The sequence below is a fragment of the Thalassospira sp. MCCC 1A03138 genome, from assembly GCF_002115785.1.
Taxonomy (GTDB): Bacteria; Pseudomonadota; Alphaproteobacteria; order Rhodospirillales; family Thalassospiraceae; genus Thalassospira.
In genome coordinates this window covers 1-115,343 of sequence record NZ_JFJY01000003.1, presented here as the reverse complement: position 1 = coordinate 115,343, position 115,343 = coordinate 1, and the positions used below count along the sequence as shown (strand labels likewise).

Annotated in this window: 109 protein-coding genes, 3 tRNA genes and 1 riboswitch (1 of these 113 running past the window's edge); of the genes, 43 read left to right on the top strand and 69 right to left on the bottom strand. The window is 52.1% G+C overall.

The window, feature by feature from the left end; genetic code table 11:
• The 3 genes from TH468_RS08340 to TH468_RS08330 form a co-directional block, all read left to right on the top strand.
• Positions 1 to 180, top strand: the 3' portion of a protein-coding gene (locus TH468_RS08340; protein ID WP_007089542.1) for an integration host factor subunit alpha. 111 nt of this gene lie to the left of the window's left edge; 180 of the gene's 291 nt are visible here — the last part of the coding sequence; its start codon lies beyond the left edge, outside the window; its stop codon occupies positions 178 to 180.
• Between the two features lie 11 nt (positions 181 to 191).
• Positions 192 to 671 (top strand): MerR family transcriptional regulator, encoded by a 480-nt coding sequence (locus TH468_RS08335; protein ID WP_085643217.1) that lies wholly within the window; start codon positions 192 to 194, stop codon positions 669 to 671.
• Positions 672 to 740: 69 nt separating this feature from the next.
• Positions 741 to 817, top strand: a tRNA-Pro gene (locus tag TH468_RS08330).
• Between the two features lie 431 nt (positions 818 to 1,248).
• Here the strand turns inward: TH468_RS08330 and TH468_RS08320 are convergent.
• Complete coding sequence (locus TH468_RS08320) at positions 1,249 to 1,506, bottom strand: hypothetical protein (protein ID WP_085643215.1); 258 nt, start codon at positions 1,504 to 1,506, stop codon at positions 1,249 to 1,251.
• Between the two features lie 104 nt (positions 1,507 to 1,610).
• On the opposite strand from TH468_RS08320, the gene cutA reads away from it, so the two are divergent.
• Together cutA and TH468_RS08310 are read left to right on the top strand one after the other, a co-directional pair.
• On the top strand, positions 1,611 to 1,967 hold the full coding sequence (gene cutA / locus TH468_RS08315) for a divalent-cation tolerance protein CutA (protein ID WP_085643213.1): 357 nt from the start codon (positions 1,611 to 1,613) through the stop codon (positions 1,965 to 1,967).
• 60 nt (positions 1,968 to 2,027) lie between these two features.
• Positions 2,028 to 2,591 (top strand): septation protein A, encoded by a 564-nt coding sequence (locus tag TH468_RS08310; protein WP_085643211.1) that lies wholly within the window; start codon positions 2,028 to 2,030, stop codon positions 2,589 to 2,591.
• Between the two features lie 65 nt (positions 2,592 to 2,656).
• On the opposite strand, the gene TH468_RS08305 is transcribed toward TH468_RS08310, so the two are convergent.
• Positions 2,657 to 3,850 (bottom strand): bifunctional 2-C-methyl-D-erythritol 4-phosphate cytidylyltransferase/2-C-methyl-D-erythritol 2,4-cyclodiphosphate synthase, encoded by a 1,194-nt coding sequence (locus tag TH468_RS08305; RefSeq protein WP_085643209.1) that lies wholly within the window; start codon positions 3,848 to 3,850, stop codon positions 2,657 to 2,659.
• A gap of 116 nt (positions 3,851 to 3,966) precedes the next feature.
• Between TH468_RS08305 and TH468_RS08300 the strand changes: the two genes are divergently transcribed.
• The 11 genes from TH468_RS08300 (at position 3,967) to TH468_RS08250 (ending at position 16,993) form a co-directional block, all read left to right on the top strand.
• Positions 3,967 to 4,773, top strand: coding sequence for an inner membrane protein YpjD (locus TH468_RS08300; RefSeq protein ID WP_085643207.1), 807 nt, complete (start codon positions 3,967 to 3,969; stop codon positions 4,771 to 4,773).
• A gap of 129 nt (positions 4,774 to 4,902) precedes the next feature.
• A complete protein-coding gene (gene dusB, locus TH468_RS08295) occupies positions 4,903 to 5,907 on the top strand; it encodes a tRNA dihydrouridine synthase DusB (RefSeq protein WP_085643205.1) in 1,005 nt (334 codons plus the stop codon).
• Between the two features lie 43 nt (positions 5,908 to 5,950).
• Complete coding sequence (locus tag TH468_RS08290) at positions 5,951 to 7,096, top strand: nitrogen regulation protein NR(II) (RefSeq protein ID WP_085643203.1); 1,146 nt, start codon at positions 5,951 to 5,953, stop codon at positions 7,094 to 7,096.
• A complete protein-coding gene (gene ntrC, locus TH468_RS08285) occupies positions 7,093 to 8,541 on the top strand; it encodes a nitrogen regulation protein NR(I) (RefSeq protein WP_085643201.1) in 1,449 nt (482 codons plus the stop codon). The genes TH468_RS08290 and ntrC overlap by 4 nt, the downstream gene beginning before the upstream one ends.
• A complete protein-coding gene (locus TH468_RS08280; protein WP_210402233.1) occupies positions 8,538 to 10,811 on the top strand; it encodes a PAS domain-containing sensor histidine kinase in 2,274 nt (757 codons plus the stop codon). The genes ntrC and TH468_RS08280 overlap by 4 nt, the downstream gene beginning before the upstream one ends.
• Positions 10,812 to 10,861: 50 nt before the next feature.
• Positions 10,862 to 12,244, top strand: coding sequence for a sigma-54 dependent transcriptional regulator (locus tag TH468_RS08275; protein ID WP_007089554.1), 1,383 nt, complete (start codon positions 10,862 to 10,864; stop codon positions 12,242 to 12,244).
• A 43-nt stretch (positions 12,245 to 12,287) separates the two neighbouring features.
• Entirely contained in the window at positions 12,288 to 13,667 is a 1,380-nt protein-coding gene (gene trkA, locus TH468_RS08270) for a Trk system potassium transporter TrkA (RefSeq protein ID WP_007089555.1), read from the top strand.
• A 62-nt stretch (positions 13,668 to 13,729) separates the two neighbouring features.
• Positions 13,730 to 14,416, top strand: coding sequence for an HAD family hydrolase (locus tag TH468_RS08265; RefSeq protein WP_085643199.1), 687 nt, complete (start codon positions 13,730 to 13,732; stop codon positions 14,414 to 14,416).
• 120 nt (positions 14,417 to 14,536) lie between these two features.
• Positions 14,537 to 14,794 (top strand): RNA chaperone Hfq, encoded by a 258-nt coding sequence (gene hfq / locus TH468_RS08260; protein WP_085643197.1) that lies wholly within the window; start codon positions 14,537 to 14,539, stop codon positions 14,792 to 14,794.
• Between the two features lie 7 nt (positions 14,795 to 14,801).
• Positions 14,802 to 16,133 carry a GTPase HflX gene (gene hflX, locus TH468_RS08255; protein WP_085643195.1) on the top strand — a complete coding sequence of 444 codons (1,332 nt, stop codon included), beginning with the start codon at positions 14,802 to 14,804 and terminating at the stop codon, positions 16,131 to 16,133.
• Between the two features lie 38 nt (positions 16,134 to 16,171).
• On the top strand, positions 16,172 to 16,993 hold the full coding sequence (locus tag TH468_RS08250) for an inositol monophosphatase (RefSeq protein WP_246832265.1): 822 nt from the start codon (positions 16,172 to 16,174) through the stop codon (positions 16,991 to 16,993).
• A 19-nt stretch (positions 16,994 to 17,012) separates the two neighbouring features.
• On the opposite strand, the gene mazG is transcribed toward TH468_RS08250, so the two are convergent.
• From mazG to ectA, 5 genes are all read right to left on the bottom strand, one after another.
• Entirely contained in the window at positions 17,013 to 17,837 is an 825-nt protein-coding gene (gene mazG, locus TH468_RS08245; protein ID WP_085643191.1) for a nucleoside triphosphate pyrophosphohydrolase, read from the bottom strand.
• A gap of 150 nt (positions 17,838 to 17,987) precedes the next feature.
• Positions 17,988 to 19,487, bottom strand: coding sequence for an aspartate kinase (locus tag TH468_RS08240; RefSeq protein WP_085643189.1), 1,500 nt, complete (start codon positions 19,485 to 19,487; stop codon positions 17,988 to 17,990).
• A gap of 86 nt (positions 19,488 to 19,573) precedes the next feature.
• Complete coding sequence (locus tag TH468_RS08235; RefSeq protein ID WP_007089562.1) at positions 19,574 to 19,975, bottom strand: ectoine synthase; 402 nt, start codon at positions 19,973 to 19,975, stop codon at positions 19,574 to 19,576.
• Positions 19,976 to 20,040: 65 nt separating this feature from the next.
• Positions 20,041 to 21,324, bottom strand: coding sequence for a diaminobutyrate--2-oxoglutarate transaminase (ectB, locus tag TH468_RS08230; RefSeq protein WP_085643187.1), 1,284 nt, complete (start codon positions 21,322 to 21,324; stop codon positions 20,041 to 20,043).
• Positions 21,325 to 21,440: 116 nt separating this feature from the next.
• Complete coding sequence (gene ectA, locus TH468_RS08225) at positions 21,441 to 21,989, bottom strand: diaminobutyrate acetyltransferase (protein ID WP_085643185.1); 549 nt, start codon at positions 21,987 to 21,989, stop codon at positions 21,441 to 21,443.
• A gap of 319 nt (positions 21,990 to 22,308) precedes the next feature.
• On the opposite strand from ectA, the gene TH468_RS08220 reads away from it, so the two are divergent.
• A complete protein-coding gene (locus TH468_RS08220; protein ID WP_007089565.1) occupies positions 22,309 to 22,809 on the top strand; it encodes a MarR family winged helix-turn-helix transcriptional regulator in 501 nt (166 codons plus the stop codon).
• A gap of 232 nt (positions 22,810 to 23,041) precedes the next feature.
• Here the strand turns inward: TH468_RS08220 and TH468_RS08215 are convergent, their stop codons facing one another.
• The 8 genes from TH468_RS08215 to TH468_RS08180 all read right to left on the bottom strand — a co-directional run bounded on the left by TH468_RS08215 (position 23,042) and on the right by TH468_RS08180 (position 31,464).
• Entirely contained in the window at positions 23,042 to 23,815 is a 774-nt protein-coding gene (locus tag TH468_RS08215; RefSeq protein WP_085643183.1) for an MBL fold metallo-hydrolase, read from the bottom strand.
• On the bottom strand, positions 23,812 to 24,630 hold the full coding sequence (locus TH468_RS08210) for a TatD family hydrolase (protein WP_085643181.1): 819 nt from the start codon (positions 24,628 to 24,630) through the stop codon (positions 23,812 to 23,814). The genes TH468_RS08215 and TH468_RS08210 overlap by 4 nt, the downstream gene beginning before the upstream one ends.
• A complete protein-coding gene (metG, locus tag TH468_RS08205; RefSeq protein WP_085643637.1) occupies positions 24,627 to 26,192 on the bottom strand; it encodes a methionine--tRNA ligase in 1,566 nt (521 codons plus the stop codon). The genes TH468_RS08210 and metG overlap by 4 nt, the downstream gene beginning before the upstream one ends.
• Positions 26,193 to 26,279: 87 nt before the next feature.
• Entirely contained in the window at positions 26,280 to 27,383 is a 1,104-nt protein-coding gene (locus tag TH468_RS08200) for a DNA polymerase III subunit delta' (protein WP_085643179.1), read from the bottom strand.
• Positions 27,383 to 28,033, bottom strand: a complete 651-nt coding sequence (gene tmk / locus TH468_RS08195; RefSeq protein ID WP_246832264.1) for a dTMP kinase — start codon at positions 28,031 to 28,033, stop codon at positions 27,383 to 27,385. The genes TH468_RS08200 and tmk overlap by 1 nt, the downstream gene beginning before the upstream one ends.
• A gap of 5 nt (positions 28,034 to 28,038) precedes the next feature.
• Complete coding sequence (locus TH468_RS08190) at positions 28,039 to 29,211, bottom strand: D-alanyl-D-alanine carboxypeptidase family protein (RefSeq protein WP_085643175.1); 1,173 nt, start codon at positions 29,209 to 29,211, stop codon at positions 28,039 to 28,041.
• A gap of 123 nt (positions 29,212 to 29,334) precedes the next feature.
• Positions 29,335 to 30,405 carry a septal ring lytic transglycosylase RlpA family protein gene (locus TH468_RS08185; protein ID WP_085643173.1) on the bottom strand — a complete coding sequence of 357 codons (1,071 nt, stop codon included), beginning with the start codon at positions 30,403 to 30,405 and terminating at the stop codon, positions 29,335 to 29,337.
• Positions 30,406 to 30,456: 51 nt separating this feature from the next.
• Entirely contained in the window at positions 30,457 to 31,464 is a 1,008-nt protein-coding gene (locus TH468_RS08180; RefSeq protein ID WP_246832263.1) for a lytic transglycosylase domain-containing protein, read from the bottom strand.
• A 259-nt stretch (positions 31,465 to 31,723) separates the two neighbouring features.
• On the opposite strand from TH468_RS08180, the gene TH468_RS08175 reads away from it, so the two are divergent.
• From TH468_RS08175 to TH468_RS08135, 9 genes are all read left to right on the top strand, one after another.
• Positions 31,724 to 31,813 (top strand) — tRNA-Ser (locus tag TH468_RS08175).
• A 447-nt stretch (positions 31,814 to 32,260) separates the two neighbouring features.
• Positions 32,261 to 33,022, top strand: a complete 762-nt coding sequence (locus TH468_RS08170) for an ABC transporter ATP-binding protein (protein WP_371268739.1) — start codon at positions 32,261 to 32,263, stop codon at positions 33,020 to 33,022.
• An 84-nt stretch (positions 33,023 to 33,106) separates the two neighbouring features.
• On the top strand, positions 33,107 to 33,904 hold the full coding sequence (locus TH468_RS08165; RefSeq protein WP_085643169.1) for a transporter substrate-binding domain-containing protein: 798 nt from the start codon (positions 33,107 to 33,109) through the stop codon (positions 33,902 to 33,904).
• Between the two features lie 88 nt (positions 33,905 to 33,992).
• Entirely contained in the window at positions 33,993 to 34,685 is a 693-nt protein-coding gene (locus TH468_RS08160; RefSeq protein WP_085643167.1) for an ABC transporter permease, read from the top strand.
• Between the two features lie 3 nt (positions 34,686 to 34,688).
• Positions 34,689 to 35,435, top strand: a complete 747-nt coding sequence (locus TH468_RS08155) for an ABC transporter permease (protein WP_210402232.1) — start codon at positions 34,689 to 34,691, stop codon at positions 35,433 to 35,435.
• 128 nt (positions 35,436 to 35,563) lie between these two features.
• Positions 35,564 to 36,703, top strand: coding sequence for a succinylglutamate desuccinylase/aspartoacylase family protein (locus TH468_RS08150; RefSeq protein WP_085643165.1), 1,140 nt, complete (start codon positions 35,564 to 35,566; stop codon positions 36,701 to 36,703).
• 88 nt (positions 36,704 to 36,791) lie between these two features.
• The gene (deoC, locus tag TH468_RS08145; RefSeq protein ID WP_085643164.1) at positions 36,792 to 37,625 is read left to right on the top strand and encodes a deoxyribose-phosphate aldolase; all 834 of its coding nucleotides are present in this window, start codon (positions 36,792 to 36,794) and stop codon (positions 37,623 to 37,625) included.
• A 57-nt stretch (positions 37,626 to 37,682) separates the two neighbouring features.
• A complete protein-coding gene (locus TH468_RS08140) occupies positions 37,683 to 38,906 on the top strand; it encodes a phosphopentomutase (protein ID WP_085643162.1) in 1,224 nt (407 codons plus the stop codon).
• 3 nt (positions 38,907 to 38,909) lie between these two features.
• Positions 38,910 to 39,596, top strand: a complete 687-nt coding sequence (locus tag TH468_RS08135) for a DsbA family oxidoreductase (RefSeq protein ID WP_085643160.1) — start codon at positions 38,910 to 38,912, stop codon at positions 39,594 to 39,596.
• 58 nt (positions 39,597 to 39,654) lie between these two features.
• Here TH468_RS08135 and mfd read toward each other — a convergent pair whose 3' ends face one another.
• Together mfd and TH468_RS08125 are read right to left on the bottom strand one after the other, a co-directional pair.
• Positions 39,655 to 43,152, bottom strand: coding sequence for a transcription-repair coupling factor (gene mfd / locus TH468_RS08130; RefSeq protein ID WP_085643158.1), 3,498 nt, complete (start codon positions 43,150 to 43,152; stop codon positions 39,655 to 39,657).
• A gap of 4 nt (positions 43,153 to 43,156) precedes the next feature.
• A complete protein-coding gene (locus tag TH468_RS08125; RefSeq protein WP_085643156.1) occupies positions 43,157 to 43,432 on the bottom strand; it encodes a succinate dehydrogenase assembly factor 2 in 276 nt (91 codons plus the stop codon).
• A gap of 234 nt (positions 43,433 to 43,666) precedes the next feature.
• Between TH468_RS08125 and recG the strand changes: the two genes are divergently transcribed.
• Complete coding sequence (gene recG / locus TH468_RS08120; protein ID WP_085643154.1) at positions 43,667 to 45,754, top strand: ATP-dependent DNA helicase RecG; 2,088 nt, start codon at positions 43,667 to 43,669, stop codon at positions 45,752 to 45,754.
• A gap of 58 nt (positions 45,755 to 45,812) precedes the next feature.
• Here recG and TH468_RS08115 read toward each other — a convergent pair whose 3' ends face one another.
• Complete coding sequence (locus TH468_RS08115; RefSeq protein WP_085643152.1) at positions 45,813 to 46,661, bottom strand: DUF502 domain-containing protein; 849 nt, start codon at positions 46,659 to 46,661, stop codon at positions 45,813 to 45,815.
• A gap of 199 nt (positions 46,662 to 46,860) precedes the next feature.
• On the opposite strand from TH468_RS08115, the gene TH468_RS08110 reads away from it, so the two are divergent.
• Complete coding sequence (locus tag TH468_RS08110) at positions 46,861 to 47,127, top strand: hypothetical protein (protein ID WP_085643150.1); 267 nt, start codon at positions 46,861 to 46,863, stop codon at positions 47,125 to 47,127.
• Positions 47,120 to 47,563 (top strand): NUDIX hydrolase, encoded by a 444-nt coding sequence (locus TH468_RS08105; RefSeq protein ID WP_085643148.1) that lies wholly within the window; start codon positions 47,120 to 47,122, stop codon positions 47,561 to 47,563. Before TH468_RS08110 ends, TH468_RS08105 begins: the two co-directional genes overlap by 8 nt.
• 71 nt (positions 47,564 to 47,634) lie before the next feature.
• Here TH468_RS08105 and rpoH read toward each other — a convergent pair whose 3' ends face one another.
• Complete coding sequence (rpoH, locus tag TH468_RS08100; RefSeq protein WP_037992565.1) at positions 47,635 to 48,504, bottom strand: RNA polymerase sigma factor RpoH; 870 nt, start codon at positions 48,502 to 48,504, stop codon at positions 47,635 to 47,637.
• Between the two features lie 624 nt (positions 48,505 to 49,128).
• Between rpoH and TH468_RS08095 the strand changes: the two genes are divergently transcribed.
• A complete protein-coding gene (locus tag TH468_RS08095; protein ID WP_371268729.1) occupies positions 49,129 to 49,638 on the top strand; it encodes a YchJ family protein in 510 nt (169 codons plus the stop codon).
• Here TH468_RS08095 and TH468_RS08090 read toward each other — a convergent pair.
• The 17 genes from TH468_RS08090 to TH468_RS08010 all read right to left on the bottom strand — a co-directional run bounded on the left by TH468_RS08090 (position 49,635) and on the right by TH468_RS08010 (position 66,839).
• Positions 49,635 to 50,054: an NUDIX domain-containing protein gene (locus tag TH468_RS08090; protein WP_246832262.1), complete on the bottom strand. Its 420-nt coding sequence runs from the start codon at positions 50,052 to 50,054 to the stop codon at positions 49,635 to 49,637. The genes TH468_RS08095 and TH468_RS08090 overlap by 4 nt on opposite strands.
• A gap of 103 nt (positions 50,055 to 50,157) precedes the next feature.
• Positions 50,158 to 51,291 carry a hypothetical protein gene (locus tag TH468_RS08085; RefSeq protein ID WP_139834672.1) on the bottom strand — a complete coding sequence of 378 codons (1,134 nt, stop codon included), beginning with the start codon at positions 51,289 to 51,291 and terminating at the stop codon, positions 50,158 to 50,160.
• Positions 51,179 to 51,703, bottom strand: a complete 525-nt coding sequence (ssb, locus tag TH468_RS08080; protein ID WP_007089593.1) for a single-stranded DNA-binding protein — start codon at positions 51,701 to 51,703, stop codon at positions 51,179 to 51,181. Before ssb ends, TH468_RS08085 begins: the two co-directional genes overlap by 113 nt.
• Positions 51,704 to 51,762: 59 nt before the next feature.
• On the bottom strand, positions 51,763 to 52,236 hold the full coding sequence (locus TH468_RS08075; protein ID WP_139834671.1) for a GAF domain-containing protein: 474 nt from the start codon (positions 52,234 to 52,236) through the stop codon (positions 51,763 to 51,765).
• Positions 52,237 to 52,409: 173 nt separating this feature from the next.
• The gene (locus TH468_RS08070; protein WP_085643140.1) at positions 52,410 to 53,480 is read right to left on the bottom strand and encodes a sn-glycerol-3-phosphate import ATP-binding protein UgpC; all 1,071 of its coding nucleotides are present in this window, start codon (positions 53,478 to 53,480) and stop codon (positions 52,410 to 52,412) included.
• Between the two features lie 63 nt (positions 53,481 to 53,543).
• Positions 53,544 to 54,398 carry a sn-glycerol-3-phosphate ABC transporter permease UgpE gene (gene ugpE / locus TH468_RS08065; protein ID WP_085643138.1) on the bottom strand — a complete coding sequence of 285 codons (855 nt, stop codon included), beginning with the start codon at positions 54,396 to 54,398 and terminating at the stop codon, positions 53,544 to 53,546.
• Between the two features lie 11 nt (positions 54,399 to 54,409).
• Positions 54,410 to 55,288 (bottom strand): ABC transporter permease subunit, encoded by an 879-nt coding sequence (locus tag TH468_RS08060; protein WP_007089597.1) that lies wholly within the window; start codon positions 55,286 to 55,288, stop codon positions 54,410 to 54,412.
• Between the two features lie 80 nt (positions 55,289 to 55,368).
• Positions 55,369 to 56,667, bottom strand: a complete 1,299-nt coding sequence (ugpB, locus tag TH468_RS08055; RefSeq protein ID WP_085643136.1) for a sn-glycerol-3-phosphate ABC transporter substrate-binding protein UgpB — start codon at positions 56,665 to 56,667, stop codon at positions 55,369 to 55,371.
• 441 nt (positions 56,668 to 57,108) lie between these two features.
• The gene (locus TH468_RS08050) at positions 57,109 to 57,969 is read right to left on the bottom strand and encodes an ABC transporter permease (protein ID WP_085643134.1); all 861 of its coding nucleotides are present in this window, start codon (positions 57,967 to 57,969) and stop codon (positions 57,109 to 57,111) included.
• Between the two features lie 14 nt (positions 57,970 to 57,983).
• Positions 57,984 to 58,865, bottom strand: a complete 882-nt coding sequence (locus TH468_RS08045) for an ABC transporter permease (RefSeq protein WP_085643132.1) — start codon at positions 58,863 to 58,865, stop codon at positions 57,984 to 57,986.
• Positions 58,862 to 59,974 (bottom strand): ABC transporter ATP-binding protein, encoded by a 1,113-nt coding sequence (locus tag TH468_RS08040; RefSeq protein WP_168177103.1) that lies wholly within the window; start codon positions 59,972 to 59,974, stop codon positions 58,862 to 58,864. The genes TH468_RS08045 and TH468_RS08040 overlap by 4 nt, the downstream gene beginning before the upstream one ends.
• Before the next feature lie 132 nt (positions 59,975 to 60,106).
• On the bottom strand, positions 60,107 to 61,198 hold the full coding sequence (locus tag TH468_RS08035; RefSeq protein ID WP_139834670.1) for an extracellular solute-binding protein: 1,092 nt from the start codon (positions 61,196 to 61,198) through the stop codon (positions 60,107 to 60,109).
• 306 nt (positions 61,199 to 61,504) lie between these two features.
• Complete coding sequence (locus TH468_RS08030; RefSeq protein ID WP_085643128.1) at positions 61,505 to 62,623, bottom strand: ABC transporter ATP-binding protein; 1,119 nt, start codon at positions 62,621 to 62,623, stop codon at positions 61,505 to 61,507.
• 27 nt (positions 62,624 to 62,650) lie between these two features.
• Positions 62,651 to 63,499 carry a carbohydrate ABC transporter permease gene (locus TH468_RS08025; RefSeq protein ID WP_062959935.1) on the bottom strand — a complete coding sequence of 283 codons (849 nt, stop codon included), beginning with the start codon at positions 63,497 to 63,499 and terminating at the stop codon, positions 62,651 to 62,653.
• Between the two features lie 15 nt (positions 63,500 to 63,514).
• Positions 63,515 to 64,453 carry a carbohydrate ABC transporter permease gene (locus tag TH468_RS08020; protein WP_114122000.1) on the bottom strand — a complete coding sequence of 313 codons (939 nt, stop codon included), beginning with the start codon at positions 64,451 to 64,453 and terminating at the stop codon, positions 63,515 to 63,517.
• A 188-nt stretch (positions 64,454 to 64,641) separates the two neighbouring features.
• Complete coding sequence (locus tag TH468_RS08015; RefSeq protein ID WP_085643126.1) at positions 64,642 to 65,904, bottom strand: ABC transporter substrate-binding protein; 1,263 nt, start codon at positions 65,902 to 65,904, stop codon at positions 64,642 to 64,644.
• A 47-nt stretch (positions 65,905 to 65,951) separates the two neighbouring features.
• Positions 65,952 to 66,839, bottom strand: a complete 888-nt coding sequence (locus tag TH468_RS08010) for an N-acetylmuramic acid 6-phosphate etherase (protein ID WP_085643124.1) — start codon at positions 66,837 to 66,839, stop codon at positions 65,952 to 65,954.
• A gap of 265 nt (positions 66,840 to 67,104) precedes the next feature.
• On the opposite strand from TH468_RS08010, the gene TH468_RS08005 reads away from it, so the two are divergent.
• From TH468_RS08005 to uvrA, 7 genes are all read left to right on the top strand, one after another.
• Entirely contained in the window at positions 67,105 to 67,995 is an 891-nt protein-coding gene (locus TH468_RS08005) for a BadF/BadG/BcrA/BcrD ATPase family protein (protein ID WP_085643625.1), read from the top strand.
• On the top strand, positions 67,992 to 68,753 hold the full coding sequence (locus TH468_RS08000; RefSeq protein ID WP_062948914.1) for a GntR family transcriptional regulator: 762 nt from the start codon (positions 67,992 to 67,994) through the stop codon (positions 68,751 to 68,753). The genes TH468_RS08005 and TH468_RS08000 overlap by 4 nt, the downstream gene beginning before the upstream one ends.
• A gap of 48 nt (positions 68,754 to 68,801) precedes the next feature.
• Entirely contained in the window at positions 68,802 to 69,845 is a 1,044-nt protein-coding gene (locus TH468_RS07995) for an SIS domain-containing protein (RefSeq protein WP_085643122.1), read from the top strand.
• Complete coding sequence (nagA, locus tag TH468_RS07990; protein ID WP_085643120.1) at positions 69,845 to 70,981, top strand: N-acetylglucosamine-6-phosphate deacetylase; 1,137 nt, start codon at positions 69,845 to 69,847, stop codon at positions 70,979 to 70,981. Before TH468_RS07995 ends, nagA begins: the two co-directional genes overlap by 1 nt.
• Before the next feature lie 43 nt (positions 70,982 to 71,024).
• A complete protein-coding gene (locus TH468_RS07985; RefSeq protein WP_085643118.1) occupies positions 71,025 to 72,092 on the top strand; it encodes a Gfo/Idh/MocA family protein in 1,068 nt (355 codons plus the stop codon).
• A 20-nt stretch (positions 72,093 to 72,112) separates the two neighbouring features.
• The gene (fbaA, locus tag TH468_RS07980) at positions 72,113 to 73,192 is read left to right on the top strand and encodes a class II fructose-bisphosphate aldolase (protein ID WP_085643116.1); all 1,080 of its coding nucleotides are present in this window, start codon (positions 72,113 to 72,115) and stop codon (positions 73,190 to 73,192) included.
• A gap of 190 nt (positions 73,193 to 73,382) precedes the next feature.
• Entirely contained in the window at positions 73,383 to 76,211 is a 2,829-nt protein-coding gene (uvrA, locus tag TH468_RS07975; protein ID WP_085643114.1) for an excinuclease ABC subunit UvrA, read from the top strand.
• A gap of 22 nt (positions 76,212 to 76,233) precedes the next feature.
• On the opposite strand, the gene TH468_RS07970 is transcribed toward uvrA, so the two are convergent.
• Positions 76,234 to 77,214 carry a hypothetical protein gene (locus TH468_RS07970; RefSeq protein WP_246832261.1) on the bottom strand — a complete coding sequence of 327 codons (981 nt, stop codon included), beginning with the start codon at positions 77,212 to 77,214 and terminating at the stop codon, positions 76,234 to 76,236.
• 186 nt (positions 77,215 to 77,400) lie between these two features.
• Between TH468_RS07970 and trmFO the strand changes: the two genes are divergently transcribed.
• On the top strand, positions 77,401 to 78,747 hold the full coding sequence (gene trmFO / locus TH468_RS07965) for a methylenetetrahydrofolate--tRNA-(uracil(54)-C(5))-methyltransferase (FADH(2)-oxidizing) TrmFO (protein WP_085643110.1): 1,347 nt from the start codon (positions 77,401 to 77,403) through the stop codon (positions 78,745 to 78,747).
• Positions 78,748 to 78,784: 37 nt separating this feature from the next.
• On the opposite strand, the gene TH468_RS07960 is transcribed toward trmFO, so the two are convergent.
• From TH468_RS07960 to TH468_RS07950, 3 genes are all read right to left on the bottom strand, one after another.
• Entirely contained in the window at positions 78,785 to 79,351 is a 567-nt protein-coding gene (locus TH468_RS07960; RefSeq protein ID WP_085643623.1) for a hypothetical protein, read from the bottom strand.
• A 142-nt stretch (positions 79,352 to 79,493) separates the two neighbouring features.
• The gene (locus TH468_RS07955; protein WP_085643109.1) at positions 79,494 to 80,339 is read right to left on the bottom strand and encodes a phytoene/squalene synthase family protein; all 846 of its coding nucleotides are present in this window, start codon (positions 80,337 to 80,339) and stop codon (positions 79,494 to 79,496) included.
• Positions 80,340 to 80,345: 6 nt separating this feature from the next.
• The gene (locus TH468_RS07950; RefSeq protein WP_085643107.1) at positions 80,346 to 81,524 is read right to left on the bottom strand and encodes a mechanosensitive ion channel family protein; all 1,179 of its coding nucleotides are present in this window, start codon (positions 81,522 to 81,524) and stop codon (positions 80,346 to 80,348) included.
• Positions 81,525 to 81,635: 111 nt separating this feature from the next.
• On the opposite strand from TH468_RS07950, the gene TH468_RS07945 reads away from it, so the two are divergent.
• Positions 81,636 to 82,994 (top strand): NAD(P)-binding protein, encoded by a 1,359-nt coding sequence (locus TH468_RS07945; protein ID WP_085643105.1) that lies wholly within the window; start codon positions 81,636 to 81,638, stop codon positions 82,992 to 82,994.
• A 6-nt stretch (positions 82,995 to 83,000) separates the two neighbouring features.
• Here TH468_RS07945 and TH468_RS07940 read toward each other — a convergent pair whose 3' ends face one another.
• The 5 genes from TH468_RS07940 to yajC form a co-directional block, all read right to left on the bottom strand.
• On the bottom strand, positions 83,001 to 83,381 hold the full coding sequence (locus tag TH468_RS07940; protein WP_085643103.1) for an Mth938-like domain-containing protein: 381 nt from the start codon (positions 83,379 to 83,381) through the stop codon (positions 83,001 to 83,003).
• A 50-nt stretch (positions 83,382 to 83,431) separates the two neighbouring features.
• Positions 83,432 to 84,331, bottom strand: coding sequence for a DMT family transporter (locus tag TH468_RS07935; RefSeq protein WP_256376254.1), 900 nt, complete (start codon positions 84,329 to 84,331; stop codon positions 83,432 to 83,434).
• Positions 84,332 to 84,475: 144 nt separating this feature from the next.
• The gene (secF, locus tag TH468_RS07930) at positions 84,476 to 85,405 is read right to left on the bottom strand and encodes a protein translocase subunit SecF (RefSeq protein ID WP_085643101.1); all 930 of its coding nucleotides are present in this window, start codon (positions 85,403 to 85,405) and stop codon (positions 84,476 to 84,478) included.
• Positions 85,406 to 85,424: 19 nt separating this feature from the next.
• Complete coding sequence (gene secD, locus TH468_RS07925; protein ID WP_007089624.1) at positions 85,425 to 86,999, bottom strand: protein translocase subunit SecD; 1,575 nt, start codon at positions 86,997 to 86,999, stop codon at positions 85,425 to 85,427.
• 135 nt (positions 87,000 to 87,134) lie between these two features.
• Positions 87,135 to 87,512 (bottom strand): preprotein translocase subunit YajC, encoded by a 378-nt coding sequence (gene yajC, locus TH468_RS07920; RefSeq protein WP_007089625.1) that lies wholly within the window; start codon positions 87,510 to 87,512, stop codon positions 87,135 to 87,137.
• Positions 87,513 to 87,748: 236 nt separating this feature from the next.
• Between yajC and TH468_RS07915 the strand changes: the two genes are divergently transcribed.
• Positions 87,749 to 88,612 (top strand): ATP-binding protein, encoded by an 864-nt coding sequence (locus tag TH468_RS07915; protein ID WP_085643099.1) that lies wholly within the window; start codon positions 87,749 to 87,751, stop codon positions 88,610 to 88,612.
• A gap of 60 nt (positions 88,613 to 88,672) precedes the next feature.
• Here the strand turns inward: TH468_RS07915 and TH468_RS07910 are convergent, their stop codons facing one another.
• From TH468_RS07910 to argS, 14 genes are all read right to left on the bottom strand, one after another.
• The gene (locus TH468_RS07910) at positions 88,673 to 89,767 is read right to left on the bottom strand and encodes a peptidoglycan DD-metalloendopeptidase family protein (RefSeq protein WP_246832259.1); all 1,095 of its coding nucleotides are present in this window, start codon (positions 89,765 to 89,767) and stop codon (positions 88,673 to 88,675) included.
• A gap of 57 nt (positions 89,768 to 89,824) precedes the next feature.
• A complete protein-coding gene (locus TH468_RS07905) occupies positions 89,825 to 90,478 on the bottom strand; it encodes a protein-L-isoaspartate(D-aspartate) O-methyltransferase (RefSeq protein ID WP_037992525.1) in 654 nt (217 codons plus the stop codon).
• Complete coding sequence (surE, locus tag TH468_RS07900) at positions 90,475 to 91,242, bottom strand: 5'/3'-nucleotidase SurE (RefSeq protein ID WP_085643097.1); 768 nt, start codon at positions 91,240 to 91,242, stop codon at positions 90,475 to 90,477. Before surE ends, TH468_RS07905 begins: the two co-directional genes overlap by 4 nt.
• 10 nt (positions 91,243 to 91,252) lie before the next feature.
• Positions 91,253 to 92,530, bottom strand: coding sequence for a serine--tRNA ligase (gene serS / locus TH468_RS07895; RefSeq protein WP_085643095.1), 1,278 nt, complete (start codon positions 92,528 to 92,530; stop codon positions 91,253 to 91,255).
• Positions 92,531 to 92,642: 112 nt separating this feature from the next.
• The gene (gene tatC / locus TH468_RS07890) at positions 92,643 to 93,647 is read right to left on the bottom strand and encodes a twin-arginine translocase subunit TatC (protein ID WP_085643093.1); all 1,005 of its coding nucleotides are present in this window, start codon (positions 93,645 to 93,647) and stop codon (positions 92,643 to 92,645) included.
• Positions 93,644 to 94,057 (bottom strand): Sec-independent protein translocase protein TatB, encoded by a 414-nt coding sequence (tatB, locus tag TH468_RS07885; protein ID WP_037992520.1) that lies wholly within the window; start codon positions 94,055 to 94,057, stop codon positions 93,644 to 93,646. Before tatB ends, tatC begins: the two co-directional genes overlap by 4 nt.
• 35 nt (positions 94,058 to 94,092) lie before the next feature.
• Positions 94,093 to 94,323, bottom strand: coding sequence for a twin-arginine translocase TatA/TatE family subunit (tatA, locus tag TH468_RS07880; protein ID WP_007089633.1), 231 nt, complete (start codon positions 94,321 to 94,323; stop codon positions 94,093 to 94,095).
• 165 nt (positions 94,324 to 94,488) lie between these two features.
• A complete protein-coding gene (locus tag TH468_RS07875) occupies positions 94,489 to 95,532 on the bottom strand; it encodes an ABC transporter ATP-binding protein (protein ID WP_085643091.1) in 1,044 nt (347 codons plus the stop codon).
• A 135-nt stretch (positions 95,533 to 95,667) separates the two neighbouring features.
• Complete coding sequence (gene scpB / locus TH468_RS07870; protein WP_071240058.1) at positions 95,668 to 96,438, bottom strand: SMC-Scp complex subunit ScpB; 771 nt, start codon at positions 96,436 to 96,438, stop codon at positions 95,668 to 95,670.
• Complete coding sequence (locus tag TH468_RS07865; RefSeq protein ID WP_007089636.1) at positions 96,428 to 97,336, bottom strand: ScpA family protein; 909 nt, start codon at positions 97,334 to 97,336, stop codon at positions 96,428 to 96,430. The genes scpB and TH468_RS07865 overlap by 11 nt, the downstream gene beginning before the upstream one ends.
• Before the next feature lie 26 nt (positions 97,337 to 97,362).
• A complete protein-coding gene (locus TH468_RS07860) occupies positions 97,363 to 98,046 on the bottom strand; it encodes a site-2 protease family protein (RefSeq protein ID WP_085643089.1) in 684 nt (227 codons plus the stop codon).
• 14 nt (positions 98,047 to 98,060) lie between these two features.
• Positions 98,061 to 99,128 (bottom strand): beta-N-acetylhexosaminidase, encoded by a 1,068-nt coding sequence (nagZ, locus tag TH468_RS07855; protein WP_085643088.1) that lies wholly within the window; start codon positions 99,126 to 99,128, stop codon positions 98,061 to 98,063.
• On the bottom strand, positions 99,115 to 99,960 hold the full coding sequence (locus TH468_RS07850; RefSeq protein WP_085643086.1) for an SPOR domain-containing protein: 846 nt from the start codon (positions 99,958 to 99,960) through the stop codon (positions 99,115 to 99,117). Before TH468_RS07850 ends, nagZ begins: the two co-directional genes overlap by 14 nt.
• 5 nt (positions 99,961 to 99,965) lie before the next feature.
• A complete protein-coding gene (argS, locus tag TH468_RS07845; RefSeq protein ID WP_085643084.1) occupies positions 99,966 to 101,717 on the bottom strand; it encodes an arginine--tRNA ligase in 1,752 nt (583 codons plus the stop codon).
• Between the two features lie 268 nt (positions 101,718 to 101,985).
• On the opposite strand from argS, the gene erpA reads away from it, so the two are divergent.
• Together erpA and xth are read left to right on the top strand one after the other, a co-directional pair.
• Positions 101,986 to 102,327, top strand: coding sequence for an iron-sulfur cluster insertion protein ErpA (gene erpA, locus TH468_RS07840; RefSeq protein WP_007089641.1), 342 nt, complete (start codon positions 101,986 to 101,988; stop codon positions 102,325 to 102,327).
• Positions 102,328 to 102,403: 76 nt separating this feature from the next.
• The gene (gene xth / locus TH468_RS07835; RefSeq protein ID WP_085643083.1) at positions 102,404 to 103,231 is read left to right on the top strand and encodes an exodeoxyribonuclease III; all 828 of its coding nucleotides are present in this window, start codon (positions 102,404 to 102,406) and stop codon (positions 103,229 to 103,231) included.
• 163 nt (positions 103,232 to 103,394) lie between these two features.
• Here xth and ribB read toward each other — a convergent pair whose 3' ends face one another.
• The 10 genes from ribB to TH468_RS07785 all read right to left on the bottom strand — a co-directional run bounded on the left by ribB (position 103,395) and on the right by TH468_RS07785 (position 114,941).
• Positions 103,395 to 104,063 carry a 3,4-dihydroxy-2-butanone-4-phosphate synthase gene (gene ribB / locus TH468_RS07830; protein WP_085643081.1) on the bottom strand — a complete coding sequence of 223 codons (669 nt, stop codon included), beginning with the start codon at positions 104,061 to 104,063 and terminating at the stop codon, positions 103,395 to 103,397.
• A gap of 119 nt (positions 104,064 to 104,182) precedes the next feature.
• Positions 104,183 to 104,333: riboswitch (FMN riboswitch) on the bottom strand.
• 131 nt (positions 104,334 to 104,464) lie between these two features.
• Positions 104,465 to 105,742: an EAL domain-containing protein gene (locus tag TH468_RS07825; protein ID WP_085643079.1), complete on the bottom strand. Its 1,278-nt coding sequence runs from the start codon at positions 105,740 to 105,742 to the stop codon at positions 104,465 to 104,467.
• A gap of 57 nt (positions 105,743 to 105,799) precedes the next feature.
• Positions 105,800 to 106,666, bottom strand: a complete 867-nt coding sequence (locus TH468_RS07820; RefSeq protein ID WP_085643078.1) for an aminotransferase class IV — start codon at positions 106,664 to 106,666, stop codon at positions 105,800 to 105,802.
• Positions 106,663 to 107,256: an aminodeoxychorismate/anthranilate synthase component II gene (locus tag TH468_RS07815; protein WP_085643076.1), complete on the bottom strand. Its 594-nt coding sequence runs from the start codon at positions 107,254 to 107,256 to the stop codon at positions 106,663 to 106,665. The genes TH468_RS07820 and TH468_RS07815 overlap by 4 nt, the downstream gene beginning before the upstream one ends.
• Before the next feature lie 54 nt (positions 107,257 to 107,310).
• Positions 107,311 to 108,708, bottom strand: a complete 1,398-nt coding sequence (gene pabB, locus TH468_RS07810) for an aminodeoxychorismate synthase component I (protein WP_085643074.1) — start codon at positions 108,706 to 108,708, stop codon at positions 107,311 to 107,313.
• 187 nt (positions 108,709 to 108,895) lie between these two features.
• A complete protein-coding gene (locus tag TH468_RS07805; protein ID WP_085643072.1) occupies positions 108,896 to 111,562 on the bottom strand; it encodes a valine--tRNA ligase in 2,667 nt (888 codons plus the stop codon).
• 90 nt (positions 111,563 to 111,652) lie between these two features.
• Positions 111,653 to 112,261, bottom strand: coding sequence for a DUF2497 domain-containing protein (locus TH468_RS07800; protein WP_085643070.1), 609 nt, complete (start codon positions 112,259 to 112,261; stop codon positions 111,653 to 111,655).
• Between the two features lie 112 nt (positions 112,262 to 112,373).
• Entirely contained in the window at positions 112,374 to 113,726 is a 1,353-nt protein-coding gene (locus TH468_RS07795) for a TolC family outer membrane protein (RefSeq protein WP_085643068.1), read from the bottom strand.
• Between the two features lie 142 nt (positions 113,727 to 113,868).
• A complete protein-coding gene (locus TH468_RS07790; protein ID WP_085643066.1) occupies positions 113,869 to 114,192 on the bottom strand; it encodes a rhodanese-like domain-containing protein in 324 nt (107 codons plus the stop codon).
• A gap of 95 nt (positions 114,193 to 114,287) precedes the next feature.
• On the bottom strand, positions 114,288 to 114,941 hold the full coding sequence (locus tag TH468_RS07785) for a protein-L-isoaspartate O-methyltransferase (protein ID WP_085643064.1): 654 nt from the start codon (positions 114,939 to 114,941) through the stop codon (positions 114,288 to 114,290).
• Positions 114,942 to 115,235: 294 nt separating this feature from the next.
• Here TH468_RS07785 and TH468_RS07780 point away from each other — a divergent pair.
• Positions 115,236 to 115,309, top strand: a tRNA-Cys gene (locus TH468_RS07780).
• Positions 115,310 to 115,343 lie beyond the last annotated feature (34 nt).

Sequence of the window (115,343 nt, the reverse complement as noted above, 5' to 3'; positions counted from 1 at the left end):
TCATCTGCCTTGATCAAGGATGAAGTCGTAAAGATTTCCTCGTTTGGCAGTTTTTCCGTTCGCCAGAAGGGACAGCGCATTGGTCGCAATCCCAAGACAGGTGAAGAAGTGCCAATCCTGCCGCGCAAAGTGCTTGTGTTCCGGCCGTCGCAGGTGTTGAAAGCACGCATTAACGCTTAAGAACTGAACTCATGAAAAATAACTTGGGGGCTGAGGCGGAAAACCGCCGCACAGCAAAGTCTGACTCTGCGTTTCGTACAATTAGCGAAGCAGCAAAAGAGCTGGGGCTGCAGCAGCATGTCCTACGTTTTTGGGAATCCAAGTTTCCTCAGATCAAACCAATGAAACGTGCTGGCGGGCGACGTTATTATCGTCCGGAAGATCTGGTGCTGCTGGCTGATATTCGTTCACTGCTCCATGATCAGGGCTACACCATCAAGGGTGTGCAAAAGCTGCTTGATCAGAACAAGGGGCAACTGCCTTCGGAAGTTGCGGTGGCGTCGCTGGCTGAAACCGTCGATGGTCCATCGGATGAAGCATCAGATATGGCTTATTCGACAGGCAAAGCAGGAACACCAGATAAGATTGTTCTTGCAAACCTGTTAGGTGAATTGGAAGAGCTTCAAGGCATCCTCAGATCGGCCCTGCAACAGTCGGAAAAAAATACGTAAAAACCATTTGCGTCTTTGGGCTTGCGCGGCTATTTATCGAGCCGCGTCAAACGACGCATTCTTTACGGTCGGAGCGTGGCGCAGCCTGGTAGCGCACCTGCATGGGGTGCAGGGGGTCGGAGGTTCGAATCCTCTCGCTCCGACCAATTTATTCTCCATCAAAATCTGATATCTTGTCATTTGTACTGGCAAGGCTACTGCATCAGTCGGGCAAGCATTTCTACAGTGTTATTTTCTTAAACACGGATCAGAATGATTGCGGCCGGTCTCGTCAAGATTTCGTTGGGTGCTGCAATCGCCAATGGTGAAGTTTTCCGGATCGCCAGTACCCGGCGCAATGGCATGACGCATTAGCGCATGCACATCTGGCTGATGCCATATATCCCACGCGTGCTCGGTATCTGACGCTTTGGCGCTGTGTGCGACAAAGGAGCATGCGAGGGTGAGAACAGCAACCGTATTTCTGACAAATGAACACATGATCCGGCACACTCAGTGGTAAAAGGTGATTAACCTTGATACCCGTGGACGTGCTGATTAGATCAGTGCAGCGGTTCGGGATCGCGACCGGATGTCCTTATGCGTTTTTATCAGCAACAGAGGTCGCAACCCTACGACCTTCATCGGTCAGTTTGCAAATCAGCCAGTCCGGTTTGATCGGGTTGTCAAACCATGGGGCAGCCCATCCATGATCAATGCAGCTTTTGACTGTTTTTTCACTGATTTGCTTGCCATTGGTGTCAAAGAGCGGCAACTTTCCACCCGGCTGGCTAAGGCCACGGCGCAACCAATCAAGTTGTGTTTGTGTCGGTTTCACCGGCTTTTTCCCCGTCATGGCATCCCAGAATTGATAGAATAGGTTTGTGTGTGGCGCGATGTGATGATGAAGCTATATATTGCAGGTAAGTGTGACGGATAATCAACCTAGAGGCAATCACCATGACATCGAAGTCCTTTGATCGTAGTGACATGGTCTTTCTTTATGTGACAGCGCCAGACATGGAAGTCGCCCGCTTGATTGCGGGAGGTGCCGTTCGAGAAAGATTGGCGGCCTGCGCGAATATCATGCCCCAAATGACGGCAATCTATGAATGGGATGGCGATATCGAAGAAGAAAACGAGATAGTTATCATTCTGAAATCGACCAGCACAGCGGCAACGGCGCTTTCGGAATGGATCACAGATCATCACCCTTATGATATTCCCTGTATTCTGGAAATTCCATTAGGCAGGGGAAATGGACCATATGTCGATTGGTTGCGCGGTCAGGTCGCAGGGGCAACAATCCCGAATTGATTGCATCAATGGCCTTTGGCCCCTAGGATGGCCGAAATTTTACATTTAACGAAGTGACCAATGAACCAGCTTACAAAACTTGCCCTTGAAATGGGGCCGCTGATCCTGTTTTTCGCAGTCAATGCGACAACCAATCTTATGACTGCAACAGCGGTTTTTGTAACGGCAACAGTGGTTGCGCTGGTCGTATCGTATGTTATTGCCCGAACCATTCCGGTGATGCCGTTGATTGGCGGCGCTTTCGTGATCGTGTTTGGCGGCTTAACGCTTTATCTCGACAATGATCTGTTCATTAAAATCAAGCCGACGATTGTCAATCTGCTGTTTGCAGCGATCCTGTTTGGCGGTTTAATTGCTGGAAAGCTGTTTTTGAAACTGGTTTTGGAAAGTGCATTTAAGGCGACGGACGAGGGATGGCGCATCCTGACCTGGCGCTGGAGCATTTTCTTCGTCGTTCTTGCCGTGATCAATGAAATTGTCTGGCGCAATTTTTCGACCGATATATGGGTTGCGTTCAAGGTATGGGGGATTATGCCGCTGACCATGGTGTTTGGCATGGCCCAGGTTCCGGTCCTGATGAAACATCAATTGCCAGAAAAAGAGAACGGTTCATCTCCGGCATAAGGTCTGAACGAAAATAATAAAGGCGGGATTTTCATCCTGCCTTTATTATTGAATGGAAGAACACTCTATTTGACGGGTAGGGCGACGCTGACCGCAGCTTGAGCCGCGATACCTTCCTCGCGTCCGGTGAAGCCCAGGCGCTCTGTCGTCGTCGCCTTCACATTGACGCGATCAACTTCAACACCAAGAATTTCAGCAACCTTTTCGCGCATGGCCCGTGTGTGCGGTCCTATTTTGGGCCGCTCACAAATCAGGGTGATATCCGCATTGACGATGCGTCCGCCGCGTTCACGGATCAGATTGACTGCGTGAAGAACAAACTGATCCGATGCTGCCCCCTTCCATTTCATGTCAGAAGGCGGGAAATGTTGCCCAATATCGCCGGCACCAATGGCCCCCAACAATGCGTCTGTTAGCGTATGCAGGCCGACATCCGCATCGGAATGGCCTTCAAGGCGTGCGGAGTGGGGGACTTTGACACCGCAAAGGATACAATGGTCACCTGGGGCAAATCGATGAACGTCAAAACCGGTACCAGCCCGGAACTCTTCGTGGTTCATATCGCTGTCTTTCTCTGAGGCCGGAACAGGGGTAATCCAGTCACGGGCGCGCCCAATATCGTCGGGGCGCGTAATCTTGTCGTTTGAAACAGCCCCCTCTACGCAGACTACATCCAGGTCAAGTTGTTCCAGCAGGGCGGCATCATCAGTGAATTCGTGCCCCTCAAACTGTTGGTGAGCGTCAAGGATCGTTTTGAAATGAAACCCCTGAGGCGTCTGGGCGCGATGAAGCTGTTCTCGTGGAATGGTTCGTCTAATTATCCCGGTGGATTCCGTCTGCTTGATGGTGTCGAGAACGGGAAGGGTGGGAATGGCACCCTGATATATCGCCAGAGCTGAGATGACGCGGTCGATAACATCGTCTGAAATGCCCGGCCTTGCCGCATCATGAATAAGCACATGGTCAGGGTTTTCATTTTCCAGTGAACGTAATCCGTTCAGGACAGATTGTTGTCTTGTCACTCCGCCGGGCACCGGGGCGTCCAAGGATAGGCCTTCAACCGAATTATCGTACAAATCCTGATGGTCAGGATTATAAATGACCCTAATCAGTTCGGACGGCACATGCTTGGCGAAGCTCTCAATACAGTGACGCAGCAATGTCTTTGCGCCAAGCAAATGATATTGTTTTGGTATCGGATCACCAAATCTGCTACCGCTGCCTGCTGCAACGATGACAACTGCGATTTTTTTGGTCATAAACGTGATGCCGTGACTTGTCTGAATTGCGCCGCAGGCTATCTTTCTGCGATGACTTTGCCAAGTCGCCATTTGCCTGATGTTATGATGTAAACGCCTTTAGGCCGGATCCGAACATGATTGCTGCCGCCTTACATATCTTATGTTTGCTACCGCTAACCACGCAAATCATGCGGCGCGACCCGCAGCGCGACATATGGCTGTTTTTGTCCATATTTGTTGCCGCGGCTGGTACGGTGATCGTGCTTGGCCTGACGGGCGAGGAAGTGCAATCGCGCGGATTTACAGCGGCTTTGCATTGGTCGGAACTTTCCGTGATCCTGATCTTTGGCGGGCTTGTCATATGCAACGGGCCGAAACAAATCTGGCGTCTTGCCGGTTATATCGGTGGATACCTTTTGGCATTCGGCGGAGTGGCAGCTGTTTTTAACGTCTTTGAACCGGTTGCTGACGCGTCGGTTACAGAACCGGTTCTTTATTCTGGCTGGCTTTGGGTTCATATCGGAACGTCACTTGTAACCTACGCGCTTGTGACACTGTCTGCAATTGCTGCCATGGGCTATGTTGTTCAGGAAGATGCACTTAAAAACCGCCGTCCAAACCGCTGGAGCCGTCGCCTGCCGCCGTTGCGCGACAGCGAATACATGCTTGTGAGTTTTCTCAAATGGTCGGCATGGGTGCTTGTGATCGGAATTATTACCGGTTTTGCATTGCGCCAGATCGAGGGACAATCGTTGCTCTATCTTGATCACAAGATGCTTCTTACCCTGCTTGGTTTTGCCGTGATTTGCGGCTTGATATTCATTCATGAAAAATCCACTCTGCGCGGGCGTATGGCTGTTCGGTTTGTGCTGGGGGCGTGGTTGCTGCTTACCCTGGCATTCCCGGGCGTTCGATTTGTTTCGGGATATCTAATCGGATAAAAACTCCGGGCCTTGTTTAAAGGTAGCGGCCGAGTTGGTTGGCTTATATTCGCCAATTCGCTTAGAGTTGTTGCAACGCCGAGCCAGTTTCATTAATCTGCCCAAGTTTTAGGCAATCGGATTTCCTTCATGTCTTTGCAGATCGGTTCTGTAAATGTGCCAGAGAATGTCATCCTGGCACCAATGTCAGGTGTGACTGACCTTCCTTTTAGGCAACAGGTGCGCCAGTTTGGCGGGCATCTGGTTGTGTCGGAAATGATTGCGTCTGATGCCATGACACGTATCCAGCGCCATCAAAAAGAAGTGCGCAAAATGCACGGCGATTGTGCAGCCGAAAGCCCGCTTTCCGTTCAGCTTGCCGGAACTGAACCCGATGAGATGGCGCTTGCCGCAAAGATGAACGAAGACCGCGGTGCTATGATCATTGACATCAATATGGGCTGTCCCGCCAAAAAGGTCACAAAGGGCTATGCCGGATCGGCCCTGATGCGTGATGAGAATCTTGCTGCCGATATCATTGAGGCAACCGTCAATGCCGTTTCCGTACCCGTAACGCTTAAGATGCGTTTGGGATGGGACGATGACAATCGTAATGCGCCGCGTCTGGCAAAAATCGCCGAGGATCTGGGAATTGCGATGTTGACCATCCATGGTCGGACACGCTGCCAGTTTTATAAAGGCGATGCGGACTGGGACGCAATTGCGCTGGTCAAACAGGCTGTATCGATCCCGGTTATCGGCAATGGGGACGTCAATAGCGAGGAAGATGCGGCAGAGCTTCTGAAACGTTCCGGCGCTGACGGTGTAATGGTAGGGCGTGGCGCGCAGGGACGACCGTGGTTTCTGGCACAGGTATCACATTATTTGAAAACCGCTCAGAAACTGTCAGCGCCGTCCCTTGATGTGCAACTGCAAACGATCCTTAGTCATTATGATGCGATGATTGATCATCACGGTCAGCAAGGTGTCCGTATCGCAAGAAAACATTTGGCGTGGTATTGCAACAGTTTACGCAACGCGACCGAATTCCGTCGTATTGTGAATGAGTTAAGTGACCCATTTGAAGTCAAGGATCAGATCAGGGCATTCTACGAGCCATTGATCGAAAATGCGGATAAACAGGTCGCGGCCTGAGAAAAACAAGAATTCAATAGCGATATTATCGGGGAAACTTTGAATGAGACTTGGATTTGGCAAAGGAAACGGGGTGGACCCGACTGGCGTGCTTAATGCAATTGCCAGTGCGGTCGTCGTTTCTGATCGGGATGGCAAAATCCGCTTCGTCAATCAGGCAACGGAACAGCTGTTCAACACCAGCGCCGCCGTTTTGTGCCGCAGCAACCTCAAGGACTTCATTCCCGGTGACAGCCCAGTTTTCTCGTTGATCAGTCAAGCCATCGACGAAGCAACCTTGGTGGCTGATCATAATCTTCTGATCGAAAGCCCGAAGATTGGCAAACATACTGTCAATCTGACAGTGGGCTCGATGCCAGATGAACCTGATTGCGCTGTTCTGACGTTCGAGCCGCGCTCGATCGCTCAGAAGATCGACAATCAGTTGTTGAGCCGGAACTCGGCGCGCTCGGTAAGTGCAATGGCGGCAATCCTTGCGCACGAGATCAAGAACCCACTGTCGGGTATCCGTGGTGCTGCACAGTTGCTTGAACAAACATCGAATGAAGACGACCGGGTGCTAACGCGGTTGATATGTGATGAGGCCGACCGGATCGTTGACCTTGTTGATCGCATGGAAATCTTTTCCGACAAACCAATGGAACGCGGTGCGGTTAACATTCATACCGTGCTTGAACATGTCCGCAGGCTTGCTGAAAACGGTTTTGGCAAACACCTTGCATTCGAAGAAATCTATGACCCGTCGTTGCCGCCGGTATTTGGCAACCGAGATCAGCTGATTCAGGTATTTCTAAACCTTCTTAAAAATGCAGGCGAGGCTGTCGACCATGACAGCGGTCATATTGTGATTTCAACGCGCTACCAGCATGGCGTTCGCCTTGCCGTTGCTGGCGGCGATGCACGTGTGCATTTGCCACTGGTTGTGTCGGTACGCGACAATGGACCGGGCATTGCGCCCGATATGCGCGAAAGCCTGTTTGATCCGTTTGTGACGACCAAGCCAACCGGTTCCGGACTGGGGTTGGCGTTGGTGGCGAAGATTATCAATGACCATGGTGGCGTTATCGAAGTGAAAGATGCACCGGGGGGCGGTGCTGAATTTCAGATCATGCTGCCGATCTATAACCGCACGCTGGCCGAAGACGTCGGTGCGGACAATATAATGAAAAACAAGGAAGAAACCGTATGAGCCCGAGCCCGGCCAGAATTCTTGTTGCTGATGATGACCGTGCGATCCGTACTGTTCTGACGCAGGCTCTGTCGCGTCAGGGGCACGAGGTCCGCAGTACCGGTCACGGACGTACATTGTGGGACTGGATTGCCGATGGGGACGGCGATCTGGTGATTACGGATGTCATGATGCCAGATGAAAACGGGCTTGATATGGTACCGCGTATCCGCAAGCTTCGACCGGATTTACGCGTTATCGTCATGAGCGCGCAGAACACCCTGATGACAGCCGTAAAAGCAGCACAGCGCGGTGCCTTTGAATATCTTCCAAAACCCTTTGATTTAAACGAGTTGATCAGCATTGTTGATCGTGCGCTTGAAACACCACAAGCCGCCGACAATGCCAAATCATCAGATGATGAAGGTGATGACCGTCTGCCATTGATCGGTCGTTCCGCAGCAATGCAGGAAATCTATCGTGCACTTGCCCGGTTAATGAATACTGACCTGACAGTAATGGTTACTGGCGAAAGTGGTACCGGCAAGGAACTGGTGGCGCGAGCACTTCATGAATATGGTGGTCGCCGACACGGGCCGTTCGTTGCCATTAACATGGCGGCAATCCCGCGTGAACTGATCGAAAGCGAGCTGTTCGGTCATGAAAAGGGTGCTTTCACCGGTGCCAACGAGCGCAAGGTTGGCCGGTTCGAGCAGGCCGAGGGCGGTACGCTGTTTCTCGATGAAATCGGTGATATGCCGCTTGAAGCGCAAACCCGTTTGCTTCGTGTCCTTCAGGAAGGCGAATATACCCGTGTTGGCGGGCGCACGCCAATCCGCGTTAATGTTCGTATTGTTGCGGCAACACATCGCGATCTGCGCAAACTGATCCGCGAAGGAACTTTCCGCGAGGATTTATTCTATCGCCTGAATGTCGTGCCGATCCGTTTGCCATCCCTCCGGGAGCGGCTTGAAGATATCCCGGAACTGGTCAATCACTTCCTGATGCAGGCAAGCGAAGAGGGACTTCCTCGCAAGACGCTTTCTTCCGATGCGATGGCGCGTTTGAAGGTGCATCGCTGGCCGGGCAACATCCGCGAACTGGAAAACATGGTTCGCCGTCTGACGGCTCTATATTCGCATGATGTGATTGGTGTCGATGTTATCGAAACCGAGTTTTCCGAAAATAACATCAGCGAGTCGACCCCAGTAGGAGAGCCCCAGTCACTTGCTGAATCGATCGAACGTCATGTTCGCGAGTATTACGATGCCCATGACGAGGATTTGCCATCAAGTGGTCTCTATGATCGTATTCTGCGTGAAATGGAACGCCCGCTTTTGACCGTCACACTTGAAGCCACACGCGGTAATCAGGTGAAGGCAGCCGAGGTTCTTGGGCTTAATCGCAATACCCTGCGCAAGAAAATTCGTGATCTCGGACTGGAAGTTGTCAGGGGCGCAAAATGACCGAAGCCGGACGACCCGTCACCAGTCGTCTTATGCAGTCGTGGTTTGTCAGGTTCTTGGGGCGACTTAGCCAATCGCGAAAGTTTGCGATAGGTTTGGTCTGTGCAGCACTTGTATCTGTTCTTGCGACCTATCTCGCGATGACCGGTACCGCGCCGCTACGGCCAGAACCCCGTCTGATCATCCTTCTGCTGAATATTGACCTTGTTCTTGTTCTTGCTCTTGCCACGTTGGTTGCCCGTAAGCTCGTCCAGATATGGGCAGAGCGACGTCGTGGTACGGCTGGCGCCAAACTGCATACAAGAATGGTTCTGCTGTTTTCGCTGGTCGCGGTAACGCCAGCGATTATCGTTGCCGTATTTTCCGCGTTGTTCCTGCATTTCGGTATTCAGGGCTGGTTCAGTGATCGCATCAGGACTGCCGTCGAAGAAAGTATGGTGATTGCCGAAGCATATCTGAAAGAACATCAGGAACTGATCCGGGCAGACGTTCTTGCAACGGCCAATGACCTTCAACGTCTTGGCGTCAACTTTGCGACTGACCGGGAGCGGATCAACAGAATTCTGACGGCGCAGGCAGATGCACGTGGTTTGCCCGAAGCCGTCATTATTGATGGCAGCGGAACCGTTCTCGCGCAATCTGATTACAGTTTCTCATACGATCCTGTTTTGTCGCCAATACCGCAGGAAGTATATGATCGCGCGCGGAATAATGATGTGGTTCTGCTGTTGGGCAATACTGACAATCGCATCCGTGCGATGACGCATCTCGACAGTTTCATTGACGGATATCTTCTTGTTGGTCGCTTCGTTGACCCCAATGTGCTTGAGCGTATCGACAAGGCCCGCAAGGCAGTTACCGCTTACGAAAACCTTGAAGGTGAGCGGTCTGGGATCGTGATCACCTTTGTCATGATCTTCGTTCTGATCGCTGTTGTGCTGCTTTTGGCGGCGGTTACGTTGGGGCTTATGGTCGCTACACGGTTGGTTGAGCCGATTTCTCAATTGATCATCGGCGCGGAAAAAGTGCGTGATGGTGATTTAACTTTCCGTGTTCCGCTTGCGGGGCAGGAGGACGAGCTTGAAGCCTTAACCCGTGCCTTCAACCGCATGACGTCCCAACTTGACACGCAGCGGACGGAACTGGTGGCAGCCAACCGTTTGAATGATGAACGTCGACGCTTCACCGAGGCTATTTTGGGTGGTGTGACAGCAGGCGTTATCGGGCTTGATGCAGAATGTCATATCAATCTTCCAAACCGCAGCGCATCAGATCTGATGGGAATTGATCTGGATGGGGCTATCGGGCAGTCTATCTGCGAGGTTATCCCGGAATTTTCCGAGCTGTTCGAAGATCTCAGCAAGGAAGGGGATCGCAGTAAATCACGGCAGATCGAAATACGGCACGATGGTTTGAATCTTATGCTTTTAGCGCGCGTCACGATCGAGCGTGCGGAAGACCGGTCTATTTTCGGATATGTCGTAACTTTTGACGATGTCACTGAACTTCAAACCGCGCAACGGATGGCCGCATGGGCTGATGTTGCCCGCCGTATCGCCCACGAGATCAAGAACCCGCTAACTCCGATACAGCTTTCAGCAGAACGTCTTAAACGTCGATATCTGAAGGAAATTCAAAGCGATACCGAGGTGTTTAAAACCTGTACCGACACGATTATTCGTCAGGTTGGAGATATCGGGCGCATGGTTGATGAATTTTCAAGTTTTGCCCGAATGCCATCGCCAAAAATGAAATCGGAAAAGATTGTTGATCTGGTGAAAGGTGCCGTGTTCCTGCAAAAACAGGCCTACACCAAAATCATCTATGACTTCGACGAAAAGGCAGGTCGTGAAATTGAGGTATCCTGTGATGCGCGTCAGGTTAACCAATGTCTGACCAACACCCTTAAAAATGCCGCAGAGGCGATCGAGGGGCGGGAAGGTGATGTTACCGAGCTTCCACAAGGACGTATTGAAATTTCTGTGACACGTTCTGATGAAAATCAACGTATCTATGTGACAGTTTCGGATAATGGCAAAGGTCTGCCGGTTGAAAACCGTGAAAGGCTGACCGAACCCTACGTGACCACACGATCAAAAGGTACTGGTCTTGGTCTTGCAATCGTCAAGAAAATCATGGAAGACCATGGCGGAGAGCTTATACTTGCCGACGGTGTTGAGAGCGGAGCAACCGTTACGCTGGCGTTTCCGACCGCAGGCAAACACATAACTGCAGAAGATACTGCGGACAGCAATTCTTTGAACAACTGACCTGGTTGTTTCATCAGCAATAATTTAAATACGGGCATATTGGTCAAGACATGGCGCACGATATTCTGATCGTCGATGATGAAGAAGATATCCGGGCTCTGATTGCCGGAATTCTGGAAGACGAAGGACACAAGACCCGTCAGGCAGGCTCCAGCCAGGAAGCGCTTTCCGAGGTTGCTGCACGCCGTCCGAGCCTTGTGATCCTCGATATCTGGATGGATGAAAGCGATCACGACGGTATCGAGACTCTCAAGCTGATCAAACGTGAGCATAGCGAAGTCCCTGTAGTCATGATTTCCGGCCACGGAAATATTGAAACCGCGCTTGAAGCTTCACGCAACGGGGCATATGATTTCATCGAAAAACCGTTCAATACGGATCGGCTTTTGCTGGTGGTTGAACGTGCCATCGATGATGCGCGCCTGCGCCGCGAAAACCGCGAACTAACAATGCGGGCAGGGGGCGATACCGAACTTGTCGGCAGTTCAAGTGCCATCAACGGATTGCGCCAAGCCATTGATCGGGTTGCCCGCACAGGAAGCCGTATCTTGATTTCAGGCCCCGCTGGTTCGGGAAAAGAGGTTGTCGCGCGCCTGATCCACAAAAATTCCGCCCGTTCAGATGCTCCATTCGTCGTGCTGAACTGCGCAAATATTTCGCCGGAAACGATGGAGGAATCCCTGTTTGGTGCGGTTGCGGCCGCCAATCGGGAAGCCCGTACCGGGGTGCTCGAACTCGCACATGGCGGTACACTTTTGCTTGATGAAGTGGCTGATATGCCACTGGAAACTCAAGGAAAAATCGTTCGTGTGCTGCAGGAGCAAACCTTTGAACGTGTTGGTGGTTCTGTTCCGGTCAGTGTTGATGTTCGTGTCGTTGCGACGACTGCGCGCGACCTGGAAGAGCGTATTGCTGAACAGCGTTTCCGTCAGGATTTATACTACCGTCTGAATGTTGTACCCTTGCAGGTGCCTTCGTTGCAGCAACGTCGCGATGATATCCCGGATCTTGCCGAATGGTTCCTTGTGCGTTACGCCGAAGCGACCGGCCTGCCAAAGCGTAAATTGTCGGGGGAAGCATTGGCTGCGTTGCATTCCTATGACTGGCCGGGAAACGTTCGTCAGCTGCGAAATGTGATTGAACGATTGATGATCATGGCGCCGGATGACAGTACGGATATTATCAGCGGTAAAATGCTGCCAGCCGAGCTGTTTGAAGATGTGCCTGTATCTTTGAATTTTGATAAAACCAGTGAAATCATGGCATTGCCACTGCGTGAAGCCCGCGAGATGTTCGAAAAGGAATATCTTCAGACACAGGTGGAACGCTTTGGCGGGAATATTTCCAAAACCGCAAGTTTTGTAGGAATGGAACGTTCGGCCTTGCATCGAAAACTCAAAAGTCTGGGCGTGAATGGAGAACGTGCTGAATAAGCCGCTTCATACGATCCGGAACTTTTGAACGGGAGACGAAACAATGAAGGTCATCATTTGCGGCGCCGGGCAGGTGGGCTTCCACATTGCCAAATACCTTGCTGCCGAAAACAATGATGTGACGGTTATCGACCAGTCGGAAGAATTGGTTCGCAAGATTTCCGATACACTGGAAGTCAAGGGGATCATTGGCTTTGGATCACATCCTGATGTCTTGCAGCAGGCTGGAGCCGACGAAGCAGACATGCTGATCGCGGTGACTTTTGCCGATGAAGTCAACATGACGGCCTGTCAGGTTGCGCATTCGCTGTTTAATGTACCGACGAAAATCGCCCGTATTCGTAGCCAGACTTATCTGCAGCCAGAATGGGCCAGCCTGTTTGGCCGTGAAAAGTTGCCGATCGACGTTGTGATTTCCCCTGAAATGGAGGTTGCTCGCGCCGTTGCGCGTCGTCTGCGCGCACCGGGGGCTTTTGATATGATCCCGTTTGCGGATGACAAGGTCAAAATCCTTGGTCTGCGATGCAATGAAGATTGCCCGGTGATCAACACGCCGCTTCGGCAATTGCATCAGCTTTTTCCGGATCTGAATATTTCGATCCTGGGTATGATCCGTAATGATAAACCAGTTTATCCCAAGGGCGATGATCAGATGCTGGCTGGCGATCTGGTCTATCTGGCCGTTTCCAGTGACCAGGTGGATCGTGCCATGTCGGCCTTTGGTCACGAAGACCCGGAAGCACGACGGATCGTTATTTTCGGGGGGGGGAACATCGCACTTTTCCTGGCCGAGGAAATCAATCAGAACTTCCCCGGTGTCACTACCCGCCTGATCGAGGCTGATCCGGAACGTGCACGTTTCGTAGCTCAGAAACTGCCAAAGAAAAGCGTGGTTCTGCGCGGGGATGTGCTTGATCCCGAACTGCTTGAAGAGGCCAATGTCGGCAATGCCGAGGCGGTTGTCGCGCTGACTAACGATGATGAAACCAACATTCTGTCATCGCTTCTGGCGAAACGGTATGGCTGCCCGCGCGCGCTGACCCTGATTAACAAAAGCACCTATACATCCTTGGTCTCCGAGCTTGGGATTGACGTTGTCATCAGCCCGCGCATGACGACGGTGTCGACCATTCTGCACCATGTTCGTCGTGGGCGAATTCGTGCGGTGCACAGTCTTTCCGAAGGATTTGGCGAAGTTCTGGAAGCAGAAGCACTTGAGACAGCACCAATTGTCGGCAAGGCGATCAAGGATATCGCCATGCCGGCAGGCGTCGTGTTTGGTGCAATCCTGCGCGATGGTGAAGTCGTGATGCCACGCGCCAATACGGTAATCGAAGCCAATGACCGGATTGTGGTATTCGCGGGCTCCGAGCAAATCAAAAAGGTCGAGAAGATGTTTGCCGTACGGCTGGAATATTTCTAGATATTCAAAGGTTTGCGGCACTTTTCTTGTAAATCAGATTCACGTGCGTTCCGGATATATTCATGTCAGAAAAAATGCCATTGCCGCCCAAAGTCGTTATTTTCGATTGGGACAATACGCTGGTCGATAGCTGGGAAACCATTCAGGCAGCTCTTAATCTGACATTTGATGATTTTGGCAAGGATCGGTGGGACCTTGTCGAGACAAAAACACGGGTCGCGCGTTCATTGCGGGACAGTTTCCCAACCCTGTTTGGCGACGACCGCTGGGAAGAAGCCAAAGATCGTTTCTATGCCCATTTCAAGGCGATACACTTGGACACCCTTACGCCACTCGCGGGCGCGCATGATCTTTTGAGCGCGCTTCGTGATACTGGTGCCTATATGGGGGTGGTCAGTAACAAGAACGGTGATTTTCTGCGCTCGGAAGTTGCCTATCTTGGTTGGGGGCATTTTTTTGGTGGTGTGGTCGGGGCTACAGATGCAAAAAAAGACAAACCGGCGGCTGATCCAGTGCATCTGGCGATGGGCGACTCTGCTGCGGCGCAACATGAGAATCTGTGGTTTGTGGGTGATAGCGTGGTCGATATTCAGTGCGCGCGCAATGTTGGTGCAACCGCGATACTGATCGGCGACGAAATTACCGGACACGGGGACACCACGAATTCCGCGAATCTTGGACCAGATTGGCATTTCCCCGATTGCGAAGCGCTTGTAAGGCTTGTAAAAAGCTTTGCGAAAGTCTTATAGTTCAATCAGGTCATAAAAATGGGGCTGGAGCCGTAATTGACAGAAAAGTCGTCGGTTCTGCGTTTTCCTTGGCCGCCCGAAACGATAAAAACGCTCATAAAAGAAGGCTAGGTCTAACCAATGGCGGAAAAATCACAAAATGTTCAGGACGTATTCCTGAATTATTGCCGTAAAAACAAAACGCCGGTTACCGTGTTTCTGGTCAACGGAGTCAAATTGCAGGGCATTATTACCTGGTTTGACAATTTCTCTGTTTTGCTGCGGCGCGATGCTCACACCCAGCTCGTTTACAAACACGCGATTTCGACGGTAATGCCGACGACACCGATTAAACTGTTTGATCCGAGCCAGCCTGTGACGGACGAAGAAAATAGCTGATGAATCTCTGACTGCGGGGGCTAACGGCGACGATGACAGCCCCCGGGTCCTCGTTTTCCATCCGGAACTGAAACGTGCGGATCAAGCTGGATCCTGGCGCGACGCATCGTCGCGACTGGAAGAAGCCGTCAGCCTGACCGGCGCACTGGATTTTGAAGTTGTGGGCGCAGAGGTTGTGCCCATAGCAAAGACACGCCCGGCCACCCTGTTTGGGACCGGTGTCGTTGAACGCCTTGGAAATCAGATCAAAGCCGAAGAAGCCGACATTGTCATGATCAATGGTCAGCTTTCCCCGATCCAGCAGCGTAATCTGGAACGGGAATGGAAATGCAAGGTTATTGATCGGACCGGCCTTATTCTCGAAATCTTTGCTGATCGTGCGCGCACCCGTGAGGGGCGCCTGCAAGTCCAACTGGCGTTGCTGAGCTATCAAAAGTCCCGTCTGGTTCGGACATGGACGCACCTTGAACGCCAGCGTGGCGGTCGCGGCTTTCTTGCTGGCCCGGGTGAACGTCAGATCGAGATTGACCGTCGTTTGATTGGCGACAAGCTGGCCAAACTTCGCCGTGAGCTTGAGGAAGTCAAGCGGACGCGCGAACTTCATCGCGAGGCACGTCGACGCGTTCCTTATCCGATTGTGGCACTTGTCGGTTATACCAACGCTGGCAAATCAACACTGTTCAACCAGTTGACCGTTTCGGACGTCTTTGCCGAGGATATGCTGTTTGCAACCCTTGATCCGACCATGCGCGGTCTTGAATTGCCAAGTGGTCGTAAGGTGATCCTGTCAGATACTGTCGGATTTGTTTCAGACCTGCCACACGATCTTGTGGCAGCGTTCAGGGCGACACTTGAAGAAGTTCTCGAAGCTGACTTGATCGTGCATGTGCGTGATGCCTCCTCGTACGAGGCGGAAGCCCAGAAGCTTGACGTGCTGGAAGTGCTAAAAGCGCTTGGTCTGCAAAAGGCAATTGACGGCGAAGAGCTGGTCGAGGCGCTGAACAAATGTGATCAGCTTGAAGGCGAAGATTTGACTGCTGTGCAGGAATATTCGGCACGTAATGCCAATACGATTGCAATATCAGCGGTCAAAGGCACCAACTGTGATGCATTGCAGGCTCTGATCGAGGATAGGCTGACCGAAGACATGCCTGTTTTCGAGCTGCTTGTCCCTTATTCGGATGGCAAGGCGTTGGCTCGGCTCTATGAACAGGGGGAAGTGCTAAAACGCATTGACGGTGAGGACGGCATTTCGGTGCAGGTCAGGATTGATGACAGTCGCGTCGGTCGTTTCGAAGATTGGTGCGCCAAATCCGGGTTTGATCCGCATTTGGTTTAGGATTAGTCGCTAAAACTCAGACTGGAAAGGAACAAGGTGTGCTTAGTGTCGATATGGATAAGGTGACTGAGATTATCCGCGAAGTATCGGCAGAAGAGATCGCACCGCGTTTTGGCCAGTTGGAAAAAGGCGACATCGATACCAAAACCCATGCAATGGATCTGGTAACGATTGCGGATACCGAGGCAGAACGTGTTCTGACAAAGAGGTTTTGCGATCTTTTACCCGGCAGTGTAGCACTGGGTGAAGAGGCCGCGCATGCCGACCCGAAACTGCCGGAACGTGTGTTTGGTGAAGATGCCCCGATCTGGATCATCGATCCGGTAGATGGCACCAAAAACTTCGCCCACCACAAACAGCCGTTTCGCTGCATGGTTGCCCTTTATCACCGTGGCGAAACTATTGCTGCGTGGATTGTTGACCCTATTGAGGGTTCGGCAACGGTCGCGGAAAAAGGGGCGGGGACGTTTCATAATGCCACCCCCGTCCGGGTTCGCTCAGACATTCAGGCAGCCAAAGATGCCAAGGGATTTCTGATCTCGTTCGCGCGTGATCGTATTCGCAAGCATTATGGTCATATCGATTTCTTTGACGAGATTGCCCACTATTCCTGTTGTGGGGCCGAATATCAGGAAATTGCCCGGGGACTTTTTGATTTCTGCGCCTATCGCAATCTGAAACCCTGGGACCATGCGCCCGGCACCTTGCTTGTGCGGGAGGCCGGTGGTGTTGCCAAATATATCACCGCTGAAAGATCGAATGAATATCACGCTAATGGCAATGCGCCAGGTTTACTGTGTGCATCCTCACCTGAACTTTGGGCGGAAATGAACGAGTTATTGCTGACTTTGTTCGAGTAGGTTTTTCGCTCTTTGTCCTTCAACCGCTATTGCGCTCCGCCTGTTTGGCGGCATTCCAAAGAGCATCCATTTCTTCCAGATCGGATTGCCCTGCACTTCGCCCATCGCGTGCCAATTCGTTTTCGATGAAATGAAAACGTCGTGTGAATTTGTGGTTTGCGCGACGCAAGGCAACTTCGGGATCAACGCCCAGCTTGCGCGACAGGTTGGCCATGACGAACAGTATGTCACCGAGTTCGTCCTCAATCCGATCCTGATCAGGGTTTTCAGTCAGTTCGGCCTGGAGCTCGCCGATTTCTTCATGCAGTTTATCAAAAACTTCATCCGTGGATGGCCAGTCAAACCCGACACGCGCAGCCCGTTTCGTCAGTTTCTCGGCACGCATCAGCGCGGGCAGGGCGCTTGCCACACCGTCAAGGGCGCTATGGCGTTGCTGCCCTTTTGTTTCAGCCTTTTGCGCACGTTCTTCGGCCTTGATCTTTTCCCATGTCTGATTGACACCATCCGTGGTTATGGCATCACCATCGCCAAAGACATGCGGATGACGATCAATCATTTTCGAAACAATGCTGTTTGCGACATCTTCAAAGGTGAAATGACCTTCTTCGGTGGCCATCTGCGAATGAAAAACGACCTGAAGCAACAGATCGCCAAGTTCCTCGCGCAGTTCGCTCATATCATTCTGGGCGATCGCATCGGCAACTTCATATGCCTCCTCAATTGTGTAGGGGGCGATGGTCGCAAAATTCTGTTCCAGGTCCCAAGGGCAACCGCCATCGGGATCACGTAATCTGGCCATGACATCCAGTAATGCATTGATTGCCTTGCTGTTATGGTTCGCCATGTCCGTAATGTCCTGCTTATTCGTTGTGACTTGTTCATTCTGTCGTAACGCGACATACCTTGCATGGCAAGCTCGCGGAAAATCAAGGCAAAACAAAACCCGCCAGAAGATGACTGGCGGGTTTAGATTTGTAATTGCCGCTTGATTTAATCAGGCTGCGGCACGCTCTTCGGGTTTGGCTGCGCTTTTATCGTCAGCTTTGCTACGCTTGCCTTCGACAAGCCCCCGATGCAACGCCTTGATTGCCTTGTTGAAGTCGCCTTCGGCAACCACGAACTGAAGATCAACACGGCGACTTGGATAGTGGCTGGCGACCAGTTCAATACCGTCGGCGTCAAGAATTCCAACCGCGCGGGCAAATAGGCCCGGCTGATCAATATTGGCACCGATCACAGAAACAATTGCAACTTTGCGGGTTTTCACACTCGCTTCGGGTTGTTTCTCTTCGATCTCGTCGACACAGCGGCGGATTTGTTTAAGCGGTGCGGATACATAATGCGTGATCGTGTTTGCATTCAGGTTCTTGGTGACGGTTGGAACCTTGAAGCGTTTCAGGACACTCAGAATTGTTTCTTCGCCACCGGCAACACCAACCATGTCCTGATTGAACACTTCGATTTCGAATGCTGTCGGTACGCCAGTCACGATTTCGACACGGCTGTCATCCGGATCCCAATGATCGTCAATGACGGTCCCCGGATGTTCCGGCTCAAATGTATTGGCAATACGAAGCGGTATATCATTCTGACGCAGCCCCTTTGCTGCGCGCGGATGAATGGCTTCCATACCCATATTTGACAACTGATCGGCGACATCATAGCTGGTGCGACCAATCGGACGCACAGCATCCTCACCGACGATGCGCGGATCAGCACTCGACAGGTGGAATTCCTTGTGAATGATCGCTTCGCGGGCCTGTGTCAGGCAGGCGATACGCGAAAACGTCACTTCGCTGTATCCGCGGCCATAGATGCTCATCAAACCTTCGCTGCACTGGGCATAGCCAGTGGCAATCGGAAGCTGTTTGGAGATATCGATATCGGAAAATACCTTTTCGATACGGCCATCAAGCGTTGATGCTTCCGGCTCACGCCAGCCAGAAAGGTCGGCAAAAACAGCATTAACACCCTTGGCACGGAGCAACAGCATGGTGTTGTGGGCACTATGCGATTCACCAATCGCGCTGAGCATTTCGCGAACAGTCAGCAGATGCTTTTCAAGCTTGAAATGCCCAAAGCTGCAAAGGCGATGCAGGTCCATCAGACAACTGCGCGTGCCTTCAATACGCTCTTGAACGAATGCATTTGCCAGCTTGAGCTCCGGCGCATCGCCAAAGATTTCTTCGTTAATCGCACACATCTTTTCAGAAACCTTGGTCAGGGAATCGCCCCATGCCCAATCGGTTTCCGAACCCGCATAAAGCTGATAAACACCGGCTTCACCGGTCTTTTTGTTTTCCAGCAGCATGTCAGTGAAACCGCCATAAGCCGAAACCACAAAAACGCGGTTATAAAGTTCTTCATCGCTACGATTGCCGACAAGGATGTTGTCCATCACGGCATTGACCTGCGACATCGATGTTCCGCCGATCTTGTGAACGCTATGCCCAGCGTCCGTTTTTGCGACAGTCTTTTTCTGGGCTGAAAGCATGTTGCCTCCTTTGGGGGCGTTTCCTTGAAAAGTCTATTCATTCAAAGCTTGGGGCGGTCCGAGATGGCCGCCCCAAAGCAAAAGCCCTAGCTGGCGAGTGCATCACCATCAAGCGGGTAAACCCCGTTTTCGTCGTGGGTTTCGCGCCCGTTAAGCGGCGGGTTGAACGCACAGGCAACCACCATATCCTCGGTGCCACCACGCAGATAATGACGATCGTGCTTATTGAGTATGTAAACTGTGCCAGGCACGATCTTGTACTTCTTGCCATCCGCGATGGTTTCGACCTCGCCATTACCAGAAATGCAATAGACGGTCTCGAAATGGTTGGCGTAGCAAATTTCGGTCTCGGTGCCGGCATAGATCGTGGTGATGTGGAACGAGAAACCCATGCCATCATCAGCAAGCGACAGACGAGTGCTTTCCCAGTTATCGGCGACGATACGGCGACCGGATGCTTCACATTCTTTCAGTGTACGAACAATCATGTATAACTCTTTGATTTAATTTGAACCGTGGGGCAGGGCGACACTGTGATGTCGCCCAGTTAAAATCATTCAGCAGCAGCCTTTGGTGCAACAATTTCCTTGTCCATTGCCTTGGCGGTCGCCATTTCCAGAATATCAAGGCCGTGGGCCAGATCTTCTTTGGAAATGATCAAGGGCACCAGGCATTTGACGACTTCGTCTTCCGGGCCACTGGTTTCGATAACCAGATTGTGCGCGAAACATTCCTTGGTAACCTTGGATGCGACCTCGCCACTTTCAAAGCAGATACCCTGCATCAAGCCGCGACCTTTGCGATATATTTTCCCATCGCCATAGCGTTCGGCAATTTGTTCAAGGCGCTTGCCAAGGAAGTCGGCCTTGTCGCGGATATCGGTAGCGAACTTGTCATCCGACCAGAAATGATCAAGTGCAGCCGCTGCCGTCACAAATGCATGGTTATTGCCACGGAACGTGCCATTGTGTTCACCCGGATGCCATACATCATATTCCGGTTTGATCAGAACAACGGCCAGCGGCAAACCATAAGCCGAAAGCGATTTAGAAAGCGTCACCATATCGGGTTTGATCCCGGCTGGCTCAAAGCTGAAGAAGGTGCCTGTTCGGCCACAACCTGCCTGAATATCATCAACGATCAGCAGGATATCGTGCTTACGGCAGACCTGTTCCAGCTTTCTCAGCCAGTCAAAATCAGCCGCGTTCAGCCCGCCTTCGCCCTGAACGGTTTCAACGATGATGGCAGCGGGCAGGGCGATACCACTTGAATTGTCGCCCAGAACACGGTCCAGATATTCAGTCGTGTCGGCACCGTCACCCATGTAACCATCGAAGGGGACCGCCACGGCATTATCAAGAGATACGCCAGCAGCACCACGATGATGCTCGTTACCAGTAATTGCCAGTGCACCAAGTGTTACACCGTGGAAACCATTGGTGAATGAAATCACGGTTTCGCGTCCTTTTACACGGCGCGCAAGCTTAAGGGCAGCCTCAACCGCGTTGGTTCCGGTTGGGCCGGTAAACTGGATTTTATAATCCATGTTGCGTGGTTTCAGCACTTTGCTTTCCATCGCATTCAGGAAAGCAGCCTTGGCCTTGGTGTGCATATCCAAGCCATGAGTAATGCCGTTCGATTTGATATAATCGATCAGCTTTTCCTGCAACACAGGGTGATTATGGCCATAGTTAAGGCTGCCTGCACCGGCAAGGAAGTCGAGATAACGTTTGCCATCGGTATCGGTCAGCCAAGCACCTTCCGCTTTTTCAAAGGTTACAGGAAAGGAGCGAGCATAGCTCTGGACTTCTGATTCAAGACGATCAAATACAGTCATAATTCCCTCTTTTGATTGGGAAAATAAAAAAATGGTTCTGTCATAGCAAACGTCCGGGCAAGCCGGTTTGTTCCAACCAAATGACAGCAGAAAGCAGGAAAATGATGATCTGGTGATCAGGCTGCTACGCGCGCAACGTCCTCACGTTCGAACGGGCCGATCTGCCAAAGTATCTCACTTGCGGATGCACCATCGAAATGTGTTTCGCGTTCGAACAGGACCTTACGCTTGACCTCCGTCTCCAGTTCGCGTGCCACCGAACGGAAAACACCCTGTGACGGCGCATTCGACGACGTAATAGTCGTCTGCAGCTCGGTCACGTCATGGCAAATCGGGCGATCAAGGATTTCAAGAATCATGGACTTCGCAAGCTTCAGGCCGCGCGCCTTCGGTGAAACGGCAACCTGCCAGATAAACAGACGTTCCGGATTTTCCGGAACAATGTAGCCGGAAACGAACCCTACGGGCTCGCCGTTAAGTTCTGCGATCACGCAGGTATCTGCGAAATGCGAACACTGCAACAGGTTGCAATAAACAGAATTTTCGTCCAGCGGCTTGCATTCAGCAATCAACTCATTGACTGAGGCACCGTCTGTGGCCTTGGGTTTCCGGATCATCAAATTGGCTTTACGGCCGTTATTGCCGTTTGTGGTGGCAATTTTCATCGGTCTATCTGCTCTATTATTTCGATACACGATCTTTCATGTCGCGATGAATATATAGAATATCGATGTAAAAAGGTCAACATGCGCTCTGTGACGAAATCGTGATACATTTCAATTAATTGATATTATTTGATATTTTATTTTTAGCGGCTCATTTATTTTATGGGAAAATCAAAGCAAATCGCATAGATAATCCAACGGTTTTCGATTGAAATATATTTCGATGATCTATGTAAAGCGTCCGGAAAACGTTGCGGAGTATCAATTTTATGGGGTATTAATTGGTCAAATCAGAACAACAAATTCCGGAAATTGCAGCATGGACAAGTTGCACGAAGCGCTCATTTCAATTCGACGCATTTTGCGCGCCAGCGACATTCACGCCAAAAAGCTTGGAAAAGTCACCGGCCTCAAGACATCGCAACTTATTGTCCTCCAGTCTCTTGAAGAATTCGGGGAAATGACCGTTGGGGAAATCGCGGGGAAAGTCAATCTTGCCCAGGCTTCAGCAACTGCGCTTGTCGATAGGCTTCAGGCGATGAACCTCGTGATGCGTGCGCGCGGAAATACAGACAAACGAAAGGTCTTTGTGCAACTGACCGAGCATGGTCGAAATGTTCTGGGTCGTGCACCAATGGCACTTCATGATCGGTTTTCTGATAAGTTCAAGGCGCTTGACGAGTGGGAGCAAAGCTTCCTCATCGCAGCCCTTCAGCGTGTTTCCGGTATGATGGACGCCAGCGACTATGACGTCGCACCACTGCTTGATCACGAGGTAATCGTAGAGAAGGGTGGTGAACCACCCAGATCCGCTCATTGATTGGTCTGCAGCCAAGAGGTTCGCGTACGAAAATACAGGCGGCAGGTGCAAAAGGAAAAGCTTGGAATGTATCGTGATGATAGTCGAGCAGAAATTTAGCAACGCCGATCATGAAAAGATATTATGTTTTATAACAACATTAGAATTTCTCATTAAATAGATCACAATTAATTTGTCATAATATATATTATAGAACTTATTGATGTAGGAGAACGAGCAATCTTTCTGTCCTTTAATCCAGATCAATAACCAGCCCATCATACGCCGGCGCGACATGATCCGGCGTATCTGCCATTGCTTCATCGTAATCAAAAAGAATGCTCATATGCGTGAAGTAAGTTTGTTTGGGTTTGAATTCCTCAACCCACTCCAAAGCCTTTTCAAGATGCGCGTGTGTCCCATGCGGCTTGTGGCGAAGACAATCAACCACCCAGACATCTAGCCCATACAGATGTTCACGTGATTCCTCCGGGAAATTTACCACATCCGTTGAATAGGCAAATTTGCCAACTTTGAAGCCAAGTGTTTCACCATAACCATGGTCCTGACGAAAAACGGTTATAGGAACCCCTGCTGCCTCGAATGGACCAGAGATGACGTGCGGGATCAGCACTGGTTTATAATAGAAGTCTGTGCCGTTGGCCAATGGCTCGAACACATAGGCAAAACGATGATCAATGTCCGAGATGGTTGCGGCAGACGCGTATATATCGATCGGTCGATGCATCGCGACATTGATCCAGCGAAGCTCATCTATGCCATGGACATGATCTGCATGTGCATGAGTGAACAGCACCGCATCAACATGATTAATGTCATGGCGCAATGCCTGTTCACGAAAATCCGGTGTCACATCGACCAAGATTTTTTTACCTGCCTGCTCGATCAGGATTGAGCTTCTCAGACGACGGTTTTTCGGATTTGTCGGATTGCACTTTCCCCATCCCAAGCCAACGGATGGGACACCGTTTGATGATCCGCAGCCCAGAATGGTGATTTTTGTCACTGTTCGCCCGCCTCCGGGGACAGAAGATTCTTGCGATCAGCTTTCTTGAATAGTGTGAAGAAATTATCGCTGGTTATCCGGGCTATTTCTCCAACATCAACGCCCTTGATCTGAGCAAGTTTTGCCGCTGTATATACGGCATAGCTTGGTTCGTTTGGTTTACCGCGCTTCGGGACTGGTGCCAGATATGGCGCATCCGTTTCCACAAGCAAACGGTCAAGTGGAACATCAGCGACCGCTGTCTGAATTTCTTTTGCGGAATTGAAGGTAATAATCCCGGAGCACGAGATATAGAAGCCAATCTTCAAGGCGCGTTGTGCCAGCGTCGCCGAACTTGAAAAGCAATGAATGACACCAGTAAACGGCCCCTTTTCATATTCCTCTTCAAGGATATCCATCGTGTCGTCGTCTGCGTCACGTGTGTGGACAATCAATGGCAGACCTGTTTCGCGACATGCGGCAATATGGGCGCGAAAGCTTTGGCGCTGCGCTTCGCGGGGGGCATGATCGTAATAATAATCAAGGCCGCTTTCGCCGATACCGATAATCTTCGGATCGGACGCCATTTCGATCAGGCGATCAGGTGATGAAAGCCCCTCCTCGCCCGCCTCGTGCGGATGGACACCGACCGTGCAGTAAATGTGGTCTGCTTTGTCAGCGACGGCGCGAACATTCTCGAAAGTCGAAAGCTTGACGCCGATACTGACCATCATACCGACACCAGCATTCCGGGCACGCGCAATTGTGCCCGGAAGGTCTTCGGAAAACTGGGGATAATCCAGATGGCAGTGGCTGTCGACAAGTGCGACATTCATGCCTTCTCTCCTTCGTCTTCGGCTTTGACATAGCGCGGGAATACGCCTTCCGGCTTTGGCAGTTCGGAGCCCGAGACCAAGGCGTGATCTGCGCCAAGCTGTTCAAATCCCCGCTGATCGGCCGGCAGAACAAGCTGATCAAGGATTTTAGCAGCAGATGCAGGCATCAGCGGCTGCACCAGAATACCGACATGACGAATGACTTCGGCCAGGACATACAAGACAGTTTCCATGCGCGCCGGGTTGGTCTTTTTCAAGCCCCAAGGAGCCATTTCATCGACGTAGCGGTTCGCGTCACCAACCAATTCCCAAATTGCTTCGATGCCTTTATGAAATGCCTGTGCATCAAATAACGGACGAACGGTATCAAGCATGCCATAGGCCTTGCCAAGGATGGCCTGATCAGCCTCGGTAAAGTCGCCCGCGGTCGGGACAGAAGCGTTGCAATTCTTGTGGATCATCGAAAGGACGCGCTGGCACATATTGCCAAGATCGTTGGCCAGCTCGCTATTCATGCGGTTGACCATCGAACGATGCGAGAAGTCACCGTCGTTGCCGAAAGGAACTTCGCGCAGCAGGAAGTAACGTGTCTGATCCAAACCATACCGATCTGTAAGGTCGTAGGGATCAATCACATTTCCCAGCGATTTAGAGATTTTCTGCCCCTCATTGGTCCACCAGCCATGCGCAAAGACCCGCTTCGGCGGGGTGATCCCGGCGGCCAAAAGGAATGCCGGCCAGTAAACCGCATGGAAACGCAGGATGTCCTTGCCAACCATGTGCAGATCCGCAGGCCAGAACTTTTCAAGTTTCGCCGGATCCGCATCCGGATAACCGATCGCGGTAAGATAGTTGGTCAACGCGTCAAGCCAGACATACATGACATGATCTTCGTCGCCGGGTACCGGTACGCCCCATTTAAAGCTGGTCCGCGATACCGACAAATCATGCATGCCACCCTTTACAAAGCTGATCACCTCGTTACGGCGTGACTGTGGTGCAATGAAATCGGGATTGTCGTCATAGAATTTCAGCAAGCGATCGCCCCAGGCGGACAGCTTGAAGAAATAGCTGGGCTCGGAAACCCACTCGACGGGGGCTCCGGTTGGTGCAACCTTTTCCCCATCCTTTTCAATCAGTTCCTTTTCGCCGTAGAACGCCTCATCGCGAACGGAATACCAACCGTCATAAGAGCCAAGATAAATCTCGCCCTTTTCAAGCAATGTATTCCAGAGTGCCTGACAGGCTTTTTTGTGGCGTTCTTCGGTCGTGCGAATGAAATCGTCATTTGAATAATTCATATGAACGGCAAGATCGCGGAAATTCTGCGAGACCTGATCGGTAAAGGTTTGCGGATCGATCCCCTTGGCCGCAGCCGATTTGTCGACCTTCTGGCCATGTTCATCGGTGCCGGTCAGGAACATCACGTCATAACCGTCCAGGCGCTTGAAGCGGGCCAGAACGTCGCAGGCAAGCGTGGTATAGGCATGTCCTATATGCGGCTTGTCATTAACGTAATAGATCGGTGTTGTGATGTAATAGGGCTGTTTGTGCCCGGTCATGATCGCAAATCCTTCGCGCAAGTCGTGAAACAAAACGGCCCGAAATGGGCCGTTATGGTCATAATTCCAGTTGATTGGTGCTTTTTTTCAGTTTCGCATGGTTTCTTCAAGCATGAAGAACGCATTGAGCAGAGCCTGTTTGCGATCAAGATGCAAACCACGCGTGGCACTCATCAGTTCGCTGATCTTTTCCCATACCTCAATCCATTGATCAAGCGGTTGCGCAGAGGCCATGCGCTGCATCGCGGGTAATTCCCCCGAAATCACTTCGCGCGGCGCCTGCCCTGTTGCCGCAAAGCGTATCAGACGACCGAGCCACCAATGCAGGAGGTTCGTCACCGTGGCAAAGGCGGCATCACGATCCGCCGGGGAAAACCGTTCGGCAAATTTATGCTGTGCCAGCACGTCCGCATCCGGCAATGCCGCGAGCAAACCGACCATTTCGGTATAAAACTCAAGCCCGCCAACATCGTTCAGTTGCAATGCCCGGCCAATACTGCCTTCTGCCAGACCAGACAACGCATCACGGTCATCAAGATCAAGGTCCGGGCAATAGCGCCCCAGAAGATCGATCACCTGATGGTCTTCAAGAACACCAAGATTAAGACGGCGACAGCGCGATCGGATCGTCGGCAAAAGCTTTCCGGGTTGATGCGCAACCAGGATCATCATTGCGTTCGCAGGCGGTTCTTCAAGAACCTTGAGAATCGCATTGGCCGCGTTGCGGTTCAATTCATCGGCAGCATCGACAATGACAATCCGCCAGCCGCCTTCGGCAGCGGTTTTTGACATGAAATTGCCAACCGTACGAACGCTATCAACGGTAATTTCCCCCTGCAGACGCTTTTTCTTTTCGTCATACTGTCGTTCAATAACCTTGAGATCGCCATGCCCCCCCCCTGCAACGCGCCGGAAAACAGGGTTTTCAGGATCAACATGTAATCCTTCGGGAGCATCTCCAAACAACCCGCCGCCCTGAGCATTGCCACCAGAAAGAACGAAACGCGCCATACGATAGGCGAGTGTTGCCTTGCCGACCCCGCGGGGGCCGCATAACAACCATGCATGATGCATGCGTTTACTGTTCCAAGCGTCCAGAATGGTTTTTTCAGCGTCGTCATGACCTACGAAATGGCCATTGCGGCGGGGCGTTGGGAAAGTACCGCTTTCTTCCTGATCATCAACAGCCATTATCCGATCCCCTGCGCGGATAATCTGGAAGAAACCGCCGAAATCATACGTTCGGAAACGGTATCGATGTCACTGTCGGCGTCGATAATTTTACAGCGTTCCGGATTTTCACGGGCAATATCGATAAAGCCCTGTCTAAGCCGTTGATGGAAATCTGATCCCATACGCTCAAAGCGGTCTTCTGCCGCACTAACATTGGCAAATCTAGCCCCCGCCCGTTTCAGACCGACATCAACCGGTAGATCAAAAATCAGTGTCAGATCAGGTTTGAAATCGCCAATCGCGACGTGCCAAAGATTGCGGATATATTCTGCGCCAAGACCATGACCATATCCCTGATAGGCGACTGAGGAATCGGCAAAGCGATCACACAGCACAACCTTGCCTTCGCCAAGTGCAGGGCGAATGGTGCGTTCAACATGGTCGCGACGCGATGCAAACATCAGCAACGCCTCCGTCACGGCATCCCAACGTCCCGGGTCGCCGGTGAGCAAAAGATTTCTGATTTCCTCAGCTCCGGCTGAACCACCGGGTTCTCGGGTTACGACAACGGCGCGTCCGCGCTGACTGAACCAGTTCTCAAGCCGACGTATCTGGGTTGTTTTGCCACTTCCTTCACCACCTTCAAAGCTGATGAATAAACCGGGCATCGCACTCACCCGTTTGCTCCCCAAAGCAGGTATTTGATTGCAGCACCGATGCGACCAATAAAGCCAAGGCGATCTACTTCGGTTGCAGCGTAAAGCGGGAATTCGTGCGGCTCTCCGCCTGGAAGTTCGACCTTAAGCGTTGCAACCTGCTGTCCCGCAGCAATTGGAGCCGGAATTGGGCCTTCGTAAACGACCGAAACTTTCATGTCGTCACGATTGGTGCGCGGCAAAGTCAAAAGAATGTCCAGATCGGTGACCAGATCGACTTTTGCTTCAGAACCAAGCCAGACGTTGGCTGAGCTTACAACTTCGCCAGAATCAAACAGGTCGTAATTGTCAAACTCGCGGAAGCCCCAATCGAGCAATTTTTGGGACTCTGTCCGGCGTTCACGTACGGAACCAAGACCATTAACGACAAGAATAAGGCGACGACCATCGCGTTCTGCTGTCGCGGTCAGGCCATAGCCAGCCGTTTCAGTATGACCGGTTTTCATGCCATCCACGCCAGCACTGGTGCCCAAAAGCGGATTCCTGTTTGGCTGGCGAATACCGTTATACGTGAATTCCTTGACGGCATAGAGCTTATAAAGCTCGGGAAAATTCCGGATGGTGTCGCGTGCAAGAATAGCCAGATCGTGCACCGTGACCAGATGGCTTTCATCTGGCCAGCCGGTTGCGTTTTTAAACACGGATTTTGTCATACCGATTTTGCGGGCTTCGGCGGTCATTTCCTCCGCAAAGGCTTCTTCGGTTCCAGCCAGTCCTTCGGCGACGACAATGGCGGCATCATTTCCCGACTGAACAATAATGCCATGCAGCAAATCGTTGACCGAAACATCGGAGTTTACCTCGACGAACATTTTCGATCCGCCCTTGCGCCATGCTTTTTCGCTAACATGAAACGTGTCATCAAGCGATACGCTGCCACTTTTGATGCGATCAAACAGCATATGAACTGTCATCATTTTGGTCATTGATGCCGGTTCGGTAAGCGCGTCACCATTCTTGTCAAGCAAGACCGTACCAGTGTCGTAATCCATCAGATAGGCTTCGCGTGCAGTTGTTTCGAGTGCCTGCGCACTGGTCAGGGATATCGCCATGGCCGAGCCGAATATTGCGGCCCCGGCCACTACCCGGTTCAGTTTTGTCTTGAACGGAATTGGCGGCATCAAACTCATAACGTCCTAACCTTATTCTTTAAATTCAAAAATCGTACCGACGTTGCTGCGGCGCACGAAGATCGGTCTCTATGTCGCAAATCCGGCAAAATTGTGCAACCGCTTCGACTTTTCGACAAATTCCTAGCAACCAGAAACGCTGCTTTGCAAAGCGCCATCGGCGCATTCGACGACAACTTTTGCACCATTTTGCCCCGTGGCAATGACCCGCTCGAGCAAAATGTCAGCTTCCGGAACGGTATTTAACGGTCCAAGGCGAACGCGGTAAAAGGTGGTTCCCTTTACGTCAACAGGCTCTATTTTGCTTGGTGCCATGTCATACAGGCGGTTCCGAAGGTTAAGGGCATTGTCATAAACAGAAAACGCACCTGCCTGCACATATATTGAAGACGGTAAAACAGGCTCAACCCTGACGACTGCACCCTCATCAACCGTACCGTCAAGTGCGGTTTGCTCAACAGATTGTGTTGTCGCTTTCTTCTCGGCTGGCGGTGTTAAACGGATGGTCGACTTTGTTGGTTCCCCACTGTCCGTGATCGGCCCGTCATTATCAAGCTGAACCGTCTCCACCGTATCGCGGGGGGCAGCTGTGACAGTCTGCTGTTCTGCTACTGTCACAGCAGGCGCAGCCTTACCCTGCGCAATTGCAGCCATCTGCCGACTTTCATCCTCGATCACTTCAACCAGAACTTTGGCCGTTCCTTTTTGCTCGAAGCCAAGAAGCTGGGCGGCGCGGCGTGACATATCGATGATACGGCTATGCGCAAACGGTCCGCGATCATTGATCCGAACCTTAAGTGAACGGCCGTTCTCAAGATTGGTTACACGCACGACACTTGGCATCGGAAGCGTGCGGTGTGCTGCGGAAACCTCGTACTGGTCAAAGATTTCGCCATTCGCGGTCTTCTTGCCATGGAATTTCGGGCCATACCAGGACGCAATACCGGTTTCCTTGTACTCGTAATCGGCCGCCGGATAATACCATTGCCCTGCTATCTCGTAAGGATTGCCAATTTTGTAAGAGCCAACCTGCACTGGTGCCTGCTGCTGGGAGCCTCCAATACGTTTGACGCCATGGACAGCAAGTTGCGTTTCAGCACAACCGGCCAATAAAACGGTCATGGCAAGTGCACCAGCAGCCCAACGGCCTTTGTTCCAGCCCCGTACAAGCACCTTGCGCGCGTTTCTCGGCATTCAGTTGTCCCCGTCCAGATATTGAACCTGTATTTAATAAATCCAGAATAATTAGCGACCCGCAATCGCATCAGCAAGTGTGCCAACTGCAATTGCAAAATAGGTAGATCGGTTCCAATGCATAATGGTGTGGAAATTGTTATAAACCATATAAGCAGGTCCGACACCGTCATTTACAATGACAATTGCGGCTTCCATATCGGCTGATGGCAGGTTGGAACCGTCGGGCATCCGCACACCAAGCTTCTGCCATTCGCTGATCGGTTTGCGAATTTCGCGCCCTGTCATTGATTTATCAAGATTTTCGGGAATGCTGACCTTGCGGCCCCAGCGTTCATCCGTTTTCCAGCCAACGGTCGACAGATAATTCGCAGCAGAGGCAAACACGTCTTCCTTGGCGCCCCAAAGATCAATCTTTCCATCGCCATTTCCATCGCGCGCATAATTCAGGAAGGTAGAGGGCATAAATTGCGCCTGCCCCATGGCACCGGCCCAGGACCCTTCCATCTTTTCAGCCGCGATATGCCCTGCATCAATGATTTTAAGCGCATTGATCAGTTCAGTGCGGAAATATTCTGCACGCCGACCTTCAAAGGCCAGGGTTACGAGCGAGTCAACAACCGAATACCCACCAGTATGACGTCCAAACCCGGTTTCAATTCCCCAGAAAGCCGTCAGGTAATGCCCAGGAACACCGTATTTCTTGGCAGCAGCATCAATGACGGAACGGTTCTCGGCATATTTGCGGCGTCCCTCGTCTATTCGAGACTGCGGGACCACACGCTGTAAATACTGTTCGAAGGTCAGTTTGAATTCCGGCTGACTGCGATCATACTCGATAACTTTCGGGATCGGCTGTGTGTTTGCAAAGGCAACATCCAATGTAGATTGGGAAATGCCCTTTGACGCGGCATCCTTTTTGAAATCAGCCAGCCACACATCAAAACCCTCGGTCGTAAAGGCCGGTAATTCATCGGTATTGGCTTGAGCAAGAACAGGTGAAGCCGTCACGAGCATGCCAATAATTGACGCTAAAGTCCCGATGGTCCGATAATTCATTTTGCTCGCCTCGTGCCGGTTCAATTTAAAATTCCCAATCAGTTTGAAAGGGGATCCTGTCATCTTTGTATCTGCACTCATTTTGTGCGCTTCATAATGCTGATACCGTCTTACACGTTAAGACTTGTTAAATGTCTCGAGCATGCCTGAACGTAAATTACCCCCCTAAGAAATTTAACAAAGCCGGCACTGGCATATTGACAGGTGCATCCCGGCAATTTATTGAGAGCGCGCGGGGCGATAACCGCCACCACAATGCGGAGAGATGGCAGAGTGGTTGAATGCACCGGTCTTGAAAACCGGCGTGCCTTTACGGGTACCCAGGGTTCGAATCCCTGTCTCTCCGCCACCTCCCCATTTTCGTCGACATGCTGCCTAACATCTTCGCGTTTTCCAGATGTTTGGTGAGCAAATTTCGCCTATGGTTTTGACGAAGTTTTTTGTTTTTCCCTGCAATATCTGGTCAAAGCCCAGAAACCTCGCAAAAACCGTCCGAGACATACGAAGATTCATGAACTCCCGAAACTCGGTTTTTTTGTTGCGTAAAAACACCTAGGCCAGCAGTATATTTGCCAAGCTTACCCAGCCCCGACCAAATATAATACCGGAGCGGCCGTTTTCTTCATATAACTGCAAAAAATCAGTAGAATTACGGTGCCCGGACAGGCAATTATTCAGGGGAAAATGTGATTCGGATTGTCCAAAGGGGTGAAGCATCGATTTGATGCGGATCGGACAGGCCCGAAACAACAAGAACTTTCAACAGGGGACTTTTTATCTCGATATGAGCACAAACATACCCGCCCTAAAGGTCGAAGGGATGTTCAAAAGCTTTGGGGAGCATGAAGTCCTCAAAGGTATTGATCTGACCGCGAATACCGGTGACGTGATTTCGATCATCGGTTCGTCCGGTTCTGGCAAAAGTACCTTTTTGCGTTGTATCAACCTTCTTGAAACACCGAACTCCGGTGCCGTGCATGTCCACGGCGAACTGATCAAAATGCGCGAACTGAAAGACGGAAGTCAGGAGCCAGCCGATAAGAAACAGCTTCAACGCATTCGCACCAAATTGGCCATGGTCTTTCAAAGTTTCAATCTGTGGAGCCACCTGACCATTCTTGAAAACGTGATAGAAGCACCGGTGCATGTTCTTGGCATTCCCAAAAAAGAAGCAATAGAACGTGCTGATGCACTGCTTCACAAAGTAGGGATGTATGAACGCCGCGACTATTACCCCGGCCATATTTCCGGCGGACAGCAACAACGCGCTGCAATTGCCCGTGCTTTGGCGATAGAGCCCGAAGTTCTGCTGTTTGACGAACCGACATCGGCTCTTGACCCCGAATTGGTTGGTGAGGTTCTGCATGTTATGACGGGCCTTGCCGAAGAAGGTCGCACGATGCTTGTCGTGACCCATGAAATGGGATTTGCAAAAGGCGTATCAAGCCACGTTATGTATCTTCATCAGGGACGGGTCGAAGAGTTTGGTGCCCCAAAAGAAATTTTCGAAAATCCAAAATCAGAGCGCATGAAGCAATTCCTTCAGCGAGATTTCTGATCTGGAAAGGACGGTTCCCTTAAAGAACCTTCCGAAAAGGACAGTGTCGACACGGCCTGTTCTCAACAACAAGGGAGACTATGAATGAAAAACTGGATCAAGGTTGCAACCGCTGCAGCCATGGGTGTCGCACTAAGTGCATCGGCAGCAAGTGCAGCTTGGGAAAAAGTCGTCATCGCAACCGAAGGTGCATACCCTCCGTTCAACTATGTCGACAAGGATGGCAACCTGCAGGGATTTGATGTCGATTTCGCTGTAAAACTTTGTGAAACGGCTGGTATCGAATGTGAAATCGTAGCCCAGGACTGGGACGGGATCATTCCAGGCCTGCTGGCGAAAAAATACGATGCGATTATCGCCCAGATGTCGATCACCGAAGAACGTAAACGTTCCATTGACTTCACCAACTACTACAGCACCACACCGGCAGTCTTCGTTGGTAAGGAAGGCATGTCTGTCGAGGCTTGGAAAGATGGCGCGGTTGTCGAAGACGCGCTGGATGGTCTGGTAATTGGCGTTCAGCGTTCGACCACCCATTCGGCCTTCCTTGAAGACAATTTCCCGAATGCGGAAATTCGCATGTATGACACGCAGGACAACGCTCTGCTCGATCTGACAGCAGGTCGTATTGATGCGACGCTTGCTGATTCCGGCGTGCTGGTTGAATGGGTCAAATCGGACGCGGGCAAAGGTTATGCGTTTATTTCCGATACCTTTGCGCCTAAAGAATTCTTTGGCGAAGGTACTGGTATTGGTATCCGCAAAGAAGACCAGGACCTAAAAGAGATCCTGAACAAGGCGCTGGCAGAAATGCTTGCAAACGGCTCCTATCAGGAAATAAACAAAAAGTACTTCGAAGAAATCAACCTGCACCCGAATTGATCGGAAGGCAGTTTAAGGGCGGCACTTAATGTGCCGCCCTTCCTTATTGCCCCATATTGGCGCGGCATGAAGGTTTGCAGGAGATACCATGTTTGATTTATACGGCCGCGGTTGGCAGATGCTTGAAGGTGGACTTGTGACGGTCCAGCTTTGCCTGACCGTGCTACCATTCATGATAATTCTAGGTTTGCTGGGCGCATCGGCAAAGCTGTCGCGTTACAAGGCCCTTCGGATCATCGGGGAAAGTTATACCGTTATTATTCGCGGCATTCCCGAACTTCTGGTTATTTTATTGATCTATTTTGGCGGTACTATTGCCATTCAGAACCTCGCCGAACTGATCGGCGGTGAAGCGGTTCGCGTTGACATTCCTGCATTTTGGTCGGGGGTTGCTGCCCTTGCACTTGTTCAGGGGGCTTTTGCGTCCGAGGTATTCCGGGCTGCAATGCAGTCCATTCCACTTGGCCAGATAGAAGCGGCAACCGCATGCGGCATGACACCCACGCAGATATTCATTCGCATCAAATTGCCGCAGCTCTGGCGGTTTGCCCTGCCCGGCCTTAACAATCTGTTTCAGGTTCTGATCAAAGATACGGCATTGATATCCGTCGTGGGCGTCGAAGAAGTCCTGCGCAAGGCCGCGGTCGGTGCGGGTACAGAAAAAGCGCCCTTTACGTTTTATCTGGTCGCCATGGCAATGTTTCTGGCCTTTACCACCGTATCGCTATTTGTCTTCAATCGACTTGAAAAGCGGGCTTCCCGCGGCATTGCGAGGGCGTGATCGATGTTTGAAGATCTGATATACGTCCTGACCAAATATGATAGCTGGCTGTGGCAGGGTTTCCTTCTGACACTGCAATTGTTGGCAGTTTCTGTTGTATTTGGCACACTGATTGCCATTCCGCTTGCCGTCGCCCGTGTTTCAAAGCTTATTTGGGTTCAGGCCCTGCCCTTTGCGTTTATCTATGTGTTTCGCGGTACGCCGCTGATCGCACAGCTGTTCATGATGTATTACGGTTGTGGGCAACTTATCGCCAACATTGAAGGTATACAGGATCACTGGTCCTGGACCTATCTGCGTGATCCCTACTGGTACTGCCTGCTGACATTCGTCCTGAATACGGCAGCCTACATGGCCGAGATCATGCGTGGCGGCATCCAGAACGTTCCGAATGGCGAGATTGAGGCCGCACGCGCGTGCGGAATGGCCCCCGCCACCATTTATCGCCGGATCATCTTCCCCCGTATGTGGCAGATTATCTGGCCCGCCTACACCAACGATGTAATTTTCACGCTCAAGGCAACGTCACTGGCGTCAACGGTGACAATGATGGAACTAACCGGAGCCGCGCGCAAAATTGTTGCTCGCACTGCGTTGCCATATGAAGCCTTTATTTCGGCCGGCGTGATCTACCTGATCATTGTTTACGTTCTCACCTTTGGCTTCAAGGGGATCGAGAAGCACCTTCGCCGAAACGAAAACCGGAAAGAAAACAAATCCGTTCCGGCCAAAGCTGGCGGACATATTTGATCCAGCCTTTTGTGCCTGCCCCCGAGGAATATAAGCATCGCTCGGGGCCACGCGCCCCAGCCAGCCATGCAACCCAGTAGTTTGCAAGTGCTGTTGATAATGCCACCACCAACTCCCACAGGAATATCATGCAACAAGAACGCATTGAACTGATTCGCCCCCAAATGGGTACTGCCCGAGCGCTTACCGTCCGTCGCTATGGCAAAGTCGGGCAAGGACCAAAAGCTTATCTGCAGGCAGCCCTTCATGCCGACGAGCTCCCTGGTGTAATCGCCCTGCACCATTTGGAAATGCTACTGAAGGCTGCCGAAGAGAAAGGCCAGATCAAGGGTGAAATCGTGGTGGTACCGTTCGCCAATCCGATCGGTTTCACCCAATATGTTGATATGAAACCGCTCGGGCGTTTTGAAATGCGCACCGGACAGAACTTCAATCGTCACTATCCTGACCTGTGTAAGGAACTGATTGCGGCTGTTGATGGTAAGCTTGGTCAGGATCCGGATGCCAATGTTGAATGTGCGCGTGTCGAACTTCGTCGCTTGATCAAGGAACACCGCAGCAATGCAGGCCCCTTGACCGATCTTGAGGATTTGCGTCTGACACTGGCGGAACTGGCAATTGATGCGGACTATGTTCTTGACCTGCATTGCGACTGGGAAGCCGCCATGCATCTTTATACCAGCGATTCCAGTTGGCCGGATGCAGCAGATCTGTCGGCTCAAATCGGTGCGGAAGCCTGCCTCATTGCCGAAGAAAGCGGCGCTAACCCGTTCGACGAAGCTTTCAGCCGCCCCTGGGTCGAATTGCGCCGCGTTTATGGCGACAAGTTTCCGATCCCGATGGCAACACTTTCAGCCACAATAGAATTGCGCGGTGAACAGGACGTTTATGATCACTTTGCCAGTCAGGATGCAAAGAACCTGTTTGCATTCCTGCAACGCCGCGACGTTATCGCAGGCGATCCCGGCCCCCTGCCCCAGGCAAAATGCACGGCCACACCGCTTGCAGGTGTTGATCGCGTAACGGCAACCCATGGTGGGATGATCGTGTTTTCCGTCGATGCCGGTGTCCATGTAAAAGCAGGTCAGGAACTGGGCTATGTTCTTGATTGCGAAACAGGTGACAAAACACCGTTTTCCAGTCGTACAGACGGTTTCATGTACGCACGTGTCGGTGGGCGTCTTGTGGTTCCCGGCGGTTTGCTTTGCTCTGTCGCAGGGCCCGAAGCATTGCCTGGTCGCGAAGGGCTTCTTTTGACCGCACGTTGACCTTCTTTACGGGACGCGATAGCAAGAGTTCGGTATAATCCTTGCCGAATTCAACACTTCGCGTCCCGCGCGTTTTAAGGATATCGACATGTTCGACCCGAATTATGTTTCAGAAGTCATTACAGCAGCTAAAGCTGCCGCAAAAAGCGATGCGGATACCGCGCGGCTGGCCATTTCTGTTCTTGATCTGACCAGCCTGAATGACGATGACACGGTCGAAAAGATCGAAGCACTGTGTGACCGCGCACAAAGCCCGGCAGGGAATACCGCCGCGGTTTGTGTGTATGCGCCATTTATCGAAACCGCATGGCGGGCTCTGGGCCAAAGCGGTGTTAAAACTGCTACTGTTGTCAATTTCCCGGACGGTGGCACCAATGCGCAGCGCGTGGGCGACGAAACGGCAGACGCCGTTGCCAAGGGTGCGGACGAGGTTGATCTGGTTTTGCCTTACAAGGCTTTTATAGCCGGGGATATCCAGACTGTCGTTGATGTTATTGAAGCAACCCGGATGGCTTGCGGTCCGATGACCACGATGAAGGTCATTCTTGAAAGCGGCGAATTTGACGATCTTTGCAAAGTCTATGATGCCGCCCGCCTTGCGATCAAATATGGTGCGAATTTCGTCAAAACCTCGACCGGAAAGGTGACAGTTGGCGCGACGCCCGAGGCGGCTGTAGCAATGATTTCGGCCATTCGCGATGCCCGGGAGGAAGATGGCCTTGCTTGTGGCTTCAAGGCATCTGGCGGCGTCAAAACGGCTGATGACGCAGCATTGTTTCTTGCAATTGCGGATGAAATAATGGGTGAAGGCTGGGCAGAGCCAAGCACGTTCCGTTTCGGTGCCAGCGGGGTTTTGACAGCCTTGTTGGAAACGTGTGGTATTGATCAGTCTGCTGCGCCAAAGACGACTGGCAACTACTGAGAATTATGACTATCTGCCAATCGATCCAAATGGCAGACACAGCTGAAGGAAGACGGAATGGCCCGCGCCATCATCATTGTTGCAGACAGTTTCGGTATCGGCGCAGCTCCAGATGCAGCCAAGTTTGGTGATCAGGGCTCAGACACCTTGGGTCACATTGCAGAAAACTGTGCCGAGGGGCTGGCAGACAATGATATTCGCAAGGGAAAACTGAATATTCCCAATATGACAGCATTAGGTCTTGGCGAAGCCGCCAGGGATGCAACCGGTCGTGTCCCACCGGGACTTGAGCATGGAGGCGCGATGATTGGCGCTTATGGCCATGCTCAGGAACTGTCACGCGGTAAGGATACGCCAAGCGGCCATTGGGAAATTGCGGGTGTACCCGTTGATTTTGATTGGGGCTATTTCCCGCTTGAAGTGCCCACCTTCCCCAGAGAATTGACCGATACGCTGATAAAGCAGGCAAAGTTGCCCGGTATTCTTGGCAATTGTCACGCATCTGGTACAACAATCATTGCCGAACTCGGGGAAGAACACATCAAAACCGGCATGCCGATTTGCTATACTTCGGCCGATAGCGTGTTTCAGATTGCCGCCCACGAAGAGCTTTTTGGCCTGGATCGGTTGTACGAGGTTTGCGAGATCGCCTTTAAACTGGTTGAACCATATAATATTGGCCGTGTCATCGCCCGCCCGTTTGTCGGCAGCAATCCGGCTGATTTCAAGCGAACGGCCAATCGTCGCGATATAGCGATCCCACCGCATAGACCAACCCTACTGGATAAGTTTAGCGAGGCTGGCGGCACGGTCATCTCGGTGGGCAAGATTGCCGATATCTATGCACAGCGCGGCATTTCAAAGAAGGTAAAGGCATCGGGTAATATGGCCCTTTTTGATGCCATGATGACTGAAATTGATCAGGCGCCTGATAACAGCATCGTTTTCACCAATCTTGTCGATTTTGATATGGAGTTTGGTCATCGTCGCGATGTGCCGGGTTATGCCAATGCCCTTGAAGAGTTCGATGCCCGCATTCCCGAACTGCGCGCGGCACTGAAACCCGGTGATCTGGTCATCGTTACTGCCGATCACGGCTGTGACCCGACATGGCGCGGCAATGACCACACACGTGAGTTCGTGCCGATTATGGCGTTTGGTCCGGCCATTCAACCCGGTCCGATTGGCATGCGCGACAGTTTCGCCGATATTGGGCAAACCATTGCAGACCATCTTGGTATTGCGCCACTTGCGGCGGGTACTTCTTTCCTGAATGGATAAAACATGAATTGGCAACTTGGACATAGCGAAGCATCGATGGCGGCGATCCGGATTGAGGCGATCATCGATACGGTATGTCCCTGGTGCTATATCGGCAAAAAGCGGCTGGAAAAGGCGCTCGCGCGCGAACAATTGGACCACATGCCGATTACCTGGCGTCCATTCCTGTTAAACCCCGATATGCCAAATGGTGGCATTGACCGGAAATTGTATCTTTCCGCCAAATTCGGTGGCACAGAAAGTGCAACCCGTGTCTACAAGGCGATCGAAGCTGCAGGGGCAGCCGTTGGGATCGACTTCAATTTTGATGCCATTCGCCTGACACCGGACTCAACAGATTCCCATCGTCTGATCTATAAGGTTTGTGCCGAACGTCCCGCCGTCGGCAACGATCTTGTTGAAGACCTATTCACCGCTTACTTCCTTGATGGACGCGATATTGGTGATCATGACGTTCTGTGCGAAATTGCCGTCTCCCATGGCGAGGACAGAAACGAAATCCTTGATTATCTTGGTGGTGATATGGATCGTGAATTCGTATCGCAGGAAAACCGTGTCGCCCATCAAATGGGCGTAACCGGGGTCCCATGCTTCCTGTTTAATGGCCGCCATGCTCTTTCGGGCGCGCAGGAACCCGAAATCCTGCAACGCATGATCCGTCTGGCGCGTCAGGAAGAAACACCCATCTGACATGTATCCCGTCTGGGAATAAAAAAGGCAGGTCCTGAACGGGTACCTGCCTTTTTCGTTATGCTTTTGCAGCAATGTCGGCCAAGCGACGCATCAGGCGCTTTAAACCTTCCAATCGATCTGTCGGACCATCCCACCCTGCAGCATAAACGATCTTGTGATCCGGGCGCAAACGGGCCACGCCAACCTGTTGCTGGATAAAACCAACCAGACCGGCCGGGTTCGGGAATTCATTATTCCGAAGCGTGATAAGCGCCCCTTTGGGGCCGGCATCGAGTTTTTCAACATTGGATGTGCGGCACCATTGTTTAATCGTTACCACGTCCAAAAGGTTTTCGACCTCTTTTGGCAGCTTGCCAAAGCGGTCAATCATCTCGGCGGCAAATTGGTCAACTTCCTCGCGGGAACGCAGTTCCGAAATCCGCCGATACAGGCCAAGTCGCACGCCAAGGTCGGGCACATAACGATCCGGTATCAGCACCGGCATTCCGACATTGATCTGCGGAACGAAGGATGCCGCGTCATCGGCCTCTATCTCACCCTTGGCCTCGGCCACGGCTTCTTCGATCATCTGCTGATAAAGTTCGATCCCGACTTCCTTGATATGGCCTGATTGTTCCTCGCCAAGCAGGTTTCCTGCTCCGCGAATATCAAGGTCATGGCTGGCAAGATTGAAACCGGCACCAAGACTATCAAGCGTCTGCATGACTTCAAGTCGTTTCAGCGCCGTTGCCGTGAGTTTCTTGCCAGTTGGCAGCGTCAGATAGGCATATGCACGCTGTTTTGATCGACCGATACGCCCGCGCAACTGATAAAGCTGTGCCAGCCCGAACATATCGGCACGATGTATAATCATGGTATTGGCGTTCGGAACATCGATGCCGGACTCGATAATATTGGTCGCAAGCAACAGATCAAATTTGCGATCAGTGAAATCGGTCATCACCTGTTCAAGGTCACGAGGCCCCATTTGGCCATGTGCAACGTCAAACTTGATTTCAGGCACAAGTGTTTCAAGTTCCTTAGCAACCCGCCCAAGTTCATTGACCCGTGGACAGACATAGAAGATTTGCCCGCCACGGTGACGTTCGCGCAAGATTGCTTCGCGCACGACAACCGGATCATATGGCGTGATATAGGTCCGAACAGCAAGGCGGTCGACCGGCGGTGTCGCAATAATCGAAAGTTCTTTCACCCCGGTCAGGGCAAGCTGCAATGTGCGTGGGATCGGCGTCGCTGTTAATGTCAGCACATGGACATCGGTTTTAAGCTCTTTCAGGCGTTCCTTATGCTTGACGCCGAAATGCTGCTCTTCATCGATGATCAGAAGTCCAAGATCTTTGAACTTTACACCGTTACCCAACAGGGCGTGCGTCCCACACACGATGTCTACATGCCCGCTTTCAAGGTTGTCCTTGACCAGCTTGGCATTCTTGCCGGTTACCAGACGCGACAGTTGCTCTACCCGCACCGGAAGCCCGTCAAAGCGCTGCTTGAAGGTCAGGTAATGCTGACGGCATAGCAATGTGGTCGGTGCAACAATCGCAACCTGTTTGCCCGACATTACGGCGGCAAAGGCTGCGCGCAATGCGACCTCTGTTTTGCCAAAGCCAACGTCCCCGCATACAAGACGATCCATCGGCTTTCCTGCGGCCAGATCGTCAAGCGTATCGCGAATGGCACGTGCCTGATCTTCGGTTTCAGCAAACGGGAAGCTTGCGCAGAATTCGTCATAACTTCCCTCGGGGGCGGTCAAGGCCGCCCCTTTGCGCAGATGGCGTTCGGCGGCAACCTTTATCAGCTTGCCTGCCATATCGCGAATGCGCTCGCGCAATTTGGCCTTGCGGGCCTGCCAGGCAACGCCGCCAAGTTTATCAAGGATCGACAGCCCCTCGTCCGAACCATAGCGCGATAGAACTTCGATATTCTCAACCGGAACAAAAAGCTTGTCGCCGCCATCATATTCCAGTTCCAGACAATCGTGTGGCGCACCACCCGCCGTAACGGTCCGAAGACCAAGATAACGACCGATCCCGTGGTCAAGATGGACGACAAGGTCCCCCTCTGAAATCTCGGATGCTTCGCGCAGGAAGTTTTCAGCCTTGCGACGTCGTCCGCCTGGACGGCTCATACGATCGCCAAGAATATCCTGTTCTGAAAGTATCCAAAGACCTTCACGGCGGAACCCGTGTTCAAGATCGAGAATAACAACAGCAAGTTGTTCTGGCGTCAGATCGTCCGTAACATCTTCCCAGCATTCTGCCGTAACAACCTTTGCAACACCATGTTCGCGCAGAACCGAAACCATACGGTCACGTGATCCATCGGAATAAGCTGCGATTACAACCTGTTGATTCTTTCCACGTTGGGCGACGATGAAATCACGCAATTCATCATAGAGATTGGTATCGGCCCGTGCCCGAACATCACCAAAGTCGCGCCCGGGACGCGCGCCCATGTCAAAAACGGCACGCTTAGCACTTTCTTCCTCGTAGTAAGGTGAAAGCTCTAGAACCGTGCGATCATTCAGCATCCGGTCAAATTCGTCCTGATCAAGGTAAAGCCGCTCGGGCGGCACAGGTTTATAAACATTGTCCCCCGAAAGCCCGCCGCCCTTTATATTCAGGCGTGCCTGATAATAATCGTCAATCATCTCAAGGCGGTTTTCGATGACCTCGCCATATTGATGATCAAGGCTGACCATTACATCCGGAAGATAGGCAAATACAGTGTCCATACCGTCGTGGAACAACGGCAGCCAATGCTCCATACCACCATATTTCAATCCGTTACTGATCGATTCATATAGTGGATCAGTTTGAGATACGACGCCAAAAAGTTCGCGATATCCGCTGCGGAACCGGGAAATGCTCTCCTGATCCAGAAACACTTCGCCAACGGGCAGAAGGGCGATTTCGTTGATCCGTCCGACGGTGCGCTGGGTTTCAACATCAAACCGGCGAATGCTTTCGATCTCGTCACCAAAGAAATCAAGTCGCACAGGCTCTTTCATACCCGGCGCAAATATATCAACAATATCTCCGCGAACCGCGTAATCACCGGGCTCCATAACCTGTTCGGCACGGTTATAGCCCATCCGATCAAAATAGCCTGTCAGATCGGCGCGCGAATGCTCCTGTCCTGATTTAAAGGTCAGTTTGCCATCGCGCATAACATCTACCCGCGGGACGCGCTGCACGATCGCTGCTGCTGTTGCCAGAACGATACGTCCCTGCCCGCTGGCCGGTTTGATATCCTCAGCCAGTGTCGTCAATGTTTCAACCCTGCGTGCCGTTACTTCGGCAATCGGTGAAACCCGGTCGTAAGGCAAGCAATCCCACGCCGGCAGGGTCAAGACTTCGACCTCGCCTGCAAAGAAAGCAAGTGCCTCGGCAAGCTGGGCCATGCGTTTGTCATCGCGCACGATATGCAGGATTGTGGCGTCGTTTGCCGATGCATCCAGCAATTCGCGCAACAATAAAGCGTCGGCACCCTCGGGAACACCACACAGTCGCTTGCGACCTTTTGTTGAAATGATTTCTTTTAATTTATTCAATGTTTTATCTGGCGTTGCTAAGTTCCTGAATCATGTGCAGCACGTCGGTATCATATTCCTCCGGTGCCTGCTCTTTGCCCGTTGCCCACTTAAAGAAATCGGCATCGGGAACATCATTCATCAGGATTTCAAAACGTTCGAGCTGTTCCTGGGACAGGGTGGCAAGGTGCGCCTCCATGAAACGACCGATCAGGATATCGTTTTCCTTGGTACCGCGATGGCCGCCGCGAAACAGCAACTTCTTGCGTCGTACTTCAAGTTCTTTGCTGTAGATACTCACGTTCGATCTCCTGTCTTTTTTGGTCACTGTGCATCGGCATAAAACCAAAGGCACAGTTTGTCTTTTGTGGCATGGTTTGTACGGTAAATTCGACAATTGGTCCATGCTGTCATCCATCCAATTTGCATTGGCTCGTGACTTGTCGGTTGTCGCACGATAATTTTGTTGTATACCCAGCACCTAAACCGATTTGTTCTATTAACGTTCTTATCCGAAAACACAACGAAAACCGTCATGCGCCCGGAAATATTGTTCCCGCTTTTTGCTGAAATCGACAGCCTGCCCGGCATTGGCCCGCGCCTGAAGCCTTTGCTTGCGCGGTTGATCGGTGGCGAACATGTGGTCGATTTGCTGTGGCATTTGCCATCGGGGCTGATTGATCGACGTTTTTCTCCGCCTCTAACAGAAACAATTGATGGATCGATTGTTACGCTGGATGTCTGGATCGAACGCCATGATGCCCCGCCAAATCGGCGCCGCCCGTATCGGGTCATTTGCAAAACTCAAAGTGGCCCTCTGGTTTTGGCATTTTTCAATGCCAGGGCCAAATATCTGAACGAAGTTCTTCCGGTTGGTGAAAAGCGTATCGTCTCGGGCAAAATTGATCATTATCGCGGTGAATACCAGATCACCCATCCTGACCGAATTGGTACCGAAGCCGAGCGTGATGAAATTCAAGCCGTGGAGCCTGTGTACCCGATGTCAGCTGGTGTCACGGGTAAAACTCTTACCAAATCAACTCGTGCGGCTCTTGCGATGGTACCGGAGCTCCCGGAATGGCATGACCCCGCCCTACAGGCGCGCCACAAATGGCCTGATCTGAAGTCCGCCCTGCATCAGGTTCATAACCCTGAAAATGATGGCGACCTGTCACCTGACCACCCTGCCCGCAAACGACTTGCCTATGACGAACTGCTGGCAAATCAGCTTGCCCTTGCGCTTATCCGGGCCAAAATGCGTAAACTGGGCGGAATATCGACAAAGGGTGATGGCCGTTTGCGCAAGGCGCTTGAAGCAGAACTGCCCTTTGCCATGACGGGTGCGCAGCAACGCGCCCTCAAAGACATTTACGAGGATATGAGCAGCAACGGTCGCATGTTGCGCCTGCTTCAGGGGGATGTTGGTTCGGGGAAAACGGTTGTCGCACTGATGGCTATGCTGAACGCAATCGAAACCGGTCGTCAGGCCGCATTAATGGCGCCGACAGAAATACTTGCCCGCCAGCATTTTGAAACCATTGCCCCCCTTCTGGAAAAAATCGGTGTAAACTGCACAATCCTGACCGGGCGCGATAAGGGCAAAAGTCGCAAGACGGCACTCGAGGGCCTTGCAAATGGAACTTTTCAGGTTGCTGTTGGTACGCATGCGCTGTTCCAGGAAGACGTGCAGTTCCACGACCTAGCCTTTGCCGTTGTCGATGAACAGCATCGATTTGGCGTACATCAACGCCTTATGCTGGCAGGCAAGGGACAGGCAGTCGATGTTCTGGTCATGACCGCAACACCGATCCCCAGAACTCTGACCCTGACAGCGTTCGGGGATATGGAAGTATCGCGGCTGGACGAAAAACCGCCGGGACGAAAGCCGGTTGATACTCGTGTTCTACCTGCGGACAAGGTTGACGATGTCATATCAGGCATCGGTCGCGCCATGCGCACCGGGACCAAAATCTACTGGGTTTGCCCCTTGGTCGAGGATTCCGAAGTCCTCGATTTGCAGGCTGCAGAAGAACGGTATCGCATTCTGGTCGACCTGTTTGGCGAAAGCCGTGTCGGACTTGTCCACGGTAAAATGAAAGCCAAGGACAAGGATGCCGTGATGGATCGCTTCGCCCACGGTGATCTGTCTATTCTTGTCGCGACAACGGTGATTGAAGTTGGGGTGAACGTGCCCGACGCAACAATCATGGTCATCGAACACGCCGAACGGTTTGGTCTGGCACAACTTCATCAGTTACGTGGGCGGATCGGGCGCGGAGACGCGGCATCAACCTGCCTGCTGCTGTATGGTTCACCTTTAGGCGAGATTTCCAAAGCCCGTCTCAAGATCATGCGCGAGACAGAAGACGGTTTTATCATTGCCGAGGAAGATCTTCGCTTGCGTGGTGCGGGCGAAGTTCTGGGCACCCGGCAAAGTGGATTGCAAGCCTATCGCCTTGCCAGTCTGGAAATGCACGGTGATCTTCTGGCAATCGCCCGCGACGACGCCCGCCTGATTGTCGAACTAGATCCCGATCTGCAAAAGCCGCGCGGCGAAGCATTGCGGCTGTTGCTGTATCTTTTCGAGCGCGACGAAGCCGTTCGCTATTTCCGGTCCGGCTAAACAACAAGGGCGCTTGCAAATTGCGGCGCCCTTGTTGTTTGTTTTCCATTAAACCGCTTTACGCATCCTCGCGGCTTTTGTCATCGGTATTCTCGTTCCCCGGTTCGGGATGTCTGGAAACCAGAACCGGTATGTTTTCTTTTTCACGCAGAACATCGACGTCTTCGTATGTCTTTGCGGAAACACGCGGCTTGGCCTGAAGTTCGGCACTGCGACGATCAGGTGGCGTGACAATCCCACCTGACATAACCATTTTGATCGCCTCTTCGACCGTCATATCAAGGATCACGATATCCCGGCGTGGCACGAACAAAAGGAATCCCGATGTCGGGTTTGGTGTGGTTGGTAAAAAGATATTGATAACCGTATCTTCCGTCAGGCTCTGCACTTCACCCTTTGTCTCTCCGGTAATAAAGCCAATAGCCCACATGCCGCGGCGCGGATATTCCAGCAAAACAGCCTGACGGAATGCATTTGACTGATTGGCAAGCACCGTTTCAAGTATCTGTTTGACCGCACCATAAATGCTGCGAACCGCAGGAATACGGGCCAGAATACGTTCATAAAGCTTGATCAGCGCGCGTCCGGCAAAGTTGGTTGTGAACCAGCCGACAACCGTAATGAAAATCAGGATCACCAACAAACCAAATCCCGGGATACCGTATTCCTGATAACCTTCGGGCAGGTAATAGACCGGGTTGTAATGCCCCGGAATCAGCGGCATGACCTTACTGTCGACGAATTCTATAAACCACCATGCCAGACCAAATGTTATAACAAGTGGCGCACTGACGAGAACGCCTGTCAGAAAATAGGCACGCACACGGGCAAAAAAGCCCGGACTGGGAAGGGCATGTCCGGCGTTTTCGCTATCCGAATCATGCTGGTTATCGTGATTGGCGGTCATTGATCACCTGTGAAGAGACGTCGCATTACATCTTTTGACCTGTAATACATATTTGCATTCACCATTTGTCATTAACAGTATGGCAATGCTGCGACTATTAAGCTGGGAAATTCCCATTTATAGAGTGATAGCAGCATTCAAGTTTGTGGCGCAACCAAACAAAACAGGCGGCATCAACCGCCATTGAAAAGGAGTTGTTTTGCAGGTCTGGATTGTTGAATACATATACGATGATAATGGCTCTGTCGGTATCCGCACAGCGAAGGTAACAGCGCCCGATTATGAAACTGCACGGCAATTTGCCCTGGGTGACGCGCCGGCAGTCGATTTCGTGATGTCTTTGCGTCCGGAATCCGAAGATCAGTTTCTTGGCCGACCTGCCATAAGGGCGCGGGAAATGACAGGAAAAGTCGCCCATGACGTTCCTGATCCGGATGAAGACATAGAAGATGAGGGCGATGTCTGATATCGACGATAAGCGAGATTACCTTGCTAGGCCGATCATCGGAGTTGGTGCTGTTATTTGGAATGAAGAAAATGTTTTGCTGATCAAACGGGGCAAGGCGCCAAGTAAAGGCAGTTGGAGCATTCCCGGCGGCGCACAGGAGCTTGGTGAAACATTGCGTGATGCGGTTAGGCGAGAAGTCCTGGAGGAAGCCGGTATCATCGTATCAACCCCGGTTCTGATTGATACAATCGACCTAATCACGCCAGATGGCAATGGGCAGGTTCAATATCACTATACCCTGATCGACTTCGTCGCCGAAGCACAAGAAACCGATTTAAAGGCTGGCGGTGATGCTGCCGATGCCCGCTGGGTGCCTTTCGTGCAGCTTGATGACTACCAGCTTTGGGGCAAAACCAAAGACATGATTACCCGTTCGCGCGCTTTACGTCGGTAAACTCAACCCTCACGAAAACAAAAAGGCGACATCAGAAGATGCCGCCTTTTGATTGATTAGTAGAAATCTGATCACGCCGCAGCATGCTGCGTCAGAACAGATTCCTGAATTTTTTTGAATGCGCGCGCCTCAAGCTGACGCACACGTTCGCGACTTACGCCAAAGCGTTCGCCAAGTTTTTCAAGCGTAATCGGATCATCACTCAGGAAACGGGCTTCGATAATCTCACGCTCGCGCTCTGGCAACTCACCCATCGCGCTTTTCAGCATGTCGTTATGTAAAACACGTTCCTCGGCATCTGCAACGATGCTTTCCGGGCTTGGTGCATCAGACGACAGAGTATCAAGATACTCCATGCCTTCGTCTTTCGGCATTGGTGTGTTAAGCGAGAAATCACGCGCTGCAAGGCGACGGTTCATTTCAAGCGCTTCTTTACCGGTCACGCCAAGTTTCTCGGCAACGGCATCTGCCTGTTCGGGTGACAGTTCGCCATTGTCATAGATGTTAAGTTGCTTTTTGGCTTTACGCAGGCTGAAGAACAGCTTTTTCTGTGCAGCCATCGTACCGAGTTTAACCATCGACCAGCTGTGAAGGATGTATTCGGTCACAGCTGCTTTAATCCACCACATTGCATAGGTCGACAGACGGAAGCCACGCTCCGGATCGAATTTCTGAACAGCCCGCATCAAGCCGGTATTGCCCTCGGCCACCAGATCGGCCATTGGCAAGCCATAGCCACGATAACCAAAAGCAATTTTAGCAACAAGACGCAAGTGACTTGTGACCAGCTTGTGAGCTGCATCGGTGTCATCATGCTCGTGATAGCGGCGTGCAAGCATATATTCTTCGTCTACGCTGAGCATCGGAAACTTCCAGACCTGTCTCAGGTAGCCGGAGAAACCATCGTCCTGCGGTACTGCAGGTAATTTAATAGTGCTCATATCATGTCCTCCAGAGAGGTTTACGCACCACGCCTGACAATTCTTCCTACGAATTCAAACAGACTTTAGATGACGCGCAAACACTGTCAGTTGTGATTTAAATCACATGGACGACCGGTAGTCATTTTGGGAAATGGTTCTGCCCGGTCGCAAATTCATCCCATAGGCCCTATGGGAGAGGACAGCAGACGCAAAGATAACGTATATTCATCGTGTCTCTTCCTTCCTCGAAGCAAATCGACAATTTACATGTCCGCCATTAGGCCGGAACATTATCCGGCGGTGCCATTGGGCCCCCACCCGCAAAAGTTAATATATCTAAACCCGACTAAATTCGTCAAGATAAACCTGACTGGATTTCAGCTATATTTAACTTTCAATATCAGCATTTTACATAATTTACCCGATAAATGCAGTCGGGAATTATCAACGCTGATAAAATTACGCTAAAATCGATATGCGGCAAAAAGAAGGCACCCTGATTGTTTTTTATAGCGTTTTACGCCATTCGTTGCAGGTTGAATGTGTGACTGGCCGTATACGCTCCTAATGCCGCAGATAGAATACGACATCGACGGTGAGTTTGGACGCCAATGACTTATATGACCAAGGGACAGTTACAAAGTGCCAGTGCATAAGCCCAGCACCATAAGCGCCTGCCCCTGTGGAAAAGGTGAAAGTTTCGGCAATTGCTGCGGGGCAATCCTCGCAGGGATCAGAAAGGCGGCAACTGCTGAACAATTGATGCGCTCTCGATATTGCGCATTTGTTTGTCGTGACGCGGATTATCTTCTGGCAACACTCGCGCCGGAAAAGGCATCGGCATTTGATCCGAATCAGATAAGTACTGACAAAACCGAATGGACTGGATTGGAAATCATTGCCACCGACAAGGGCGGTATTCTTGATCAGAAGGGTATTGTCGAATTCGTCGCTAGGTTTAGCGACGGGGGTGCTGATCACGTCCTGCATGAACGATCCCGGTTTGAACGCCGGAACGGAAAGTGGATTTATATAGATGGCGAATTTCCAGAACGAGAAACGTCAAAAAATGTGGTTGGTTCCGGAAATTCAGGTCGCAATGATCCCTGCCCTTGTGGTTCGGGCAAGAAATATAAAAAGTGTTGCGGTTAAGGCGATTCCTGCTCTCCCGCAAATCCTACTTCAAGCGCCCAACGATGAAATGGCCGGATCAATTTTTGATGCGCATCATCATAGGCAAGCCAGATCAGTTCATGATCCGGTTCAACCGGCGGCCCAAGTCGTTCGGTGAACTCGCACAGGAAGAATACACCACGCTTGAGCCGAAACCGGCCTTTGGTAAAATTGCTGACATATTGTGAAGCAATTCCAAGACGATTGCGAATATCTATCCTGTAACCGGATTCTTCATATGCTTCGCGATGCAAGGCATCACGCTCACTTTCGCCACGCTCGACCCCGCCCCCGATGAGAACCACGCCTTTGGGCGTGCGCGCAACCGCAACCTCACCGGCATCGTTGAGGATGACGGCATAGACACAGTCCTGCACGATGTAGTTTCTACCCATGTCCGGGTTACCAAAGATCGGTCCGACCAAATTTATATTCCCGGATTTGAATACCGCGCAAATGTTCAAACGAACACATTATATGTTTGAAGTTACGACAATTTCAAATTGCTCGCGCCTGATCAAGCAGCAATTGACAACGAACAGCATCCAGACGTAATTCGCTTTGCCGGGCGGTGGCGAAGTGTCTTTTAAGGTCATCATTTGATACCGGCATTTCAAGACCGCCAAACTCGGATATCAGGCGTTTGGCATGGTTTTCAGGCAACACCCGATCTTGAAACCTGCCCTTGGTCAGGAACCTCTCCGCTAACGCAAAATCGAGTTGCATGTTGCGATACAGGATCGTCTGGTAATTCGCGTGCGCTTCGAGCTTCCCGTCCGCCGAAACAAAGAAGATCGGAAACATAACGGCCAATTCAGGCAAAAGCCGGTTTGGATAGATATTACCCTTCCAGTATTTCTCAGCGAGCCCGGCATAGGCGTCATAGTCCGAGATCGAATAGAAGCGGGCTTTGGCCAGCGGAAGGATTTCCACCTTTGGCTTGGTGATCGTCACTGTGTCATTGGAAACATCGACATAAAGATCGCCGAACTGGAAAGCATTCTGAAAATATTCGTGTCGAAGATTGCCCCAAACACGTTTGGCTATTCCACCATTCAGACAAAAGTCTCGTAACGCGCCAATCCCCAAGGTCTTTGGTGCCTGCAACTCATGCTCCAAAAGCTCTTTGACGCCTTTGGTGATTTCATAGCAGTATCCCTTGGGATATTCGCCTTTTTTCGGGTGCTCGGCCTGATCAAACTCACGATCAAACTGCAATCTCAGACGTAGCATGTCGTCTTGCAATTCCCGGGCGTGCGGCAACAGAAACTTCTTTGTCAGCTTCACCTGCTTGAAGTTCGTCGGCATTAGCTGTTCTTCTTCTGCCTGCTGTTTTATGAAATCAAGGGTCAACTTGCCATTCGATGTCATGGGAATGCTACTTTTCACAGATGCGAGGCTGGGAACCGGAAGATAGGCTGGGAGGCTTATTTCAAATGCACTCTTCTGGCATGAACAAAAATGCCCCCGGAAAAGCAGGTTCCCGAGGGCATCAACAAGTCTTGCAACCAATCGCGTCTTAGAACGGAATTTCGTCATCAAGGTCCGGTGCTCCGGCAGGTGCAGAACCGCCGCCTGACGAGCTACCATTGCCCCAACCGGCATCCGATCCGCCGCCATAACCGCCACCATTGTCCGATCCATAGCTGCCGCCAGAGCTTGCGCCACCACCACCCATGCCGCCGCCTTCGCCGCGGTTGTCGAGCATGGTCAGGTTCGAGTTGAAGCCTTCAAGCACGATTTCAGTGGTGTAATTGTCCTTGCCGTCCTGCCCCTGCCATTTGCGGGTGCGAAGCTGGCCTTCGATATAAAGCTTGCTGCCTTTTTTCACAAAGCGTTCGACCACATCGGCCAAACCTTCGTTGAAAACGACGATGCGATGCCATTCGGTGCGCTCGCGACGCTCGCCCGACTGGCGGTCTCGCCACTGTTCCGAGGTCGCAATGCTGAAATTGGCAATCTTTTTGCCAGCCTGGGTGAAACGAATTTCAGGATCGCGGCCGAGGTTCCCGACGAGAATGACTTTATTGACACTGCCAGCCATGGGTTATCTTCCAAAGTTTGTGTTGTCCGCCGTTTCGTATGAACGAAACTGGTGAGTTATCATTGCGCAAAAATGCGCTGCATTAAAGTTTCAAGTGCGATGCGATCAGTCTCGTCGAACGAACCAGTCTCGACACTATCGACGTCGAGCACCGCAATCAACTGTCCTTGCGCATTCAGCACCGGCACGACAATCTCGGAGTTCGATCGGCTGTCACAGGCGATATGCCCCGAAAAAGCGTGAACATCTTTAACAACCTGGGTTTTAAGCGTCGCAGCAGCTGTGCCGCAAACACCGCGACCAAACGGAATGCGCAGGCACCCCAAAGTCCCCTGATAAGGCCCGACGACCAGCTCATTTTCTTTCGCTGGATCAACGATATAGAAGCCAGTCCAGAAATAATAGTCGAACTTTTGCGCAAGAATACAGCTGATTGTCGCCATCAACGCGGTGACATTGGTTTCACCCTCGGTGATGCTGACCAGTTCTTTTTCAGCTTCCTGATAAAGAACCTGTTTCTGTTCGGCGTTCACATGATGCTCCTGCATTGTATGGCCAAGGAACTACCTGCTTGGCTGTATCGAAACAAGGACAAAATTAACCCGGTTACGCATTCCTTCCGTCATAAAAAACAGCCCCGGCACGATAGACGCTCCGGGGCCGCCGCTGCAGACCGTCTTGCGACGGACCAGAGATCAAATCAAGATCAGAGACGCTTGCCACTGTCCCTGTCAAACAGATGCACCAGATCAGTTGTGGTCGCAAGTGCCAGTTCCTGTCCTTTGGCAAACTGATGCGTGCCCTGCATGCGCAACGTTACACTTTCATTTTTTTCACCGAATTCAAGATAGACCAGCGTTTCTGCACCAAGCGATTCAATCATTCGAACCCTGGCCTTCAATGCACCACTGCCATCGACAGTCAGGGTAAAGTGTTCTGGACGGACTCCGACCACCAGTTCTCGGCCGGACTCGATCTGATGATCAAGATTGATCTTGCTGCCATCGCCGATAACGACGTGGCTTTTGTCATCCGAAACCGTCCCGTTCAGGAAGTTCATTGACGGCGATCCGATGAAGCTCGCGACAAAGAGGCTGGCCGGTTTTTCATATATTTCAATCGGCGTACCAATTTGTTCGGCAACGCCGGCATTCATGACAATCAGGCGATCTGCCAGTGTCATGGCTTCGACCTGATCATGCGTCACATAAACCGACGTAATTCCAAGACGTTGCTGAAGGTTCTTGATCTCAAGCCTCATATCGACACGAAGCTTTGCATCAAGGTTCGACAGCGGCTCATCAAACAGAAAAACCTTTGGTTCGCGTACAATTGCACGCCCCATTGCCACACGCTGGCGCTGCCCGCCCGAAAGCTGCTGCGGTTTGCGTTCCAGATAATCGTCAAGCTGAAGAATCTTGGCGGCATCTCGAACGCGGGTGTCGATTTCCACCTTGCTGTATCCGCGATTTTTAAGACCATACGCCATATTGGCATAGTTGGTCATATGCGGATAAAGCGCATAGTTCTGAAACACCATCGCGATGTCACGATCAGCCGGCGCAACATTGTTGACAACCCGGTCATCGATTTTGATCTCGCCATTTGTAATGCTTTCAAGGCCCGCGATCATTCGCAGAAGTGTTGATTTGCCACAGCCTGACGGGCCGACCAGAACGGTGAATTCCCCGTCACCAATATGAAGATCGATACCATGCAAAGCCTTGAAGCCGTTGTCATAGGTTTTTTCAGCCCGATTAAGGGTAACAGTTGCCATTTTCGTATCCTGTATGCGGATCTGTGTATCTTTAAATCACTGATATCAAATGGTTGATCGAGTTTATTTTTCGGTTTCGACCAGACCTTTTACGAACATTCGCTGGAAAATCACCACCACCAGTACCGGCGGGATGGTTGCCATGATTGTCAGTGCAAATGCCTTGGGGAACTGCGGAATCTGGCCGCCTTCATAAAGCGAATTATAAACTTGCTTGATCCCGATCACGATGGTGTAAAGCTGATCATCAGTAGTCATCAGCAACGGCCACAGATACTGGTTCCAGCCAACCACAAACATGATGATAAAGATCGCGGCAATCATGGTGACCGAAAGCGGCACCAGAATATCGATGAAGAAACGAAGCGGCCCTGCCCCATCCAGACGCGCGGCTTCCAAAAGCTCATCCGGAACAGATCGGAAAAACTGACGGAAGAAAAACGTACCCGTTGCCGACGCAATCAGCGGTAGGATCAACCCGGTATAGGTATTGAGCAGCCCAAGGCTTGATACCACCTCGTAGGATGGCACAATTCGCACTTCAAGGGGCAGTAAAAGGGTCGAGAAAATGACCCAGAATATCGGCACCGCAAGCCGGAAGCGAAAATAGACGATCGCATATGCCGCCATCATTGAAATGATGACTTTGCCAATCGCAAAGCCAAGTCCGAGAACCATGCTATTAAAAAGCATTTCAAGCGCCGTAACACGGCCTTTTGTTGCCGCCGTGTCAAACAGGATCGCGCCGTAATTTTCAAGGAAATGTCCGCCAAACCAGAACTGCAAGCCGTTCTGGAACAGAAATTCACGCGTATGGGTCGATGAAACGAACGCAATCCATACCGGCAGGATCATAAAGAGCGATCCAAGAATAAGGATCACATGATTGGCAATAGAACGCCATTTTGACTGATACATGACGCGTCCCCCTAATAATGCACTTTGCGTTCGATAAATCGGAATTGGAATACAGTCAGCACGCTGACCATGATCATTAGCAGCACGGATTGCGCCGAACTACCGCCCATATCAGCCCCAAGGAATCCGTCGACATAAACCTTGTAAACAAGGGTTGCCGTCGCACCGCCCGGTGATCCCTTGGTCGAAACATCGATGATCCCGAACGTTTCAAAGAACGCATAGGTCAGGTTGATCACCATCAGGAAGAATGTGGTTGGTGCCAGCAGCGGGAAGGTAATCGTCCAGAAACGACGTTCTGCACTTTTGCAATCCAACGTGGCGGCTTCAGTTACCGATTTCGGAATTCCCTGCAAACCTGACAGGAAGAAAATGAAATTCACACTGACCTGTTTCCACACGGCAATCAGTGTCACGACAAATGCCGCATCATTGGCATTCTGGATGTGATTGAACTCAAACCCGAAGCTGTTGAACAGCTTGTATAGGTCGCCCATCAACGGGTTGAACAACATATTGCCTAGCAAGCCAGCCACAGGCGGCGCAACGGCATATCCCCACATCAAAAGCGTTTTATATGATTTGGCTCCACGGATCACTTCATCGGCCCGAACGGCAAGAAACAGCGAAATCGCGATGGAAATGAATGCCACAAGGAAGGAAAAGACAGCTGTGAAAATAGCTGACTTCAGCCAGCTGCTGCTCGAAAGCACATCCTCAAAATTTCGGAACCAAACAAATTGCGAGGACATGCCAAAGGCATCCTCAAGCAGGAAAGACTGGTAAACTGCCTGTGCGGCAGGCCACAGGAAAAATATCGCAATAATCAGAATTTGTGGTGCCACAAAAAAGTATGGCACCGGGCTGTGCCCGAATTGTACGCGTTTCATTGCTGACGCAACCCCAAGACCGGTCCAGGAATCGAAAAACAGGGCGGCCGGTAAAAGCCGCCCTGTCAGCGAGACAATGCTTAGTTCGAATAAGTATCGTGGAAGCGTTTCAGAAGCGCATTGCCTTCTTCCTCGATCGTAGCAAAAGCTTGATCGATGGTTGCTTCACCATTCATCATCTTGTCGACTTCACGATAGATGACTTCACGGATCTGAACGTAGAAACCAAGGCGATAACCTTTGGTCCATTCGCCACCCTCTTCGGAAAGCTGCTGAATGCCGACTTCGGCGTCAGGGCTTTCGTTATAATAGCCTTCTTTCTTGGCAAGTTCGTAGGCCGCGGTGGTGATCGGAACATAGCCGGTTTCTTTGTGCCAGTAGAACTGGGTTTCCGGTTTGGTCAGGAACTCGAAGAATTTGGCAACTCCAGCATCTTCTTCTGCACTGTGGCCAGAGAATGCGAACAGCGAAGCACCACCGATGAAGGTCGATTTCGGCGCGTCACCAACGCCTTCCCAATACGGAAGGGTCGAAGTGCCAAATTCAAACTGTGCGGATTTTTTCAGACCACCGAACGAGCCGGAAGAACCGAGCCACATTGCGGCTTTCTGCTGCAGGAAGGCGTCCTGGTTGGCACCCCATGCGCGGCCATAGTACCCGAAATAACCGGCATCTTTCCATTCTTTGACGTGCTTCCAGTGATCTTTCAGCGCGTCATTGTTGTATAGAAGTTCGACATCCGTACTGTCATAACCATTGTTGGCGGTTGCCATCTGAAGGTTGTGACGCGACATGAAGTTTTCAAAGAAGATCCACGGGCTGTGTGACTCGGCAAGGCCTTCGAAACCGGCTTCTTTCAGCTTCGGTGCGATTTCTTCGAATTCCTGCCAGGTTTTCGGCACGTCAACACCGGCTTTGGCCAGCGCATCTTTGTTGAAATAAAGCAACGGGGTCGAGCTGTTAAACGGCATGCCAATCATCTTGCCGTCGGAATCGGCATAGAAGTAGCGAACCCCCGGGATGTAATCATTGATGTCAAACTTGACACCATTTGACTCCATAAGGTCCTGAACCGGTTTAACAGCGCCTTTGGCGTTAATGATGGTTGCAGCACCGGCATCAAAGATCTGGATGATGTTCGGCTGGTTTTTCGCGCGGAAAGCAGCAATACCGGCCGTCATCGTGTCTTCGTAACCACCTTTGTTAACGGCAACCAAATGGTATTCGTCTTGGCTGGCATTGAAGTCGGCAGTGATCTGATTGACGACATCACCCAGTGCGCCATCCATGGCATGCCACCAGGTGATCTCGGTCGCGGCATTCGCCGTGCCGCCCAGTGCGAACACAGCTGCTGCTGCCATCAGGGTTTTGCGAAACATGATCTTCTATCTCCCAAATAAAAACTCGTTCGTGCCAACCGCCTGTTGATCGGTCGACACAACGCATTCGTTTTCATTCGAGGGGGACGTTTCCTCAAGTGACAGTTTTCGGAAATTTACTTTTGATGCGCGAAATGACCTTAAAAACTGTCAGTTTTTGATTTTTAGTGTGTATTCGACCCCTTCAAATGTTCATATGAACATCTCATAAATCGAACAGTTTGCAAAGGCTTTCAATCCTGATGAATGGCATTAATGTCTTTCACATGCGCACACTTAACATTTCCCCAGATTTTCGGCACTTTCACAAATATTACAAAATCATGCACTTGCAACAATGCATTGCAACAACTCCATTTGCATATGCAAAACGGGCACCCAAAGGATACCCGCTCAATGTTCATTTGCGAACATGGATCGCTGCATCTTGACGCTATAATCTCAGGTGGAATTCCTGTCACGCTGAACAAAAACGGAAAGCAATGCCAAGCCGCCGGAAACCACCATAAGCAGCAGGGACAGCGCGTTCAGAACCGGTGTTGATCCCTGTTTGAGGCGGTCAAACATGGCAATGGTCAACGGCGCATCAGATCCGACTAGCATCAGTGTTGTGTTGAAATTTTCAAACGACATCAGGAATGCAACGATGCCCGCCCCGATCAACGCCGGTTTCAGGAATGGGATGGTAACCGTCCAAAGAGCTGCCTGTCGTGTTGCACCAAGATTAAGTGCGGCTTCTTCCAGGCTGATGTCAAATTTGCGAAGACGCGCAGAAATCACCAGCGTCGTTATCGTAGTGATAAAGGCAAATTGTCCGATAATCACCAGAAACAGCCCCGGTCGCAGAAAATCAATATCCCATCCAATCGCTTCTTCAATTCCGTTTGCAATGGCATTGGAAAAGACCAGAATCGATATGCCCAATATGACCCCGGGAATAACCAAGGGCGACAACGCCACCACATAAAGCAGATTTTTGCCCGGAAACTGCGCACGTTCAAACAGGAACGCATTGCAGGTTCCGACAGTAACCGACAGCAAGGTCACCCAAAATGCGACAAAGGCTGAAACCCCAACGCTTTCCAGTAACTTGCCGTCATTGAATATTCCGATATACGGACCGTCGCTGCCAAAAAACCATTTGAGTGTGCCTCCCTCCCATGGCATGGACGGGAACAGGCTATCATTAAAGGCAAACACACCAACAACAATCAACGGCGCACTAAGGTAGATGAAAAATAGAGCGATATACCCTGCGTAAAGGCCTTTGTAAAAGCGCGGCTGCGGAATGCTCGGAATCATGGCGGTTTCCTCCCTCAGCTCACGGTTTCTGAGAGTGTCTGGCGGCTCAGCTTCAGACCGATCCAAACAATCATCGATGACAGAACCAGCAACAGGAACCCGAATGCCGATCCGGATTCCCAGTTAAACCGCGTGATGAACTGTGTATAGATTTGTTCGGTAAACCAAAGGCTATCCTTTCCTCCCAAAAGGTTCGGGGTCAGATAGTTACCAAGTGTCAGCATGAAAACAACGATGCAGCCTGACGCGATTCCGGGCATGGCATGCGGAATGACGATATCGCGTGTCACCGTGAATGCATTTCCGCCAAGGTCATAGCCTGCCTCAATCAAACTGTCGTCAAGGCTGTCAAGTACTGACACAAGAGGCACGACCATGAACAACATCGACGTGTATACAAGCCCCACCATGATGGTGGCGTCATTATAAAGCATCTCAACCGGCCCATCGGCGATCCCGGCCCATTGCAGGAAATTGCTGATCACACCGCTTTCGCGCAGCAAAATCATCCAGCCAAACGTCCTCACCAGCTCTGATACCCAGAACGGGATCAGGCATAGCAGGAACAAAACATTCTTGCCTTTGCCCCGCATGACTTTGGCGATGTAATAGGAAACAGGGAAACCGATCAAAAGCGTAAGTGCCGTCGCCATAATCGACATCACCGCCGTTCGAATATAGGTGTTCCAATAAAGCGGCTCGACAAAAAATTCAGTGTAATTGATCAGGCTGAATTCGTACTTGCCATATGAAATCCGTTCACGCAGCGACACAAGCAACAAGTCAACATGCGGCAGGATCACCAGCAAAAAAAGCCAAAGCAACAAGGGCATGGCCAGCAATAGCGCGCCAAAGCGAACAGCCCCGCCAGTGCCCGAGGATGCAGGATTTGTCATGCTGTCGCCTCTTGATTTTCTGCTGCGACAAAGCATCGGGTTTGTTCAGCCCCCCAGGTCAAATTGACCAGATCACCGGATTTCAGATTGGCAAAAGCACCCGTTTGCGGCAACGCAACAGTCATTTCATGACCGGTTGCCTTATCACGGACCTGAACACTGCTGGCGGCGCCATTAAACAGAACATTGTCAACTTTTGCGGCAATCGCATTATCGGTCTCGCCCTGCCCGTCAATCGCGATGGCTTCCGGACGGACAAAAACATCAACAGGTTGCCCTTCAGCCAGTGTTGGATGAGTCTTGCGAGATGCCAGAACGGCCCCACCGGTTGGTAGATTGATAACGATATGATCGTCATGCGTCATGCCAACCGTCCCCTTCCAGCGATTGCTTTCGCCAACAAATCCGGCAACGAAAGCCGTATGTGGGTTGTAATAAAGATCCTGTGGGGCCCCAACCTGCTCAAACCGGCCAGCATTCATGACGGCCACCTGATCGGACATTACCAAGGCTTCGGATTGGTCGTGCGTGATGTAAACAAAGGTCGTGCCAATCTCGTGCTGCAATTGCTTGAGCTCCACCTTCATATGCTCACGCAACTTGAGATCAAGAGCGCCTAGCGGCTCATCAAGCAGCAGCACCGCTGGTTCCAGCACAAGGCATCGTGCAATTGCGATACGCTGTTTCTGCCCTCCAGAAAGCTGACTGATCTGTTTGGGGCCGGAATCCGGCAACCCGACACGTGCCAGTGTATCACTGACCTTTTTCTCGATTGTGGCCCGATCAGCACCACGGCGTTTCAGTCCGTATGCCACGTTCTCCGAAACATTCATCATCGGAAACAGCGCCAGATGCTGAAATACCATATTCACCGGTCGGCGGTTTGGCGGGACACCCAGCACCGATGATCCCTTGATCAGGATGTCGCCCGATGTCGGTGTCTGAAACCCGGCCAGCATGCGCAACAGCGTGGTTTTACCGCAGCCACTTGGCCCCAGAATAGAAAAGAAGGACCCTTTGGGAATCGTAAGGGAAACCGAATCTACTGCGGTAAAAGCGTCAAACTTTTTGACCACGTCACGACATTCAAGGTCGAATTGATCTGCCATAGGAGCCTGCATGAAATGAACTACCGATACCAGCTTGAATCTGGCTATCGCAGAAATGAAAAAATGCAATGTCCCCGGCAACAAATGCCGGGGACAAAATCATCCGATCCAAACAGGATCAGAGCAGTCTACTTAGTTTGACTGAGCAGCTTTCACACGGTCAAGGGTCTTGCCTTCAAGGGTTTCCAGACCAGCCGGAACCGTCGGATACCATTTAATGTTATCAAGGGCTTCGGCTGGGAAGCTTCCCTGGAACTGCGCCTTCAGCTTGTCATCCGCAAACTCGTCCGCACCTTTGGATGCGGTAAAGTTACCGGCACTTGCGGTGATTTTGGCAGCAATCTCCGGCTGCATGACGAAATTGATCCACTTGTAAGCAGCATCTTCGTTCTCGGATTTGCGCGGCAAGACGAAGGTATCGATCCAGCCCAACGCGCCTGATGCGGGCGCGACAAACGTGATATCGGCGTTGTCATTATTAAGCTTCCAGCCGCCGGTATCCCATGCCATTGCGGCAACAACTTCGCCCGACCGTACAAGGTTAAGCAGTGCATCGCCGCCTTCCCAATAGGTTTTGACGTTTGGCTTGCACTCAACCAGCTTTTTCTCAACCGCATCAAGAATTTCCTGATACTTGGCTTCATCGCCATAAGCCGCAAACGGATCCATACCCATTGCAAAGGCAAATCCGATCAGGGTTGGACGTTTCAAGCGATAGGAAACCTTGCCTGAAATATCGGCATTGCAAAGATCGGTATAATCCTTGACGTCACCAGCTTTGGTCATGTCAACGATCAGGCCGCTGGTGCCCCAAACATGCGGAACACCATAAACCTCGCCATCAAGCGTGGTGTTTTTCTTGGTTGCTTCCAGCATCGAAGGAATGAACTTCGCAGCATCAATCTTGGAAAGATCAATCGGCTTGTAAATGCCGTATTCGAGCTGTGCACCAGAAATGCGGTCCTGGGATGGCTGGGCAAGGTCGAAACCGCCACCACCGGTAGCACGCAGTTTGGAAATCATGTCTTCGTTGTTCGAAAGCGTGACTTCAACGTCGATTCCGGTCTCTTTCTCAAACATCTCGACGACGTCATCCGGAGCATATCCACCCCAGGTCAGCAAACGAAGCTCTTCAGCCTGTGCGTTTGCACCAAGCATCGCCATTCCGGCAAGGGCGGTAAGCCCCAGCAAAGAACCGCGCAGTGCGCCATGCTTTTTCGACATTATTTTACCTCTCTGTTGACGTGACGGCACTTCCCTTGTCCGGCGTCAATGTATTCTGTGACATTGCTAACGTTCCGGGACCGCACCAGTATCGCAAGAAACTCTGTTGAAACGAAAGCAAAATCGATCATTTTGCGTTCTTTTGAACAATTCGTTTCAATTCTCGCCGTGAAACCGGACTTTCTGCAAGTTAAACTTCTGCAACAACTTTTCGGAGTTTCGGGCCCCAAACACATCTGCTTGCAAATAAAAAAGGGGCAGCCAAACCGGCTGCCCCTTCATATCTAAATATCTGGAAGCTAAACTCTATTCGTCGGCACTATATTCCGGTGGGCATTCCAGCTTGGCATAAGCCTTACCGTCGACGTCAAACAGATGGGATGCCCCGGCTTCGGCTGCTGCACTAACAGTCTCGCCGATTTTAATACGGCTGTGGCCAGGGGCGCGAACTGTGAAGCGGTCCCCGTTCGCCAGCTTGAGATACAAATAGGTAGAGTCGCCGAGCTTCTCGACAACATCGACCTCGCCGGAAATCGACAAATCCCCCAGCTCACCCGGCGAAAGATGCTCCGGCCGGACTCCCAGTTCGACATCCTTGCCGACATCACCTGCAGGCACATCAAACGGCAGAACAGCCTTGGCGCCTCCCGGCACGGTGACGGTTACCTTGCCCTGTTCGACGGCATCAATATGAACCGTTGTGAAATTCATTGCAGGCGATCCGATAAAACCAGCAACAAAGCGTGTTTGCGGATGATGATAAAGCTGCATCGGAGATCCGACCTGCTCGACATTGCCAGCATTCATCACAACGATCTTGTCGGCAAGCGTCATGGCTTCGACCTGATCATGTGTGACGTAGACAATCGTTGATTTTAATTCCTGATGCAGCTTGGCGATCTCGATACGGGTTTGAACACGCAACGCCGCATCCAGGTTCGACAGAGGTTCATCAAACAGGAAAACTTTCGGCTGACGCACAATGGCGCGACCAATTGCGACACGCTGACGCTGCCCGCCCGACAATTCAGAAGGACGACGATCCAGCAGCTTGTCCAACTGCAGAATGCGGGCTGCTTCTCGCACCCGCTGGTCGATCGCGCTTTTGTCGTGATTGGCCAGCTTCAAGCCGAACGCCATGTTCTTATAGACGGTCATATGCGGATAAAGCGCATAGGACTGGAACACCATTGCGATCCCGCGGTCGCGCGGGCTTTTGGTATTCACAATGTCCCCATCAATCATCAGATCACCACCGGTGATATCTTCCAGACCGGCAATGATACGCAGTAACGTCGATTTGCCGCAGCCCGACGGTCCGACAAAGACGACAAATTCACCGTCCTTAACATCAAGATCAATGCCATGCAGCACGTCAACAGCGCCATAGCTTTTGCGGATCTGGTCTAGTTTCAAATCAGCCATTTAGGTAAGCTCCTGTCACACTAATACTCATTTCACCGCGCCAGATGTCAGGCCGCGAATGAGTTGTCGGGAGAAAATCAGATAAAGGATCAGGATCGGAATGATCGCGAGGCTCAACGACGCCAGAACCGCGTTCCAGTCGGTCACGTACTGACCGATGAATTGCTGGATACCAAGCGTAATGGTCTGTTTGCCATCCCCCGGGGCAAGGATCAGCGGGAACCAAAGATCATTCCAGATCGGGATCATGGTAAACACGGCGACCGTTGCCACGGCCGGCCGGATCAGCGGCAGGATAACCGCAAAGAAAATCTTGAATTCACCAACCCCGTCGCAACGGGCGGCTTCTTTCAAATCCTTGGGTATCTGGTGCATGAATTCGGTCAGGATAAAGATCGCCAACGGCAATCCCTGTGCGACATAGACAAGGATAAGTGCTGTCAGCGTATTGATCAGGCCCAATTCAACAATCAGATTCAGGATCGAAACCGAGCCCAGCCGGATCGGCACCATGATGCCAACCGCCAGATAAAGCGCAAGCCAGGTATTGCCGGGAAACTTGTATTCCGAAAGCGCCCAGGCCGCCATGGAAGCAAGCAGCAGAACAATAACGATGGTCACGACCGTGACGGTGAAGCTGTTAAAGAAAAACAGCTCGAAATTTGATCTCGCCAGAACCTTGGTGAAGCCTTCAAGGCTGAATGTTTCAGCGTTCGGCAGGCTCATCGGGGCGCTGAAAATCCCCTTGCGGGATTTGAAGGCGTTGATGATCACGAGAAAGATCGGATACAGCGCCACCAGCGTGTAGGTCAGCAGGATCGCATGCACGATCACGGCACGCGACATGTCTTCACGACGGATATTTTTAGTCATCATGATCTTGCCGCCTCCTTACAGCTGGTAGCGCGCCAGACGGCGCTGCACGGCGAACAGATAGAAAAGAACACCGGCAAGAATGATCAGAAACATCAGCGAGGCAACAGTGGCACCAAGGCTTGGATCGCCAAGCTGCAACTGGTAGCCAAAGAATGTGCGATAGAACAGCGTACCCATGATGTCGGTCGAGAAATTCGGACCGGCCAACGCACCCTTTACAGCATAAATCAGGTCGAACGCATTGAAGTTACCCACAAATGTCAGGATCGACACCATCGCAACCGTCGGCAGAACCAGCGGCAGCTTGATATGCAGAAACACCTCGAAATGGGTCGCGCCATCGACAATCGCCGCATCAACAAGATCATCGGGGATCGCCAGAAGTGCTGCGTAAATCAGCATTAGCGGGATGCCGACCCACTGCCAGACCGAGATAAAGGAAAGCGTGATCAGCGCCGAACCTTCTTTGCCAAGCCACGGACCAAACAGCGATTTCAGGCCGAAAATATCAAGGATATCGACACCAACACCCCAGACAGGGCTCAGGATCAGTTGCCAGATGAAACCGACAATCACCACCGACAGCATGGTTGGCATGATCATCATCGTGCGATAGGTATTACGGAACCTTAGTTGCGGCAGGCTCAAAATACCAGCAAGGGCGATCCCGATGGGGTTCTGCACCAGCATGTGAACCGCAAAGAATTTCATGTTGTTCCAAAAGCTGTTCCAGAAGGTCGCAGACCAGTCCGGATCACCCAGAATGGTTCGATAGTTATCGAAGCCGACAAAGGCCATCTCCCCGCCGCTTGGCGTGGTATAGAAGCTAAGCCGAATGGAATCGATCAACGGATAGATCATGAACAATGTGTAGATGATCGTCGCAGGTGCCAGAAAGGCAAACACAGGCAGTTTCGCCTTGCGCCAATCGGTCATGGGCCCGGAATGCGCCATACCTTATCCTGTCTTTCTGAGATTAAGCGTACGGGGAACGTGCCCCCGGTCGAAAGCGTTCATCTAAGCGCCTGATTGCAGTCCTGTCTGCCGACTTTGTCAATCAGCGGATTTGCGGAACAGCAACATATTACTGCAGATACAAGGATGGCAGGCGCAAGAAGTCACCTGCCATCTGTAGTCAGGTCTTACTGATGCGGCGCATACCACTTCGCAAGTCCGGATTCAGCGGCTTTGCCAGCCTCTTCCGGGGTAACAGTGCCGTTGATAACCTGTGCGGAAATGTTCCACAGCTCGTTTTCAAGGTTCGGCGTGCCTCGTGACAGAATCTGATACGAGTTACGGATGGTTGACTCGCATTTCTGACGCCAGCTGACGAACTCGTTGGCCACCGGATCGCTGATTTCGACCTTGTGGTTCGACAACGAGAAGAAGCCCGGCAGCGCGTTCGAATAAAGCGACGCGAATTCCGAACCGGTCATCCATTCGAGAAAGATCTTTGCTTCGGCAGCATTCGGCGATTTGGCATTCAAGCCCAAGGCGATATCGGTGTGGTCGCTGATATAGCAGGTGTCCGAACCTTCTGCCGGGGGCGGCGGAAATGCGCCGAACTCAAATTCGGCCTGGCTGTTAAACAGCGAAATGTCCCAGGAACCGGCCGGATAGACAGCCGCACGGCCAAGCGAGAACAAGTTCTGCGCATCCGGATAGGAAATGGCCTCATAGCCGTCCGGCAGGTAGTTTGCCCAGCTTGCCAGTTCGGTAAAGGTGTCAACATACGGCTTATCGGTGAATTTCTGGCTGCCGTCGATCAGGGCTTTGCGGCCCTCTTCGCCTTTCCAGTAATTCGGACCAATGTTCTGGAAGCCCATGGTTGCGGCTTCCCACTGATCGGCAGTCCCCATTGCCATAGGGATATAGCTGCCTTCTTCCTTGATTTTATCAAGGGCAGCATAAAATTCTGCACGGGTCTTCGGCACTTCTACACCGGCTGCCTCAAAGGCTTCCTTGTTATAGATGAAGCCATGAATAACCGATGCCATCGGCAAGCAGAAAGTGACGGAACCGTCATCCGTCTGCCATGCAGATTTCGCAACATCAGAGAAATTGTCCATGCCCGCGATATCGTCAAGCGGTGCAAGATTGCCCTGCTTGTAAAGCTCAAGCGACGCATCGAACGGACGGCACGTGATCAGATCGCCAGCCGTGCCGCCAGCGAATTTCGCATTGATCAGCGCGTTGTAATCGGTCGGCGGAGTCGGCGAGAAAGTTACCTTGATGTCCGGATGTTCCTTGTTAAAGGCCGGAATAATCTGATCATTCCAGATATCGATATCGTCGTTACGCCAGCTCTCGATCACGAGTTCGCCAGCAGATGCCATCAACGGAACCAGGGCGACACTTGCCGCCAGAGCCGCTGCCAAGCCTTTTGCAAACACTTTATTCGACATTTATGCCTCCTCTGATCAATGTCGGTGGACTACTATCTCTGCAGATGTCAGTCCTTATACTCAAGCGCTGCCCGGAGATTTCCGTTAAACATCGCAAGAATTTCTTTGGCTTTCGCGGCCTCGTGCCCTTTGGCAATCAGGACCGCGATGCGGATATCAAACTGTGCTTTTTCAAGGGCGCTTTCGGCCTTCTGCGCATCGCAACCGGCAATATGGCTGGTAATGCGGATCGCGCGACCATGTAACTTGATGTTTTCGGCACGCATGCCGACCATCAGGTTGTCGAAAAGACGCCCAAGCTTGTTCATGACAAGCGATGAAAGGATATTGATGGCGGCCTTCTGCGCAGTCCCTGCCCCCATGCGGGTTGAACCGGCAATAACTTCGGGCGCACTATCAAGAAAGATACCGCACGCTGCCGCGGTCAAAAGTTTGCCATCGGGGTTGTTGCAAAGACCAACTGTATAAGCACCGCGCTTGCGCGCCAGTTCAACCGCGTACAATGTATAAGGCGTCGAGCCGCTGGCGGCGACGGCAATAACCGCGTCACCTTCACCTATGCAATGTCGGGTAATTTCGTCTTCGGCGGCTTTGGTATCGTCTTCGGCGGAATTGAATACGCCCGGCTCGCTTTGCAAGCCACCGGCCAGCATGACGATGGTCATGTCTTCAGGCCAGCCAAACGTTCCACCAAGTTCCTTGGCATCCTGCCATGCCACCGTGCCGGAAGTTCCGGCGCCAACATAAACGAGACGCCCGCCGCCCCCCAGGCGACCTGCTATCCCGTTTGCAGCTGTCGCCAGATCCGTCAGGACCGGCCCTAGCGATGCGACCGCGCGCATCTGGCCTTCCCACAAAGCCATAAGGAAATCGGCGTCGGACCACTGATCCAACCCGGCAAAGCGCATATCAAATTCTTCGGTGCGTGATGCCATTTTCCAATCTCCCTCCACCAATTAAATACCATTATGATACCAGCAAGGCAAGGCACTTCCTGCACACACCCCGAAATTTACATAACTTCACCTCATATTTTACTTATTTTCAAATAGATGAAAGGCATTTTCAATTTATTACTGTGGCATCGACTTCATCAGCATAATGCCAAAATGGGACCAGAAACAACATTAGTGGATTTATATTGGTATTGCTTTTTAAGATACCACTCTGCTATGATCCCATCAGTTAGGGATGGTCGGAATGCAAAACGCACAAAAAGAAAAGCTTTACCTTGGTATTGATGGTGGCGGCACGCGCTGCCGCGCACGCATTGTAAATGATGCAGGCGCCATACTTGGTGAAGCCGTGCGAGGTGGTGCGAATACCCGCCTTGGAATCGATCATGTCTTTGGCGAAATCATTGCCGCAGCAACCATGGCACTCGAACAAGCCGGGCTTTCGGATCGTCGCCTTTCGGATTTGCATGCCGGCCTTGGACTTGCCGGATTACCGTTAGAGCGCGAACGCAAACTTGCCGAATCCTATGCTCACCCGTTTGCCAGTGTTTGTTTTGCGACCGATGCCTATACCGCGTGTCTTGGCGCACATGATGGCGCAGATGGTGCCATTCTGATAGTCGGAACCGGCACCTGTGGCCAAGCGATTGTTGCCGGTCGTGAACTGGCGCTTGCTGGTTGGGGGTTTGAAATTTCCGATATCGGAAGCGGTGCCCGTATTGGGAGAACAGCCATCGAAACCGCCCTGCTCGCCCACGAGGATTTAGCTCCGTCATCCGAACTGACACGCACCATCATGTTGCATTTCCATAACAGTCCCGAAGAAATCGTCGCCTTTGCCGAGAAGGCCCGACCAGCGGATTATGGCGCATTTTGCCCGATGGTTTTCGATGCCGACAGCCATGGTGACACCATTGCTGCCGGCATTATCAATGTCGCCGTAACCGCCAATCGCAACATCCTGCACAAGCTTCAGGAATTTGGGGCGAAACGACTGAGTTTGATGGGGGGCCTTGCCGAACAAATGGCAAAACGCATGCCCGATGATATCCGGTCCGATCTGGTTCCGGCGCAAAACGATGCCCTGCATGGGGCAATCCTGATGGCCAGGAAACATCAAAAGGTGCACGCATGATCAGTACAGCCGACGTCATTGCAAGCCTGCGTGCCCGAGACATCGAAAATATCGGTCATGGCCCGCTTTATCGCCGCCTGCAGACGGCCATCAAGGCCGTTATTGATGATGGTATCCTGAAAGTAGACGATGCGCTGCCAAGTGAACGCGACCTAGCCAATGAACTTGGCATTTCACGCGTTACCGTTCGCAATTCGATGCGGGCCCTTGTCGAGGAAGGCGTCCTTGTCCAGCGTCATGGCGCAGGAACCTTTGTTGCCCCACGTGTTGAACAGGCATTGTCACGCCTGACCTCCTTCACCGAGGACATGATCACACGCGGCATGAACCCGGGGGCAGTCTGGATTGAAAAGACCCTTGGTCATGCGTCGCCCGAAGAAGCTATGGCGTTAAACCTGTCGCCCGGTACCGAAGTAACCCGGCTACGGCGCCTGCGTACAGCCAATGAAAAACCAATGGCACTTGAATATGCGGTCGTGCCAAGGGCTTTTCTACCAAGCCCCGATGAAGTCGAAAAGTCGCTTTATGATGCGCTGGCAAAATACGGCAAAAAGCCGGAACGCGCGCTTCAGCGTCTACGGGCTGAATTGTTTGACGGGGAAACCGCCAAAATCCTTGGCGTTCCCGATGGCAGTGCCGCCCTTTATATCGAACGACGTTCCTTCCTTGCCAACGGCACACCGGTCGAATTCACCCGTTCCTATTATCGCGGCGACAGTTACGACTTCATCGCCGAAATGCAAGTTGATGCGCGTTGAAAATGATCGCGTCGCACGTCGCCCTAAAAGTTTGAGGAAACACTCGATATGAGCACGCGCTGGACACCAAAAACCCAGATGGGTCGCGAACTGGCCGAAGCCCCGGCCGTCGTTGCCAAGCAGTTTGATCACAACAAGGCTGCAATTGATGCTCTGGTCGCGGACCTGTGTGCCAACCCGCCGAAATTCGTTGTGACGTGTGGGCGCGGCAGCTCTGATCATGCAACGCTTTACGCAAAATATCTGATTGAAAGCCAGCTTGGCATTCCGGTCGTATCTGCGGCCCCATCGATCGTCTCGATATATAACCGGTCTATCGCCAGTAAGGACGCCCTGTTCATTGCCGTCTCCCAGTCGGGCAAAAGCCCGGATCTGGTCAAGAATGCCGAGGCCGCCCGTGATGCCGGTGCCCGCACCGTGGCATTGGTCAATGTCGTTGATTCCCCGTTGGCCAATACGGTTGACCATGTCATTCCGCTGATGGCAGGACCTGAAACAAGTGTTGCCGCCACTAAATCCTATATCGCAACCCTTTCTGCCATCGCACAGATCGTTGGGGGATGGACCCGAGATCCAGCCTTTAACAAGGCACTTTCCACCCTGCCCGCGTCACTGGAAAAGGCACTTGGCAAGGATTGGCTTGATGCTGCTGACGCGATTGCCAAATCAAACGGTCTTTATGTGATCGGCCGAGGTCCGGCCTTTGCTATCGCACAGGAAGCAGCCCTTAAATTCAAGGAAACCAGTAGCTTGCATGCCGAAGCTTTCAGCGCAGCCGAAGTGAAGCATGGCCCGATGGCACTGGTAACCAAGGATTTCCCGTTGCTGGTATTCTCCCAACAGGATGCATCGCGCGAAAGTGTAGAGGGCTTCCTCGAAGAAATGCGGGCGAAAACCAATAATCTCTTCGCCGCCGAAACCGGTCACGCTGATATCAAGGGCCATCTTCCGGTGGTCGAGGATATCCACCCGCTTCTGGCCCCCATCGCAATGATCCAGACATTCTATACGCTCGCAGAACATGTTGCGCTGGAACGTGGTTGCAATCCAGATGCGCCACCACACCTGTCCAAAGTCACGGAGACGCACTGATGACCGATTTTGCCATTACCAATGCACGTGTCTTTGACGGTACAGATTTCCATAACGGCAAAGCTGTCATTGTCCGGAACGGCAAGGTCGATGCAATTGTCGAAAGCAGCGATATTACTGAAAACATCAACGTGATTGATGCAAAAAATCAGACACTTGCACCGGGCCTTATCGATGTTCAGGTCAATGGTGGCGGCGGTGTGTTGCTGAATGACGAACCGGATGTCGACGGTATTCGCGCGATCATGGCTGCCCACCGTAAATATGGCACCACGGCCATGCTGCCTACCCTAATCACCGATCATCGCGACAAAATGGAAGCCGCAATTACGGCCATCACCGATGCAATCAATCAAGAAGTGCCGGGCATTGTGGGCATCCATCTGGAAGGCCCGTATCTGAATACCGAGCGAAAAGGCGTGCATGACGCGAATATCATTCGCCCGATGGAAGATGACGCGGTTGATCTGCTTACCCGACTGCCCAATGGTCGCATTCTAGTGACCTTGGCTCCTGAAAAGGCCGCCAAAGGCACTATTAAAAAGCTGGCCGATCATGGCGTTCTGGTTTGCGCCGGTCACACTGCCGGTACTTATAACCATGTACAGGCAGCCATTACCGAAGGCATGCGCGGCTTCACGCATTTATTTAATGCCATGAGCCCAATGACCCACCGTGAACCCGGTGTTGCCGGTGCGGCGATGGCCGATGACAGCACCTGGTGCGGACTGATCGCGGATGGCTATCACGTACATCCGGCCGTTCTGAAAGTGGCCATTCACGCCAAGGCCAAAGGCAAGATCATGCTGGTGACCGATGCCATGCCAACAGTTGGGGCTGACGAAAAACGCTTTGTTCTGGGTGGCGAGGAAATCATTGCCACCGATGGTCGCTGCGCGCTGGCTGATGGTACATTGGCCGGATCGGACCTCGACATGATCGCCGCGGTTAAGAATTGCGTCGAAATGGTGGGCATCGATCTTGGCGAAGCGCTTCGCATGGCATCCCTGTATCCGGCCGCATTCCTGAAACTTGATGACGTCATGGGGCGCATCGCACCGGGCTATCAGGCCGATATGATCCTGTTTGATGATGACTACAACGTCACGCGCAGCTGGATCAAGGGCACAGAATAATCTCAGCATAACAAAGCATTAAAAACTTATCAGGAGGCACAGCATGAAGCCGGTTCGTATCCTTGTCGTCGGTCTTGGCAATATGGGTTTGTCCCACGCCAAGGCCTATCATGCGCTTGACGGCTACGAAATTGTCGGACTGTGTGCCCGTTCCGAAATCCCGGCAGAAAACCTTCCGGATGGTTTTGCCGCCTACCCGCAATTTACCGATTTTCATACTGCACTGGCGGCAACAAAACCTGATGCAGTTTCGATCAACACATATACCGAAACCCATGCTGATTTTGCCATCGCCGCATTCGAAGCCGGGGCGCATGTCTTTATTGAAAAGCCGTTGGCAGCTACTGCCGCGGATGCCGAACGTGTGGTCAATGCAGCCAAAAAGCACGGTCGCAAACTGGTGATCGGCTATATCCTGCGCCATCATCCGTCCTGGACGAAGTTTGTTGAAGTTACAAAGACACTAGGCAAGCCGCTCGTCATGCGCATGAACCTGAACCAGCAAAGCAGCGGTGCCTTCTGGGAAACCCACAAACGTTTGCTTAACAGCGTTTCCCCGATTGTTGATTGCGGCGTGCATTATCTGGATATGATGTGCCTGATGACCGGCGCAAAACCGGTATCGGTCAGCGCCATCGGCGTACGCCTGTCTGATGAAGTTGCACCTGAAATGTATAACTATGGTCAGTTGCAGGTGCGCTTTGATGACGGATCAGTTGGTTGGTACGAGGCTGGTTGGGGACCAATGATCAGCGAAACCGCCTTTTTCGTCAAAGATGTGATCGGACCGAAAGGCTGTGTTTCCATCACCGATGTTGAAGAAAAAGGTGCCGGTTCAGCCGATATCGACACACACACAAAGACGAATGCCTTAAAGCTTCACCATGCTGCCACAGATGCTGCCGGAAAATTTACACAATCTGACGAAATCATCCGCACAGATGACGAGCCCGATCATGACGGCCTGTGTCTGCGTGAACAGCAATTTTTCCTAAAGTCTATAACGGAAAACCTTGACCTTACGCAGCATATGGAAGATGCATTGGGCTCCTTACGGATTGCCCTCGCTGCGGATCAGTCGGTACGCACGGGGGAAACAATAATACTCTGACCCCCAGGAGGAGTACCCACATGCCTTCCGTTAAACCCGGTGTTGTTACCGGTTCTGCCTATCGTGACCTTGTCGCTGCCTGCAAGCAGGACGGTTATGCCCTTCCCGCCGTCAATATCACATCGTCCAGCACGATGAATGCCGCCCTTGAAGCCGCTGCAAATGCCGGTTCTGACATCATCATTCAGCTTTCGAATGGCGGTGCACAGTTCTTTGCCGGCAAGGGCATCAAGGACGCTGCAGCAGCCCGTGTCGTGGGCGCTATATCGGCAGCACGCCATGCCCAGCTGATGGCTGAATATTATGGTGTTGCTGTCGTCATGCATACCGACCATGCAAACCGGAAATTCGTTCCGTGGGTTGATGAAATGCTGAAATGGAGCGAAAAGGCCTATGCTGAAACCGGCAAGGCGCTTTACAGCTCTCATATGCTGGATCTTTCCGAGGAACCGCTCGAAGATAACCTGTCGACCTGCGAAGACTTCCTTAAACGCATGTCCCGGATCGAAATGAGCCTGGAGATTGAACTGGGCGTGACCGGCGGCGAAGAAGACGGTATCGGCCATGACCTTGATACTAGTGTCGAGGAAATTGATCCACGTCTTTACACCCGCCCAGAAGAAGTCGAAGAAGCATACCGTCGCCTTGCTCCGCTTGGCCATTTCTCGGTCGCGGCGGCATTCGGCAACGTTCATGGTGTTTATAAACCGGGTAACGTCAAGCTTCGTCCGGAAATCCTTCTGGAATCCCAGAAATATGTTTCGGAAAAGCATAACCTTGGCGACCGTCCGCTAGACTTCGTGTTCCATGGCGGTTCGGGTTCGGAAAAAGAAAAAATCGAAGAAGCTGTCGGTTATGGCGTCTTCAAGATGAATATCGATACCGATACCCAGTTCGCCTATTCGCGCCCGGTTGGTGAATATGTCGAAGCCAACGCACGTGCGTTCAAGTATCAGGTCGATCCGGAAACCGATCAGCCCTACAAAAAACAGTACGATCCGCGCGTCTGGGTCCGCGAAGCCGAACTTTCGATGGCAGCCCGCCTCGAAGAAGCTTTCAAGGATCTTGGGGCAACCGGCCGGTCGGTTACCAAAGGGTGACCCTTTAGGATTGCAAAAGCATGTTCAACCCGCCGGTTTTTCCGGCGGGTTTTTTCGTGCATTGTCTTGCGCTGCGCCAAAAACAGACTACTCCTGACAGATACTGACAGGAACTGTCAGGGGTGCGCTTGCGTATCAGGTTTGGCTCCTCTATACCTTTTCCGAACATTACAGGAACAAAAGGCCCGACATGCTGACGAAAATTTCGGTTCGCGGTGCGAAAGAACATAACCTGCAAAATATCGATGTTGAACTGCCCCGCGATGCTCTGGTGGTAATCACCGGTCTGTCTGGGTCGGGCAAAAGTTCGCTGGCGTTCGATACGATTTATGCCGAAGGACAGCGTCGTTATGTCGAAAGCCTGTCAGCATATGCGCGCCAGTTCCTTGAACTGATGCAGAAGCCCGATGTTGAATATATCGACGGCCTGTCTCCTGCCATTTCCATCGAACAGAAAACCACATCGCGCAACCCGCGCTCGACCGTGGGAACGGTTACCGAGATTTATGATTATATGCGTCTTCTTTGGGCGCGCGTCGGCATTCCCTATTCCCCGGCAACCGGTCTTCCGATTGTCAGTCAGACCATATCACAGATGGTTGACCGCGTTATGGAAATGCCCGAAGGCACGCGGCTTTATCTGTTGGCACCATTCGTTCGGGGACGTAAGGGCGAATACAAAAAGGAACTGCGTGATCTGCGCACGCGCGGCTTCCAACGCGTCAAGATCGATGGCGAAATGTATGACATCGACGAAGCGCCGGAGCTGAACAAAAAACTCAAGCACGATATCTCGGTCGTTGTTGACCGTCTGATAGTCAAGGAAGGGATAGCAACTCGCCTTGCAGACAGTTTTGAAACCGCCCTTGAACTGACAGACGGTATCGTTCTGACCGAAGATGCCAAAACAGGTGAAACAACCGTGTTCTCGGCAAAGTTCGCCTGCCCGGTTTCCGGCTTTACGATTGAGGAAATCGAACCGCGCCTGTTTTCGTTCAACAATCCGTTTGGCGCCTGCCCGGCTTGCGATGGTCTTGGCACCCAGATGGAATTTGACCCGGAACTGGTCGTCCCCGATGAAGGTAAGAGCCTTGACGACGGCGCTGTTGCTCCGTGGGCCAGCACCACGTCGAAATATTATCTTCAAACCCTTCGGGCAGTAGCCAAGCATTTCGGCTTCAAAACCAATGTCGCATGGGAAAAGCTTCCGAAAACAGCACAGGACATCATCCTGTATGGTTCGGGTGATAAAGACGTCACGGTGACCTATGATGACGGTTCGCGCAGCTACAAGGTTTCCCGCCCGTTCGAAGGTGTCATTCCCAACATGTCGCGCCGCTGGCGCGAAACCGATAGCCAGTGGGCACGCGACGAACTGTCGAAATACCAGACGGTTTCAAGCTGTCCGACCTGCGAAGGCCATCGCCTGAAACCCGAAGCGCTGGCCGTGAAGATCGACAAATCCACGATTTCGGAGATCACCGATCTTTCGATTGGCAAGGCCGCCGACTGGTTCCAGGCGCTTGAAGGCAAACTGAACGAAAAAGAAACCGAAATCGCGCGACGCATCCTGCGTGAAATCAATGATCGCCTGCGTTTCCTGCGGGATGTTGGGCTGGATTACCTGTCGATGTCGCGTACATCTGGCACCCTCTCGGGCGGCGAAAGCCAGCGTATCAGACTGGCGTCACAGATCGGGTCGGGCCTGACCGGTGTCCTTTATGTTCTGGATGAACCATCCATCGGCCTGCATCAGCGCGACAATGATCGGTTGCTTGATACCCTGAAACGTCTTCGCGATCTGGGCAATACCGTCCTGGTTGTCGAACATGACGAAGACGCCATTCGTGCCGCCGATTATGTCGTCGATATGGGTCCAGGTGCCGGGATCCATGGCGGACGGATTGTTGCCGAAGGAACACCTGAACAGATCCAGCAGAACCCGGACAGCCTGACCGGCAAGTATCTTGTTGGGGTCGAACAGATCGCCGTCCCCAAGGAACGCCGCAAAGGCAATGGCAAGTCGATTGCAATCAGCGGCGCACGCGCCAACAACCTGCAAAATGTTGATGCCGAGTTCCCGCTTGGCAAATTTATCTGCGTTACTGGTGTTTCGGGTGGTGGCAAGTCCAGCCTTGTTATTGAGACGCTGTATAAGGCGCTTGCCAAGCGGATGCATAATGCGCGCAATCATCCCGGTGCCCATGACACCATCACCGGCATCGAACATATCGACAAAATCATCGATATCGACCAAAGCCCGATTGGCCGCACCCCACGTTCCAACCCCGTGACCTATACCGGGGCCTTCACCCCGATCCGTGACTGGTTCGCACAACTGCCCGAGGCCAAAACACGCGGTTACAAGCCCGGCCGTTTCTCGTTCAACGTCAAGGGCGGGCGTTGTGAAGCCTGTCAGGGCGATGGTGTAATCAAGATCGAAATGCACTTCCTGCCTGATGTTTACGTTACCTGTGATCAGTGCAAGGGTAAGCGATACAACCGCGAAACGCTGGAAATATCATTTAAAGGCAAATCGATATCTGACATTCTTGATATGACAGTCGAAGAAGGTGCCGATTTCTTCAAGGCCGTTCCGTCCATTCGCGACAAGATGGAAACCTTAAAGCAGGTCGGGTTGAGCTACATCCATCTCGGTCAGCAGGCAACAACCCTTTCGGGTGGCGAAGCGCAACGCGTGAAGCTGGCGAAGGAACTGTCAAAGCGGGCCACTGGCCGCACGCTATACATCCTTGATGAACCCACCACCGGGCTTCATTTCCATGATATCCGCAAGCTTCTGGAAGTGCTGCACACCATTGTCGATCAGGGCAACACGGTGGTTGTGATCGAACATAACCTTGATGTCATAAAAACTGCCGACTGGATCATTGATATCGGTCCCGAGGGTGGTGATGGCGGCGGCAATCTGGTTGGTTGCGGCACACCAGAGGCCATCATGGCCAACGAGGAAAGCTATACCGGTAAATACCTTAAACGCCATCTCGGCCTGAAGTAATGCCGTAAAGCGAAGCGGGCACCTAGCCCGCTTCGACCCGATCTTCAACCCGTTTGACAAGAGCAGAGCTTAGCCGTTCGCTAAAGCCTGACAGGAATGCCAGCACCAGCACGATGGAAATCTGTTGCCCGGCACCAGGAATCGTTCCTATCTGATCCATGTCGGAAATATTGTGCAACTGATCCAGCGGGATCGGTAGAATACCGGCACGCAGTGCCAGCAACACGATCAGGGCGAAGCAAAAACCAAGGCAGGGTCGAAACAGAAAATTGAAAAAGACCGACGCCGGTTCCATTTCCGCCCAGTCGACATCCTTACCCAACCGCATCATCATGCTGACCAGTGCCCCGATCGCACCGAAACTGCCGACAAAGAACAACAAGTCATAACTGAACCCGAACAGTTTGCCATGCCCGGCGCTGACGATCTGGTCGACGTGCAAAAACAGTATCACCGACACGACCAGCAATATCGGCGAAAGCGCCAGCGCAATTGCTGCCACCCGAAGCGAACGGAAAAAAGCCCGCTGTGTGTTATCAAGCTGATCGCGCCCGCCCGCCAGATCAGACAGATAACCATGCACAAATCCGTCCCGCCCTTGATTGAGCGCCAGCAACATGACGATAGCATCTGACGTTTTGCGCATTTGGGCATCGGCATCGAGCCCTTCATCCTTGCGCCACCAGCGCAAAAACGACCGCATGACAAGCGATGCGCGCCATCCCTGACGGGTGGCGACAACATAATCAATCATGTTTTCAACATCACTGCTGCCAAACTTGTTGGCGCCGATATCACCAAATGGAAAGGCAATCCGTCCGATGGTAGAGGCGGCAGTTTTGCGCGCTGATGTATTATCATCTCCGTCTGTCGCACCATCACCGCCATTTCCATCAGGCAAACAATCAATCGTCGTGCTCTGTCTGGATCGCCGGATTGGAACAAGCCCCATCACAGGGCAATGGGCCGGATCGTAACCATAGGGTCGATGCGGATAGCTCATGATGCCGTCCTTGTGATGGATGTGTCTGGTATCAGCGACGCAGCAACAGGTGGTTTGTGAATAATTTACGGTCACATAAGTGATATGCAGCAGCGAAATGGCGCAATTCACTTGAAATCAGGCCTCCTGCACCGCTATGTGTGTGCCAGAAAGTTTAATTCTGTTTTTGCTGAGGAGTTCGCAACCGTGAGCACGGTCAAACCTGTTCATATCATCGGCGCCGGTCTTGCCGGTAGCGAAGCCGCATGGCAACTGGCAGAGGCCGGCATTCCGGTTATACTGCACGAAATGCGCCCGACCCGCCCGACCGACGCACATCACACTGACAAATGTGCCGAACTGGTCTGTTCCAACTCGTTCCGGTCTGACGACAAGGAATATAACGCGGTCGGCCTGATCCATGATGAAATGCGCCGTGCCGGGTCACTGATCATTCGCTGTGCGGACGCGCACAAGGTTCCCGCCGGTGCCGCTCTTGCGGTTGACCGCGAAGGTTTCTCGCAGGCAGTTAGTGATGCACTGATGAACCATCCGTTGGTCACCATGGAACGCGGCGAAGTTGATGGCCTGCCGCCGGTCGAATGGGAAAGCACGATCATTGCAACCGGCCCGCTGACCTCAAGCGCAATGGCCGAAGACATTCGCAAGGTAACCGGCGAGGAAAGCCTTGCCTTCTTCGATGCGATTGCCCCGATCGTCTATAAGGAAAGCATCGATTTTTCCAAGGCATGGTTCCAGTCGCGTTATGATAAGGGCGATGGCAAGGACTATATCAATTGCCCGATGAATGAAGAGCAATACAACGCCTTCATCGACGCCCTGATCGAAGGTGATAAAACCGAATTCAAGGAATGGGAAAAAGATACTCCCTATTTCGATGGTTGCCTGCCGATTGAAGTCATGGCTGAACGTGGCCGCGAAACCCTTCGTCACGGCCCGATGAAACCGGTTGGTCTGACCAATCCGCATGATCCGACCCGTAAGCCACGCGCCATCGTGCAACTGCGCCAGGACAATGCTTTGGGCACGCTATACAACATGGTCGGTTTCCAGACAAAACTGAAATACGGTGCGCAGGCAGACGTCTTCCGCATGATCCCGGGGCTTGAAAATGCCGAATTCGCCCGTCTAGGCGGTATTCATCGCAACACCTTCCTGAATTCTCCACGTCTTCTGGATGCCACGCTTCGTTTGAAAGCCCGGACCGATATCCGATTTGCCGGGCAGATCACCGGCTGTGAGGGATATGTGGAAAGTGCCGCTGTAGGCCTGATGGTTGGGCATTTTGCTGCGGCTGAAAAGCAAGGCAAAACAATCCCGACACCGCCGCTTGCAACCGCCATGGGAGCCCTTTTAAACCACATCACCGGCGGTGCTGACGAAAGCACCTTCCAACCGATGAATGTCAATTTCGGGCTTTTCCCGGAACTTGAACTGACCAAACGGGTGAAAGGCCGCGACCGCAAGAAGCTTTATAGCGACCGCGCTATTCCCTTGTTTGACGCATGGCTTTCAGACATCAACGCCGCATGAAACAAAGGCCGCATCATCCGATGTGGCCTTTTAAATTTCAATATTTGCTCTGGCGTTTGAGCTTTCCGGTGACATCGCGGATAGGTTCGCCATTTCGGAACCGTTTGAACACGAGATCCATATTGCCATCTGCATCCAGGCTGCGTTCATAGACCTGCATTTCGTAACCACCGTCATCCGTGATGTAAAGCGCATGAACGGTCAGGGTTTTTCCGACGATACGCGCCCAGACAAACGGTTCACCCTGCAACGGGTCATTGGGAACACGTTTGCCAAACAGGCCTGTGCGCATCGCACTTCCGTAAATGTCGGGCCGATCCGTGGTATAGAACTCGATACTCAGCGATACATTTTTTTCGCGACCATCAGCCTTGTGAATTACCGTTGACCAATCAATGGTAAAGCCACGACCGGTTTCCATGATCTTCACGTCAAGATCGCGCTCTTTAAGTTCTTCCTCGGCGTTATAGATCGATGTCCCGTGATACTCGCCAACAAACGGGCCGATATTTCCCGCATGACAAGGCGCTGGCACAACAAGCCACATGATCAAAAGCATGCCAAACAGCCCCAAAGCTTTGATCGGCGCATGCAAATTCATCATGTTGGACCTCGTTATGTTCATTTCGTCCGCCCCGTTTGCCATCAGGCCCCCAACGTCAAATAACGCTACCACAAGACTTTACGAAAATATTGTATCCATTACATCTATTTAGATGAGATTTCGCCAATATCCAGCTTGGTGATCAGTATCGATTTAAAAATGCCTTTACCGTCAGCCGGAAACTGGCCGGGCGGGCAAGACCGAACTCGGCACTGAATGGATCAAAATCGGCCTTTTCAAGCTTGCGTAAATAACCATCAGCCAGCACCACAGGCAATGCCGCGGCCAATGCATTTGACGGCAGATATTTACGATACTTTCTGGCTTCCCTGATCCGGTTTTGCGCCAGTTCGGCAATCTCGCGCGTCAGTGATTTGACTGTATCTGTTTTACGGAATTCAAAAATGTCTCCCTGCCCGACCCCATAATGTTCCATCCGATCATGAGGCAGGTAAAGCCGTTTTGCCCGGCCATGGAAAACCATCGCGCGCAGAATTCCCACCAAACCATATGCATTCCCGGCCAGTCGGGCGGCGTGTCTGGCATCAGCATCATCCACACCAAGCAGTTCGGTCGCCATCACCGCCAGATGCCCGGACGTCTGATCGATATAGTGATCGAGTTCAGCCTGATTTGCCGGCGCCTTATCGGCAAGGTCAAATTCACGCGCAGCTATCAGGGTTTCCAGATTACGCGCATCAAGCCGCCCGGACTGGATCACGACAGAGAGAGGTTCAACAACTTCATGCTTGCGGATTTTACCCTGCTCAATCTCGGCAAGGGTGTCACGCCACCATTGCAACCGGATATGGCCCAGCATGGTGTCGCTAACCATTTCGCGCGTTTTCGATACTTCCTGATTAAAGGCATAAAGCGTGAAAAGGCTTTCACGTTTGTCCGGACTTGCGAAAAGCGAACATAAAAACCGATCCTTGTCATTTCGACGCACGTAATCGGCACAATAGGAAAGTTTTGGCGTGTCAATCATCGCACGTTATCCGATCTCGCGCGATGTTTCTGCGCGATCATCATTTGTGTTATCGGTCATTTTTTCCGGCAGGGTTTCGACATAAAGCGACTGCGACGGGAAGGCAAACGCCGCATCGTTATCCTCGACAATACGTTTGAATGCAATGATATGCCGGTTGCGGATATCGCGCCATGTCACCCAGTCGGTCGTGGTCGTAAAGTAATACAGATCGATATTGATCGAACTTGCCCCGAAATCAGACAAATGCACCATCTGCGCCACATCGGTTTGCGCGACATCATCATCGTTTTTCAAGAAAGCTCGGATATCCTCGACGATCTTTTCAATCTGATCGGCTGTGGTGCGATATTCGACCCCAATCACCATCTTGATGCGGCGATGGGTCATGCGGGACCAGTTGATTACAGGGGAATCGACGATTTGCGCATTGGGCATCGTCACCAAGGCCTTGGCAAACGTGCGTACCTTGGTCGCGCGAAGGCCGACGACCTCGACCGTTCCTTCTAGCTGTGGTGTTTCTATCCAGTCGCCCCGCTTGTAAAGGTTATCTGCCAGAATGGTCAGGCCGCCGAAAACATTGGCGACTGAATCCTTTGCGGCCAATGCCACGGCCATACCGGCAAGACCAAGACCGCCCAGAAATGCAGAAACATCAATGCCCCAGTTTTCCAACAGAACGACAACGCCGATCACAACAATCAGCGTCTTGACCGCCCGAATAAAGAACTGTCGCAAATCATCACCAAGACCACCCCCAAAACGCCAGGCCAGATTGTTAAATGACATTGCCAGCGGTTCAATCGACCTGAATAGCGCCCAGAAGACCGAGAAGGTTGCAAAAATGCCAATCAACTCAAACAGAACGGCGTCAAAGTTTTCCGGAAGATCAAGAATCTCGATCGCAAAATACACGCCCCCCAGAATCACCAGAAGCTGAATCGGTGCCTCGAAGGCGTCCAGAACATGGGCGGCAGTACTATGTTTGTGCTGATGCGCCAGCTTGCGCAGGCTACCAATGACACCAAGTGCGAGAACACGTTTCAGGACGAACACAAACAGCAGTACCGCCCCTGCTACGACATATTTGCCGATTTCTCCGCCGCCCAGCATCTCGACCCAATTGGTCATCTGATCGATGACTTCGCTGTTCAGGCTATCAATTTCGGATGTAATTTCGTCCATGACTTCACATGTAATCTGCTGTTAAGGTTTTAAATCAAACAATGACTTAACGGTTACCGCTACGGATTGTTTCTTGCGGCCCCTGTATAACAACTAAAACAGGACAGGCATATGGCATCCTTTGCTGCACCAAGACTTCATGTCATTGGCGCCGGACTTGCTGGTTCAGCACTTGCAACGCAAATGGCGCAGGATGGTGTATCCGTAACGTTGTACGATTCAGGCGAACCTTTCGCCAGCCGCTGGACACGCGGCATGAAAACTTCCCCCAAAAACCACAAGGTTGCAGAACCCGAAATTTTCTATGATCCCGAGGATCTGGTTCGGCATTTTTTCTCGCAATGGCCGGAAATTCCGCGAAAACTGATCCGACCGGCCCATGCGGTTATCGGCCTTAAACATCCCGGACGAAGCCCCGCCATCATTGATCTTGATCACGGCATTGCCGCGGCTTTGATTGCACGTCGCCCGACAATTTTCGCACGGCTGTTTACGGCATGGAATTTATGGTTCTCCCGTTACGCCAGTGAAGACCGGCGTGTCAGTCAACGAATACGGGTCGCTGCTGATTTGGGTGAAGATATGGAAACACCGACAGCAACCTATCATCAGGATGCACTTGCGACACTGGCCGAGGTGCTGTTTTCAATGCCAGCCCACAATTGCTCGGCCGCTTTGCTGGGGCGCGTTTTAATGCCGACATTGCGTGAAATACGCCGCCATAATGCAAGCCACGCCTTCGCGGCGATTGACCCAATCATTCTGAACGATATTGCGTTGCCCACGATGCGCGATCATTTTATCGCAGCGGGCGGCGACATCATAAGCGGTATGGAACTTGGTGATATCGACAGTACGACGGATTTCGCCACCGACCTGTTTTTCGGCGATGATCAGATCGAGGTGCGCCCGCAAGATGCCGTGGTGCTTGCACTTCATCCAAGGCCACTTTGCGATGCGGTACCTGATATCGGCATTCCGCCAGCCCCGGCGCATCGACGAACTTTTGTGTTTCAGGCCAGCAAAAGCTTTGCCGAACCATGCTGTGTCTTGGCTGATGATGATCTGGTACGTGCGATTTATTGCAACCGTCGTCACATACAGGTCAGCATGAACAGCAGTCTGATTCTGCCAAGCGACGGCACAGCGGTTCAGTTGGCAGCAACGATCTGGCAGCGCGTCACAGAGCTTTGCGATCAGCATTTAAATCTTGATCTGTCGCAACGGACAAAAATTGAAACCGGCGATGAGCATCCGGCTTTCAGTTATGTTGACTGTGAAGCCCCTTTTCCGGAACTCAGTCCAGGGGTTGCAGCACTTCGCCATCGGATCACGCCACCATGGAGGAACCTGTTTTTATGCGGTGATGCCTTTCCGCCGGATTATCCGCCCGGACCGGCAGCGGTTATCGCAAGTGTGATGAAGGTCCGCACGCAGTTGCATGAATATCTGAAACTGCGCGACTTATAAGACGGGTCAAACCGAAATCAGAGCTGCGGCAACCCGACGGGCTTCCGATACCAGAACATTATAGGTGCGACACGCAGCACCGGTATCCATCGGCTCGACGACAATGCCATGCTTGCGAAGAGCAATGCGCCATTCAGCAGGCAATGGTTTCATGCCACTTCCCATTCCCAGGAGCAGTATATCGATCTCGTCGGATGCTTTAATCACCCGACCAAATGCATCGACATCAACCTGATCAATACTATCATAAGGCCAGGAATAGACATTCTTGGGAAACAGCAAAACCGAACCGATGACAACTTCTTCGCCAAAACGAAACAGGCCGTCCCCATAGCTGGTAACGATCTTTCGGCCTTCTGCGATCAGCGGACTTACTTCCAAAGACATATCATTCCCTTTTGACGCAACCTTGAAAACTTCTTCCGGCGTTGTCTGCCTCAAGACGCAGCCGCAGGTGCCTTTGCTTTTTTCCCGCGCCACAAAATAAACAACCCGGAAACAACAACGATACTACACCCGATCAACATGGGCATGTCGAGTTCCTCACCAAACAGGAACACGCCCAAGGCAATACCGAACAACAACCGAGTATACCTGAACGGTGTAACCGACGAAACATCACCGCTGCGCATCGCTTTCATCAGGGCGGCATAAGCAGAAATCCCCATCAGGACCGCACCGGAAAAATAGAAAAGGCTTTGGCCGTCGGGTAGCGTAAATGCTGTGCCTTCCCAAACCGAAAACAGTATACCGGCAATAATAATGGCAATAAAACCATAGAATCCCAGAATAGACGTCCCCAATGATATCGGGGCTGCCCGGCTGGCTAGATCACGACCGGCAAAACCGATTGTTCCGATCACCGCCAGCAACGACAGGGCTGAAAAGCCATCCGCGCTCGGACGAAGAATGATCAAAACACCGATCAGACCAACAAAAATTGCCAACCATCTGCGCCATCCCACTTTTTCACCAAAAATGAGCGCCGCACCAAGAACCACAATAAGCGGCGTTGCCTGTAAAATGGCCGTGGTCGAAGACAAAGGTGTTAAAGCAAGCGCAAGCACATAAAACAGTCGCCCGATGACCTCGAACACGATCCTTACACACATCGGACGCGACAGAACCGCCGGGTCAAGCAGTCGCTTATTCTGGGCTTTGGCAATCGAGGCAAACAAAACCGCCCCTCCGACACCAAACAGGATCAAAACCTGTCCCACTGGATGCGTCGCCGAAACGGCCTTCACAAATGCGTCTTCAACGGCGAATGCGGCCATTGCCGCCATCATCCACAGACTACCGAGCAAGTTTGCCCGATGACCATCACTTGCGTCCATATTAAGCGCCACAGGCAAGAACCAGTTTTAAAAATGGTTTAATCAGTTCGCAAAGGTCATACCCACTGCGCACCAAAGGAAAAGGCCGGGTTGTTTTCGCACAAACCCGACCTTTCTGTAAATCCATGTCGTGCGGCTGAGGAATCAGGCACCGGCCTTCTGGGTCTCTTCGCCTTCGGGAATCTTGCGGTTAAGCCGCAGAACCATCAGCAACGGAGACGCCACACAGATTGACGAATAAGTCCCGATGACAATGCCGAAAATCAGCGCCATCGTGAAACCACGGATCGCCTCACCACCAAATACGAACAACGCAATCAGCGCCAGCAAGGTGGTAAATGATGTCATGGTCGTACGTGACAGGGTCGAATTGATCGACAGATCAAGAAGATCGGGTATTTCCATCTTGCGGAATTTGCGCAGATATTCGCGAATACGGTCAAATACAACCACCGTATCGTTGATCGAATAACCGGCAACGGTCAGAACCGCAGCAAGCGTCGCCAGATCGAACTGAACACCGGTGATCACAAAGAAACCGATGGTAATCAGAACATCATGCAGAAGTGCCACAACCGATGCCACGGCAAACTGCCATTCGAACCGGAACCAGATATAGACCATGATCAGCAAAAGAGAGATGGCAACCGAATAGACTCCGGCTTCCTTCAGCTCGTCACCGACCTTCGGGCCGACCAGTTCGCTACGGCGAATGGTCACATTGTCACCAAGTGCCTTGGTCACTGTGGCAAGTGCTGCCATCTGGGCTTTTTCATCACCGTCCTGGCGCTGCAACTGGATCAGGACATCATCGGGTTCGCCGAATTCCTGAATTGATACATCCCCCAGTCCAAGAGAACCAAGATTATCACGCAGCGCGCTGATATCGGCCGGGCCGTCGGTTTTGATTTCAAGGAGAATGCCACCCCGGAAATCGATCCCGAAATTCAGCCCCTTGGTTACAAACAAGCCGACAGATGCCAGCACCATGACCAGCGAGACAATATAAAAGATTTTCCGGAATTTGAGGAACGGGACGTTCACATCATCCGGAACAAGATGCAATGGTTTCATAATTTTCCTGCTCCCTTCCTCAAAGTACCAGTTCCGTCGGACGACGGCGTTTAACCCACACCGAAATCAACAGTCGGGTCACCCAGATTGCCGAGAACATCGACGTGATAATGCCGATGGCAAGCGTGACGGCAAAGCCCTTGATCGGCCCGGAACCAAAGCTGAAAAGCACAAGGGCCGCAATCAGCGTGGTCAGGTTGGCGTCAAGGATGGTCGACATCGCACTGCGATAACCCGCATCGATTGCGTTGATTATCGTACGGCCATTGTTGCGTTCTTCACGGATACGTTCGAAAATCAGTACGTTGGCGTCAACCGCCATACCGACCGTCAAAACGATACCGGCGATACCCGGCAGTGTCAGCGTTGCCTGCAATACCGACATCACTGCCAGTACGAGGATAAGGTTCATCAGAAGTGCGATATCGGCATAAATCCCGAACCGCCCATAGCTGATCACCATAAAGGCAATAACGAAGACAAGACCAAGGACGGCTGCAATTTCACCGGCCTCGACAGAATCCTGTCCTAGCCCCGGGCCGACTGAACGTTCTTCAAGGATCTGCATCGGTGCGGGCAATGCACCGGCACGCAACAGCAACGAAAGATCGTTGGCCTCCTGAACACTGAACTGGCCGGTAATGATACCGTTACCACCAAGGATCGGTTCATTGATCCGCGGGGCTGAAATCACTTCGCCATCCAGAACGATCGCCAGACGACGACCGGCATTTTTCGACGTCATGTCGCCAAACCGCGCACCACCTGCCGCGTCAAAGCGGAATGAAACAACGGGGCGACCGTCGTTAAAGGTGGGTTGTGAATCGATAAGGTTATCACCCGAAACAACCACGCGACGGTCAATCAGATATTCGTTGATACCGGCCGCACGGTCACCGGCATCAGCCGATGGCAAAATAATGGTTCCCGGCGGCATGCCGGTGGCACGCGCCTGGGAAGCTGTTTTTTCCTCGTTCACGAGGTGGAAGTTCATTTTCGCGGTACGGCCAAGAATCGCGCGCAATCGCGATGGATCATCAAGTCCAGGTACCTGAACAACAATACGGTCTTCACCCTGGCGCTGGATCGACGGTTCGGTCGTTCCCAGTTCGTCAACACGACGGCGCACCACTTCAAGTGACTGGCTGATAGCGCGATCAACAAGCTCTTTGCGGGCCTGTTCGGTGTAGGAAACGATAATGTTGTTGCCGTCACCACTCATGACGGTATTAGGTTCGACATCACGGATCAGATCGCGGGCTTTTTCGACCTCGTCGGCATTGACGATGGTGACTTCCGCGCCGTCCAATCCGGCATCGCGCGGACGGTAACGAATGCGTTCCTCGCGCAGTGTCGAACGGATCGTATCTCCAAGCGCTTCATAACGCTCGCGGATCACGCTGTTAATGTCCACCTCAAGCAGCATGTGCGATCCGCCGCGCAGATCAAGACCAAGGCTGATCTGTTTACCCGGAAGATAGCTGGCTTCAGTCGCCAACGTGCCCTTGGGCAGGAAATTCGGTGCAGCGTATATAACGCCCAAAGCGCACACCAGCAAAACCAGTGCTGCTTTCCATTTCGTAAAATAAAGCATGTGTCCTTTAACCAGATTTGTCTGGAAAACCTTGGTCTGGTTCTATCGAACATCGGGAGAGTTACACCCCGCAGGCCACCGGCTGTAAACAAGAAGGCGGAGCATTTTGCCCCGCCTTGCAAGTCATCAAAGAGATCAGTCTTTTTTGGTCTCTTCAGCTTCTTTTTCGTCTTCGTCTTTGTCGTCGCCTTTGGCTGGCTCGGTTTTCGACAGAACTGTCGAAACCATGCCGCGTGCAACCTTGACTTTGACCCCTTCAGCAATCTCGACCGAAAGTTCATCGTCACCAATAACCTTGGCAACGGTACCGATCAGACCACCGGCGGTAACGATTTTGTCACCACGACGAACAGCAGCGAGCATCGCTTTATGCTCTTTCTGTTTTTTCTGCTGCGGACGGATAAGCAGGAAATAAAAAACAACAAAAATCAGGATCAGCGGCAGGAAGCTGGTAAGCATATCTGCACCACCTGCGCCACCTGCGCCCTGCGCGAAAGCCGGCGAAATCAACATTAGGAACTCCTAATCCCATACAACAAAACAAATCAACTGCCGGAATATAACGGTGTGTCCCATCAACGCAAGGAAGAACAGGATTTTTATCGGTTAAATCCCGTATTCTGTGGTTCTGTTCATGTCACCAAAAGCGCGCTAAATCATATGGCACTGTTATTGCCAGACCGCCTTGTGATAGCGTTTTGGGCATATTCGTCGCCACCACGATAAAAAGAAACATCCAAGAGGCTTTAATGACCAACGATTTCAATCAATTGCTGCCCACCCTTGAACGCATTGCCGACGCGCTGGAACGCATGGCCCCACCTGCGCATAAAACCAATGACCTTGCCGCGGCTGATGCCTTTGTCTGGCAAGCCGAAAGCGGTTATCTGCAACCGGTGCGCAATGTGAACCGGATTGACATCGATCTTTTGCAGGGAATCGAACAGCAAAAGACGATTCTTTATAACAATACCAAACGGTTCACCAATGGACTTCCGGCCAACAATGCGTTGCTTTGGGGCGCACGAGGCACCGGCAAAAGTTCGATCGTCAAGGCGATGCACGCCAAAATCAATACGGAAAAAACTGGCGCATTGGCATTGGTCGAAATCCATCGCGAAGACATCCCGACCCTGCCCCATCTTCTGCATATTCTCGAAGAAAGCGGCCGCAAAACGGTTCTGTTCTGTGATGACCTGTCATTCGATTTGCAGGATGAATCCTACAAGTCGCTTAAGGCTGTGCTTGAAGGCGGCATCGAAGGCCGCCCCAACAATGTGATTTTCTATGCGACATCGAACCGTCGTCATTTGATGGCGCGCGATATGATCGAAAATGAACGATCAACCGCGATCAATCCGTCCGAGGCAGTCGAGGAAAAGGTATCCCTATCCGACCGCTTCGGCCTGTGGCTTGGCTTCCACAACATTTCACAGGATGTCTATTTTGAAATCATCGAAGGGTACGCCAAGGAATTCGAGCTTGATGTTCCGATTGAAGACCTTCGTGCCCGAGCCAAGGAATGGACGGTCACACGTGGCAGTCGTTCAGGCCGCGTTGCATGGCAATTCATTCAGGAATTAGCCGGCGAAATGGGGAAAAAGCTTGGCTGACTGCCCCGGACAGCAGCGTATAAACGAAACGCCCGGAACCTCAAGGTCCGGGCGTTTTGTTTATCGCGATACCATCATCTGTGGCAGGTATTTCATCGGGTCGGTGGATTTTCGTCCACGACGGATTTCAAAATGAAGTTGCGGCTGGTTAACGGCACCCGTGCTGCCGACACTTGAAATCTTCTGACCGCGCTCGACAACGTCGCCGCGTGCCACCATCGGATTTTCCGTATGGGCATAGGCTGTCACATAATCATCGGCATGCTTGATCAGGATCAGATTGCCAAAGCCGCGCAACTCATTCCCGACATAGGTCACAACGCCATTGTCCGCAGCAAGGATCGGCGTACCACGCGCAGCCTTGATGTTGATTCCGTCATTGTAAAGACCGCCCGTGCTGGCACCGTATTTAAGAACAATGTCACCGCGAACCGGCCAGACAAAGCCCTTGCGATTGTCGGGTTCGGCAATAACGACATTCTTACGAACTGCACTGCCTTGCCCCGCAACCGGTGTTGCTTCGGGCATCTGGCGGGTATCGTTATTCCAGCTATTGGCAGATGCGTAACGCTGTTCGGCGCGCGCGGCGAAATCCTGTGGCTTCAGGCCAGGCGTCGGAATACTGCCGCCGTTATTCGGGCTAATACGCGCGGTTTGAACCGTTGACGAGCGTTCGGGTGCTGCCGCCGTTTCAGATGTACCAAGCGGCACACTGACAACTTCGCGCTTGCCGCCGATGGTAACGGTCTTACGCGGCGCAGAGCTTGTTGAACTTGGTGTCGTCGATGATGACCGGCTTGCAATTGCAGTCTGGCTGTTACTGTCATAAGACGGATCCCACGGCGGCAGCACAAGCCGCTGTCCCGGATAGATCACATAAGGCTTCGCCAATTTGTTTCGCTCGGTAAAGCGGCCAAAATCGGTGCGATACCGGTTGGCAAGCCCCGAAACAGTATCACCCGGTTCAACCGTAATAACCCGCTCACCATTTTTAAGCTTGGGCATGCTATAGGGGCTGTAAGTCGCACCTTCGCCGTAAACTACTGGCACAGGGACGGAATTAAGCAAACAGCCGCCAAGCGCTGCGGTTGTCCCACAGACAAGCGCCAGCGTCCGTATTCTTCGAACTGCCTGTTTGACATTATTTTCCATCATGGAAAACATTGTCTGCGATCAGCCGTTAACAATCCGTAATCAGATGCAGCAATCGGCTCAGAATTCTTCGGTGCCCGGCAACATCGGAACGAAACGGACCGGCATCAGTTCTGTTACGTCAATCCCGGTGGGGGTACGCAAAACCCGCAAAAGCAGTTGCGTGTGGGATACCTCGCCCACCGGCACGACCATGATCCCGCCAATAGCCAACTGATCGACCAGCACCGGCGGTACATCTTGCGCTGCCGCAGTCACGATAATACGATCAAACGGTGCCTGCGCCTTCCAGCCAAGCCCGCCATCACCATGCAGGGTCGAAATCGTATGCAACCCCAATTCGCGGAATTTGTCTTCCGCCTCACGTAGAAGCGGCTTGTGCCGTTCAAGCGTGTAAACCCGGCGTGCCAGCTTGGCGAGGATGGCAGCCTGATAGCCCGACCCAGTACCGACCTCAAGCACCTTCATCCGGTCATTCAGCTCAAGCGCCTGCGTCATCAGGGCGACGATATAGGGCTGTGAAATCGTCTGGCCCTTGCTGATCGGAAGGGCGACATTTTCCCATGCCCGGCTGACAAACGGCTCGGCGACGAAAATTTCGCGCGGGATGCTGGCCAGCGCACGTAAAACGTCCTCGTCATGGATCCCGTCATTGCGCAGGATCGCAAGCAGATGTTCGATTTCAGCTTCTCGGGCAATGACAGGCTCGTTCACGGAAATGCCTTCATCAGTTTTGCGTGCGTCTCGTAATGCGTGAAATCGAGACTGATCGGAGTTACCGAAATATCGCCCCTCTCAATGACCCGCAAGTCCGCATTTTCATCCTTGGGCAATTCCGACTTGATCGCACCGATCCAATAATAAGGTTCTCCGCGCGGATCAAGGCGTTCGGCAATATGATCGCCAATCTTTCGCTGCCCCTGCCGGGAAACTTCGATCCTGGCACCGCCTTTGCGTTCGGTTTCCGGGAAATTAACATTGATCAGGACACCTTTGGGCCAGGTCGTCTGAATAAGGGTTTCCGCGACCGACAAAAGATGCTTTTCCGCAACCGACCAGTCGATCAGATTGCCGGAAAAAAACTGGGAAAAGGCAATTGCAGGTACATTGAGCAACGTTGCTTCCATCGCGGCCGCAACCGTACCGGAATAGGTTACATCCTCGCCAAGGTTGCCACCCCGGTTGATCCCCGAAAGAACAATATCGGGCGGACTGTCACGCATGATTTGCTGAAGGGCCAGCAGAACGCAATCGGTTGGCGTTCCGTCGACAGAAAAATGTCGCTCGTCACGTTTGCGTATCCGCAACGGATGGCGCAGGGTAAGCGAATGCCCGGCCCCGCTTTGCTCAGTCGTCGGTGCGACAACCCAGACATCATCGGAAAGCGAACAGGCAAGCTTTTCCAAAAGCCGAATCCCCGGCGCATCAATCCCGTCATCGTTGCTGATCAGGATGCGGGCATTTTTCAGATCGACCATGTCGCCCCCCCTATCCGCGCGGTGAAATCACCTCGACACCGCCCATATAGGGCTTCAATGCATCCGGCACACGAATTGAACCATCTGCCTGCTGATAGTTTTCCATCACCGCAATCAGGCAACGCCCAACAGCAAGCCCTGACCCATTCAGGGTATGAACAAAACTGGTTTTCTTGTCACCAGCGGCACGATAACGCGCATTCATGCGACGTGCCTGGAAATCACCGGTATTAGAACAGGATGAAATTTCACGATATTTACCCTGTCCCGGAAGCCAGACTTCAATATCAAATGTTTTGCGCGCGGCAAAACCGATATCGCCTGAACACAGAACCACCGTTCGGTAGGGAAGACCGAGACGTTCAAGAACAGTCTCCGCACAGCGGGTTTTTCGATCAAGTTCCTCGTTCGATTTTTCGGCGGCCACAACCGACACCATTTCAACCTTCGAAAACTGGTGTTGGCGGATCATGCCGCGCGTGTCACGCCCCGCCGAACCGGCTTCCGAGCGGAAACACTGGGTCAATGCGGTATAGCGCAGCGGCAATGCGGCTTCGTCGATAATCTCGCCCGCGACCTGATTGGTAAGCGTCACTTCCGACGTCGGGATCAGCCACATGTCATTGGTGGTTCTGAACGAATCTTCAGCAAACTTCGGTAACTGACCGGTGCCAAACATCGCATCATCGCGTACCAGCATCGGCGTGATGGTTTCTTCATAACCATGCTCGTTTACATGCAGGTCCAGCATGAACTGGCCCAATGCCCGTTCAAGCTTTGCCAGGCCACCACGCAAAATAACAAAACGCGAACCCGAAAGTTTAGCCGCAGTTTCGAAATCCATCATGCCAAGCTTGTCGCCGATCTCGAAATGTTCAAGCGGCTTGAAGTCAAATTCGCCGGGAGTTCCCCATTTGCGAACTTCAACATTGTCTTCTTCGCTTTCACCTGCGGGGACTTCTGCATCCATAACGTTCGGAAGCGACGACAGCAAAAGATCAAGCTGCTCGTTTAAACCGGCCTGCCCGTCTTCGGCATCCTTGATCCGGTCTTTGAGTTTACCCATCTCGGCCATCAGTTCGTCAGCATCGCCGCCACTCTGGCGCAATTTGCCAATTTCACCGGAAATGGATTTGCGGCGCGCCAGCATTTCCTGATGTTCAGTCATCAGGCGACGACGGTCTGCATCGATATCGATCAGACGCTGGGCGGTCATTTCGACCTTGCGCGCGGTCATCGCCGCGTCAAAGGCCTCGGGATTATCACGAATCCATTTAATGTCGTGCATGAAACGGCACCTTGTTATTCAGCTATGCGGGCAATTATTCGGGCTTTTATACGATGGGGTGGACGCTTGGTCCACCCCGTCAGATCGGTCATTCGAGAACCGGATAATTCAATCAGCGCGCGCTGTTGAAATCATCCTCGTCATCGTCGCCTTTCGCGGATCCCAGAGATCGGGATGACGAAGGCTTATCAGATTTTGGCGCAGAACCTGCAAGCGCTTTGAAATCGGTCTTGTCATCTGCTTTGTCATCATCGTCCCCGTAATCAGCAGCTGCCGCAGCCGAACCCTGGGTATCGACGTCGTCTTTATTGTGATCGGTATCCTCATCGTCACCGTCAAGCTCGGCATCTTCTTCCGCTTCGCGCTTGGCACGTTTACGTTCCGACATCCGCGCCATCAGGATCGAAATTTCATAAAGAATGATGATGGGGATTGCCAGGCCAACCTGCGAAATCAGATCCGGCGGCGTCAGCACTGCGGCAAACACAAAGGCGATCACAACCGCATATTTGCGCCGCTTGGCAAGCGAAGATGCGGTTACGATACCAGCGCGCGCCATTAGTGTCAGCAAGACCGGCAGCTGGAAACACAGGCCAAACGCAAAAATAAGCTTCATCACCAGGGCAAGATATTCGCCGACCTTGGCTTCAAGCTGAATGGCAAGTCCCGATGCCCCGCCTGCACTTTCGAAACTAAGGAAGAATTTCCACGCCAGCGGCATGATGAGGTAGTAAACCAGTGCCCCGCCCGCAAGAAACAGGATCGGCGTCGCAAACAGGAACGGCATGAATGCCGAACGTTCATTCTTGTATAGTCCCGGCGCGACAAAGGCCCATAACTGGCCAAGAAAGACCGGTGCGGAAACAAAACAGGCAGCAAAGAACGAGACCTTTACATAGGTGAAGAACACCTCGGTCAGCGCGGTATAGATCATTCGCCGGTCCGGCCCCATTACGTCAGCAAGGGGCTTTACGAGGAACCCGTAAATATCTTCGACGAAATAATAACAAATACCGAAAGTGATAAAGAGTGCGAGAACCGCCCATGTCAGACGGTTCCGAAGCTCGATAAGATGCTCCATGATCGGCATCTGCTTGTCATCCGACTGCATGTTCATGCCTGACTCTCCGGATGATCAGTCTTCTTATCTGCAGCAGCAGGTTCTGCCGATGCCGCAGCATCGGTCTTCGGTGCTGTGGTTTTGGTTTCCAATTTGTTGTCGGTTTCGCTTTCGGCAGTTTTATCTGCCGGTTTTGCCTGTTTTGGCTTGGTTTTCGGCTCGGCAATCTTGTTTTCGATGAAGTCTGATGTGCTCGAACGTGCATCGGTGACCTGCTTGCGCAGATCATCAAGTTCGGCTTCACGAATCAGATTATCGATACCGCCCTGAAATTCGCGCGCCATACCGCGCACTTTTTTCCAGTACCCGGCAAGCTTGTAAAGCACATGGGGTAAGTCCTTGGGGCCGACGACGAACAACGCGACGACGGCCACAAGTGCCATTTCGGTCCAGCCGATATCAAACATGGAACACGCCTATCTGAAGGAAACCCGACAGACGATCAGGATTTCACGGAATCCTTGTCTTTGCTTTCAGCAGAAACCGAAGCAGACGTGTTGTTTTCGATGGTTTTGGCCGAAGCAGCGCTGTCTTCGTCTTTTTCGTTTATGCCTGCTTTGAAGCTCTTGATCCCTTTACCCATGTCACCCATGACTTTCGGCAGTTTGCCGGCACCAAAGATGATCAGGACAATCGCCAGAATCAGAACGATTTGCCAAACGCCAATACCCATAACTTCTATCTCCAAAGATCCAATCTGCCATCCGGCGAGAATGCCCGGATAATGGCAGAAAGCCCCCCACTGTGCAATGCAACGATTGTGAATATACCGTGCACCGCTACGAACCTGTATGTTTGTTTCTTAGTCTCATCGGACCTATTTCGCGTTGAAATCGGCCTAATTCATAGGAAACACAAAGGTCATGTCAGGATCAAGCGTAATAGCGACCGACCCCTGATTTACTGACGAAAGTCTACGTGGCACGCGCGCATGGACATGCCCGCCCTCATGAAGCGATAAATGCATCAGACTGATTTCACCAAGTGACCGTACAGCATCGACCCGCGCCAGAATATCATGTCCATTCATGGCATCGGCAATCTGCAATCCTTCCGGGCGCACCAGAACTTCAACCGGTGTTCCGTCATCAAGATCACCTTGCGCCACATCACCAAGCGGCGTCGTCACAATCCCGCCCTGCACTGTTCCGGGGAAACGGTTAACCTCGCCAAAGAAAGATGCAACAAAACGATTTTGCGGATTGAAATAAAGGTCTTCGGGGGTGCCATCCTGCATCACCTGCCCTTCATTCATGATGATAATCCGATCCGCCATATACATCGCTTCTTCCGGATCATGGGTCACCATGATGGTTGCGATCCCGGCATTTTTCAAAACATGCAGCGTGGTATCACGAAGTTCGGCCCGGCGTGCGACATCAAGCCCCGAAAACGGCTCGTCCAGCAACATCACGCGCGGTGTTGGCGCCAGAGCTCGGGCAAGTGCAATCCGCTGTTGCTGCCCGCCAGATAATTCGTGGGGATAGGCATTGTAATAATCTGTCATACCGACCTGCCGAAGCGCACGTTCGACCGCTTCCTTGCGTTCAATCTCATTTGATGAACGCAGACCGAACCCGATATTCTTGGCAACGCTCAGATGCGGAAACAGGGCGTAATCCTGAAACACCATACCGACACCGCGTTTTTCGGGTTCAAGATATTCCCCGGGCCGCGCTACAAGCTGATCATTAATGGAAACGCTGCCTTGCTGAAGCTTTTCAAGCCCTGCGGCAATACGCAATGCAGTAGTCTTGCCACATCCCGAGGGCCCCAAAAGGCAAACCAGTTCGCCGGGCGCAACGTCAAAGCTTATGTCTTTGAGAACCTTGGTACTGCCGAAATCATGGCTGACATTGGACATTCTCAAGCCGTCGGGCATCAGATCTCTCTTTATTCTTTTGCCGGGAAACCCTGCAATTAAGTTGCAAAATCTTTCCCAGATTTAATCCTACCCAACAGCGCATGCAAGAAGCTGGATCAAAGAAGCATGATAAAAGATGTGAATGGGTCCGATTTAACGGTTCTCCGCGTCGTATTCTTCTTCCAGATTGGGATTATCGCTGTAGATGGTTTCATCAAGATCGGCCAGATTGCGGGTCGTAAGAGCTTCTTCAACAACAGCATCGGTAACTTCGCCATCATCAACCAGATCGGGCAATGCTTCCTCGTCGGAACTGGCACCGTATCGGCCCATGCCAGGACGGCTATCAAGCAATCCAGCGGCCTTCAAATCGGCAAGTCCAGGCAGATCGTCACGATGTTCAAGTCCGAAATGATCCAGAAAATCATCCGTCGTCGCCCAAAGAACCGGACGGCCCGGCACACGTTTGCGCCCCTTCGGACGGATCCATTTCGCTTCCAGCAGAATATCAAGCGTCCCCTTGGACAGAGCCACACCACGAATTTCTTCAATTTCGGAACGTGTAACCGGCTCGTGATAGGCAATGATCGCCAGCGTTTCGAGCGTTGCACGCGTCATTTTCTTTGCTTTTTCGACCTCGATATGAAGATCACCTGCCAAATCAGCCGCAGTGCGAAATGCCCATTTTTCACCTACACGATTCAGATTTATCCCACGCTCTGAATAGTTTGCCTGCAGTTCTTTAAGTAAAAGGGAAACATCTGAACCTTCGGGCAAACGCGCAGCAAGAACCCGTTCACTGACAGGCTCCGCAGACGCAAACAGCACAGCTTCAACAATTCGAAGATGCTGAAAGTCGATTTGAGGACCGTGTTCGATACCATCGATTTCAAACTGCGGGTCGGTTACTGTCTCAGTCACCATTATTATCCATCCCTGCCCCGGATTTGGCTCTTAGCTTGTCCATATCGCTGTAATCCCCGGATGTGATGTCCAATTCAGGATCGCGTCTTTTTTGCGGTGACCTCAACATGATCGGGCCAAACACCTGCTCTTGCGAGATTTCCAATTCGCCATCGCGGCACATTTCAAGGCTGGCAACAAAATGCGCAGCCAGTGCCGACCGTGCCTTCAAAGGCGTGCCAAGACCATGTGGCATGAATTCCAGAAGCTTTGTCCATGTCGGTACAACCCGACGCCCGAATAGATCGCGCAACCTCCGGATTGCATCGTCCATCGCATAAAGATCAAATGCCTCAATCTCCAATGTCTTGGATTCAGATGTCAGCATGATCTGCGCATAGGCTTTCAACAGGTCATAAAGCGACGCATCATAAACCGACGCCGTCGTGACCCGGACTTCCTCCGGATCACCCCGGCCAAAGAAATCACGTCCGAGGTTGGGCCGCTCCAGCAGTTTCTCACCGGCCGCTTTCATCGCTTCCAGCCGCTTCAGCTGGAAGGCTAGAAGCTCTGCCATTTCCTCTGCACTGAGCTCTTCCTCATCGGACTCCTGCTTTGGCAGCAACAACCGAGATTTCAGATAAGCCAGCCACGCCGCCATCACCAGATAATCGGCCGCCAGTTCCAGTCGCAATTCACGCGCGGTATTAATGAAAGTCAGATACTGCTCGGCAAGCTCCAGGATCGAAATCCTGATGATGTCGACTTTCTGGTCGCGTGCCAGCTCCAGCAAAAGGTCAAGCGGCCCTTCAAACCCGTCCAGATCCAGCATAAGGCGTTCAGCAAGACTTGGCCCATCATCAACGGGTGCCTTGTCAAATACCTCGTCCGGAATATCGAGTTCGAACTGTTTGGCCATAATCCCCCCGGACCGTCCGCATCATATCAGGCGAAAATACCGGCCAGAAAATCAACAAGTGCAGATGCAGGCTCAATCACCAGCCATTGGAATATCGGTAGATTAACGCCAAGAAGCCCCGTGACGTAGGGCAACAGGAAGATCAGCGCAATCAGAAGGATCATGCCGGTTTTTTCCATGCGCGCCAAGACCCGCGCAATTGGCATTGGCGATATCGCCGTCAGAACCCGCCCACCATCCAATGGCGGAATTGGGAGCATGTTAAACACCGCCAGAATGCAGTTCAGCCAGATCGACTGCTGTAACGTCGTTGCCAGCCAGTCATTGACCGCCGGTGAAAATGACGGCAACCCGACCAGTAATAGAATTGATGCAATTGCCAATGCGACGTTGGTTGCGGGCCCGGCAACCGCCACCCCGATTACACCAAGACGTTGCGGATGCAAACGATGGAACGCGACCGGGACCGGCTTGGCATAACCAAACAGGAACGGCGCACCAGTAAGCAACAGCAAACCGGGAATCAGAATAGTCCCCACCGGATCAATATGTCGGATCGGGTTCAGGCTAAGCCGTCCGGCGCGTTGCGCTGTATCATCCCCGAACAGCTTGGCTGCAAAGCCGTGCGCAGCTTCGTGCAAAGTCACCGCCAGCAATACCGGCAACACCCACGTAGACGCGGAAATGATAATCTCGATAATGTCGTTCACCTATTCAGCTTCCCTTACGCCTGCTCGCCAGCCGACCAGACCGGTGATAGCAATTCAGCCAGTCGGGCCTGCCAATCAGCAATCTGCGCCGAGGGCGGCTGTGTAATATTAAAACCTGCGATCTGATTGCTCAGCAATTGCGAACGTGTCAGCGCCTCATCGGCAAGTTTCGGGGCCATGGATACGACTTCCTCCATTTCCGTGCGCTTGCCATTGCAATGAAGGGCAATGTCGCACCCGGCGGCAAGGCATTCGTGAGTCCGGCTGGCAATCGATCCACCAAGCGCTTCCATTGATAGATCATCACTGATCAGAAGGTTTTCAAACCCGATATCACCACGGACAATTTCGGAAATGACCTTGGCCGATACGGTTCCCGGGCGTTGATCATCAATCGCGGTAAACAGCAAATGGGCCGACATCGCTGCAACCACATCCTTCATCTGACGGAACGGTTCGAAATCAAGGCGGCTCAGTTCTTCGCGCGACGCGGTCACGATCGGCAAATCCTTGTGACTGTCGACCGACGCACGCCCGTGACCTGGAATATGTTTGATGACTGGTGCTATCCCGCCGTCCAGCACCCCGGCGGCAACCGCACTTGCCAACGGCACAATCTGTTCCACCGTCGAACCATAGGAACGGTCGCCAACCACGTCGCTCATACCAGGGAATCGGATATCAAGTACCGGCGCACAGGTGATGTTAAACCCCGCATCACGCAAATCTGCCGCCATCAGGCGCGCATTGATATATGCGGCTTCGCGGGCATTTTCAGGTGCTGTTTCAAACAATTGACCAAACACACCAGCCGCAGGGATTTTGCGCCAGTGCGGAGGCTTGAGGCGCATGACACGCCCACCTTCCTGATCAACAAAAATCGGCACATTGATATTGCCAACAACTTCGCGCAGTTGATTGTTCAACGCCTTGACCTGCTTCAGATCCGTGACATTACGGGCAAACAGGATAAAGCCATAGGGATCAGCTTCACGAAAGAAGCCCTTCTCCCAATTGCTTAGTTCTGTACCTTCAACACCCAGAATACAGGCACGCGGTTTTCTTACCTCAAGGCCGGACAATCAGACACCCCACATTGCGTTGTTTCAAGTTGCCACAAAGCGTTTCAGCCGCAGCAGCGTCCGGCAAAGGACCGGCTTGCAAACGATAGAACACACCCTTTTCACCAAGGTCTGCACGTTTCAGATACATCTGAAGACTACCAAGCAAGTCCTTGTTTTTAGAAGACAATCTTTTCCATTCCGCTTCGGCCCCCGACGTATCGCGAACTGACGCCAACTGAATGCGGAAGTCTTTCTCCGATACGCCGCTGGCGTTGGTGGCAGCCGGTGCTGCGGCCTGTTCCTTGACCTTGGCAACAGCGATTGCTTTTTCTGCATCGCTTGGTGCGGCAATTGCTGTTTCAGTTGGAGTTTTCGCAGACGCATTTACATCTTTGCCCGAACCGATCTGCGCTGCATTTGCGACAATCTCGGCCTCCGGTGTCTGCTCAATCACCGCCGGTTCTCCCGTACCATCGGGGGATGGTATGACATCGGGTGCCTTTGGCATATCAGGCAGTTCCTGAAGAACCACCTGATCCTCGGGCTGGTTACTATCAAGCTGTTCATAAATCGTTGTATCCCGGTGGGGAACTTCCATTCCGCCGGGATCATCCGGTCGCAACTTGATCGGCAGTGGATCTGGCAAAAGGATTGGCAATTTGCCTTCTTCCTGTGCTGGCTGCCCCTGATTATATAACCAGTAACCGGCCCCGCCCAGACCACCACCAAGAATCACAAGACCAAGAACGATGGTTCCCACCCCTTTCGCCAAGCCGCCGCCTGGTTTTTTTTTGCCAGCCCCTTGATAACGCAGCTCCTCTCTAAGGCCGAAACCCTGTTCTTCGTTCATCGTGATTACATCTCCTCGACCGGGGCAACGCCCAGGACATCAAGACCGGACGCAATAACCAATGCGGCAGCACGGATCATGGCAAGGCGCGCCTGCGTCACCGCCAGATCATCGGCAACGATGAAACGCAATGCGGTATTGTCACGCCCCTTGTTCCACAAGGCGTGGAATTCGGCAGCAATTTCGCTCAGGAAGAATGCGATACGATGTGGCTCATGTGCAACGGCGGCCTGTTCAACAATACGCGGCCATTCAGCCATCCGACGCACCAGCATCTTTTCATCTTCCGACACCAAAGCCGATAGATCGGCCCCGACCAGTGCCGCATCCGAGAAATCCTGATTAGGGAACGCTTCGCGCGCCTGACGGAATACCGAATTAACGCGGGCATGGGCGTATTGAACGTAAAATACCGGGTTGTCTTTGGACTGTTCGGTTACTTTGGCAAAATCAAAATCAAGCGTCGCGTCGTTCTTGCGCGTCAACATGATGAACCGCACGACATCCTTACCAACGCGTTCAACCACATCACGCAGGGTCACGAACGTTCCGGCACGTTTGGACATTTTAACCGGCTCACCATTGTCAAATAGGCTGACCAATTGGCAAAGCTTGACATCAAGGTCGCCCTCGCCGCCCGTAATCGCCTTGGTCGCGGCTTTCATACGTTTGACGTAACCGCCATGATCAGCACCGAAAATATCGATCATGTGGTTGAAACCACGTTCGTATTTGTCAAAGTGATAGGCAATATCGGACGCAAAATAGGTCCAACTGCCATCCGACTTTTTCAGAGGGCGGTCAACATCATCACCAAATTCAGTCGCCCGGAACAGCGTCTGCGGGCGCGGTTCCCAATCATCGGGCGTTTTGCCTTTTGGCGGTTCCAGAACGCCGACATAAATGTCGCCCTTTTTCTCCAGATGCTCGAACGCGGCCTGCACCTTGCCTGCGGCAACAAGTCCGGCTTCAGACGTAAAGACGTCGTGATCAACGCCCAGAAGACGCAGGTCTTCCTTGATCAATGCCATCATCTCGACAATGGCAAAACCTCGGAACTCTTCCAGCCAATTTTCCTCGGGGGCTTCGACCCATTTGTTGCCGTCACGCGCCGCAAGCTTTTTGCCCGGTGCCACCAGATAATCGCCTGGATAAAGACCTGCCGGGATTTCATCGATGGTTTCGCCAAGTGCTTCGCGGTAACGCAGATGCAGGGATCGCGCCAGAACATCGACCTGCGCACCGGCATCGTTGATGTAATATTCCTTAGTGACGTCATAACCGGCCTTGGCCAGCAGATTTGCCAGAACATCACCGACAACCGCCCCGCGGCAATGGCCGACATGCATCGGGCCGGTCGGATTGGCCGAGACATATTCGACATTCATCTTGGTGTTTGCACCAAGACTGCTGTTGCCATAGGTCTTGCCGTTTTCAAGCACTTCGGTGATCTGCGACAACCAGAAATCATCGGCCATTCGCAGATTGATGAAACCGGGCCCGGCGATCTCGACCTGTTCGATATGATCTAGCGTGCCGAGTTTTTCGGCAAGTTTTTCTGCCAGATCACGTGGCTTCATCCCCGCAGCCTTGGAAAGCAGCATCGCGGCATTGGTCGCGGCATCGCCATGCGCGGCATCGCGCGGCGGTTCGACCGTGATACGTGCGGTATCGCTGCCAGCGGGCAGAACGCCGTCTTTTTCAAGGGCGAGAATCTGGTTCTCGATGTCGCTTTTCAACAGGCTGAAAACATTCATCACTTTTAGTCTTTGCAAATTTCGTTCATGGTCCATCACAACCATTTTGATGTGGCTGTTTTGGGACATTTCGCATCAAAACGCAAGCAACCGGTTGGTTGCCCTGCTCTCAAGTTTTGACATTTCTGCCATGCACGCTAAATAGACCCTTAAGGAACGCGATCAGGCTGTGTTAAAGTTGCCACCATGATCGTCAATATACCCGTTGGGTTGCCCGTGAATATCCAGTAACTGGAATATTTCGGGATAGCACATCAAGGAGTGTCGAATGACGGAAACTGCCCGGCAGGTCCAGATGACCGAAAGTGCCGCAAAACGTATTCAGGAACTGATTGCCAGCGATGGCAAGTCGGGCCTGATGTTGCGTCTTCAGGTTTCCGGTGGCGGGTGTAGCGGTTTTCAGTATGAATTCTCGCTCGATTCCGACAAGACCGATGAAGACCACATTTTCGAAAATCACGGCGCGAAAATGGTGATTGATGACGTATCGCTCGATCTTCTCGGTGGTGCGGAAATCGATTTTGTCCGCGAATTGGTTGGTGCTGCGTTTCGTGTGAATAATCCAAACGCAACATCATCTTGCGGTTGCGGATCCAGTTTCTCGGTTTGATCCGCATCGGAAAAACGATTTATAAAACGGGGTTCGTGTTTCACGGACCCCGTTTTTGCTTGGACATAATGCTGTTATGTCTACGCATAAAGCCGCAAAATTCATCCCGAACACCGAGGCCCTTATGAAAATCGCCACCTGGAACGTCAACTCGATCAAGGCCCGCCTGCCCAACATCCTTGAATGGCTTGGCGACGCAAAGCCCGATGTTGTCCTGCTTCAGGAAACCAAAACCGTCGATGACGGATTTCCGGCCATGGAAATCGAGGATCTTGGCTATAACATCGCCCTGCACGGCCAGAAGACCTATAATGGGGTGGCGATCCTGTCAAAATTCCCGATTGAAGATGTCGAACGCGGCCTGCCGGGCAATGACAACGACGAACAGGCACGCTATATCGAAGCCACTATATCGGGAAATCGTCCGATTCGTGTGGCATCAATCTACGTCCCGATGGGAAGCGAAGTCGGATCGGAGAAATTCGAATATAAGCTAAACTTCCTGGATCGCCTGATCAAGCGTTTCGAGAAAATCCGTGAAAGCGGCGACGCCGCCGTCATGGGCGGAGACTACAACATCGCGCCGGATGACTCGGATGTTTACGACCCGATCAAGCTGCACGAAACCGTTCTATGTTCGACCGTGGAACGCAAAAAACTGCGTACCATGATGAATATGGGCTACACCGACGCATTCCGGACCTTCAATCCGCAAGGCCACCAATATAGCTGGTGGGATTATCGTGCGGGTGCGTGGAACAAGGATAACGGGCTTCGCATCGATCACCTGCTTTTAACTCCAGCCGCGGCCGACCGGCTCAGCGCCTCGGATATTGATCGCGATCCGCGCGCCAAGGAAAAGGCATCAGATCACACCCCGGTTTGGTGCATGGTCGACGAATGACCCGAAATCCCAAACCAACCGGGATTTGATAGCGGATATGAAATGCAAAGGGCAGCAGAATAATCTGCTGCCCTCTTTGATTTGTAATCGGATTGGCTACTTTGAACGCAAATGACCGAAAATCCGGTCGCATGTGCGTTTACAAAACCGCGACCGCTCTTCTCTATTCGGCTGCCTGCTGTAGAACACCACGATAGGCAACGATATCTTCGATGCTGATCACGACGATATCGTGCTGTTGCGCATAGGCAATCAGTTCGGGCAAACGCGCCATGGTGCCGTCCGGGTTGGTCACTTCACACAGCACGCCAGCCGGTTTGAGTCCCGCCAAACGCATCAGATCAACTGTACCTTCGGTATGGCCACGACGTTCCAGAACGCCACCCGCACGCGCACGCAGCGGGAAAACATGCCCCGGACGGGCCAAATCACCTGGCTTTGTCCCATCGGCAATCGCGGTTTTGACCGTGGTGACGCGATCAGCAGCCGAAACACCGGTGGTGACACCAACCTTGGCCTCGATTGAAACGGTAAAACCGGTTCCCATGCTTGATGTGTTGTTGGCAACCATCGGCGGCAGATCAAGTGCCGTTGCCATTTCATCAGTCAAGCACAGGCAGACAATACCGCTGCAATCGCGGATCAGCATCGCCATCTGTTCATTGGTCAGATTTTCTGCGGAAAAAATAAGATCGCCTTCATTTTCGCGATCTTCATCATCGACGACCAGAACCCCCTTGCCATTGCGCAAATCCGAAAGTGCACGTTCCATGCGTTCAATCGGATCGCCAAAGATAGAAAGTTCCGGTTCCTGATGAACACTCTGATTCATAACGGTTCTCCGTTTAAGGAGCTTACGAATCAAGGCATCAAAAGAAAGGTCTGCACGCACAACAAAGCCGCACGCCAGTCATAGGCTGACGACAACAGGTTCCCCCGTTATCCGCCACGCTTTATCCTCTCCCATCCGGACTGTTACCGTCGGCTCCGGAATCTCACCGGATCTGCTGACCCTGCCAAATTGCTTTGGCAGGCGCTCGCGGGCTTTCCTGAAATCAGGATTACCGCCGGTCAGGAATTTCACCCTGCCCTGAGAATAAGCGCCGTGTTTCAACGACATGCCTGACCACCTTGATCAGACCTCTTCACTTTAGAAAATGGAAAGATTGTTGTCAAACCCCCATACAGGGTGTCAGTGGAAACACTGTGTTGCCGGGTAGTAGGGCGGCAAGGTCAAATCTCGGCCAGAATTTTTCCAGCCCTGAAATGAAATTCGCAACCATTTTTGCGTAATTCGCGCGGTGCCCACTGACATACAGCACATTTGCGATCCGAAGTGGTATTACGCGATTTACATTCCTTATGCAGGTATTTACCCAAAAGCGCGTCGATATAGCTTCCCTGAAACGCATCCACACCAAGGCTTCGGCCAATGCGCAGTGCCGTGCGACTGTCACACCGGGTCAGAATCAGGTTGCGGTCGGCAAAAACAGAAGCAAATTCGCGAAGCCTGTCTGTCGCGTCAGCCCGTTTGGAGCCGATAATGTTCTGATCCCAGATCACCTTGACGAAATCGACATTGATCTTTTGAGGCGACAGGAATTCAAGCGATGGCAAGGTGATACGATCAAGCCCCACACGCACGCCTGCAGAATGTAGCAGATTGCAGGCATCTTCGAATTCCCACCAATCTGAAATCGCATTTTCAAGCGATATTTCAATCGCCAGATTTTCAGCAAAACGACTGTCTTCCGAGCCCAGAAACTCGGCAAAGCGATCACTGAATACCGTTTGGACCATCATATTCAGATGCAAGGTATCCGGCAACATTTGAGGGGCCAGACTTTTGGTGACATCCATCACCTTCTCATCAAGCACGCGCGACAGGATTTCAACCTCGCCCGGGCCTTCCAGAAGGAAACTGGCAAGATGGTGCTGACACAGATAATCCAGCGAACAATAAAGTTCATGGCCAAGGATTTCGCGACGGCTGTCGTGAAATTCCAAAATAGCCTGACGGCGACAGGAATCGAAAACCGCTTCATCAGTGATGGCAGAACGCAGCATTTCGGCCATATCAAAGCGTTGCAGGCTTTCGTTTGGAAAATGGTTTTCTTCAGGAAGCCCCAACAAACCAAACATTGCCTTGCGGTCTTCTGGCCATGAAAATTCGTTCCAAAGCTTTTGTGGGATGTCGCCCAAACCCTGCCGATGGATAACGTCCTTGAGCGTTTCGGTCACACTGGTCAAAAACGTATCGGTTTCACCAAACGATTTGGATGGACGAATAAAAGCGACCATACCGTTTTCAAGACGATATTTTGGGGTCTTTTCAGGCAGATGATGAAATGCATCACGCGAAATATCCTGATAATCCTGCGGTTCAAGGCGCAAGGATACGGGGATATTCAAAATTGCAACAATCGACAGCTTTCCATTGGCCCCGTGTTTGCGCAGGTTTCCAACGAACCTTGCTAAGGTCAGTTCCGATTTTGTTGAAGACGCGGTCATGTGCATTCCCGTCAAAAGGCGTGGGAAACGAAAATGCCCGATTGAAGTTAATTTTAGCTAAATATCTATACTAAGGCATAGTGATTTTTCAAAATCACTCACCAATTGCATAGCGTGATCGTGTTTCGCCTGATCAAAGTCAAAAGCAACGCCATCAATCGAGCGAACAAACCTTATTCCCTGCAATGCGTTACAGACGAAAACCAAATCCATTGACAACAGGTCTTTCGGATCGATAGACGCCTCGTGGACGGCAACCGCGTGATCTCGACACCAATCAATGACAAATTTCCGTGCCAACCCGACAAGAATTCCGCAATTGGCAGGTGCTGTATAAAACGTATTGTCACGAATCCCGAACAGGTTGGCGATTGTTGTTTCCGCGACAGAACCATCAACAGAAAGAACGAGTGCCTCGTCCGCGCCACAAGCGGCGACTTCCTGTCGCGCGGCTATATTGTCGAGATAGTTAAGGCTTTTGACCTTGCCTGCAATCGACCACGGATTGCGCCGAACCCGTTTTGACGTCGCAAGGATCAATCCCTCATCCTTTGCCGGTTTGATAAAGGATGACGCCGTTATCAGAACAGTGGGATGGCAATCCTGTGGTGGCAACAACCCGCGCGGGCCGCTACCGCGCGTGACGGTCAGGCGGATAACCGCATCATTCCCACCAAGTTCCATACAAAGCGATGCGATAGCTTCGGCAACTGTTCGGGCATTTGGCAACAATATCGGATCAAGCCCGATCAATTTGGCATGGTTTATCAGGCGATCAAGATGCCTATCAAGCCAGGCAACCCGGCCTTTATGGGCCCGCATGGTTTCAAAAAAACCATCTCCCAACAGCAATCCACGATCCGTGATGGCAATATGTGCATCCGTCTGATCAATGATATTGCCATTAAGCCAGACTTTTGTCACGACGCAGCCTTCCGCGGAACGATCGCACCGGCAATGGCCAGAAAGTTCGACAACAGATCATGTCCCTGCTCGGTCAGAACGGCTTCGGGATGGAATTGGACACCAAAGATCGGCAGATCCCGATGGGCAAAAGCCATGATTTCGCCGTCCGGTCCCGTCGCGGTCTGAACCAAAGTGCCATCCAGCGGAAGATCAACAACCAGCGAGTGATAGCGCGTTACCGTCAGCGGAGATTTGATACCGTTAAACAGTGCCGAACCATTGTGATCAATTGCCGATGTCATGCCGTGTACCGGCCGGTTTGCGCGCTTTACGACGCCACCAAATGCCCGTGCAATCGACTGATGCCCCAGACAGACCCCCAGCATCGGGTAATCGCCGGATAATTCGGTAATCAGGTCGATACTGTTTCCGGCCTCATCCGGGCCGCATGGTCCGGGGGAAAAGACGATGGCATCGGGATTCAACCGACGTACTTCATCAACATCGATCCGATCATTTCGCACAACATCAACCTTCTGGCCAAGCTCCACGAAATAGCGCGCCAGATTGAAAACAAAGGAATCGTAATTGTCGATCAGCAGGATCATTTCAACCCGATCCGTCCATGAATGCGTTGATGATAATGCATAAGGTCAACCATCTTACACCGCATAGGGCCGGATCCCAACTGCCTCGAATATCTTGGCGGCCTTGACCAGCGTCTCATCATATTCAGCGGCGGGAATGCTATCGGCGACGATCCCACCACCGACATTAAACGCCATGCGACCGCCATTTACACAAATGCTTCGGATCGCAATATTGGTATCCATGCTGCCATTAAAGCCGATAAAGCCGATTGCCCCGCAATACGCACCACGCGTCGATCCTTCAAGTTCGGTAATGATTTCCATTGCGCGGATTTTTGGGGCGCCTGTAATCGAACCGCCTGGGAAACAGGCTGCTAGCAAATCGACAGCAGACTTGCCATCCCGCAATTCCCCGGTCACAGTCGAAACCAGATGATGGACATTTGCATAACTCTCAAGCGTACAAATCTGCGGCGTATTTACGCTATGCGGCTTGCATACTTTCGATAAATCGTTACGCAGAAGATCAACAATCATAATATTTTCTGCGCGGTCTTTCGCAGATAACATCAATTCCTGTGCGAGTTCGGCATCCTCGACAGGCATGGCCCCGCGCCTGCGCGTGCCCTTGATCGGTCTGGTTTCCACCAGCCCATCCGCGACCTTCAGAAACCGCTCGGGCGAATTGGACAGGACCGCCACATCGCCAAAATTCAGGAAGGCCCCGAATGGTGCCGGACTGGCAAGGCTGAGGCGGCGATAAAGGTCAAATCGTTTGGGAATGGCATCATAAGCATATTCGGCCCGGAAACTTTGCGACAGGTTGGCCTGAAAAATATCCCCGGCATGGATGTAATCAACGACGGTCTGCACGGCACCTTCGTAGCCGACACGATCAAAGTTCGACCGCCACGACATGATATCTGGCGTATGAGGAATTTCGGGCGTTTCAAGCATTGGCCGCGCAAGCCGAAGGTACTTACGAATAATCCCGATGCGATCAGCCGCACGTTTTTTCCGTGCAGTCGGCGATGTTTCGGGAATGCCCGTCGAAATCAGCCACATCCGACGATCAAGCTGATCGAATGCGATAACAAGATCATAGATGCCAACCACCATGTCGGGCATGTTGATCCAATCATGTGGCGCCTTGGGAAGCGTTTCAAGCTGGCGCGCCAGTTCATAGCCAAAGTAACCAACAGCCCCCCCCTGAAACGGGGGTAAGTCCGGATGCGTTTCTGAACGATACCGCGCCATCAGATCGACAAGAACCCCGAACGGATCACCCGGAACGGGAAAACCATCAACGGTCACCAGCCCGTTTTTGGCGCTCAGTTTATGCAGTGGTGATGCAACGACATAGGCAAAGCGATCCCGATCGCCTGAATCAAGAAAATGGCTGTCTGCGAACCCAGCAAAGGCACCGTAGGCATCAAGAGGCTCGATATAAGGGCATTCTTCAATCAGCATTTTACGGTTCGGCCCATCATCGGGATAAAGTTGCGTCAGATCGCGAGATAACGGTTGGTCGCCAATTTATGCGATTCTATAACTCTGGCGAGGATGAATTTCAAAATTCGTCAAAGATCAGAGTGAATGAAACGCAAAAGGGCCAATCCGATGGACTGGCCCTTTGACGTGATCACAACAACCGGAATTACATCGCCGCGATGCGGGCGTGAGCTTCCTGAAGTTTGGCAAGGATATCGCGCGCTTCTTCAAGCTTGGCTTTTTCGGTCGCGACAATATGTTCAGGCGCACGGCTGACGAAACTTTCGTTCGACAATTTGCCTTCCTGACCCTTGATATATTTGGTTTTGCCGTCGATTTCCTTCTCAAGGCGCGACTTTTCGGCCACGACATCGATGAAATCGGCAACCGAAACGAAGACGGTTACACCGTCAACGACGGTCTGAATGCCCCCTTTGGCGATGGCCTCAACATCGCCCTGCCCTTTGAATTCAACCACAGCCACACGCGCCAGACGTTTAACCTGGGCTTCCTGCGCGGATACGGCTGCCTTCATTGCATCGGATGCATCGACCAGATAGATCGGAACCTCAGCCGCAGGCGGTACGTTCATTTCGGAACGAACACCACGAATGTTACCGATCAGGCGGATAGCAAGATCGATTTCATCTTCGGCGGCACGGTCAATCAGTGCATCGTCGAATTTCGGATAAGCCTGCGACATCAGAAGCGTCGCACGATTATCAGCCGACTTTTCCCAAAGTTCTTCGGTGATATAGGGCATGATCGGGTGCAGGATCAGAAGAATCTGATCCAGAACCCATGCAGTCACAGCCCGGATTTCGGCTTTGGCGTCTTCGTCCTGACCCATAAGGATCGGTTTTGCCAGTTCCAGATACCAGTCGCAGAAAGTGCCCCAGACAAACTGATAAGCACCGTTTGCGGCATCATTGAAACGATAGCTTTCGATGCCCGATGAAACGGTTTTTGCCGCCTCGGCGGTCTTACCGACAATCCAGCGTGCCAGTGTCGAATTGACATTGGCAGGATTGAAACCGTCAACCGGTTTGCATTCGTTCATTTCCGCAAAGCGGGCCGCATTCCAAAGCTTGGTCGCAAAGTTCCGGTACCCTTCGACGCGGGACGCGGCAAGTTTGATATCGCGCCCCTGTGCAGCCAGTGCCGTCAGGGTCAGACGCAGAGCATCACAGCCATATTCGTCAATGAGCTCCAGCGGATCAATCACGTTACCCTTGGATTTCGACATCTTCTGACCGTGTTCATCACGGACCAGCGCATGGATATAGACATCCTTGAACGGAACTTTACCGTCCATGAAATGCATGCCCATCATGATCATGCGGGCAACCCAGAAGAAGATGATGTCAAAACCGGTAACCAGCACATCGCCCGGATAGTATTTGTTCAGCTCCGGGGTTTTATCCGGCCAGCCAAGGGTAGAGAACGGCCACAATGCCGACGAGAACCATGTATCAAGAACGTCGGTTTCCTGGGTCAGTTCAACATCCTTGCCGAAATGCGCCTTGGCCGCCGCCAAGGCTTCTTCTTCGGTTTCCTCGACAAAGATTTCACCGTCCGGACCAAACCATGCCGGAATGCGATGTCCCCACCACAGCTGGCGCGAAATGCACCATGGCTGGATATTGCGCATCCATTCAAAATAGGTATTTTCCCAGTTCTTGGGCACAAATTTGATACGACCGTCTTCAACTGCCTCGGTCGCCGGTTTGGCCAGAACTTCGGCATTCACAAACCACTGATCGGTCAGGTACGGCTCGATCACGACGTTTGAACGGTCGCCATACGGAACCATGTGAACGGTATCCTCGATCTTCTCCAGAAGACCGAGCTCTTCCATTTTGGCAACGATCAGTTCGCGTGCCTTGAAACGATCAAGACCACGATATTCATTTGGCGCTTCCTCATTGATGCGCGCATGGTCATCCATGATGTTGATCTTTTCGAGATCATTGCGCTTGCCAACTTCAAAGTCGTTGAAATCATGTGCCGGGGTGATTTTAACCGCACCCGACCCTTTTTCAGGATCGGCATATTCATCGGCAACGATTCTGATGCGGCGACCGACGATCGGCAGAATGCAATATTGCCCGATCAGGTCCTTGTAACGTTCATCATCCGGATGAACCGCAACACCGGTATCGCCCAGCATGGTTTCCGGGCGGGTGGTGGCAACAGTGATGAACTGGCCTTCTTTGCCCTCGATCGGATATTTAAAGTGCCAATAGTGGCCTTTGACTTCTTTCTGAACGACTTCAAGATCGGAAATCGCGGTCAGAAGTTTTGGATCCCAGTTGACCAGACGCTTGTCGCGATAGATCAGGCCCTGTTTGTGCAGGGTCACGAACACCTTGCGCACGGCAGCCGAGAGGCCATCATCCATGGTGAAACGTTCACGCGGCCAATCCGGCGATGCGCCCAAACGACGAAGCTGGTTGGTGATGGTCCCACCTGACTTTTCTTTCCATTCCCATACTTTTTCGACGAACTTTTCGCGGCCAAGGTCATGGCGCGTGACGTTCTGTTCGCCAAGCTGGCGCTCAACAACCATCTGCGTTGCGATACCCGCGTGGTCAGTACCGGGTTGCCACAGGGTGTCTTTGCCCGACATCCGGTTATAGCGCACCAGGATATCCTGCAGCGTAAAGGTCAGCGCATGCCCCATATGGAGGCTGCCGGTCACGTTGGGCGGCGGCATCATGATGACATAGGGATTGGCATTCGATGCCGGATCAGCAGCAAAAGCCCCCGATTTTTCCCATTTATCGTAAAGTCTGCCTTCAACGTCGGCCGGGCTGTATGTCTTCTCCAACATGGTCTTTTGATCCGCTGCGGGTTTTTATCAATACACAAAGAAAAAGCGGCGCACCGTTGGCGCGCCGCTGTAAATCATATTTCGGCTCGCCTACAGGTCTTCGGCGCGGTTCACGATCCGCTCAATTTCCTTTTTCACAAGGCGTTCGATCATATAGGGAAGGTTTTCGTCAAGCCATTCCTTAAGTAACGGGCGCAACATATCACGCACCAAATCTTCAAGCGTGATATGGCCTGCATTAAGGCCGAGAGCAACAGCGCGTTTCTTTGCAACGGCTTGCGCCAAATCCGAGATGGTTCCGGTTGCCGTGTTTTCGGTAACACGGGAAATCAGCGGCTCGTCATCTTCGTCGTCCTCGTAGACCGTCGGCATTGCCGGTTCGGGTTCCGGTTCGTCGAAGTCATCCATCAGATCGGGTTCAGGTTCTTCGAATTCGTCTTCTTCCGGGGTTTCATCGAAATCGAGCATATCGTCGAGTTCGAGCTCTTCTTCGGGCTCGTCAAGCTCAAGCTCTTCCGGCTCTTCATCGAATTCAAGTTCTTCGGGCTCTTCATCAAGTTCGAGCTCGTCGATCTCTTCTTCAATTTCCGGTTCGGGCTCTGGTTCCGGCATCGGTTCTGGTTCAGGAGCGGCCTGTTTCTTGTCATCATCCCCTTCATCAGCAAGAATCTTGCGGATGGACTGGAGGATGTCCTCCATTGAAGGTTCTTGTTGCCCGTCACTCATTTTTTATCTTCCGCACTAGATTTCATTACCGAACCAACCCTTCCCCAAGGTCTAACAGGGCCCAAAGGCCCTGTCAGCAATCAGGTCAATCCGTTCCCCACCACTGATCCTTGACTTTGTTGTAGTTGGATTCAGTGTCATAAATTTCGACCGGAAGGCCGAGAACCTGCGCATTCAAGGCACCCATCGCCGCCTTAACCTGGAATTCGGCAACCGCTGCGTCACGGCGCGAACCAACAAGGTTCACACGTGCCTGAAGCAGTTCCTGTTCCTGATCAAGAACGTCAAGGACTGTACGCGAACCAACAGAAGCTTCGCGCTGCACACCATCAAGGGCGACCTCGGCAGATGATACCTGCGCCTGCTGGGATTCGATGCTCGCACGTGCCGTCACGAGGGTTTCCCAGGAACTGGTCGCATTTTCAATCACGGCGCGACGGGCCTCATCAACCTGAACCCGGGCCTGGCCGGCTGTTTGCTTGGCCGCACGAACAGATGAATAAACCGCACCTTTCTGATAAAGCGGCACGGTGACCTGTGCGAGTATTTCTGCACTGTCCGAGGTCAGATCCTCCTGCGAGGCTTCGTAAGCGCGCTGCACACCGGCACTCAGATTGACTTCCGGATAAAGCGACCCTTCGCTCAGACGGATGTCAGACTTTGCCGCATCTTCGGTGTACTGGGCCTGAACCACATCAGGATGCTGTTCCTGGGCAATCGCCAGAACATCCGTAACACTGGTCGGAAGCCCCGACAGCGGATTCGGAATTTCAAGATTGTCAGGCTTGTTACCCACCAGACGCTCGTACTGGGCACGGGTATTGGCAAGGTTACCCTGGGCTGAGATCAGGTCTGCCTTGGAACCGGCAAGACGTGCTTCGGCCTGTGAGACGTCGGTACGTGTCACTTCACCAACCGAGAAACGGTCACGCGTTGCTTCAAGCTGACGTTCAAGAACGCGGACGTTATTCTGATTAAGTTCGACAACTGCCGTATCACGCAAAACGTTGAAATAGGCCGTTGCAACCTGCAGCAACACATCCTGTTCTGAAGAACGCAGGGCCGCACGTGCCGCACGGATACGCGATTCCGCCCGATCAGTTTCAGCAACGGTACGGCCTCCACGATACAGTGGCTGAACAACTTCTGCACCGACAGTATATGGCGTCAGGCTATTGTCCGTTTCAGTACCATTTTGATCGGTATCCAAGTCCCGGAAACCAGCTTCGCCAGAAAGCGAAACGTTCGGGCGCCAGTTTGACAGCGCCTGCGAAACCTGTTCATCCGTTGCACGAAGCGACGCACGACCGGCTTCCAGCGTCGGGTTGCTTTGATATGCCTTGATCAAAGCTTCTTCAAGGCTCTCTGCAGAGGCCCCATTGGCAACGATGCCACCAGTGGCCAGAATACTGCAGGTCAGCAAGAACCGTTTTAACATTTATCTACCCTTGTAAGATCCTACACCAAGTCCCGACCCCGGCGCAGTTTCGCATATGGTAACGACGGAACGAATATTTTCCAACAAAAGAGGCATTTGTTTGAGAAAAAATAAAAATGCCGACCTTTTCGCCATCAAATTATCAATAGTAACGTGTCATATCCGGGTCGATTTCCAACGCCCAGACATCTATACCGCCAGCAACATTAAAAACATCTTTAAATCCGCGATCCTCAAGCAGCATTGCGGCATGGCGACTGCGAACGCCATGATGGCAAAGAAGTGCAACCGGTTTTTCGGGGGCAAGTTCCCCTGCCCGATCCGCCAATTCGCCCAAAGGTATATGGATCGCGCCCGCGATTGCGCAAATCTCCAATTCCCAATCTTCGCGCACATCAACAAGTACGAGGGGATTGTTTCCTTCAAGACTTGATGCCAGTTCGCTGCATCGAAGATCGCGCACCATTTACCTGCCTACCTGCTCTATTTTCCTGATCGGGTTGCTGAACCGGTTTACATAAAATTTTGCCCGGAGTTTTCCCCGGGCAAAACAAAATCATATCAGAACACGAAACTTTCTGCCGGTTCGAACCCGGGAAGATAGGGAATGTTGGCATCGAACAGATCACGATGTCCAACGACCCCGTTTTCACGTTCGTAAAGACGCGCAACACCAACCTTGCCAGGTGCCCGAACGACAACCAGCAAACGCCCCCCCTCGGAAAGCTGATCAAGAATGTTGGCAGGAACTTCGGCAACCGCACCGTCAAAGACGATCACATTATACGGCGACTGCTTGGCGTAACCCTCGGCAAGATCGCCTTCCACCACGATGACATTGTCATAGCTGTGCGCCTGGAATGTCTTTTCAGCGATGGATGCCATTTCCTTATCGCTTTCGACCGCAACCGCGGTTTCGGCAACGCGCGAAAGAACTGCCCCCGTATAGCCATAGCCTGCTCCAATCACCAGCGCGACGTCGCTACGTGCAATCTCGGCAGACTGCATCATGCGTGCGATTACCATCGGCTCCATCGCATATCGGCCATTTCCGACAGGAATATCTTCATCGACATAGGCAATGCCACGCTTGCCTTCCGGCAGGAACAGCTCTCGTGGAACCTCCTCCATCGCAGCGATGACCAAGGGATCGGTAACCTTGTTGGTCCGAACCTGATTTTCCACCATGTTATGGCGCGCGATTTGGTAATCCATGTTTATCTGACCTGAAAATTCTCGCGAGAAAAAGCCTGCAACCGGTCTTTGTCCCCAAAACCACGTCGCAGATGTTGCCCTGTTTATAGTCAGCACATGGGCAACTGACAACAACGGATCAACGGCAGAGCGGCAATTATTCGCGAAAACATATTGAAAACATATCCAGAATGGATTTATCCGCGTACAAATTGTTTGTTGGCGATCTTCAGATTGTTTTCTGTTTAAAAATCTAAAATTGGGTGCTTGACGGCCTGTATTCGATAGGGCTATACACCGGCCAGCCAACGCGAAGGCGCGATGGCGGAGTGGTTACGCAGAGGACTGCAAATCCTTGCACGCCGGTTCGATTCCGGCTCGCGCCTCCACTAATCCGGCATAGCTCAGTTGGTAGAGCAAATG

Excerpts from the sequence above, each read along its gene's own strand:
- TH468_RS08105 (WP_085643148.1), top strand. The coding sequence starts at position 47,120 with ATGTCTGATATCGACGATAAGCGAGATTACCTTGCTAGGCCGATCATC.
- TH468_RS08135 (WP_085643160.1), top strand. The coding sequence starts at position 38,910 with ATGAATTGGCAACTTGGACATAGCGAAGCATCGATGGCGGCGATCCGG.
- TH468_RS07800 (WP_085643070.1), bottom strand. The coding sequence starts at position 112,261 with ATGGAGGACATCCTCCAGTCCATCCGCAAGATTCTTGCTGATGAAGGG.
- TH468_RS08060 (WP_007089597.1), bottom strand. The coding sequence starts at position 55,288 with ATGAAACGCGTACAATTCGGGCACAGCCCGGTGCCATACTTTTTTGTG.
- TH468_RS07995 (WP_085643122.1), top strand. The coding sequence starts at position 68,802 with ATGAGCACGCGCTGGACACCAAAAACCCAGATGGGTCGCGAACTGGCC.
- TH468_RS07950 (WP_085643107.1), bottom strand. The coding sequence starts at position 81,524 with ATGGACGAAATTACATCCGAAATTGATAGCCTGAACAGCGAAGTCATC.
- yajC (WP_007089625.1), bottom strand. The coding sequence starts at position 87,512 with ATGTTGATTTCGCCGGCTTTCGCGCAGGGCGCAGGTGGCGCAGGTGGT.
- TH468_RS07795 (WP_085643068.1), bottom strand. The coding sequence starts at position 113,726 with ATGTTAAAACGGTTCTTGCTGACCTGCAGTATTCTGGCCACTGGTGGC.
- trkA (WP_007089555.1), top strand. The coding sequence starts at position 12,288 with ATGAAGGTCATCATTTGCGGCGCCGGGCAGGTGGGCTTCCACATTGCC.
- hfq (WP_085643197.1), top strand. The coding sequence starts at position 14,537 with ATGGCGGAAAAATCACAAAATGTTCAGGACGTATTCCTGAATTATTGC.
- TH468_RS07955 (WP_085643109.1), bottom strand. The coding sequence starts at position 80,339 with ATGATTGACACGCCAAAACTTTCCTATTGTGCCGATTACGTGCGTCGA.
- TH468_RS08070 (WP_085643140.1), bottom strand. The coding sequence starts at position 53,480 with ATGGCAACTGTTACCCTTAATCGGGCTGAAAAAACCTATGACAACGGC.
- TH468_RS08210 (WP_085643181.1), bottom strand. The coding sequence starts at position 24,630 with ATGAATGTCGCACTTGTCGACAGCCACTGCCATCTGGATTATCCCCAG.
- TH468_RS08200 (WP_085643179.1), bottom strand. The coding sequence starts at position 27,383 with ATGGCTGTTGATGATCAGGAAGAAAGCGGTACTTTCCCAACGCCCCGC.
- TH468_RS08320 (WP_085643215.1), bottom strand. The coding sequence starts at position 1,506 with ATGACGGGGAAAAAGCCGGTGAAACCGACACAAACACAACTTGATTGG.
- TH468_RS07935 (WP_256376254.1), bottom strand. The coding sequence starts at position 84,331 with ATGGACGCAAGTGATGGTCATCGGGCAAACTTGCTCGGTAGTCTGTGG.
- metG (WP_085643637.1), bottom strand. The coding sequence starts at position 26,192 with ATGACCGGGCACAAACAGCCCTATTACATCACAACACCGATCTATTAC.
- tatA (WP_007089633.1), bottom strand. The coding sequence starts at position 94,323 with ATGGGTATTGGCGTTTGGCAAATCGTTCTGATTCTGGCGATTGTCCTG.
- TH468_RS08240 (WP_085643189.1), bottom strand. The coding sequence starts at position 19,487 with ATGCTTTCAGCCCAGAAAAAGACTGTCGCAAAAACGGACGCTGGGCAT.
- TH468_RS08235 (WP_007089562.1), bottom strand. The coding sequence starts at position 19,975 with ATGATTGTTCGTACACTGAAAGAATGTGAAGCATCCGGTCGCCGTATC.
- TH468_RS07785 (WP_085643064.1), bottom strand. The coding sequence starts at position 114,941 with ATGGATTACCAAATCGCGCGCCATAACATGGTGGAAAATCAGGTTCGG.
- tmk (WP_246832264.1), bottom strand. The coding sequence starts at position 28,033 with ATGCCCGGTTTATTCATCAGCTTTGAAGGTGGTGAAGGAAGTGGCAAA.
- TH468_RS07910 (WP_246832259.1), bottom strand. The coding sequence starts at position 89,767 with ATGATGGAAAATAATGTCAAACAGGCAGTTCGAAGAATACGGACGCTG.
- TH468_RS08290 (WP_085643203.1), top strand. The coding sequence starts at position 5,951 with ATGAGACTTGGATTTGGCAAAGGAAACGGGGTGGACCCGACTGGCGTG.
- TH468_RS08040 (WP_168177103.1), bottom strand. The coding sequence starts at position 59,974 with ATGGCAGATCAATTCGACCTTGAATGTCGTGACGTGGTCAAAAAGTTT.
- recG (WP_085643154.1), top strand. The coding sequence starts at position 43,667 with ATGCGCCCGGAAATATTGTTCCCGCTTTTTGCTGAAATCGACAGCCTG.
- TH468_RS07945 (WP_085643105.1), top strand. The coding sequence starts at position 81,636 with ATGGCATCCTTTGCTGCACCAAGACTTCATGTCATTGGCGCCGGACTT.
- TH468_RS08265 (WP_085643199.1), top strand. The coding sequence starts at position 13,730 with ATGTCAGAAAAAATGCCATTGCCGCCCAAAGTCGTTATTTTCGATTGG.
- TH468_RS08305 (WP_085643209.1), bottom strand. The coding sequence starts at position 3,850 with ATGACCAAAAAAATCGCAGTTGTCATCGTTGCAGCAGGCAGCGGTAGC.
- TH468_RS08300 (WP_085643207.1), top strand. The coding sequence starts at position 3,967 with ATGATTGCTGCCGCCTTACATATCTTATGTTTGCTACCGCTAACCACG.
- TH468_RS07985 (WP_085643118.1), top strand. The coding sequence starts at position 71,025 with ATGAAGCCGGTTCGTATCCTTGTCGTCGGTCTTGGCAATATGGGTTTG.
- TH468_RS08045 (WP_085643132.1), bottom strand. The coding sequence starts at position 58,865 with ATGACAAATCCTGCATCCTCGGGCACTGGCGGGGCTGTTCGCTTTGGC.
- TH468_RS08280 (WP_210402233.1), top strand. The coding sequence starts at position 8,538 with ATGACCGAAGCCGGACGACCCGTCACCAGTCGTCTTATGCAGTCGTGG.
- ugpE (WP_085643138.1), bottom strand. The coding sequence starts at position 54,398 with ATGTATCAGTCAAAATGGCGTTCTATTGCCAATCATGTGATCCTTATT.
- ectB (WP_085643187.1), bottom strand. The coding sequence starts at position 21,324 with ATGACTGTATTTGATCGTCTTGAATCAGAAGTCCAGAGCTATGCTCGC.
- TH468_RS08020 (WP_114122000.1), bottom strand. The coding sequence starts at position 64,453 with ATGGCGCATTCCGGGCCCATGACCGATTGGCGCAAGGCGAAACTGCCT.
- TH468_RS08140 (WP_085643162.1), top strand. The coding sequence starts at position 37,683 with ATGGCCCGCGCCATCATCATTGTTGCAGACAGTTTCGGTATCGGCGCA.
- TH468_RS07805 (WP_085643072.1), bottom strand. The coding sequence starts at position 111,562 with ATGTTGGAGAAGACATACAGCCCGGCCGACGTTGAAGGCAGACTTTAC.
- dusB (WP_085643205.1), top strand. The coding sequence starts at position 4,903 with ATGTCTTTGCAGATCGGTTCTGTAAATGTGCCAGAGAATGTCATCCTG.
- TH468_RS07960 (WP_085643623.1), bottom strand. The coding sequence starts at position 79,351 with ATGATGAATTTGCATGCGCCGATCAAAGCTTTGGGGCTGTTTGGCATG.
- TH468_RS08220 (WP_007089565.1), top strand. The coding sequence starts at position 22,309 with ATGGACAAGTTGCACGAAGCGCTCATTTCAATTCGACGCATTTTGCGC.
- TH468_RS08025 (WP_062959935.1), bottom strand. The coding sequence starts at position 63,499 with ATGATGACTAAAAATATCCGTCGTGAAGACATGTCGCGTGCCGTGATC.
- secD (WP_007089624.1), bottom strand. The coding sequence starts at position 86,999 with ATGCTTTATTTTACGAAATGGAAAGCAGCACTGGTTTTGCTGGTGTGC.
- TH468_RS08150 (WP_085643165.1), top strand. The coding sequence starts at position 35,564 with ATGCAACAAGAACGCATTGAACTGATTCGCCCCCAAATGGGTACTGCC.
- TH468_RS08310 (WP_085643211.1), top strand. The coding sequence starts at position 2,028 with ATGAACCAGCTTACAAAACTTGCCCTTGAAATGGGGCCGCTGATCCTG.
- rpoH (WP_037992565.1), bottom strand. The coding sequence starts at position 48,504 with ATGAGCACTATTAAATTACCTGCAGTACCGCAGGACGATGGTTTCTCC.
- erpA (WP_007089641.1), top strand. The coding sequence starts at position 101,986 with ATGACGGAAACTGCCCGGCAGGTCCAGATGACCGAAAGTGCCGCAAAA.
- mazG (WP_085643191.1), bottom strand. The coding sequence starts at position 17,837 with ATGGCGAACCATAACAGCAAGGCAATCAATGCATTACTGGATGTCATG.
- tatB (WP_037992520.1), bottom strand. The coding sequence starts at position 94,057 with ATGTTTGATATCGGCTGGACCGAAATGGCACTTGTGGCCGTCGTCGCG.
- TH468_RS07825 (WP_085643079.1), bottom strand. The coding sequence starts at position 105,742 with ATGACCGCGTCTTCAACAAAATCGGAACTGACCTTAGCAAGGTTCGTT.
- fbaA (WP_085643116.1), top strand. The coding sequence starts at position 72,113 with ATGCCTTCCGTTAAACCCGGTGTTGTTACCGGTTCTGCCTATCGTGAC.
- TH468_RS07970 (WP_246832261.1), bottom strand. The coding sequence starts at position 77,214 with ATGAGCTATCCGCATCGACCCTATGGTTACGATCCGGCCCATTGCCCT.
- tatC (WP_085643093.1), bottom strand. The coding sequence starts at position 93,647 with ATGAACATGCAGTCGGATGACAAGCAGATGCCGATCATGGAGCATCTT.
- TH468_RS08335 (WP_085643217.1), top strand. The coding sequence starts at position 192 with ATGAAAAATAACTTGGGGGCTGAGGCGGAAAACCGCCGCACAGCAAAG.
- TH468_RS08010 (WP_085643124.1), bottom strand. The coding sequence starts at position 66,839 with ATGGCATCACGCACCGAAGAATTTGATATGCGCTTTGCCGGGTTGGAT.
- TH468_RS08005 (WP_085643625.1), top strand. The coding sequence starts at position 67,105 with ATGCAAAACGCACAAAAAGAAAAGCTTTACCTTGGTATTGATGGTGGC.
- TH468_RS07850 (WP_085643086.1), bottom strand. The coding sequence starts at position 99,960 with ATGAACGAAGAACAGGGTTTCGGCCTTAGAGAGGAGCTGCGTTATCAA.
- ectA (WP_085643185.1), bottom strand. The coding sequence starts at position 21,989 with ATGAAAATTGCCACCACAAACGGCAATAACGGCCGTAAAGCCAATTTG.
- xth (WP_085643083.1), top strand. The coding sequence starts at position 102,404 with ATGTCTACGCATAAAGCCGCAAAATTCATCCCGAACACCGAGGCCCTT.
- TH468_RS07915 (WP_085643099.1), top strand. The coding sequence starts at position 87,749 with ATGACCAACGATTTCAATCAATTGCTGCCCACCCTTGAACGCATTGCC.
- pabB (WP_085643074.1), bottom strand. The coding sequence starts at position 108,708 with ATGCTGATTGAAGAATGCCCTTATATCGAGCCTCTTGATGCCTACGGT.
- TH468_RS07815 (WP_085643076.1), bottom strand. The coding sequence starts at position 107,256 with ATGATCCTGCTGATCGACAATTACGATTCCTTTGTTTTCAATCTGGCG.
- TH468_RS07790 (WP_085643066.1), bottom strand. The coding sequence starts at position 114,192 with ATGGTGCGCGATCTTCGATGCAGCGAACTGGCATCAAGTCTTGAAGGA.
- TH468_RS07875 (WP_085643091.1), bottom strand. The coding sequence starts at position 95,532 with ATGCCCGACGGCTTGAGAATGTCCAATGTCAGCCATGATTTCGGCAGT.
- ntrC (WP_085643201.1), top strand. The coding sequence starts at position 7,093 with ATGAGCCCGAGCCCGGCCAGAATTCTTGTTGCTGATGATGACCGTGCG.
- TH468_RS08155 (WP_210402232.1), top strand. The coding sequence starts at position 34,689 with ATGTTTGAAGATCTGATATACGTCCTGACCAAATATGATAGCTGGCTG.
- TH468_RS08190 (WP_085643175.1), bottom strand. The coding sequence starts at position 29,211 with ATGAGTTTGATGCCGCCAATTCCGTTCAAGACAAAACTGAACCGGGTA.
- TH468_RS08050 (WP_085643134.1), bottom strand. The coding sequence starts at position 57,969 with ATGATTCCGAGCATTCCGCAGCCGCGCTTTTACAAAGGCCTTTACGCA.
- scpB (WP_071240058.1), bottom strand. The coding sequence starts at position 96,438 with ATGGTGACTGAGACAGTAACCGACCCGCAGTTTGAAATCGATGGTATC.
- TH468_RS07940 (WP_085643103.1), bottom strand. The coding sequence starts at position 83,381 with ATGTCTTTGGAAGTAAGTCCGCTGATCGCAGAAGGCCGAAAGATCGTT.
- TH468_RS08030 (WP_085643128.1), bottom strand. The coding sequence starts at position 62,623 with ATGGCTGATTTGAAACTAGACCAGATCCGCAAAAGCTATGGCGCTGTT.
- uvrA (WP_085643114.1), top strand. The coding sequence starts at position 73,383 with ATGCTGACGAAAATTTCGGTTCGCGGTGCGAAAGAACATAACCTGCAA.
- TH468_RS08035 (WP_139834670.1), bottom strand. The coding sequence starts at position 61,198 with ATGTCGAAAAAGCATGGCGCACTGCGCGGTTCTTTGCTGGGGCTTACC.
- nagA (WP_085643120.1), top strand. The coding sequence starts at position 69,845 with ATGACCGATTTTGCCATTACCAATGCACGTGTCTTTGACGGTACAGAT.
- TH468_RS08090 (WP_246832262.1), bottom strand. The coding sequence starts at position 50,054 with ATGGGTAGAAACTACATCGTGCAGGACTGTGTCTATGCCGTCATCCTC.
- TH468_RS08165 (WP_085643169.1), top strand. The coding sequence starts at position 33,107 with ATGAAAAACTGGATCAAGGTTGCAACCGCTGCAGCCATGGGTGTCGCA.
- ssb (WP_007089593.1), bottom strand. The coding sequence starts at position 51,703 with ATGGCTGGCAGTGTCAATAAAGTCATTCTCGTCGGGAACCTCGGCCGC.
- TH468_RS08015 (WP_085643126.1), bottom strand. The coding sequence starts at position 65,904 with ATGTCGAATAAAGTGTTTGCAAAAGGCTTGGCAGCGGCTCTGGCGGCA.
- TH468_RS08275 (WP_007089554.1), top strand. The coding sequence starts at position 10,862 with ATGGCGCACGATATTCTGATCGTCGATGATGAAGAAGATATCCGGGCT.
- TH468_RS08000 (WP_062948914.1), top strand. The coding sequence starts at position 67,992 with ATGATCAGTACAGCCGACGTCATTGCAAGCCTGCGTGCCCGAGACATC.
- deoC (WP_085643164.1), top strand. The coding sequence starts at position 36,792 with ATGTTCGACCCGAATTATGTTTCAGAAGTCATTACAGCAGCTAAAGCT.
- surE (WP_085643097.1), bottom strand. The coding sequence starts at position 91,242 with ATGGTCGATCTGAAAAATGCCCGCATCCTGATCAGCAACGATGACGGG.
- argS (WP_085643084.1), bottom strand. The coding sequence starts at position 101,717 with ATGAATGTTTTCAGCCTGTTGAAAAGCGACATCGAGAACCAGATTCTC.
- serS (WP_085643095.1), bottom strand. The coding sequence starts at position 92,530 with ATGCACGACATTAAATGGATTCGTGATAATCCCGAGGCCTTTGACGCG.
- secF (WP_085643101.1), bottom strand. The coding sequence starts at position 85,405 with ATGAAACCATTGCATCTTGTTCCGGATGATGTGAACGTCCCGTTCCTC.
- TH468_RS08185 (WP_085643173.1), bottom strand. The coding sequence starts at position 30,405 with ATGCCGAGAAACGCGCGCAAGGTGCTTGTACGGGGCTGGAACAAAGGC.
- ugpB (WP_085643136.1), bottom strand. The coding sequence starts at position 56,667 with ATGTTTCGCAAAACCCTGATGGCAGCAGCAGCTGTGTTCGCACTGGGC.
- cutA (WP_085643213.1), top strand. The coding sequence starts at position 1,611 with ATGACATCGAAGTCCTTTGATCGTAGTGACATGGTCTTTCTTTATGTG.
- TH468_RS08115 (WP_085643152.1), bottom strand. The coding sequence starts at position 46,661 with ATGACCGCCAATCACGATAACCAGCATGATTCGGATAGCGAAAACGCC.
- TH468_RS08160 (WP_085643167.1), top strand. The coding sequence starts at position 33,993 with ATGTTTGATTTATACGGCCGCGGTTGGCAGATGCTTGAAGGTGGACTT.
- TH468_RS07865 (WP_007089636.1), bottom strand. The coding sequence starts at position 97,336 with ATGGCCAAACAGTTCGAACTCGATATTCCGGACGAGGTATTTGACAAG.
- TH468_RS08180 (WP_246832263.1), bottom strand. The coding sequence starts at position 31,464 with ATGAATTATCGGACCATCGGGACTTTAGCGTCAATTATTGGCATGCTC.
- ribB (WP_085643081.1), bottom strand. The coding sequence starts at position 104,063 with ATGAATCAGAGTGTTCATCAGGAACCGGAACTTTCTATCTTTGGCGAT.
- TH468_RS08085 (WP_139834672.1), bottom strand. The coding sequence starts at position 51,291 with ATGGTGGCGGTTATGGCGGCGGATCGGATGCCGGTTGGGGCAATGGTA.